General features: G+C 35.9%; 97 protein-coding genes, 3 pseudogenes and 1 riboswitch. Of the genes and pseudogenes, 79 read left to right on the top strand and 21 right to left on the bottom strand.

Features of this window, described 5'->3' with window-relative positions; all coding sequences use genetic code 11:
• Positions 1–42: 42 nt before the first annotated feature.
• From CKK03_RS21280 to CKK03_RS23880, 5 genes are all read right to left on the bottom strand, one after another.
• Positions 43–1,635: a recombinase family protein gene (locus CKK03_RS21280; RefSeq protein ID WP_099364505.1), complete on the bottom strand. Its 1,593-nt coding sequence runs from the start codon at positions 1,633–1,635 to the stop codon at positions 43–45.
• 215 nt (positions 1,636–1,850) lie between these two features.
• Positions 1,851–3,341 carry a recombinase family protein gene (locus CKK03_RS21275; protein WP_099364504.1) on the bottom strand — a complete coding sequence of 497 codons (1,491 nt, stop codon included), beginning with the start codon at positions 3,339–3,341 and terminating at the stop codon, positions 1,851–1,853.
• On the bottom strand, positions 3,338–4,750 hold the full coding sequence (locus tag CKK03_RS21270) for a recombinase family protein (protein ID WP_099364503.1): 1,413 nt from the start codon (positions 4,748–4,750) through the stop codon (positions 3,338–3,340). The genes CKK03_RS21275 and CKK03_RS21270 overlap by 4 nt, the downstream gene beginning before the upstream one ends.
• Entirely contained in the window at positions 4,734–4,913 is a 180-nt protein-coding gene (locus tag CKK03_RS21265) for a hypothetical protein (protein ID WP_099364502.1), read from the bottom strand. Before CKK03_RS21265 ends, CKK03_RS21270 begins: the two co-directional genes overlap by 17 nt.
• Before the next feature lie 347 nt (positions 4,914–5,260).
• Positions 5,261–5,422 (bottom strand): hypothetical protein, encoded by a 162-nt coding sequence (locus CKK03_RS23880; RefSeq protein WP_180271349.1) that lies wholly within the window; start codon positions 5,420–5,422, stop codon positions 5,261–5,263.
• Positions 5,423–5,899: 477 nt separating this feature from the next.
• Here CKK03_RS23880 and CKK03_RS21260 point away from each other — a divergent pair, with 477 nt between their 5' ends.
• The 12 genes from CKK03_RS21260 (at position 5,900) to CKK03_RS21205 (ending at position 21,744) form a co-directional block, all read left to right on the top strand.
• Entirely contained in the window at positions 5,900–7,768 is a 1,869-nt protein-coding gene (locus tag CKK03_RS21260) for an N-6 DNA methylase (RefSeq protein WP_099364501.1), read from the top strand.
• Between the two features lie 34 nt (positions 7,769–7,802).
• Complete coding sequence (locus CKK03_RS21255) at positions 7,803–9,302, top strand: type I restriction-modification system subunit M (RefSeq protein WP_099364500.1); 1,500 nt, start codon at positions 7,803–7,805, stop codon at positions 9,300–9,302.
• Positions 9,302–10,477: a restriction endonuclease subunit S gene (locus CKK03_RS21250; protein WP_099364499.1), complete on the top strand. Its 1,176-nt coding sequence runs from the start codon at positions 9,302–9,304 to the stop codon at positions 10,475–10,477. Before CKK03_RS21255 ends, CKK03_RS21250 begins: the two co-directional genes overlap by 1 nt.
• Before the next feature lie 36 nt (positions 10,478–10,513).
• Entirely contained in the window at positions 10,514–13,852 is a 3,339-nt protein-coding gene (locus CKK03_RS21245; protein ID WP_099364498.1) for a DEAD/DEAH box helicase family protein, read from the top strand.
• 407 nt (positions 13,853–14,259) lie between these two features.
• On the top strand, positions 14,260–15,300 hold the full coding sequence (locus CKK03_RS21240; RefSeq protein ID WP_099364497.1) for a nucleotidyltransferase domain-containing protein: 1,041 nt from the start codon (positions 14,260–14,262) through the stop codon (positions 15,298–15,300).
• Complete coding sequence (locus CKK03_RS21235) at positions 15,300–17,108, top strand: ThiF family adenylyltransferase (protein ID WP_099364496.1); 1,809 nt, start codon at positions 15,300–15,302, stop codon at positions 17,106–17,108. Before CKK03_RS21240 ends, CKK03_RS21235 begins: the two co-directional genes overlap by 1 nt.
• 91 nt (positions 17,109–17,199) lie before the next feature.
• Positions 17,200–17,607 (top strand): Mov34/MPN/PAD-1 family protein, encoded by a 408-nt coding sequence (locus CKK03_RS21230; RefSeq protein WP_099364495.1) that lies wholly within the window; start codon positions 17,200–17,202, stop codon positions 17,605–17,607.
• Between the two features lie 4 nt (positions 17,608–17,611).
• On the top strand, positions 17,612–18,748 hold the full coding sequence (locus tag CKK03_RS21225; RefSeq protein ID WP_099364494.1) for an SAVED domain-containing protein: 1,137 nt from the start codon (positions 17,612–17,614) through the stop codon (positions 18,746–18,748).
• 87 nt (positions 18,749–18,835) lie between these two features.
• Positions 18,836–19,897 carry an SAVED domain-containing protein gene (locus CKK03_RS21220; protein ID WP_099364493.1) on the top strand — a complete coding sequence of 354 codons (1,062 nt, stop codon included), beginning with the start codon at positions 18,836–18,838 and terminating at the stop codon, positions 19,895–19,897.
• 51 nt (positions 19,898–19,948) lie between these two features.
• A complete protein-coding gene (locus CKK03_RS21215; RefSeq protein ID WP_099364492.1) occupies positions 19,949–20,347 on the top strand; it encodes a hypothetical protein in 399 nt (132 codons plus the stop codon).
• Positions 20,348–20,378: 31 nt separating this feature from the next.
• Entirely contained in the window at positions 20,379–21,179 is an 801-nt protein-coding gene (locus CKK03_RS21210; RefSeq protein WP_099364491.1) for a hypothetical protein, read from the top strand.
• Positions 21,172–21,744 (top strand): hypothetical protein, encoded by a 573-nt coding sequence (locus CKK03_RS21205; RefSeq protein WP_099364490.1) that lies wholly within the window; start codon positions 21,172–21,174, stop codon positions 21,742–21,744. The genes CKK03_RS21210 and CKK03_RS21205 overlap by 8 nt, the downstream gene beginning before the upstream one ends.
• 315 nt (positions 21,745–22,059) lie before the next feature.
• Here CKK03_RS21205 and CKK03_RS21200 read toward each other — a convergent pair whose 3' ends face one another.
• Positions 22,060–22,842 carry a GIY-YIG nuclease family protein gene (locus CKK03_RS21200; protein ID WP_099364489.1) on the bottom strand — a complete coding sequence of 261 codons (783 nt, stop codon included), beginning with the start codon at positions 22,840–22,842 and terminating at the stop codon, positions 22,060–22,062.
• 324 nt (positions 22,843–23,166) lie between these two features.
• Complete coding sequence (locus CKK03_RS21195; RefSeq protein ID WP_245864242.1) at positions 23,167–23,811, bottom strand: EcsC family protein; 645 nt, start codon at positions 23,809–23,811, stop codon at positions 23,167–23,169.
• 104 nt (positions 23,812–23,915) lie between these two features.
• Between CKK03_RS21195 and CKK03_RS21190 the strand changes: the two genes are divergently transcribed.
• The 6 genes from CKK03_RS21190 to CKK03_RS24285 all read left to right on the top strand — a co-directional run bounded on the left by CKK03_RS21190 (position 23,916) and on the right by CKK03_RS24285 (position 29,236).
• Positions 23,916–24,998, top strand: a complete 1,083-nt coding sequence (locus CKK03_RS21190) for a DUF8606 domain-containing protein (RefSeq protein ID WP_099364488.1) — start codon at positions 23,916–23,918, stop codon at positions 24,996–24,998.
• Positions 24,999–25,023: 25 nt separating this feature from the next.
• Complete coding sequence (locus tag CKK03_RS21185) at positions 25,024–25,281, top strand: NUDIX hydrolase (RefSeq protein WP_099364487.1); 258 nt, start codon at positions 25,024–25,026, stop codon at positions 25,279–25,281.
• Between the two features lie 72 nt (positions 25,282–25,353).
• Positions 25,354–25,905 carry a hypothetical protein gene (locus CKK03_RS21180; RefSeq protein WP_099364486.1) on the top strand — a complete coding sequence of 184 codons (552 nt, stop codon included), beginning with the start codon at positions 25,354–25,356 and terminating at the stop codon, positions 25,903–25,905.
• A gap of 192 nt (positions 25,906–26,097) precedes the next feature.
• Positions 26,098–27,099 carry a hypothetical protein gene (locus tag CKK03_RS21175; protein ID WP_099364485.1) on the top strand — a complete coding sequence of 334 codons (1,002 nt, stop codon included), beginning with the start codon at positions 26,098–26,100 and terminating at the stop codon, positions 27,097–27,099.
• 248 nt (positions 27,100–27,347) lie between these two features.
• On the top strand, positions 27,348–28,835 hold the full coding sequence (locus CKK03_RS21170; protein WP_099364484.1) for an LAGLIDADG family homing endonuclease: 1,488 nt from the start codon (positions 27,348–27,350) through the stop codon (positions 28,833–28,835).
• Between the two features lie 146 nt (positions 28,836–28,981).
• Positions 28,982–29,236, top strand: a complete 255-nt coding sequence (locus tag CKK03_RS24285) for an ATP-dependent DNA ligase (RefSeq protein ID WP_099364483.1) — start codon at positions 28,982–28,984, stop codon at positions 29,234–29,236.
• Positions 29,237–29,362: 126 nt separating this feature from the next.
• On the opposite strand, the gene CKK03_RS21160 is transcribed toward CKK03_RS24285, so the two are convergent.
• The 4 genes from CKK03_RS21160 to CKK03_RS21145 form a co-directional block, all read right to left on the bottom strand.
• The gene (locus CKK03_RS21160) at positions 29,363–29,725 is read right to left on the bottom strand and encodes a cyclic-phosphate processing receiver domain-containing protein (RefSeq protein ID WP_099364482.1); all 363 of its coding nucleotides are present in this window, start codon (positions 29,723–29,725) and stop codon (positions 29,363–29,365) included.
• A 378-nt stretch (positions 29,726–30,103) separates the two neighbouring features.
• The gene (locus tag CKK03_RS21155; RefSeq protein ID WP_099364481.1) at positions 30,104–30,316 is read right to left on the bottom strand and encodes a hypothetical protein; all 213 of its coding nucleotides are present in this window, start codon (positions 30,314–30,316) and stop codon (positions 30,104–30,106) included.
• 522 nt (positions 30,317–30,838) lie between these two features.
• Complete coding sequence (locus CKK03_RS21150; protein ID WP_099364480.1) at positions 30,839–31,327, bottom strand: hypothetical protein; 489 nt, start codon at positions 31,325–31,327, stop codon at positions 30,839–30,841.
• Between the two features lie 601 nt (positions 31,328–31,928).
• Entirely contained in the window at positions 31,929–32,117 is a 189-nt protein-coding gene (locus CKK03_RS21145) for a hypothetical protein (protein WP_099364479.1), read from the bottom strand.
• A 130-nt stretch (positions 32,118–32,247) separates the two neighbouring features.
• On the opposite strand from CKK03_RS21145, the gene CKK03_RS23875 reads away from it, so the two are divergent.
• The 4 genes from CKK03_RS23875 (at position 32,248) to CKK03_RS21125 (ending at position 36,913) form a co-directional block, all read left to right on the top strand.
• Positions 32,248–32,838 (top strand): helix-turn-helix domain-containing protein, encoded by a 591-nt coding sequence (locus tag CKK03_RS23875; RefSeq protein ID WP_180271348.1) that lies wholly within the window; start codon positions 32,248–32,250, stop codon positions 32,836–32,838.
• Positions 32,839–33,005: 167 nt separating this feature from the next.
• Positions 33,006–33,203: a hypothetical protein gene (locus tag CKK03_RS21135; protein ID WP_099364478.1), complete on the top strand. Its 198-nt coding sequence runs from the start codon at positions 33,006–33,008 to the stop codon at positions 33,201–33,203.
• Positions 33,204–33,945: 742 nt separating this feature from the next.
• Complete coding sequence (locus tag CKK03_RS21130) at positions 33,946–35,868, top strand: TRAP transporter permease (RefSeq protein ID WP_245864240.1); 1,923 nt, start codon at positions 33,946–33,948, stop codon at positions 35,866–35,868.
• A gap of 34 nt (positions 35,869–35,902) precedes the next feature.
• Positions 35,903–36,913: a TAXI family TRAP transporter solute-binding subunit gene (locus tag CKK03_RS21125; RefSeq protein WP_245864238.1), complete on the top strand. Its 1,011-nt coding sequence runs from the start codon at positions 35,903–35,905 to the stop codon at positions 36,911–36,913.
• A gap of 524 nt (positions 36,914–37,437) precedes the next feature.
• Here CKK03_RS21125 and CKK03_RS21120 read toward each other — a convergent pair.
• Positions 37,438–38,034 carry a TetR/AcrR family transcriptional regulator gene (locus tag CKK03_RS21120; protein ID WP_099364477.1) on the bottom strand — a complete coding sequence of 199 codons (597 nt, stop codon included), beginning with the start codon at positions 38,032–38,034 and terminating at the stop codon, positions 37,438–37,440.
• 162 nt (positions 38,035–38,196) lie between these two features.
• On the opposite strand from CKK03_RS21120, the gene CKK03_RS21115 reads away from it, so the two are divergent.
• From CKK03_RS21115 to CKK03_RS21085, 9 genes and pseudogenes are all read left to right on the top strand, one after another.
• Positions 38,197–39,150, top strand: coding sequence for a zinc-binding dehydrogenase (locus CKK03_RS21115; protein ID WP_099364476.1), 954 nt, complete (start codon positions 38,197–38,199; stop codon positions 39,148–39,150).
• Positions 39,151–39,632: 482 nt separating this feature from the next.
• Positions 39,633–39,839 (top strand): hypothetical protein, encoded by a 207-nt coding sequence (locus CKK03_RS21110; protein WP_099364475.1) that lies wholly within the window; start codon positions 39,633–39,635, stop codon positions 39,837–39,839.
• 12 nt (positions 39,840–39,851) lie between these two features.
• Positions 39,852–39,935, top strand: a pseudogene (locus tag CKK03_RS24280) (hypothetical protein); the annotation flags it as partial.
• A 469-nt stretch (positions 39,936–40,404) separates the two neighbouring features.
• Positions 40,405–40,725, top strand: coding sequence for an ArsR/SmtB family transcription factor (locus tag CKK03_RS23870; protein WP_099355516.1), 321 nt, complete (start codon positions 40,405–40,407; stop codon positions 40,723–40,725).
• A gap of 3 nt (positions 40,726–40,728) precedes the next feature.
• Positions 40,729–41,121, top strand: coding sequence for an SRPBCC family protein (locus CKK03_RS23865; RefSeq protein ID WP_180271347.1), 393 nt, complete (start codon positions 40,729–40,731; stop codon positions 41,119–41,121).
• Between the two features lie 23 nt (positions 41,122–41,144).
• Entirely contained in the window at positions 41,145–41,516 is a 372-nt protein-coding gene (locus CKK03_RS21100; RefSeq protein WP_099364474.1) for an iron chaperone, read from the top strand.
• A gap of 64 nt (positions 41,517–41,580) precedes the next feature.
• A complete protein-coding gene (locus CKK03_RS21095) occupies positions 41,581–42,282 on the top strand; it encodes an FAD-dependent oxidoreductase (protein WP_099364473.1) in 702 nt (233 codons plus the stop codon).
• Between the two features lie 28 nt (positions 42,283–42,310).
• Positions 42,311–42,731 (top strand): annotated as a pseudogene (locus tag CKK03_RS21090) (VOC family protein).
• A 181-nt stretch (positions 42,732–42,912) separates the two neighbouring features.
• Positions 42,913–43,260, top strand: coding sequence for a transcriptional regulator (locus tag CKK03_RS21085; RefSeq protein WP_218962819.1), 348 nt, complete (start codon positions 42,913–42,915; stop codon positions 43,258–43,260).
• A gap of 181 nt (positions 43,261–43,441) precedes the next feature.
• Here the strand turns inward: CKK03_RS21085 and CKK03_RS21080 are convergent, their stop codons facing one another.
• The gene (locus CKK03_RS21080; RefSeq protein ID WP_099364472.1) at positions 43,442–43,930 is read right to left on the bottom strand and encodes an SRPBCC domain-containing protein; all 489 of its coding nucleotides are present in this window, start codon (positions 43,928–43,930) and stop codon (positions 43,442–43,444) included.
• A 316-nt stretch (positions 43,931–44,246) separates the two neighbouring features.
• On the opposite strand from CKK03_RS21080, the gene CKK03_RS21075 reads away from it, so the two are divergent.
• The 8 genes from CKK03_RS21075 to CKK03_RS21040 all read left to right on the top strand — a co-directional run bounded on the left by CKK03_RS21075 (position 44,247) and on the right by CKK03_RS21040 (position 52,093).
• The gene (locus tag CKK03_RS21075; protein WP_099364471.1) at positions 44,247–44,639 is read left to right on the top strand and encodes a response regulator; all 393 of its coding nucleotides are present in this window, start codon (positions 44,247–44,249) and stop codon (positions 44,637–44,639) included.
• Positions 44,640–45,395: 756 nt separating this feature from the next.
• Complete coding sequence (brnQ, locus tag CKK03_RS21070; RefSeq protein ID WP_099364470.1) at positions 45,396–46,703, top strand: branched-chain amino acid transport system II carrier protein; 1,308 nt, start codon at positions 45,396–45,398, stop codon at positions 46,701–46,703.
• A 562-nt stretch (positions 46,704–47,265) separates the two neighbouring features.
• Positions 47,266–47,577, top strand: coding sequence for a hypothetical protein (locus tag CKK03_RS21065; RefSeq protein WP_180271346.1), 312 nt, complete (start codon positions 47,266–47,268; stop codon positions 47,575–47,577).
• 360 nt (positions 47,578–47,937) lie between these two features.
• Positions 47,938–48,204: a hypothetical protein gene (locus CKK03_RS21060; protein WP_099364469.1), complete on the top strand. Its 267-nt coding sequence runs from the start codon at positions 47,938–47,940 to the stop codon at positions 48,202–48,204.
• On the top strand, positions 48,204–48,500 hold the full coding sequence (locus CKK03_RS21055; protein WP_099364468.1) for a type II toxin-antitoxin system RelE/ParE family toxin: 297 nt from the start codon (positions 48,204–48,206) through the stop codon (positions 48,498–48,500). The genes CKK03_RS21060 and CKK03_RS21055 overlap by 1 nt, the downstream gene beginning before the upstream one ends.
• 615 nt (positions 48,501–49,115) lie before the next feature.
• On the top strand, positions 49,116–49,877 hold the full coding sequence (locus CKK03_RS21050) for a Nif3-like dinuclear metal center hexameric protein (RefSeq protein WP_099364467.1): 762 nt from the start codon (positions 49,116–49,118) through the stop codon (positions 49,875–49,877).
• Between the two features lie 42 nt (positions 49,878–49,919).
• On the top strand, positions 49,920–50,657 hold the full coding sequence (truA, locus tag CKK03_RS21045; protein ID WP_099364466.1) for a tRNA pseudouridine(38-40) synthase TruA: 738 nt from the start codon (positions 49,920–49,922) through the stop codon (positions 50,655–50,657).
• 203 nt (positions 50,658–50,860) lie between these two features.
• Positions 50,861–52,093 carry a multidrug effflux MFS transporter gene (locus CKK03_RS21040; RefSeq protein ID WP_099364465.1) on the top strand — a complete coding sequence of 411 codons (1,233 nt, stop codon included), beginning with the start codon at positions 50,861–50,863 and terminating at the stop codon, positions 52,091–52,093.
• A 107-nt stretch (positions 52,094–52,200) separates the two neighbouring features.
• Here the strand turns inward: CKK03_RS21040 and CKK03_RS21035 are convergent, their stop codons facing one another.
• Both CKK03_RS21035 and CKK03_RS24200 read right to left on the bottom strand, forming a co-directional pair.
• Complete coding sequence (locus tag CKK03_RS21035; protein WP_142354047.1) at positions 52,201–52,674, bottom strand: heme-degrading domain-containing protein; 474 nt, start codon at positions 52,672–52,674, stop codon at positions 52,201–52,203.
• 330 nt (positions 52,675–53,004) lie between these two features.
• Positions 53,005–54,726: an ABC transporter ATP-binding protein gene (locus tag CKK03_RS24200; protein WP_099364463.1), complete on the bottom strand. Its 1,722-nt coding sequence runs from the start codon at positions 54,724–54,726 to the stop codon at positions 53,005–53,007.
• Between the two features lie 160 nt (positions 54,727–54,886).
• Between CKK03_RS24200 and CKK03_RS21025 the strand changes: the two genes are divergently transcribed.
• From CKK03_RS21025 to CKK03_RS21000, 6 genes and pseudogenes are all read left to right on the top strand, one after another.
• Positions 54,887–56,317, top strand: a complete 1,431-nt coding sequence (locus tag CKK03_RS21025; RefSeq protein ID WP_245864236.1) for an ABC transporter permease — start codon at positions 54,887–54,889, stop codon at positions 56,315–56,317.
• Between the two features lie 12 nt (positions 56,318–56,329).
• On the top strand, positions 56,330–57,823 hold the full coding sequence (locus CKK03_RS21020; protein WP_099364462.1) for an ABC transporter permease: 1,494 nt from the start codon (positions 56,330–56,332) through the stop codon (positions 57,821–57,823).
• A 57-nt stretch (positions 57,824–57,880) separates the two neighbouring features.
• Positions 57,881–59,674, top strand: coding sequence for an ABC transporter substrate-binding protein (locus CKK03_RS21015; RefSeq protein ID WP_099364461.1), 1,794 nt, complete (start codon positions 57,881–57,883; stop codon positions 59,672–59,674).
• A gap of 164 nt (positions 59,675–59,838) precedes the next feature.
• Positions 59,839–60,621, top strand: a complete 783-nt coding sequence (locus CKK03_RS21010; protein ID WP_218962818.1) for a YybI family spore inner coat protein — start codon at positions 59,839–59,841, stop codon at positions 60,619–60,621.
• Positions 60,622–60,688: 67 nt separating this feature from the next.
• Positions 60,689–60,892: pseudogene (locus CKK03_RS21005) on the top strand (hypothetical protein).
• Between the two features lie 236 nt (positions 60,893–61,128).
• Positions 61,129–61,506, top strand: a complete 378-nt coding sequence (locus CKK03_RS21000; RefSeq protein ID WP_099364459.1) for a RidA family protein — start codon at positions 61,129–61,131, stop codon at positions 61,504–61,506.
• A gap of 177 nt (positions 61,507–61,683) precedes the next feature.
• Here the strand turns inward: CKK03_RS21000 and CKK03_RS20995 are convergent, their stop codons facing one another.
• Positions 61,684–63,438, bottom strand: a complete 1,755-nt coding sequence (locus CKK03_RS20995; RefSeq protein ID WP_099364458.1) for a PhoX family protein — start codon at positions 63,436–63,438, stop codon at positions 61,684–61,686.
• Positions 63,439–63,820: 382 nt separating this feature from the next.
• Between CKK03_RS20995 and CKK03_RS20990 the strand changes: the two genes are divergently transcribed.
• The 3 genes from CKK03_RS20990 (at position 63,821) to CKK03_RS20980 (ending at position 67,670) form a co-directional block, all read left to right on the top strand.
• The gene (locus tag CKK03_RS20990; protein ID WP_099364457.1) at positions 63,821–65,356 is read left to right on the top strand and encodes a CehA/McbA family metallohydrolase domain-containing protein; all 1,536 of its coding nucleotides are present in this window, start codon (positions 63,821–63,823) and stop codon (positions 65,354–65,356) included.
• Positions 65,357–65,452: 96 nt separating this feature from the next.
• Entirely contained in the window at positions 65,453–66,508 is a 1,056-nt protein-coding gene (locus tag CKK03_RS20985) for a HupE/UreJ family protein (RefSeq protein ID WP_099364456.1), read from the top strand.
• Between the two features lie 250 nt (positions 66,509–66,758).
• Positions 66,759–67,670, top strand: coding sequence for a Gfo/Idh/MocA family protein (locus CKK03_RS20980; RefSeq protein WP_099364455.1), 912 nt, complete (start codon positions 66,759–66,761; stop codon positions 67,668–67,670).
• 72 nt (positions 67,671–67,742) lie between these two features.
• Here the strand turns inward: CKK03_RS20980 and CKK03_RS20975 are convergent, their stop codons facing one another.
• From CKK03_RS20975 to CKK03_RS20965, 3 genes are all read right to left on the bottom strand, one after another.
• A complete protein-coding gene (locus tag CKK03_RS20975; RefSeq protein WP_099364454.1) occupies positions 67,743–70,037 on the bottom strand; it encodes an Ig-like domain-containing protein in 2,295 nt (764 codons plus the stop codon).
• Positions 70,038–70,141: 104 nt separating this feature from the next.
• A complete protein-coding gene (locus CKK03_RS20970) occupies positions 70,142–71,443 on the bottom strand; it encodes an alpha-glucosidase/alpha-galactosidase (RefSeq protein ID WP_099364453.1) in 1,302 nt (433 codons plus the stop codon).
• Between the two features lie 70 nt (positions 71,444–71,513).
• A complete protein-coding gene (locus CKK03_RS20965) occupies positions 71,514–72,788 on the bottom strand; it encodes a sugar ABC transporter substrate-binding protein (protein WP_245864233.1) in 1,275 nt (424 codons plus the stop codon).
• A 315-nt stretch (positions 72,789–73,103) separates the two neighbouring features.
• Between CKK03_RS20965 and CKK03_RS20960 the strand changes: the two genes are divergently transcribed.
• The 3 genes from CKK03_RS20960 to speG all read left to right on the top strand — a co-directional run bounded on the left by CKK03_RS20960 (position 73,104) and on the right by speG (position 75,653).
• Entirely contained in the window at positions 73,104–73,604 is a 501-nt protein-coding gene (locus CKK03_RS20960; RefSeq protein ID WP_099364452.1) for a YehS family protein, read from the top strand.
• Positions 73,605–73,973: 369 nt separating this feature from the next.
• Positions 73,974–74,828 (top strand): malate synthase, encoded by an 855-nt coding sequence (locus tag CKK03_RS20955; RefSeq protein WP_099364451.1) that lies wholly within the window; start codon positions 73,974–73,976, stop codon positions 74,826–74,828.
• 309 nt (positions 74,829–75,137) lie between these two features.
• Positions 75,138–75,653, top strand: a complete 516-nt coding sequence (gene speG, locus CKK03_RS20950) for a spermidine N1-acetyltransferase (RefSeq protein ID WP_099364450.1) — start codon at positions 75,138–75,140, stop codon at positions 75,651–75,653.
• Between the two features lie 119 nt (positions 75,654–75,772).
• On the opposite strand, the gene CKK03_RS20945 is transcribed toward speG, so the two are convergent.
• Positions 75,773–76,123, bottom strand: coding sequence for a hypothetical protein (locus tag CKK03_RS20945; protein ID WP_180271345.1), 351 nt, complete (start codon positions 76,121–76,123; stop codon positions 75,773–75,775).
• A gap of 622 nt (positions 76,124–76,745) precedes the next feature.
• Between CKK03_RS20945 and CKK03_RS20940 the strand changes: the two genes are divergently transcribed.
• The 26 genes from CKK03_RS20940 to CKK03_RS20815 all read left to right on the top strand — a co-directional run bounded on the left by CKK03_RS20940 (position 76,746) and on the right by CKK03_RS20815 (position 107,616).
• Positions 76,746–78,011: an amidohydrolase gene (locus CKK03_RS20940; RefSeq protein WP_099364449.1), complete on the top strand. Its 1,266-nt coding sequence runs from the start codon at positions 76,746–76,748 to the stop codon at positions 78,009–78,011.
• Between the two features lie 66 nt (positions 78,012–78,077).
• Complete coding sequence (locus CKK03_RS20935) at positions 78,078–78,836, top strand: AraC family transcriptional regulator (RefSeq protein ID WP_099364448.1); 759 nt, start codon at positions 78,078–78,080, stop codon at positions 78,834–78,836.
• A 207-nt stretch (positions 78,837–79,043) separates the two neighbouring features.
• Positions 79,044–80,426, top strand: a complete 1,383-nt coding sequence (locus tag CKK03_RS20930) for an MFS transporter (protein WP_099364447.1) — start codon at positions 79,044–79,046, stop codon at positions 80,424–80,426.
• Between the two features lie 48 nt (positions 80,427–80,474).
• Positions 80,475–81,320: a creatininase family protein gene (locus CKK03_RS20925; protein ID WP_099364446.1), complete on the top strand. Its 846-nt coding sequence runs from the start codon at positions 80,475–80,477 to the stop codon at positions 81,318–81,320.
• A gap of 188 nt (positions 81,321–81,508) precedes the next feature.
• Positions 81,509–82,006 (top strand): arsinothricin resistance N-acetyltransferase ArsN1 family A, encoded by a 498-nt coding sequence (locus CKK03_RS20920; RefSeq protein ID WP_099364445.1) that lies wholly within the window; start codon positions 81,509–81,511, stop codon positions 82,004–82,006.
• 289 nt (positions 82,007–82,295) lie between these two features.
• Positions 82,296–82,592: an ArsR/SmtB family transcription factor gene (locus CKK03_RS20915; protein WP_180271344.1), complete on the top strand. Its 297-nt coding sequence runs from the start codon at positions 82,296–82,298 to the stop codon at positions 82,590–82,592.
• 53 nt (positions 82,593–82,645) lie between these two features.
• Positions 82,646–83,944 (top strand): arsenic transporter, encoded by a 1,299-nt coding sequence (locus CKK03_RS20910; protein WP_099364444.1) that lies wholly within the window; start codon positions 82,646–82,648, stop codon positions 83,942–83,944.
• 21 nt (positions 83,945–83,965) lie between these two features.
• Positions 83,966–84,385 (top strand): arsenate reductase (thioredoxin), encoded by a 420-nt coding sequence (gene arsC, locus CKK03_RS20905; RefSeq protein WP_099364443.1) that lies wholly within the window; start codon positions 83,966–83,968, stop codon positions 84,383–84,385.
• 361 nt (positions 84,386–84,746) lie between these two features.
• On the top strand, positions 84,747–85,715 hold the full coding sequence (locus tag CKK03_RS20900; RefSeq protein WP_180271350.1) for a tRNA dihydrouridine synthase: 969 nt from the start codon (positions 84,747–84,749) through the stop codon (positions 85,713–85,715).
• Positions 85,716–85,945: 230 nt separating this feature from the next.
• On the top strand, positions 85,946–86,725 hold the full coding sequence (gene nadX, locus CKK03_RS20895) for an aspartate dehydrogenase (RefSeq protein WP_099364441.1): 780 nt from the start codon (positions 85,946–85,948) through the stop codon (positions 86,723–86,725).
• A gap of 718 nt (positions 86,726–87,443) precedes the next feature.
• The gene (locus CKK03_RS20890; protein ID WP_099364440.1) at positions 87,444–89,564 is read left to right on the top strand and encodes an MMPL family transporter; all 2,121 of its coding nucleotides are present in this window, start codon (positions 87,444–87,446) and stop codon (positions 89,562–89,564) included.
• A 53-nt stretch (positions 89,565–89,617) separates the two neighbouring features.
• Positions 89,618–90,289 (top strand): response regulator transcription factor, encoded by a 672-nt coding sequence (locus CKK03_RS20885; RefSeq protein WP_099364439.1) that lies wholly within the window; start codon positions 89,618–89,620, stop codon positions 90,287–90,289.
• Positions 90,286–91,683: a sensor histidine kinase gene (locus CKK03_RS20880; protein WP_099364438.1), complete on the top strand. Its 1,398-nt coding sequence runs from the start codon at positions 90,286–90,288 to the stop codon at positions 91,681–91,683. The genes CKK03_RS20885 and CKK03_RS20880 overlap by 4 nt, the downstream gene beginning before the upstream one ends.
• Before the next feature lie 3 nt (positions 91,684–91,686).
• Positions 91,687–92,091: a hypothetical protein gene (locus CKK03_RS20875; protein ID WP_099364437.1), complete on the top strand. Its 405-nt coding sequence runs from the start codon at positions 91,687–91,689 to the stop codon at positions 92,089–92,091.
• A 279-nt stretch (positions 92,092–92,370) separates the two neighbouring features.
• Positions 92,371–93,891: a histidine ammonia-lyase gene (gene hutH / locus CKK03_RS20870; RefSeq protein ID WP_099364436.1), complete on the top strand. Its 1,521-nt coding sequence runs from the start codon at positions 92,371–92,373 to the stop codon at positions 93,889–93,891.
• Positions 93,892–94,167: 276 nt separating this feature from the next.
• Positions 94,168–95,847, top strand: coding sequence for a urocanate hydratase (gene hutU, locus CKK03_RS20865; RefSeq protein WP_099364435.1), 1,680 nt, complete (start codon positions 94,168–94,170; stop codon positions 95,845–95,847).
• Complete coding sequence (gene hutI / locus CKK03_RS20860; protein WP_099364434.1) at positions 95,844–97,103, top strand: imidazolonepropionase; 1,260 nt, start codon at positions 95,844–95,846, stop codon at positions 97,101–97,103. Before hutU ends, hutI begins: the two co-directional genes overlap by 4 nt.
• A gap of 1 nt (position 97,104) precedes the next feature.
• Positions 97,105–98,073, top strand: a complete 969-nt coding sequence (locus CKK03_RS20855) for an agmatinase family protein (RefSeq protein ID WP_099364433.1) — start codon at positions 97,105–97,107, stop codon at positions 98,071–98,073.
• Positions 98,074–98,260: 187 nt separating this feature from the next.
• Complete coding sequence (locus CKK03_RS20850; protein WP_099364432.1) at positions 98,261–99,034, top strand: MurR/RpiR family transcriptional regulator; 774 nt, start codon at positions 98,261–98,263, stop codon at positions 99,032–99,034.
• Between the two features lie 119 nt (positions 99,035–99,153).
• A complete protein-coding gene (locus CKK03_RS20845) occupies positions 99,154–100,755 on the top strand; it encodes a PTS transporter subunit EIIC (protein ID WP_099364431.1) in 1,602 nt (533 codons plus the stop codon).
• Positions 100,756–100,802: 47 nt separating this feature from the next.
• Complete coding sequence (locus tag CKK03_RS20840; protein WP_218962817.1) at positions 100,803–102,128, top strand: 6-phospho-alpha-glucosidase; 1,326 nt, start codon at positions 100,803–100,805, stop codon at positions 102,126–102,128.
• Positions 102,129–102,271: 143 nt separating this feature from the next.
• A riboswitch (SAM riboswitch) is annotated at positions 102,272–102,373 on the top strand.
• Positions 102,374–102,572: 199 nt separating this feature from the next.
• Positions 102,573–103,598, top strand: a complete 1,026-nt coding sequence (locus CKK03_RS20835) for a methionine ABC transporter ATP-binding protein (RefSeq protein WP_099364429.1) — start codon at positions 102,573–102,575, stop codon at positions 103,596–103,598.
• Positions 103,588–104,250, top strand: a complete 663-nt coding sequence (locus CKK03_RS20830) for a methionine ABC transporter permease (RefSeq protein ID WP_099364428.1) — start codon at positions 103,588–103,590, stop codon at positions 104,248–104,250. Before CKK03_RS20835 ends, CKK03_RS20830 begins: the two co-directional genes overlap by 11 nt.
• Before the next feature lie 23 nt (positions 104,251–104,273).
• Complete coding sequence (locus CKK03_RS20825) at positions 104,274–105,149, top strand: MetQ/NlpA family ABC transporter substrate-binding protein (RefSeq protein WP_099364427.1); 876 nt, start codon at positions 104,274–104,276, stop codon at positions 105,147–105,149.
• Positions 105,150–105,209: 60 nt separating this feature from the next.
• Positions 105,210–106,595, top strand: a complete 1,386-nt coding sequence (locus CKK03_RS20820) for an LLM class flavin-dependent oxidoreductase (protein WP_099364426.1) — start codon at positions 105,210–105,212, stop codon at positions 106,593–106,595.
• 34 nt (positions 106,596–106,629) lie between these two features.
• Positions 106,630–107,616, top strand: a complete 987-nt coding sequence (locus CKK03_RS20815) for an aldo/keto reductase (RefSeq protein WP_099364425.1) — start codon at positions 106,630–106,632, stop codon at positions 107,614–107,616.
• 55 nt (positions 107,617–107,671) lie between these two features.
• Here the strand turns inward: CKK03_RS20815 and CKK03_RS20810 are convergent, their stop codons facing one another.
• A complete protein-coding gene (locus tag CKK03_RS20810) occupies positions 107,672–108,187 on the bottom strand; it encodes a gamma carbonic anhydrase family protein (RefSeq protein WP_099364424.1) in 516 nt (171 codons plus the stop codon).
• 241 nt (positions 108,188–108,428) lie between these two features.
• On the opposite strand from CKK03_RS20810, the gene CKK03_RS20805 reads away from it, so the two are divergent.
• Positions 108,429–110,708 carry an ATP-binding cassette domain-containing protein gene (locus tag CKK03_RS20805; RefSeq protein ID WP_099364423.1) on the top strand — a complete coding sequence of 760 codons (2,280 nt, stop codon included), beginning with the start codon at positions 108,429–108,431 and terminating at the stop codon, positions 110,706–110,708.
• Positions 110,709–111,004: 296 nt separating this feature from the next.
• Positions 111,005–112,762, top strand: a complete 1,758-nt coding sequence (locus CKK03_RS20800; RefSeq protein WP_099364422.1) for a putative bifunctional diguanylate cyclase/phosphodiesterase — start codon at positions 111,005–111,007, stop codon at positions 112,760–112,762.
• Positions 112,763–112,821 lie beyond the last annotated feature (59 nt).

Raw genomic sequence — 112,821 nt, 5'->3', positions numbered from 1 at the left:
AAATGTCCTTTACAAGGGGTACACTTTATTGTGGGGCGTTGCCTATTCTTGTTCTTCGAAAGGATTTAAGAAGTTGTAATGTATACGTAGATTACCTTCAATACTACAGGTTACTTTATTCACCAATGAGTGCAAGACTTGAGGAGTTAAATCATTTAGAATTGAAACTTCTTTAAGCTTCTTACCTAAATCAATAGCATAGTTCTCACTTTCGCACTCTTCTAGCTTTTCTTGATACTCATTCTTTGTCTTTTCGAGTTCAGCTACTTCCTGGTCTATTTGCTTTCGATATTCTACAAGTTCTTCCCGTGAAATAATTTCGTCAGCATACATATCAAGGTAATCTTTCTTTCTTGAACGTAATCTTTTTGCCTTATTTTCTATTTTTGTTAACTCGTTGGTTATCGAAACCTTCTTTTGATTCAATCTTTTTTGCAAGCTCATCATAAATTCGTCATCTTGAATAGATCTGAACAACTCCTGTAAATCTTCTAGGATAATGTGTTTTAGTTCTTTCTCCCGGATAACTATTCTATTAGAACAGAAAGTATCACCGTACTTTATACTTCCTCCGCATCTATACCCTTTCTGATTCGCCTTGTACCACATTCCTTTTTGGCAATTTTCGCAGAACAAAACATTCGTAAATAAGTGACTTTTTGGAGCAGTAGTTGTACGTGTTCGGCTTTGAAGCATTTTTTTTACGGCCTGAAAAGTCTCCTTTGAGATAATAGGCTCGTGAGTGTTTTCTTGGATCGTAGCTTGTTCTACATCAAGATTTCTTCGTTTTGTTGTTGTTACTGAAATAGTTTCAGTTCTGTTTTGAACAAGGTCACCACAGTAATGTTGATTGGTTAAGATATTCTTAATCGTAGAAGCGTGCCATAAAGGTGATGCGTTAGACTTATTAGCAATTTGTGAAGGAGTAGGGATTTTTTCTGCTGTGAAACTTTTTGCAATTGAATCCATTCCTTTTCCATCCAAGTATTCTCTAAAAATTCGTCGAACGATTTCCGTAGTGTTATCTTCACGAATTTTGAGCTTACCGTTGTCAGAATAATATCCATAAGGTGGATTAGATCCTACAAATAATCCTCTATTAGCTTTTGTACGTTTGGCTGCCTTATTTCTACGACTGCTAGTGGCTGACTCATTTTCATACAGCCAAGCAAAAAGACCAAAGTTTTGCACGTCCCCGGTAATTGTATTAATCGAATTATCAAGACAGACAATATGAATATTATTTATCAGGCAGATATCTCGTAGTTCATACGATAATCTTCCATTACGGGCTAGTCTGGATAGTTCTTTAGCTAGTATCACGTCAAACATTCCAGCTTTTCCATCTTCAATTAATGCTTTTAAACCGGGCCTATTTCCTTTTGTTCCTGATTGTTTGTCAGTATAAATCTCAACAATCTCCCAGTTTTTTTGGGCAGCGTATTGTCTAAATAAGTCAATCTGATTATCTATAGACGTTTTTTGTGAATCCATCTCTGTGGAAACACGGGCATATACTGCACATCTCAAAACACGTTCACCACCAAAAGTAGTATAGTAATGAGATGTTGGTGGGTTTATAGGTATAGTATTGACCATATTCACTGGTCTTAATTGGGTTGCATTTATATTCATTGAAAATTCTCCTCATTTGTTTTTTTATGATGTATATTTTTCGGTATTCCGTCCATACTGATAATAATTTTTCGGTAATCCTTCCAGAATGGTATACCAATCTGGACAAAGTACCGAACAAGCCTCGAATGAAGCCCCACACTGTAGGGGGTTCTGAATTTAAACTATGTTGGCGAATGTCCGATTAGCTTAATGTTCGGTTCTTTGTCCAACAATCAACTATTGTATTTCGATACTTCATCCATTGGTGAATTAATCAGATCGGAGAAGATATTCGATTTTAAATGTAGTTGCGGCTCCTGGTCAGCAGAGAAAACAAGGTAGTCTACAAAATACAGGATGATGAGTCTTTTCTCATCTAGTCCTAATTGATGATCTAGTATTTCATTAAATCTGGAAAAGAACTGGTCCATTTCTACAAGTTTATAAGTTGTCTTTAAATTTTCTTTGCAAATCGTGTATTCTCTTAAAGAATCTTTGTATTGTTGAATAAATTCGAGTATTTTAAGCTCAAGTTCCCGGTCTTCGAGATCTCTTGCTATAATTAATTTTTCTTCGAGTTTTTGTAAGAGTTTATTTTTTGACTCAATACTTTGTTCAACTTCGATTAACATTTCGTTTATAAAGGTCAATGTCTTTGGTACAATCTGTTTGGTTGAAATCAATTCCATAACACGATTTAAAATTTCAGGAATAAACCTGTTATGAACTTCTTTAATGTCAACTTTATATTCACAAGCTTTACATACATAGAAGTGATAATTGTACTTGACGCCATTTCGTTTAGTAGAACCATTATGTGTACTTAACAACTGATTGCAATCTCTACATTTCACTTTATTTAAAAATAAAAAAGGTGTATCAATACGACCGAAAGTTTTTTGCAGATGGATGTTTTGTTTAATTAATTGAAGAAGGAAGTTGTTAATGATAGGCGGATGTGATTTTTCAAAGGTGAATTGCTTCCGCCCATCATCTTTTCTTTTATGTACTTCCCAGATCAATTTACCTGTATAAACAGGGTTTTTGAGTATGTTTTCAACTGTACTTGAACGCCAGATACCGCCTTTAGGTGAAGGAATTTCCGCTTCATTTAAGATTGAGGCTATTCTTTGTAAAGATTTACCCCAGCTAGAGAGATAAAAAATAAAGGATACTACTTCGGCATTTTCGTTAGGTTCGAGTTGTTTGTTAACTTGGTTATATCCAAAAGGTGTTTGTGATCCAGGTCTAAATGTTTCTTCGCTTTCTAAATCAGTAGTTAAGTTACCTACAGCACGTTCAGATTTCACTTCAGATTCGTGTTGGAATAACAAAAAATTCATTTTGATACTAGTGTCATCTGGATCAATTGGTTTATTCGAATCAGTTGTGTAGACTTCTAGTTCCGGCAGCTTTTCTAGCATTGGGCGATAAAAGTCAATAGTGAATGAATAACCTGTACGATCCATTCGGGAAATATCGTGAAAAATAACAGTGGGTATATTCATTTCAACCATTTTTTCCCCTAGTTTCATTAATTGTTTTCTTTGGGCTGCACGTTTGGAATAAGCACTTGTAACGTCTTCGATGTAAATCAGTTCGTCAGGAACAAAGATTTGATTTCGTTTAGCGAATTCTTGAATATGCTGTTTCTGGATCTCGACACTGTTATTTTCTTGTTGCTTATACGAAGAACGGCGAATATAAGCAAATGCTAACTTCAATGTAAATCATCTCCTTTTATAATGTATTGGGACTGAAAATCTTGGAGATAGTCAAATTTGCTAACTTCTATGTTTACCTCATTCGGATAAACAAATAATGTTCGAATAAGCATAGACGTTAGAAAAAAGGGGCTTGTTTGCCTGCATTTTTGCAAATAATCTTTCACTAGTTTTACTAAGCTCTCATTTTCTAACAAAAGGTACTCCTTTTCTTCTATTTGGTTAAGGAAATCCTTTTGTATGTTCTCTAATTTAGTTAAATCAACATAGTGAGGTTTCTCTTTCCAACTAGTAAGATCATCAGTTTCAAAAATGATTTTCTCCAACAATTTATTTTTTTTTACTTCCAATGATTTCAGTTCTGCATCAACATTTTTGCGAATTAAATGGAAGAAGTGCTTAGAATCTTTAAGTAGTAGTTCTGTATTTAGGTGCTCAATGATTTTCTCTAGCAACTTATTAATAATAAGAGATAAATCTTCAGTTCCTATTAGAGTTTTTGAGTGTTTTCGTGAGCACGAGTACCAGGCTTTTTCAGCTGGGATATTCATATGAAATTTCATTGGCTCCCTACAAATGCCACAACTCACATTGTAAATATCTTGATTCCTTAAAGAGCGTTCAATCTCTTGATATGTTAATAGCAAGGTATTATGAGCTTGTAACTCTTTGAATCCCTCATAACTTAGATAAGGTTCTACGTGTGAAAGTTTGTTCTTCCCTGTAGTCAAGTCATATCCTGCATAAAAAGGATCCTTAGCAATTTTTATTAGTTGATTTGTAGTAGTTTTAAGGATTTTTTTATACTCGTTTAGGGTTTTTTCCAACTCAGTGTGTGTTGTAACCTTTTTGATTACAGTAAAGAATTGGAGTAAAGCATCCTTTTTACTAGGATCCTTAGTGTACTGCTTGTTTTCTTTTTGTTTTATGTACCCAAGCTTACGAGGTGGATATCTTTTTCTTGCTTCTTCAGTTCGCCTAGCAATGTTTTTTCCCTCAACATCACTTACAATGTTCATTACGCCTTCAAGAAGTGTGCTATCTGTTGCCTGTTGATGACCATTCCCAGCTGATGTAAAGAAAATTTTTACATTATGTTTTTTACACAGAGAAACAAAATAATTTGACTCATAAAAGTCCCGGAACAATCTTGAGCGGTCAAAGGCATAGACAATATCAACTTGATTATTAATAATTAAGTTGATTAGTTTTTTCATTTGTGGCCGATGCTCAATATCAAGTTTGTTAGCAGAAACTCCATCCTCATTGAATATTAAAATCTCACCAGGAATGTATTTTTTACGATACATAGAATCAGCTGATTCCTGCATAGATAAATCCTGGTTAGTGGTGCTCACTCTCCGAAAAAAGACCTTATACTTGTTTTTAGTTTTAATTGTTTGAACCATTATTGCTTCTTTCCTTTACAATTTCTTGATAAAGTAACTTCGCCTGAAGCCTTGGATGAACATCTAATTGCTCAACAATAATTCGTTGGATTAAATGCTGCATCCAAGTATCTGCTACAGGGTTTAGCTCTGAATTCATTTGAATATTAATTTTCTTCCGCATAAACACACCTCCGCTTTTCATCTTTGACGGAATGAGGTGTGTTTTATACGGTTAAGCAAGATAATTAACTATTTCTTGATTCCTAATCAGTCAAATATTAAATCAAATCTTAGTTGAACAGATTCTTCTTTATCTGTTTGCTTAATAAGTATTTGGATAATTCCTTTCTCCTGACCAGGGAAAGACTTAATGTTTTGTTCTTTCATTGTTCATCCTCCCAGATTTATAAGCGAGAAATTGCTGCAGTAGGAACGGAGATAAGTAGCCTTCTTCCTGAAGCCTTACTAATTTTTCTGTAAAGTGGTTATGATTTAATCTCGCTAATGGAAAATCTTGCTCTGTATTTCTCAAGCACATTCACTTCCTAACTGTTTATTCTTATCTAATAGATTTTTTTCTTTAGAGGGTTGATCTATCATTCTTTCTAACTCCGAAACTAATAAATCTTGGATAATAGTTCTTGCATTAAGTGCATTTTTCTGTGATGAATAGCAACGTATAACTTTCAAGTAAATCTCTCTCCTCGTTTTAGTGATATATGTTCGAAAAATGGATGTAACTAAAACTCAATACTGATTCTTATATGTAAGTACTAATTTATTGATTAAGTTATTTCCAAATTTCTTGCTTTAAAATTTTCAAACGGATTATATTCTTTAACTTTTTCTAAAAACAAGGTTTTGCAAAAAAAAGTTAAAATTTTTTTATCAATATATGAAAACAATAAGACTGATCCTAGTTTTTTAGAATTGCATAATTGGATTCTGTATTTTATTAGGACTAGTATTTTAATGGGCTGGAGTTGTTCATAAATCTCATAATATTAATGCTCAACTTATAGATAATTCTTTACTGTAATTATTAAATCTTATATAATATCCACGAAGGTTATAAATATAATACAAAAACTTAGTATTGACTATACTAAGTTTTTGTATTATATTTATATTAACGGAATAAGGAACCTACTCTGGGAGGAGATAAATTTGGAGGAGAAAACAAAAGGTGCTAAAGAAGTATACGAAGTAATTAGAACAACAAATTTTACAAATGGTGTTTTTAACAATCCGGAAACAGCTTTACTTACAACAGGTACAATTCTAGCTGTAGCAAAACAAAATAGTTCAGAATTTTCGAAGGTAATCCAAAGTCAAAATATTTTTGAAAAAGTGGAAAAGATGATTATTGACTTACCAATTGAAGAATATTTTAAAAATTTAATGATAGAAGTGTTTAAAAATACTTTTTCCGCAAAGTACATAAATGCTTTAATAGATGTCCTTCTATACGTCGAACAGAATATAAAAAGTAAATTATTAGGAGAAGTTTTTGATGGATTAATCGAATCAGTAGGAATGGAAAGTCGAAATTTATTCTTGACACCACAAAGTATTAATAAGATTTCAACAAAATATTTAATAGATCAGAATTCTAAATATATCACTTTCCACGATGGAACAGCAGGATTTGGTCAAACTGCAATGATGTTAGCCAAAGAGGTTCCAAATATCCGTTTAGCTCTACAAGAAATCAACTCTACGGCTGCAACTGTATTACGTTTAAGACTATTCTTAAATGACATTGAAGCAAAAGTTGTAGTAGACGATTTAATAAAAAGTCCAGCCTATGTAGAAGGGAATAAACTTGTTCAATTTGATAGAGTGTTTATGGCTCCACCATTTGGACTTCGTTTAACAGAAGAACAACAAATTGATATGAAATATGATCCATTTAACCGATTTGTTTATGGAATTCCTCCACGTTCCCAAGGTGATTTAACATTTTTAAGCTGTGGTTTAAGTGCAACGAAAGAAGATGGGAAAGCCGCTTTCTTATTACCTATGGGTGTTTTATTTAGAGGTGGTCCTGAAAAAGATATCCGTCAACGTTTGATTGACTTTGATGTAATAGAAGCAGTCGTTTCTTTACCATCATTACTACAACCGTACACAAGTATTAAAACGGTGCTTTTACTTTGCAATAAAAATAAACCGGAATCACGTAAAGGTAAAATTTTAATGGTAAACGCCGAAGATTTAGGTGAAACATTTAATAGACGTGATGTTATTTTAAGTGAGGAAAAAATTGATTTGATTAATGATATAATCTCTACGGGTAAAGAAGTCGAAGAGATTAGCCGTTTTATTACAAAGGATGAAATTAAATTAGCACAATTGACACCAAGTAACTATATTTATAAAACTGAAACACAAGTCAGTGAATTTGGAACTGTCTCAATTGATATCGATGCAATTAATAACGTCTTAACGAAGCCATTATCAGATTTAGTTGATTTTTACCGTGGATATAATGCCTCAGCAAAAGATGAGAATGAAAGCGGAGAATACGCAGTATTAAAAATTTCTGATATTCAAGATGGTGAGGTAATTTTAGAAGGAGTAACACGTTATTCTATTAAGAACAATGCTAAAATCGATAATAACCGCATTCAACAAGGGGATGTTTTATTATCTGTTCGTGGCGTCAATCGTAAAGCTGCGTTATTTACAAGTGATCGTGATGATGTTTTATTGTCTCAAAACTTTGCTGGCATTCGCTGTAGTGAGTTGCTGGACCCGAAATTTTTACTATTATACTTAGAATCACCGATAGCACAATTCTACTTCGATAAACATACTACAGGTACCACTATTATGACTTTATCAATGAAGGATTTAAAAGAGCTACCTGTTCCGTTTGTACCATTAGACGAACAGAGAAAAGTTGTTGAAACATTCGAGGTTGAACAACGTAAAATTAATGAAGAATTGGCACGCCTAGAAGCACGTCAAAAGAAACTTAAGCTTGAAGTATATGAAGCAATGGGAATCAATAAGGCCTTTACACTTATGTAGAGGCTAGGGATTTTCAAATAAAGGAGGAATTTTAATGATTACAGGTGAAATTAAAAATAAAATTGATGGGATTTGGACAACCCTTTGGACAGAAGGAAATACAAACCCATTAACAAATATCGAACAATTAACATATTTACTATTCATTAAAGGTTTAGATGAAAGTGAATTACGTAAAGAAAACGAAGCTACTTTTTTAGGTTTAGAGTATAAAGGAATTTTTTCTAAAATGCCAGATGATTTTAATGAACTTCAAAAAGAGCATTGGCCGAAAATGCGATGGACACAATTTAAGCAATTACCATCGGAAGAAATGCATCTAGTAATGGTAAATACAATTTTCCCATTCATTAAAACATTAGGTGGTAAAGAGGATTCCGCATTCTCAAAATATATGAAAGACGCTTCGTTCCTTATTAATAAGCCGGCCACACTTCAAAAAGTTGTAACAGCACTTGATAGCATCCCAATGGAAGACCGTGATACACAAGGAGATATTTATGAGTATTTATTATCAAAGTTACAAACATCCGGTACAAATGGTCAATTCCGTACACCACGTCACATCATTAATATGATGGTGGAATTAATGAGACCAACACCGGAAGATGTAATTATTGATCCTGCAATGGGTTCAGCTGGCTTCTTGGTATCAGCAAGTGAATATTTACGCAAAAACTATTCAGATTTATTCCTTGTCCAAGGATTAAAGGAACATTTCCATAACACTATGTTTTATGGAAATGATATGGATACAACAATGCTACGAATTGGTGCAATGAATATGATGCTACACGGTGTTGATGCACCAAATATTGAGTATCGTGATTCTTTATCAGAAGACAATAAGGATATTGAAAAATATACGTTAATACTGGCAAATCCACCATTTACAGGATCTCTTGATTATGAATCTGTATCGAATGACTTATTGAAAATAGAGAAAACAAAGAAAACCGAATTACTTTTCTTATCTCTTTTCTTACGTATTTTAAAACCTGGAGGACGTGCAGCAGTAATAGTACCAGATGGTGTATTATTTGGTAGCACCAAAGCAAATAAAGCAATTCGCAAAGAAATCATAGAAAACAACAAACTAGAGGCAATTATTTCAATGCCAAGTGGTGTATTTAAGCCTTATTCTGGGGTATCGACGGGAATTATGATTTTCACTAAAACAGGTACTGGTGGAACTGATAGTGTGTGGTTCTATGATATGAAATCGGATGGCTTTACACTGAACGATAATCGTACACCAATTGAAAAAAATGATATTGATGACATTATTTCCCGTTTTGGTAATTTAGAAGGTGAAACAGAACGTCTGCGTACGGAACAATCATTCTTTGTGTCACTAGATGAAATTCGTGAGCAAGGATATGATTTATCAATTAATAGGTATAAAGAGATTGAGTATGAGGAAATTGAATATAAATTACCAATTGAAATAATTAATAGTATTGAACTAATGGAACAAGAAATCTTAAAAGATATAACAAGCTTAAAAGAAATGCTACTACAAGGTGATGAATAATGAAAAATAACCAACAGAAGTTGAAAAAATTCATTAAACAAATAAGAGGGATTTCTTATAAACCTCATCAAGTAATTGATGAGGCGAAAGAAGGATACATTCCATTATTAAGGGCAACTAATATTTTGGAAGGAAATTTAGATTTTGAAAATGTCTTATATGTTGAAGAATCGTTAGTTAAAGAAGAACAGTTATTACAAATGGGTGATATTTTAATGGCTGCTTCTAGTGGTAGTTTAAAAGCAATAGGAAAATCAGCATCGTTTAATATTAATGGTAAATACACTTTTGGTGCATTTTGTAAGGTTATTCGTCCAATAAAAATTCAAGCAGATTATTTAGCACATTTCTTTAATACATCTAAGTTTAGAAAAACTATTCAAAGTCAGATTAATGGTGCAAATATTAAAAATATAAAGAATGAACACATAGATAATTTAAGTATTTTCATTCCCGATTCTTATAGACAATCTAAAATCGTCAATATATTAAATTTAGCTAAAAATTTAATTAATAAACGCCAATCTCAAATCTTAGCATTAGATGAATTAATTGATTCGTATTTTTATGAAACCTTAAAGAACGATTTAAGACCAATTTCACTTGAGGACTTGATAGTAAGTACTCAAAACGGTATGTCTAGACGTGGAGAAGATGAAAATGGCCAAATTGTATTAAAATTAAAAAATGTTAAAAATAATGAAGTGAATTTTGACACTGTTAATAGAATTTATTTAAAGGAAAAAGAAAGGGAAACCTATGAATTAAATGAGCAGGATTTATTAGTAGTCCGTGTTAATGGTAATCCAAAGTATGTAGGAAGAAGTGCTGTATTTAAAGGTTATGGTGAACCAGTATTCTTCAATGATCATATTATTAGAGTTGCAGTAGCAAATGTTAATGTAGAATATTTATCCTATCTCTTAAATAGTAACCTAGGGATTTCAGAAATTCAAAAAAACATTAAAACTTCTGCTGGCCAATATACAATTAGTCGTGATGGATTAAATAAAATAAGATTAAGACTTCCTAATGAGAATCTTCAAAATGAATTTAAAAGAAGGAAAGATATCATTGATTTGAAAAAAGCTAAGTTAATGGACTCTCTAGAAGAATTGGAAATGTTATATAATTCATTACTTCAAAAAGCTTTTAGAGGTGAATTAATCCAATAGCAGATAATGAAAATTATTCACAAAGGAGATGAAGAAATGTCGAACTTTGGATTCTTACAGGATAAAAGGACGTTTAGTAACTTTGCAACTGCTTGTACGGAAGCAGAGAAAGCAATGCAAGTTAGTCCAGCTACGTGTGCTATATTAACACGACGGGCACTGGAACTCGCAGTAAAATGGGTATATCAATTTGATAATGCTGTGAAAATTCCATATCAAGATAATCTATCAAGCTTGATTCACGATCGTCATTTCCTTGGTATCATTGATGAAGAACTATTGCCGATGTTGAAATATATTGTGAAGTTGGGGAATGCTGCTGTACATACGAATATAGCGATTACACGTGATGATGCTGTTTTATCTTTACATAATTTACATCAGTTTATTTCGTGGATTGATTATTGCTATTCAGAGGAATATACAGCAACGGATTTTGATGAATCATTGCTTTATTCATCAGAGTATAAACGTGAACGCCCTGAAGAGCTTAACGATTTATATGAAAAGTTAAGTGCTAAAGATAAATCATTAGAAGATTTACGTAAACAAAATGAAGAACTTCGTTTGAAGTTAACAGCTAATCGTCAAGCACAGCAAGAGGATTACAGTTTCCAAGTCGATGAAATTTCTGAGATTGAAACACGTAAGCGTTACATTGATTTAGATTTAAAAATGGCTGGCTGGGAAATTGGCAAAAATGTAATAGTTGAATATCCTGTGCAAGGAATGCCAAACAAAACAGGAGAAGGGTTTGTTGATTATGTATTGCTTGGAACTAACGGCAAAGTGTTAGCTGTTGTTGAAGCAAAACGCACTTCAAGGGACGCTAAAGTTGGTCGTCAACAAGCAAAATTATATGCAGATAGTATTGAGGAAGCACAACAAATTCGACCAGTTATTTACTATACAAATGGCTTTGAAACATATATTTGGCACGACGATTATTCAGCACGTCGTACATCCGGTTTTTATACACAAGACGAGTTGCAACTAATCGTTGATCGTCGAAAGTTGAAGAAACCATTATCAAATATTGAAATTAACGAAGAAATTACAAACCGTTACTATCAAAAAGAAGCTATTCTAGCTGTGTGTGATGCATTTAGTCATAATCAGCGTAAAGCCTTGCTTGTGATGGCAACTGGTAGCGGGAAAACACGTACAGCAATTTCATTAGTAGATGTGTTAACCAATCATTATTGGATTAAAAATGTTTTGTTTTTGGCTGACCGAAAATCACTTGTGAAGCAAGCATTTCGTAACTTTAACACGCTATTACCAAATTTATCGTTGTGTAATATGCTAGAGAAAAAGTCTAATCCTGAAGAAGCACGTATGGTATTTTCAACGTATCCAACGATGATGAATGCGATTGATGAAGTGAAAAGAAAAGATGGTAATCGTTTATTTACAGTTGGTCATTTCGATTTAATTATTATTGATGAATCGCACCGATCCATTTATCAAAAGTATAAAAGTATTTTTGATTACTTTGATGGAATGTTAGTTGGTTTAACTGCAACACCAAAAGATGAATTAGACAAGAATACCTATACTATTTTTGATTTAGAAAATGGTGTACCAACCTTTTCATATGAGCTTGCTAAAGCGGTAGAAGACAAGTTTTTAGTAGATTATCGTACACGTGAGACAACATTAAAGATTTTGGATGATGGAATTCGTTATGATGATTTATCGAAAGAGCAACAAGAAGAGTTTGATGAAATTTTCGAAGACGAGCCAAACGTAAAAGATATTGATAGTTCAGCTATTAATAATTTTGTTTTTAATAAAAATACAATTGATCACGTTTTGCAAGATTTAATGGAAAACGGTATTAAAGTAGAAGGTGGAGATAAATTAGGCAAAACTATTATTTTTGCGAAGAATCATAAACACGCAATAGCGATTAAAGAACGCTTTGATGTAAAATTCCCTGAGTTCGGTGGTAACTTTGCAGAAGTAATTGATTACAGCGTTGAATATTATCAAAACCTTATTGATGACTTCTCGGATAAAAATAAAATGCCCCAGATTGCTATTTCTGTCGATATGCTAGATACAGGGATTGATGTACCAGAAGTAGTGAATTTAGTATTCTTTAAAAAGGTTCGTTCAAAAACAAAGTTCTGGCAGATGATAGGTCGTGGTACACGTTTATGCAAAGATTTATTCGGTCCTGGAATGGATAAAGAGTATTTCCTAATTTTTGATTATTTGCGTAACTTTGAGTATTTCCGTGCTAATGAAAAAGGAGAAGAAGCGAAAATCACACAAACCTTAACAGAGAAGTTATTCAATTCTAAAGTGGATATTGTAAGAGAGCTTCAAGATGTACAGTACCAAGTTGAACCATATACAGGATATCGTGAGCAACTATTAAAAGAGATTTTAGCGGATGTACGTGCTTTAAATGATCAAAACTTCCGGGTACGTCAATATTTACAATTTGTGCATAAATATCAAAATACGGATAACTGGAAAGCTTTATCTGTTATTCAAACGAATGAAATAAAAGAAAATGTATCACCATTAATTACACCGATTCAAGATGATGAGTTAGCTAAGAGGTTCGACTTACTAATGTTAACGATTGAACTAGCTAGCTTACAATCAAATAACGCGACACAGTCAATTCGCCGTGTTGTTGAAACTGCTGAAGCACTTTCGAAATTAGGCACGATTCCAGCAGTCGAGGCACAAAAAGAAATTATTGATGAAGTGAGAACAAATGAGTTTTGGCAAGAGGCTTCTATTACTGATTTGGAAAAAGCTCGTGAAGCATTAAGGGGGTTAATACGCTATATTGAACACTCACAACAAAAAATTTATTATACAGATTTTAAAGATGAAGTAATGGTAGTGAAAGAAAACGCATCGATTCTAAATGTGAATGATCTTCAAAGCTATCGGAAAAAGGTGGAACACTATTTAAAAGAGAATCAGCACGAAGATACACTGGCGATTTATAAGTTGCGTAACAATAAGGAGTTAACGAAACAAGATGTAGAGTATTTAGAGAATATTTTATGGAATGAATTAGGTTCAAAAGAACAATACGAAAAAGACTTTGGTGATACCCCAATAACAAAACTTGTACGTAATATTGTTGGTTTGGATCGCAAAGCTGCTATTGAAGCATTTTCTACGTTCATATCGCAAGAAAACTTAAATCTACAACAAACGAAATTTGTTGAGTTAATCATTGATTATGTTGTGAAAAACGGTACTCTTGAACGCCAAGCATTGCAGCAAGATCCATTCACCACATTAGGTGGTATTACAGTTGTCTTTAAAGATGAATTGCCAAAAGCAAAAGGGATTTTGGATATCGTTGATATGATTAACCGTAATGCGGAGGAAATATCTTAGGAATTTTTTAAAAATATATTAACTAGAAAAAGCAGACTACTAAGAGAAACAGCAATGTAACTTTAATAGAGGTCTGCTTTTTTTCATTTTCTAAAATAAGTTGGAATCTTTAAAAACAGAAAAATTTTATAAAATGTATAGATTAATACGAAAAAAGATCCCAAAAATCTATTTTGGAATCTTTTAGGTTAACAAATGACAATCTAAATTGCCCTTTACAAGCAATAGGTTACATTTGCTACACCAGTCGTACAATTATGATGTTCTTAACTTTGAGGAATTATACATTATTAAATAAATATTTAAGCAAGCATATTTTTAGTATAATTATATTTTTAATGCGAACATTCATTCTGGTGTATGGTATAATTTAGGTGAATATATAGAAAATATTGGGAGGGATAGATATGGCCGATTGTAGAACTCAGTTCAACAAGTTTCACGAAAATATCAAACTTAAAGAAGAAAATGAGATTCTAAAAGACAAAAGAGATATCATTATCAAAAAGCTAAATGAAAAGTTATCAGAGCAAACAGATTATGAATTCAGCGTTTTTAACCAAGGTTCGTACGCGATGCATACTGGAATTAAACCGCTAGATGATGATTACGACATTGATGTAGGTTTATATTTCGAAATATCTAAAGATGACGTTGATCCAATCCCGGCAAAAATGTGGGTTTATAATGCTCTAGAAGGACATACAAAAGATGTAAAGATAAAGAAACCTTGTGTAACTGTTACTTATGCGGCTGGGTACCACGTAGATGTTACAGTTTACGCAGCAAATAACAGTGATGGAAAAGTATATCTTGCAAAAGGAAAACCAACTAGTAATGCAGAGGATAAGTCTTGGGACGAATCAAATCCCAAAGACCTAATTAAAGAAATACGAGATAACTTAACTATTGAAGATGATCGAAAACAATTTAGAAGAGTTGTGCGTTATCTCAAGAGATGGAAAGATATTAAGTTCACATCTGTTAATGGTAAACCAACGGGTATTGCTTTGACCTCTTGCGTCTATCATTGGCTTAATATTCAAAAAGAAACAGATCTATTTGATGGTAAAGTAACATACAAAGATTTAGATGCGTTGATAAACATTGTTTCTAATATGATTTCTAATTTTGTGGATGAGCCTGTTTTGGTAGATGGGGAATATCAGTATATGCCTAGATTAAGAGTTTACCTCCCGGTTGATCCGAAACCAGAGTTATTCGAAAAGATGACTCATAAGCAGATGAAAACTTTTAAAGAAAAGTTAGAAGATCTATTGGAAGCATTGGAAGATGCAAAGGAGAAAACGGATCCTACTGAAGCAGCGGAGATATTACAAAACCAATTTGGAGATGATTTCCCTATCCCGACCAAATCCGCAACAGGAAAAAAAGCTACGGCCGCTGCTGTTATTACTAGTTCTGAGTCTGCGAGTGAGATGGGTTAATGGGAATAAACCTAGAATTAATCAAAGCAGAATTAGAAGAAATTGATCAAAAACTTATCTTTTCGTTTAACATATTGGATAAGGTAGATTCGAAAAGATATTTGGGGTGTACAAGCCTAGCAGAGATAGAAGTTGAGATTTTGGGGGAACTAGCAGTAATAACGGTTGGTTTCCCCGAAAATTTCCCAAATGAAATACCAAAGTTCTATGACAGCAATAACCTGTTCGGAGATATTCCTCACAAGTTATCTAGCGGTTTCTTGTGTTTTACTAGAAGTGAATCACTTCTTATAGATGTGAGGCACCCGGCTTCAATTCTATTAAACTGTTTAGAAAAGGTTATAAAGTTGATAGAAGTTGGTGTAAAAGGAGAAAACAAAGATGATTTTGTGAAAGAGTTTGAAGTCTATTGGCCTTCCGCTCTGACTATATATGCCCATATCGATACAACAGTACCAACGGTAAGGGAATTAAATTTATGGAGTACTAAAATAGATAAAAATTATCTTATGGTTGCTACTGAAAAAGTAGAATCGTTAGATGAAACTATTAATATTGTTTTCGGCTTAGATGTAAACAAAGCAGTTAGGTATAGATGTATTTACATTCCTTTGAAAGAGGGAACTTTTTTATTACCCCCTTTAAATGATGAATGGAGTTTTACAGAATTAAAGGATAATATTTTCTCCAATCTTTCAGGGCAAAATAAAAAAGAGTTCAACCGAATAGTGAATAGGTCGACTAAAGATGTTCATCCAATTTTTGAGTATGTGATTGTTGGTTTACCCAATTCGAATGGGAATGTTTCATTGTTCGGCTGTGGGATAGATGGGAATGTTATTAACCTAAATTCATTCAAGAAAAAAACCAAAGTAAAGAAGCATATACATCCATTTGTTATGAGACCTAAAGATACTGAATTGTATCCAGCTAAAATTAAGCGGTGGCATCCCGAATACCTCTTAAACAGAACCGGTGGGAATCGAAAGTTGAAGGATAAACACATATTAATCGCTGGTGTAGGTTCTGTAGGTAGTGAAGTTGCTTTACGCTTTGCCAAAGCTGGCGTTAAAAAGTTAACATTGGTTGATTTTGATGATATGGCGTTTGAAAATGTTCATCGTCACGTGCTTGGGATGGATAAAGTTTTTCTTGCTAACGATGAACTTTTCTATGACTGCCCAAAAGTATGGGGGGTGAAATCGGAGATAAATAGAAAATATCCATTTACTGAGGTTGAAACTCACTGGAAAAGCATTTTCTCTGTTATGGATGAAGTGAAAATAAGCAAAAGTGATATTGATTTAATTGTTATTGCTATTGGTTCTCCTAACAATGAAATGAGGATTAACCGGAAACTGTTTGATATTCCTGACCCACCACCAACAATTTATACTTGGGTTGAACCGCTCGGTATAGGAGGCCATACCCTAGTCACGTTAAACGGAGAAAAGGAAGGATGTTATCTGTGTTTATTTAAAGCTGATGAGGAATCGCCTATATATAACCGCTCGGCCTTTGCTCAACCGGGACAAGACTTTTCTAAAACAATTACAGGGTGTGGTTCGATATTCACCCCTTACAACTTTTTAGACAGTGAGCGTTCAGCTATGTTAACAGTGGAGACAGGTATAAAGGTGTTGATGGGAAAAATAAAGGGGAACCCCTTGTTATCTTGGAAGGGTGAGGATGAACTTTTTAAGGAAAATGGTTATAAAACAACTATCAGATACACTTTTTCCAATGAAGAGTTAAATGAGAGGAAACATCTATACAAAAATGATAATTGTTTAGTATGTTCCAATTAAGGAGTGGATATGCATCGACAGTAGAAACGAAGAAATTTATTTATTACCGAATGATAGAACATTGTATATCCGACCAGAAGCCATAGAAAAAATGTTTAAATATAAACAGGTGAGATGGTCGGATACAGAAGCTGGTGGAATACTCATTGGAAGAATACTAGAGGAAGACAATAATATCATAATAGATGATGTGTCTGAACCAATGCCAAGAGATAAAAGAAAAAGAACTCGCTTCAGTAGAAAACCTGATGGGCATCAAGAGTATATGAATGATGCATTTGAAAGAGAGGAAGGGTGTTGCTTCTATCTTGGGGAGTGGCACACCCACCCTCAAAGAATACCTGTACCTTCATCTATAGACAGGAAAGATTGGAAACGATTATTAAAAGTAGGATTCGAATCCGGATCTCTATTCTTCGTAATAGTAGGTATTGATAAAATGAAGGTATGGTATGGGGACGGAGAGAAGGCGACCGTAGTTGAACTAAAGAGGAGGTAAGAGATTGACTTCAAGTACAAAAAAACCTAAAAAAATAAAACCAAGAAGAAGGCAACTTAGAACGGTAGAAGAAGCTTATTTGTGGGTTGCTTGTGGTGGGGTTTGTTCATTCGAAGGCTGTAACAAGAGATTGATTGAATCTTCTTCCGGGGAACTTACTAATGCTGGGATAAAAGCCCATATAATTGGTCACGCAGAGAATTCCGCTCGGCACGAATATATGGAGGAATATGGATTCATCCAAGAAACCTTGGAAGACATATCGAATTTAATGCTGATGTGTTACTACCATTCTAAATTAATCGATGATGAACACACTCGGGATCAATTCCCACCTGAAAAATTATTTAAAATGAAAGCGGACCACGAGAAGAAGGTTGCATCTTGGTCAGATGATAAGAAGAAGAAAAGTATTGCCTTGATTCATAAAAGAATGGGTGGTCCTATAAGCGATATCGAATTTGATGGTGAGGCTCCGTATATCCTTCTGGATGCTGTGGAAGACCAAACAGTATTCGAAGACTTCACACTCGAAGGGTGGGAACAGGGTAAAAAAAGAAACGTTGAGTTATACAGCCAATTTCTTCAGAAAATAAAAGAGAAAGAAGCAGAAGTAGGAGAAGTGTTTCCTTTGTCTCCTATTCCGTTATTAATCCATCTAGGTTCTTTATTAACGGATACTGTTCCCTATTCTATATACCAATTTAATCGAGAGACACAACTATGGGTATCGGATAACCCTGGTACAAATAAAGATTTAAAATTGATAGTCTCAGAGGAAATTAAAGAGAGTGAAGAATTAGCAGTTCTTGTCTCAGTAAGCGGTATAGTAAAACTGAAATCAGTAGAGGAAACCTTGGAGAATGATTTTGATTTTATTTCTTTTGAGGTAGATGATCCTGGTTTGAAAAGAATTCTATATAGAGAAGATGTCGTTAACATCCAGAGCAAGATTAAAGATGATGTAGAGAAATTATTTCAGAAGTATGATTATGAGAAAATACACCTGTTTTATGCCGGTCCCGCAGGCCTTGCGATTGAGATAGGCAGAGGAATAAATCCAAATATATGGTGTGAAGTTTATTTGTATCAATACAATAATAGAACAAAGCCGAAGTATCAATATGCATTAACAATATAATTGCTAACACATCATCAAATTAATTGGTGATGCGTTTTGGGTTTTTGGTACTTGATTTCCCAACAATGAAAAGGATGGTTGAGATTATTGAGTTGGAATTTACTTACAATTGTTATTTTGTTAGCAGGAGTTATTTTTCTATTTATTAAAACAAAGAACCGACAGATTGAATTTGGGTTTTCAGTTAATTTCATTACGACAGGGCTCGCTTTAATAACAGATTCTTTCGGAACTACTTCTGCCGAGCTTTTTTCCTTTTTAAGAGGAGAGGATCTAGATACCAACTATGTTCAACTTGGTACCGGATTAGTGTTGATTGTCATTGGAATATGGATGTCTCGCTATGTTAAAAACAAATTAACCATCTTAAATTTGTTAGGCGTAAAAGAAAGAAGAATTGAAGAACATAGGGCTGATGTTGGTCTAAATCAGTTTGAATTCAAGGAACGTGAAATCGATTTAAGTAATTATGCTAAAAAAGGAATGAGTCAAGAGAGATACGATGATGTGACTGAATTGATTGACATAAAAATGGAATCCTTTTGTGCGGAAAACAAAGATGTGAAAAAGGGGTATACTGGGAATGCTCCGATTCCTCTTACGATGTATGCAGGATATCGATATAAAGGAAAACCAACAACAGATTTTTTTGAATATGATCGTTTTGCTCAAAGATACTACAAGCTACAAAAGGCCAAACGTTGGTATAGAAAGAAAAAACAATATCCGAAATTGTCATTACAGCAACCCTTAGATAATATAAATCTAGCAGGAGCAGAAGAAGTCGTACTAGGGATAAGTGTAACAATGCTCATAAAAAGGGAACAGGTACAACAATTTAACGCACCTTTTGTTCATTTATCCATTCCAGAACCTGTACATAATGCAATTAAATATGAAGAACAGCTGTACGAATATATCGAAACCATTTTTCATACAATCGTAGAACTTGGGAATCAACATAGCTTTAAAAGGATTCATTTGGTCATTTCTAGTCAAAGCTCGCTTCCTTTTGAACTAGGGAAACAACTGACAACGGAATCATATATGAAGAAAGTCATTAATTATCATTATGTGAATGGTCCAATTCCTCGATATACGTGGGGAATTTCCTTTAACAGTCAAGGAACAAATTATTTACAATGCTAAAAGAAGTTGGGCGGAAAGAAAGTTTAGCACTTTATGAGGGAGAAAATTAGGATGGAAACTGTAAACATTTCAAAAGATGATGCTATTTTTTATTTGGATATGGTTAATTCGTCAAAGAGCCCAAATTTTCAAGGCAGTATGCACAGAAGAAAACCATATTATGATCTATTCAAAGAAAAAGAATCCGATGAATATCGACGTTTTATATTTGTTTACAATACGATGAAGCACGTTATATCAGATAGGGAACAATATATTTTAAACGAAATATATGGTGTGGAAAAAGAATGCTCGAAATTATCATTAATTGCTACAACGTTAGATGTTTCACCAGAACGCATTCGAGCTATAAGGAATTATGCTGAACGTAAAATCTCAACAGAACTTGATTTGATGATAAAAAACAACTTTGTTTCGGACATTGAAACCAATACAAATATAAAGTCATAGACTTCAAGTATTTAAAAATGAGGTGAATCTAATGCTTCAGGCTATACTTAAAGGTAAAGTTCCGAGTGAATTAGTAAATAGCGAGGATTTATTAACATCTTCTGTAATTGGTACTATGCGTTATATAACAAATCTTCAAATATTGAAATCCATTCTTGAACAGGCGATAAATGCAAGTAATGAGCAATTATCGATAGATATTGAAATTCAAGAAGTTATTTATTATTTTTGGCCAAAATTAGAGAACAGTGAACCAGATGTATTGATTCAGCTAAAAGACTCTAATAACCAATCCTATATCGTATGCATTGAAGCTAAATATTTTTCCGGAAAGTCTAGTTATGAAGATGAAACCGTTGCATTCGACGAGAGAAAAAATTACCATCGTGATCAACTAGCTAGAGAAATTGAAGACTTATATAGATTAAGTACTTTAAAATTATTAAATATTAAAAAAGAAAATATTAACGCTATACAAATAATTTATTTAACCAACGATACATATATTCCAATAGACGATATTGAAAATAGCTCCAATTCAATTCGTGAGGAAAAGTTTAAAAAAGAAGATATCTACTGGCTTTGTTGGAAACGGATTTCTAATGTGCTAAGGATGAATTGGGTTGGTACGCCACAAGATAAATTATTATTAATAGATCTTATTAATCTATTTAAAAGAACAAATCTAATTAGCTTTGGTGGATTTGAACAATTCTATGCAGTTGAAGAAACAAATTGGCAATATACTACTAATATGAGACAACTAAATTGGAGAGGCCTCAATTTTGTTGAAAATAATTACTGGACTTATAGGAGTGGAACAAATGGATAAAAATGAAATTATGGTAAAATCAATTGATAATGTTAGGAAGTTGATTGATAATTCCATACTAATTCTGAAAGATATTGACACATATTTTTCAGACAAGGGATTTGTTCCGATATTAGGGAATGCAATTGGTACAGAATCGAGTAAAAGTATTAATCAAGCATATGATAGTAATGGAACCTTTTTCCCACAATTTATGTTAAGACCGTATGTAAAGAAAACAAATTTAGAAAATGGGATAGTTGGTAAATTGGCAGCCATAAATATACAATTTTTCCACCCAAAGTACGACCTTATGACTCCACTAGTTATAAACGGTGTTTTTTATTTTCAACAGCCAATAAAAGACCCAAAATCAGAGCTCAAAAACTGGTGGCTGAAATATGCCGTTTTAGAATATAACCAATCTGAAAGGTATAGTTATGAAGAAATATATTCGGTTAAACCATTTAGTGATGACAACACAGAAATTAAATATTGGATAAATCCTCTCACTTCCATAGAAAACCAAGATGATGTATTTAAAACAGTTGAAAAGTTAATTAGTTTATATAATGAAGAAATATAAATAGACTTGGAACTTAGAATGTGATTCTGCATAAATATACTTTCACTATCAGGTGCTATTATTCAAGAAGGAAAATAGCTCTTTCTTACTGAAGTAAAGGGGACAGGTTAGTGGAAGAATGAATTAGAGTTGAGAAAATACTCAAATTAAAAAAGCAAAAGATACACTAATCCTTTTGCTTTTTTCTTGAAAATTTATATGATTTCAATTATTAATTTAACTGCAAATTAGTACAAAATGGAACTCGAACTTAAAGTTTACTGTGCTATGTTGTTGGTAAGTATCACAACAAAATTTATGCTTGTTCTTATTGCCTTAATAGTATAATGACATTCTCTTAGCGTCCCAACCTACCGATGACATTGAAAAAATGTTTTTATTATCAAACCTAACATAGTCCTTTAGCTGCTGTTCCACAGTTTCAGTAGAAGGGAGTCCATAACAATGCATTATGTTTTCAAGGAATTGTGGTTTTTCTCTTTCTACCCATTGGTCGATAACTTTAAGTGATGCTTTCATTCCGGAACTAGAATAGTATGAATGACTGTTGCCGGCTAAATCTTGAACATCCATCCATAGGTTATATAGGTGACCATCTTCTGGTGGAAATCCTAGTCCCATTATCGTATCTTCAGCTGAGGTTCTATTTATTACAATGGGGTCTACATTATCAAGATAATCTGATTTTCTTGCTTTTCTTTTTTTAGGGTTTGTGAACAGTACATCTTTTTTGTTGAAAATTGGATGAAATTGATTGATGTAGAGTATTTCAAAAAATAAAACGTCTAAATCACCGGTTGGAACAGGAATAGTTTCAACTCTGTAAAAATGCTCATAAAAGTCATTGATGTGTGAATCAAAATCTGTACAATGTTTATCCAAACGATCTTTTACCTTTTTTCCTTTACCGACATATAGTAGTTGGTCAAGTTTGTTATAAATAAAATATACACCTTGGTAGGTAGGGAAAATCTCGGTTTGCCATTGATAAAATATTTCCCTTTTTGATTCATTTTCTCTTTTAAACTTGTTTCGGTTTGTAATTAAACTGCTTGTTTTAACAGGAAATTCTTGAGGAATATTTGTTTTTTTTCCCATAGTACAACTCCTTAGATATTTGGTTATGGTGTTTTCATTTTACTAGTTATTTTATAGATTTAACTTAGTAGAAAACTGTATAAGTTTTTATTATCATTCAAAGATTTGAGAGGGTCTCAGTCTATCGGAAAATTATGTAAATACAGAAACTTCAACCTATATTCCAATAAATTAGTGCTGAATCACAAAACCATTTTGTAATGAAAAGTATCGATACTCTCGAGAAGATTTAGAAAATATGAAAAAACTATAATTTTATTCAAATATTTAAAACAGACCTTCTAATGCTATAACATATCAATAATTTCAGGTTCATCATTTCTTTTAGAGTTTTTGCTCTTGAATAAACAGCTTGTAAGCAACATTTCCTATAGTATTTGTAGCAACTGCATCTACGGTACCGCCAATAATTCCTCCTGCTAAAGGCACCATCTTACCTAAATTTATGACACCTTTTTCTCCAAACTTTGTTAGTAAACGAAAGCCTACAGCTTGGTTGATTTTTTTTATTACTTCGAAAGGAATTTTTTTAATACCGGTTACAGCAAGTTTTTTTCCTATCTGGACACCCGCATTTTTAAGAACATCTTTTGCTCCATTTCCGGCTAAACAGGCGTAAACAAAAGTTTTAACTTGGTCATCTTTTACATCATAACCACCCATATGTGCAATAGCTGCAACCATTCTTATTTGAACTAAAATAACACTTGCTATATTGGCCGGTAAAGCCACAGGTAATGTAATAACCCCACCCAACCCAGTTAAAAATCCACTAGTCGCACTTTTGGTATTTTGCCAGAGTATTAAACTTTTAACTTTTTCATCTAAGGTCTCACTCTTGTGTAAGTAACTATCAGCTAATTCTATGGCGGTGTCCATTCCAGGTACACCACCATTAATTGCTTTATCATAAGACCAATCTAATGCCTTCATTATTGCGTCGTGTGTTAAAGATTTAGTTTTAGACAATTATACTCACCTTTCCCCTTGGAAATTATGGTAATATTATACTATAAAACTGAGTGCGGAAATTCCTATTTTATCTTAATAATATTATATAGAGGTGTGAGTATATGCCTATAGAAGTTGGAATATGGAAGGTAAATGGCGGTATAAAAAAGGTGGATTACTCAGTAATCGAATCAGAAAAAAAGTTGGAGGATATATTGTCCAAAGATTTGTCCATTCTATCTGATGATCTTTTACTGATTGGTAGACAAGTTCAAACAGAGTATGGGAAATATTTAGATATGCTCGCAATAGATGGAGAGGGAAATCTTCATATCATTGAATTAAAGAAAAATAGAGCACCCAGAGAAGTAGTAGCTCAAGCATTAGACTATGCTTCCTGGGTACAAAATCTTTCATATGATCAAGTATTAAGAATATACGAAGACAAAAATAATGGTCCCCTAGAAGAAGCATTCGCTGAAAAATTTGATGATAGTTTACCAGACAAGTTAAATGACACACATCAAATTACAATTGTTTCATCACGACTTGATAGTGAAACAGAAAGAATAATAAATTATTTATCTAATAATTATGATGTTCCAATCAATGCTGTTTTCTTCCGGTATTTCGAAGAGGGGGAACAACATTTTTTAACTAGAAGTTGGTTATTAGATCCTAATGTAATAGATGAGAAATCTAGTAATAAAAAAGTAGAGGATAAAAAGGAAAAATGGAATAAACAAGACTTTGTAGTTAATTTTGAAGATAAGGCATCTAGAAAATGGGAAGATGCAGTAAAATATGGATTTATTTCAGCAGGTGGTGGACGTTGGTATAGTAGGACATTAAACCAATTATTTGTTGGTGCTAGAGTATTTTGTATGATACCTAAAAGTGGATATGTTGGTATTGGTACAGTAATAGATACTGTTAAACCTATAAAATATGTTACATTTAAGGTTAATGAAAAAGATGTTGAAATGTCAGATCTAAACCTCAAAGCAACCAATATGTTCCACGATGTAGAAGATCTTGAGAAGTGTGAGTATGTTGTTAAAGTAAAATGGTTAGCCAATGTATCTAAGGCAGAAGCATATTGGGTGAAGGGCTTAAAAGCTAATCAGAACAGTGCCTATAAATTGAGAAGTCAATACACTATTGATAAAGTTTTGGAGTTTTTTGAACTTAATACTGATGAATAAAAATAATAAATAGACAGGTGTCAATATGGAGAGAAAAAGACCTATAATACAAAACAAAGTCGAAATCCCCGTAAATATTTTCAAAGGAGAAGAATTAATTGCTGAATGTCCTAGTATTCAGGAGGCTGCAAGATTTTTCAAGAAAGAAACAAATTCTAAACGGTTCAATTGGTCTGCTATTAATAGGGGGATTTGGCACGGTGAATCATATTCTAATGATGGAGCTACTTATTTTTTTGTAACCGATGAAGAAGCCGTTAATAGAAAACTGGATGCGAAGTAGTCTAAAACTAGCGAAGATTATGAGACAGACTAATGCAAGTGATTTTTACATCAGAACTAGTGAGGAATGGATATGTTAAAAAATAATGCTACATCGGCAGAGAAATTAGTTTATAAAAGAGCTTCAGTGTGGTTAATAAAAAACTACAATGCAATAAAATTAATGGATCCAGAATCTAGACATACCTTTCAAAATAGTACGAATTTTATTCAAGGCTTCGTATATAGATGCTTAAGGTCCTCTGCAAAAGAAACTTTAGATATAAATTATGATTGGAATAGTATAGGGGTGCATAAATATATTACTCCAATATCGTTAGAAATGTATGAAAGTAATAAGAAAACTTCATATATAAAGGAACACATAGTATGCAAAAACATATATTTCAAAGATATAATCAAAGAATTAAAAGAAGAGTTTCCGGATGAAGGTATCATTGGTAATATCCTATTAAAGTATTACTTTACGGCTCTTATAACCAAAGAAGAGGATAAAAAATTGGATGAAAAAGGTCTAAGAAGGGTTATGTGTGTAAATGGGGAATGGGATTATGAAAGTTTGTTTATTAGGTATGAAACAGCAGGAATCGAATTAGTAGAAAATCCATACTATGTTTTAAAGTAGGGAAACAAAATTAGTATACTAAAATGGCTTGTATTGAGGGTGGACTTAGCCTATTTGACAGACATAAGCTAAATTTAAATATACAGACCCTGTAATTTCCCGGTTAGAAGGGTTCCCTCGAACTAACTTCGATTGTAAGCACATTTATAGAAAAATAGAATTATTGGCGTGAAACCAGAAAGGATAAAAGATATGTCTCTTTCAAGTTTACTAAAGGGTTCAAAACCTAAAGAAAAGGAATTTCAGGCAATTTTAAAAGAAATTATTCCGGATAAGAAATCTTTTAAAACAAGTTCTGGAAAAGAAGCATTCTCTAAAAATGAATATGATGATTTAGTTCCTTACACACTAGTTAAAAGCTATAATTCAACCGTGATTGGTACTGCATTTGATTACTTAGCGAGAATTATGCTTGCCCGACTTGTTAAGAAAAATAGAGAAGAATCGTATACAGGCATAACAGCCGAGAAAGGACTTATCGTCTTATCAAGTTTTCTAACTAACCATCGTTCTATTGAATCAAAAATTGAAAAAAGATTTACGAAAGCAATAAAAAAGTTAAAAACCTTTAGCGATAATAAACAGGATATTAAAGAATTAATTTTAGATGTTTGCTTCTTAGCTAAATTAGAACACATTTTTCGTTCTAGAATGGCTCCAACAAACCTTTTAGAAAAGACATTCTTTAATGATCCTGATGATGAAGTCATTAAAGATTTAGAGGAATTATGTGATGTTTTTCAAGAAATATTTATACCGGGAAGTGTAACTCCAAATAGTGAAATAATATATAATCCTCATTTTGGTGTTGCTTCAGCATTTGTTGGAGGTGCAGACGGCGACATTATCATTGACGGTACATTATATGATTTTAAAAGTGGAAAAAATATAGGCTATAAATGGCAAGAGGCTGCTCAATTGGTCGGTTATTTTTTACTTAATGAGATTTCTTTAGATATTAGTAACGCAGATGATTTTGCTGATGATTCATATGAACATTTAGAAATTAATCGAATTGCTTTTTATAAAGCAAGATATGGTGAAATTGAATACATAGATTTAACATATTTTGATATGAACGTAATAAATACAACTAAAAAGAAGCTTGTATCTTATTTTGTTAAAAACCCAAATTTAAGTATGGCGATGATTAAAAAGCTTCATATCTTGGAAAACTTAGCTAATGCCAAATAGTATTGAAAAACCAATGATGCTTTAGTTTAGTGTGTTTGCTGATAGATAGATAGAGCTCTTAAGAATGTTGATAAACCCACCAACATCCATTGTGTTGTCAATTACAGTCCACACATTACGTCTATAATTTTTTTATAAATGTTTCTATAAATTTTATTTTTAGAAAACATTTATTTTGGTAAAGAATGGAGCATATTTTTGTGGTTTCTACACAAATTATTATAAGCCAACTTTGGAGGTTTATAATAATGCCCAATGAAAACACATATATAAGAACGGACCAGGGCCTGATTAAACTAAAAGACTTAAAAGCAGGGAACCTAATTGTACAAAAAAACGGTTATGAAATTTACGAGTCTATTGATGATATAAAAATAAATTGCCTACAAGGTGGCAAAGCTTCTGCTTTGCCATTAAGTTATATTTGTGTAAAATACAACGAGCAAAAGTTGGAAGCGATTACAAATACATCCAGAAAACTATCATTAGGTGAGAAAGAAAATATTCTAACAATAAATGACAATCTTGATTTTTGTCTATCTAATGTTGAAATAGGTCTAACTGTTCCTAGAGTAAGAAGGTGTTGCAGTTCTTACTCATTGTCTCTAATAAACCTTCCCGATTTAAAGGAGAGCAAGTATTTATTCAAAGACTTCCTTCCTCTAGATGGGGATTTAGGATATTTGTTTTCTGTTTATATTGGAGACGGTTGGATATCAGGAGATAGAGTCTGCCTTGCCAGTGAATCAAGCTATATCCCTGACAGAATCAAGGACATTATTAACAAATATATAATAAATGATATGACTTTACATATTTCAAAAGTTGTTGCCCCTCATACTTTTAACGAAAAAGAAAGTTACTGTGAAAAACATACTTGGTCTTCAAAAAGATTTTCTGCACTTTTAGGTAGCAATATTGGAAAGGGTGCCTATTTTAAAAGGTTGCCTCCATTTTGGTCAACTACGCCAGTAGATTTTAGATGGGGACTAATTTCTGGTTTAATTGATACTGATGGGTCTATTGCTTACAATTTGGAGAAGGGTCAAACAATAGTTAACTACACCACTGTTTCTAAAGACCTTGCAAATGAGATTATATGTTTATCCCATTCACTTGATTTAACTGGAACTATAACTGATACCGTAACTCCAAAGGGAAGGCCTTGTTATGTAATTACATTCAGCCAAGAAAGTATTTATAAAATGAAGGATAAATTAATGTTAACTCACCCTATAAAAAATCATCGGTTAAATAGCTATATCCCGAATTCAGGTTTTAAAAGGAATAAATACACTCCAAGATTGTCTATTTTTCGTTTAGCAGAGTTAAGAAAATCTATCGGAGCAAGAAGAGTAAGAAATCGATCCGGTGCATTTATGACAAATGATGATGATGAACTAACCGAATTAAAGAAGAGAAGAAGTTTATATCAGGTAGTGTATAGAATTGAGAAATCAGGGTGGATTTTAACAAGACAAACTGCTCTAGAGATTATTAATCTTAACCTTCCAATACTACTAACCCCTTTCTGGAGAAAGTGGGTCTTACTGGTAGAAAATGATGAAATAGAATGGGAAGTAATTAGTGAAGTAAACAGCTATAGTAAAGCAAATACAATTGAACTACTTACTTGTGATTTATCCCCTGTTCTTTTTGATAGTGGAATTTCAACTGGAATACCATTGGTCGAAAGTAAAATAACAAATAAAATGAAGAGTTCTCCAATCTTCTAGGGAGACCGTGTTAGACACGTTATAATTTCAATAAACCCACCAACATCTCTTGTGTTGTCAATTACAGTCCACTCACAATAATGAAGTAACAGCCTTGTTTTCCGAAATATATAAAGATTTTAAGCTTCCTGACGGTACTATTTTAGATGGTACCAGATAGAACAGGAAAGATAGATTTTGAAGCAGTTATGGAGCGTTTTAAAAGCAAAAAGAGCCTACACCAACTCCAATATTGTGTATTTGATGTTATTTACTACAAAGGGGAGAAAGCAGCTACATCATCACTCCTAGACCGTAAGAAACTATTAAAAGAAATAGAATTTACACTTCTTCAAGTTATTTATAATCACTTTTACCCAATTTTTAATCATTTTAACAAAATCTTGATAACTCTTTGTTAATCATACTATTGATAGATTATATGATTGTGGTCAAGTGTAGAACAAATACTTATTTCCGATAGTCAAGAGCAAAAAATATGGCTGTTGAGCATTTAAAAAGGGCAAAGAATTGGACCATAGAAGCTCTTATTCTCCAGAATACTTATTTACAGTTATTGAATAATGGTATATCTCTATGTCTTGGTCAATAAAACCTCTTCTTTGAGCACCATTCAATGTATGGAACATATTTTCACGCCCTACTCCATTGTCTGTATGAAGATATATTTTTTTAGCACGATACCCTTTTTCGCAGAAGATCTTAACAAGGTCATAACCAGTTGGTAATAGATTACCTTCACTATCTTCGCCTAAGTCGTGATCAAGTGATAGTATGGAAACCTTATAGTTTTCTAAATATTGTATTGCTTCATCGACATTTCTTGCGACTACAAAACCTTTTGGACAATCCCTTAAATCATCAACATATAGATTTATTTCTTGTTTCAATTGTTAACACCTCTTCATTTTTCATAATTGTATTAAAAAACAATAATCTTTATGAAAACAGCCATTTCTTTAAAAAAATGACAAATTACTGTATCCGGATCGTATTCAAGTTTTACAAAATGGTTTTTCTTTCGTCCAGGATATTTGGTGTCACCAGGTTCAGCATTCAGGAATTTATTTACTCTTTCTAACAAAAAAGTTTGTCCACGCCATAATGGGTTTCGTTAACTATAGCAAAATGCGGTACAATTTGTATAAAGATAATAAAATTTTTGAATATGTAATTCCCTAATTTGTTGAACCGTGTAATTCATAGATAAAACAAATGTCATATGGAAGTTATTTGGTAAATAAAGAAATAAGGAACAAAATCGCTCCTTATTGGTTCTTCAATATGTATTTAAAGTCTTTTATTACTGTATCTTTAAGTTCTGCTGTCTTTTCATCAATATGGTTCTCAATGTGTTCGAAGTATGGTACTAGACCATTGATAAGATTATCTTTAATACTAGATACTTCTTTCTTTAGTTCCTGCTGTCCTTCTTTAAGTTCTTTTAATTCGTTAAGAATTAATTTTAATGTTTCTTCCATTAATATCCACTCCGATTTTTTTATATTATAACACGATTAAGTTAAGAAAAATTACTCTAATCTATTATTTTTTTCTTCGTAATATTGGGCAGAATCTTGCATAGAAGAAATAGCGAAACGTGATCCAGACTTGCTGCAACTATTTCGTATATATAGAGCACAAGATGAACATTTTTACCATTCCAGATCTGCCTATCGATACATTGTAGGAAAAGGGAATGGTAAATACGTTACAGAAATTCCCTCTATTCCAGCAGTAATAGGATAGGAAGGACTGGGAAAGATGATAACGGGAAGGAGGGACGGGTATAGCGGATATATTTTATACCAAAAAAGACACCATACGAATATGGTGTCTAGGGAAGTCTTTCTATACCTGTTCTTTTTCCCTTCCAATTATAAAAGAACCTGTTATCGATAAACCTGATCTAATTGAATAACGTCCAAAGTATTCTATTTGTGCTTTTAAGTGTTAAAATTAGTTCGTTAATAATCTATCGAAATTCTCTTATTTAAAAAATGCTAGTTAACAATTTTAAGACTTCTATTAAAATCAGTAACAAAGACAGCAGGAGTAATTGTCTTAGAGATAACTTTGATTTGACCATTAGCAATGTCCAATTCTATCCTTCTATGGTCTGTGGTTATACAAGTGAAAAGCCTCTTTTCAGACCCAGGAATTACATAATTCAAGGAAGTTTCCAAAACAAGACGGAGATAACTATTCATATAAATCTCCCTGCTTCTTTGGTGAGAATCATTATAAATCTTAGATTCCGAGAAACGAATCCTGGATGGCTGCCTTGCTACAATTACCTTTTTGAAGTGGAAATCATTATCCAAGTGCACCTCAACATTCTGTTCAAACATCATTCCCTTGTCTGCTACAGCTTTAAATAGATTCTCATTTTCCATTTGGACTTGATCAGCCCTGAAGTCGTAGTAAAGATATAAAAATTCCTCTACGTAATTTTTCAAAATGTTTTTTTTATCAAAGCTGTTACTACTCATTGACTTATCATTCCTTATTAGTTTTATAATATACTTAGTTAATAATGATTTGAGGGACCACTTTTTACACAGAGATTCTGAAAATTTTGATATTAACCTCTATAGTTCGACCTCTTTAGCAAAATATAAGCCAAAAGTAAGACTGAAAATATTGTTATCCCCCTTTATCCTCCTACAATTTTACCATATTTGTTAATTAGATAATTTTAAAAATGAAAAAAACAAGTTAATCATTTTTCATTTTGTGAGGGGATTAATAAAGATAAAGAAATCCTTGGTTGAAGAAAAAAGTCCTTTAGAATAATCGCAAAGCAATTAATCAACGATTTAAATTTTATCTTTCTTTTTGATTATATAAACCCACCAACATCTAATTGTGTAGTTAATTACACTCCACACACTATGAGGCCTTTAGCTAATTGTAGGTGCATAAAAATAAGAGAGCCTTATCCTTGGCGGATAAGGCTATTTAGTAGAGAGAAGTTACTTATTGAAATGATTCGATTCTTGAATGATACGCAAGAACCGTCCCTAAGTTTCTAATCAATAATTGTACTAATAATTTGTACTTTAATTAAAAACGTAATTTTTTTACTCTAATTTATTTAACTCTTCGTATTCCAGATCTCCTGAAATCATTTTCAAAATCTTTCAAAATAGTCTCTGTCACTTTCTCTGTATATTTCTGATGATGCTTCTCCCATCCTCCGTTATGCTTGATAATCATTAGCTGAGCAGCACCTCCAGAAACTCTTTTACCTGACTCAGGGTTAATAAATGAACCTTTCATTTTTTATTCCTCCTATTCATCTTATGTTTCGTTGTAAAAATAAACAACGTTTGTTACAATTAATTATAATGGATGTTGTTGTAAAAAACAACAACAATCGTTATAGAATTTTACAAAAGGAGCAATCGAATTGGGTAAATACTCTGAAATCCTTAAAGAATACATAGAACAATCCAACCTAAGTTTAAGTCAGATTGAGAAAGAATTACGCAAAAAAGGGTTTAATAAAAACAAATCCTATCTAAGTAATCTTCAAAATGGCAAAACTGATCCCCCTTCACCAGAAGTTAGTATTGCACTGGCCGAGATAATTGGCGGTGATTCAGTTAGATTAATTCTTACTCCCCTAATTGAATCTTTTAGACAGAATGAAACAATGGATCAAGAGAGTTTTTTTAATGTTGTTTCAAATTTAATATTTGGTTTAATAAGCACTATGGTAGATATCTACAAAGAAGAATTTTACGAGTATATAAAACACTTTGATGACTCAATTGATGAGAATTTTCTACAATTTCTTAGTTATGAACGTATGAGAAATATCTACAATGAAATACCTCAAGAAGAAATTATAAAAATGTTCCTTCCAATAGATGTAGAAAAAAAACAAATCAACAATGAATCCGTACAATTAACTTTAACCGTGAGCAATGATGAAGAATTATACTTGTACGAATGCTTAAAAGTATATAGAAAACTGCAATTAAGTCCTAAATATTAATATAGGTGGATATCGTATTTCACTTGTTATAATTTTACTTCTGCATTTTCCCTGAAAAGTGGAAAGCGAAATTTACGTCCTTTTCAAATTGATATTTAAAGAATTATTTCGAAAAAATTACACTTATTGTCAATTTATTTATGTTAAAACTTACTGGAATTATTAAGGTGAAAGGGGCATTATTATTTACGGGTTTATGGTCTATTTTTCAGAAAAGGGAAGAACATCGACTCGTGGACAAGGAATTAATTGACCTGGTGAATCGTCTTGCCAAGGCACCAGTTGGTGAACGTAAGGTTCCATTATACCAAACACCAACCGATAAGAAAAAAGCCTTTAAAGTTATTAATGGTAATAAAAAATAACGGTTTTATTTTCAGTTCTGACCGTATAATGCCCTTTTTTGATCCATCCAATTAAACCGCTCCTTTAAATAAGTTTTCCTAATAAGTTTTTGTTGATAAACCCACCAACATCCATTGTGTTGTCAATTACAGTCCACGCACGTTGAGTGCATAACCAAAATCATAAGATCTGTGTATCCATAAATAACATTTGCCAGTTAAAATAAAGTCTTACTATACAGACCTAGACACTGATTTTCGTTTGCAAAACTGAAGCCCAATCCAAACAAGGATTGGGCTTATTGCTTATCACCTATGCGTGGAACTATTTGTGAAACAAGAATTTTCGGGTTGTCACTGTGACGTATCCTTACACTTTAAATTTAGGAGTTAATCCTAATGTAAAAGGAAGTGCTGAAGAAATCTATTCGCAACTTGGCATACCAATGTCAACAGCGATAGATATTATTTGAAGTAAAGGAAAAAAAGAAAAATGAAGATAGAAAAAATCCAATAAAGATAGGTAATTATCAAAAAAGGACCAAGGTAATATTGCAACCCTATTCTTCTTGTATACATTAAGCCTAAAAAATAAATGTAAAATTTTTTAATATTTTTATATTTAGTTACATCTAAACTAGGACAGTGAAGAAACTGCGTAATACTTTAAAGCCTCTTCGTATTGACGTACTAAAGAAACTACACTAATATAAAGTAAATTAGAGAAGATTTGAATTTTTTCATCAATAAGGAGGTGGTCGGGGTGAGCAAGGAAATGGAATTAGTAGAGAAGCTAGATAGTGAGTTTCGTGTTCGTACATATATAGGAAAAGCTGCTATGGCTGTTACAGGACTTGCAGTCATTTGGTCGATTTTTCAAATATTTGCTGCGGGTTCTGGTGTTTTTGATGCGATCTCCTTAAGGGCATGGCATATGATGTTTCTTCTTGTTGTTACATTTTTGCTTTATCCTGCTACAAAAAAAGGCAATCGGGTGCTTAAATTTCCGTCTGTATTCGATCTCATTCTTATCTTATTAAGTATAGCGTCAACCGGCTATTTACTAGCTTCATATAAAACCATAGTGTTACGTGGAGGCTTTTTACTACTACCGGATTACATATTTGGAGCTATTGGTATTTTGATGATTTTTGAAGCGGCGCGCAGGGTGGTTGGGAATCTAGCAATCTTAGCTTTAATATTTTTCCTATATAATTTCTTCGGCCCGATGGTCCCTGGAATCTTCGGACATGGTGGGTTTAGCATCAAGCGCATCATTGATTACTTGTTCTACGGAAGCGAAGGAGTTTTTGGAATTGCAATCGGCGTTTCCGCAACCTTTGTGTTCTTATTTATCTTATTTGGTGCATTTTTGAGCAGAAGCGGGTTCAGTCAATTTATTAATGATTTCGCATTAACGATTGCAGGGAGATCTCCAGGAGGACCGGCAAAGGTTGCTGTTATCGCCAGCAGTTTGATGGGAATGATCAATGGTAGTGCCTTAGCCAATGTAGCAACAACGGGTACACTGACTATTCCTCTTATGAAGAAAAATGGCTATAAAGCTAGGTTTGCTGCGGCTGTTGAAGCGGTTGCCTCGACAGGTGGTCAATTTGCTCCGCCGATCATGGGGGCAGCGGGATTTGTTATGGCAGAGTATTTAGGTGTTTCCTATACTGTTGTCATGGTGGCCGCGATTATTCCGGCGTTTCTCTATTACTTAACTTTAATCATGGTTGTCCATTTTGAAGCGAAACGACTTGGGTTAAAAGGGCTTTCGAAGGATAACATTCCGAAAGCAATGGATGTGCTAAAGAAACAAGGGCATCTATCTCTTCCATTAATTGTATTAATGGGAATGCTATTTATGGGATATACCCCATTATATGCAGCTGTATTTTCAATCGTCGCCTGTATTGTCGCAAGCTGGCTGCGCAAGGAAACGAGGATGGGACTAAAAGATATCATCTTGGCATTTGAAGAAGGAGCGAGAGGTGCAGTCGGCGTTGCAGTTGCCTGTGCCGTAATTGGTGTTATCATTGGTACTGTATCTCTAACAGGTCTTGGTCTGAACTTTGGCTATGCGGTGATGAATTATACAAATGATAGCCTGCTTATCGCTGGGTTGCTTGTAATGATTATGAGTATTATTCTGGGAATGGGTGTTCCTGGGGTGGCAGCGTATGTGATTGTCGCAACTGTGGGTGTTCCAGTATTAATTAACCTTGGAGTTTCACCGCTTGCAGCCCATATGTTTGTGTTGATTTATGCTTGTTTATCAAATATCACACCACCAGTAGCACTTGCTTCATATGTTGCTGCGGGGATCGCGGGTGCCAATCAAAATCAGGTTTCCTTAACTGCTGTAAAGCTTGGATTAACCGGCTTTATCCTGCCGTTTTTCTTTATCTTTAATCCGGCGCTGCTGCTTGGAGCAAATCCATATTCTGAGAGTATTATTCCAGCGGTTACAGCAATTATTGGATGTATTTCACTTGCAGCAGGGTTGCAGGGGTGGTTGATTACGAAAGCGAATGTGGTTCAAAGAGTTATCTTTGCAGTCGTTGGTATTTTAATGATTGCACCAGGTAGTTTAACTGACTATATTGGCATTGGTTTATTAATAGTAGTTTTAGCTTGGCAGTGGGTTGCAAAAAAAAGTTGGCCCAAATCAGTCAGCCTATAAACTAATTATATAAAAATAAGGGGAGGTCTACAAAATGCTTAGAAAGAAAAAAGGCTTTCTAGTATCCATGATGCTAGGTGCAGCCCTTATGTTAGGTGCATGTGGAGGTGGAGAATCTTCAAGTCAAGAAGGTGGCGGTAAAGAAGGGGCAAAGCAGCAAAATTTAAATTTCCCAACAGCAGGATCAACGGGTACCATCTATCCGTTAGGTTCAGCGATGGCAAACCTTTGGGGAACTGAAATTGAAGGGTTACGTGTCAATGCTCAAGCTTCCAATGGCGGGGTTGACAACTTGAACCAATTGAAAGAAGGAGAAGCACATATTTCATTCGCTACTTCCGGCATCATTTGGGAAGCTTATAACGGTGAAAGAGGATTTAAGGATCGCAAATATGAAGATGTTCGTATTGTAGCTGGTCTATACTACAATCCAAATCAGTTTGTTGTTCGTGAGGATGCAGGTATTGAATCTGTTGGTGATTTAAAAGGAAAGAAATTTGCACCAGGATCAACAGGAAGTACACCTGAAGTTGAATCAAGTATTATTTTACCAGCTTATGGAATTAACTATCCAGATGATATCAATGCTAACTTTGTTGGATTTACAGAAGCGATTGATTTAATGAGAAACAAGCAAATTGACGGTGCTTTAATCCAAGCAGGGCTTCCAACTGCTGCGGTTACAGAAATGACTTCTACCGCTGACGGTAAATTAATTGGAATTGAGCCGGAAATCCGTAAACAATTAATGGAAGAATATCCTTGGTATTCAGAAATGACGATCCCAGCTGGTACATATGAAAACCAGAAAGAGGATGTTGATACGCTTGCGATTAAAATGATGTTAATAGCTGATGCATCAGTTGACGAAGAAACGATCTACCAAATGACAAAAGTATTCTGGGAAAACCTAGATCAGCTTGAGACTACTCATGCCATCGTCAAGCAAATGGAAATTGAAAATGCAGTAACCGAGCTTGCTGGTATTCCATTGCATGATGGTGCGAAGCGTTATTATGAGGAGAAAGGGTTATTAGAAGAATAAGATTAGATTTTTTTGGAGTGTCAGGACAATTTTGTTCTGGCTCTTTTTATTTTTGTGTTGGTAAATTGGGATCTTTTATCCTTGTTTCTAGAATGATTTTGTAAATTTGAGTTGTCATCGTGTTTGGTGATTTTCTTGCGTATTTGGGATATAAGGGGCATTCTATCGATATTATTTAGAAAATTAGAGTATTTAGGAAGAGTCTAGTATAGTCATAACCCATCAATAAGGGGGGATGGCACGGAAGAAAAGGGGCGTTCCTTTGCTTTTAAGAGAGAGTTCAAACAGGTTATGGCGGAAGCCGAGGGGCTGTATTTAGAGAAGGTTGGTTTTTAAAAAAACTCCTTAGTTTTTTTAACGGAGCTCTACTCACCAACACCCATGTATTTCCAAATGCACTTCACGCATGTGTGGGCTGTTGGAGTCGAACAATGCCCAATCAAACAAAGATTGGGCTTATTGCCTATCACCTATTTGTGAAACAAGAATTTTCGGGTCGTCACTGTGACGTATTCTAAAGTTTGTTAAGTGTCAATCTCTTTTATAACAAACCCTCTTGCAAAGGTATTTAAAATTCGAATGAGGCGCTCTGTCATTTCACTGGGTGTTACATCAAAATCCCGCGCAATCCAGTCCGTAATTAACCCCGCCGTACCAAATGCCATATAACGCTTTTGGTGGTAATCATCAACAGAAGGTACATCGTATTGAATATCAAATTTATTTTTCAATAAATTAAATATCGCTTCAGGCAATTGCTGGTGTATGTGTGGCAAGGTATCTTCTAAAAGTATTAATGTAAAGTAATCACGGTGATCGTAAATATAATACAACAAGTCGAAGGAGTTTGTTGTTAACTCTTCTACTTTTACCCGACTATCGCTTTGGTATTTAGACGTGCTGTAATACTGAATGGCTTCAAACATTTCGTCCATTAACTCTTCAACAAGGTCATATATGTTTTGATAATACACATAATAGGTTGTGCGATTATATTGCGCATAATCAACTATGTCCTTCACCGTAACAGCACTAAATCCCTTTTTATGTACCATTTCAATAAATGCTTTTTTTAAGAAATTTTTTGTCCGCATCGCTTGATTGGAATTGGATTTCATCATATTCCTCTCCTATTAGACAGATTTGATGAAAGTGTTGGTATCCTCAACATTATAGCAAATATTAAGGATGGTTTATAGCAAGAGAAACCTAGTAAACTATAAATGTAGCAAGAATTATTCGGGGAAATTACAAAAAAATTTGAACAATTTGGAGGAGATAGTATGAGAGGTTGGCTATTTTCAGGCACAAATAAACCACTAGAATTGATTGAAAAAGAAGATCCGAAAGCGATTCCAGGTCACGTTGTGATAGACGTGAAAGCTGCTGGTCTATGCCATTCAGACGTTGCAGCATTACAAGATCCAGGTTGGATGCCGCTTTTCCCAAATGGTCCTGTTATTATGGGGCATGAGTTTGCTGGGGTTGTTATTGAAGTGGGTGAAGGTGTTGAAGGTTTTAAAGTTGGAGACCGTGTTGGGGCTAACCCAATGAATAGAGAAACAAAAGTAACTGCCGGGTATAACTATGACGGCGGGTATGCAGAAAAAGTACGTGTTCCTGCAGATCAATGCGTAATCATTCCTGAAGGCGTTTCCTATGTAGAAGGAGCAGCTTCAACAGATGCAGGGATCACAGCATATCGTGCTCTTTTCAGTATTGGACAAGCTAAAGAAGGTACAAAACTAGGAATCATCGGAATCGGTGGTCTAGGTCAATTTGCTCTACAAATGGCTCTAATTAAAGGTTGCGAAGTATACGCTACCGATGTTTCTGAAGGAGCTCGAAAACTTGCTGGAGAACTAGGAGCTCATAAAGTATTCGATACTGTTCTAGATATGAAAGAAGCAGAATGTGACGTTATTGTTGACTTTGCTGGTTTTGGACAAACAACTTCTGACGCACTGGAAGCTGTAAGACCAAAAGGAACAGTAGTCATTGTTGGTATGGGTAAATTAGAATCCAATATCAATACGTACTTAATGATTACAAAAGAAATTAAGCTTCTAGGAAGCAATGGTGGATCCGTAGAAGACTTAAAAGGCGTATATGATTGCTTCGCTACTGGAAAAATGAATCCAGCTCTTATCACAATCCCGTTTGAAGAAGTCGACAAAGGGATTGAAAAACTGAAAAACCATGAAGTAAAAGGACGCTTAGTAGCTGTATTTGAATAAATGTAAGTTTCCTTTATTAAAGTAGAGGTTGGGATAAAACAATCCTCTGAAATGAAAAAGCCTGTGAAATTTTTTCGTAAAATTTCACAGGCTTTTATACTTTCAGCCCGCAAACTTAAAATGTCATATTTTTATCACAAACTTCGGTTATCTAAGTTTTTAAAATTGTATTACTTTTTCCTTGACTATTATATTAATAAAATATAGTCCTATAATTTTTTAAAGCGAAAAAGGGAAAGAATCTTTGATTATCAGTTATTAAACAAACATATAGTTTTCATCTAATGAAAAAGTATTATATTAATACTCCGATGGATTTTTTAAAATATTTCTGCTTTTTTCTTTAGTATTTCCTCCAAGAAAGTACTATGATACTATCTTATAGGTTTTGGAATTAGAAGATATTTCATCACAGATTAGAGTATTACTGGTTTTGATCATCATCCATTCCAAAATCATAAAAAATATTATTGGAGTGTATGATGAAAACAAAAGAGAATGTTCAAAGTGAAAATATGGAACTCTTAATAGAAATCTTTCATCTTAGAAATACCTTAAGCGAAATATACTCTCAAAAGGGGCCAGATAACTCTGTATATCTTTCACTTTCAATAAAGTTAAAATTACTTGTTAATTTGTATATTGATGAAAAAATTTCTATGTTGAAAGATGAGTTTATCGAAATATGAAATGAAAAAGGTTTTCAAAACAAAGAAAGTATTGAGACGAGCAGGAAACTTGATAATGCAATAATCGAATATCAGAAGTTGATGTATATTGGCTAGAATGGGAGTCAAAAAAGTTATCCTAAAGGAATTATTGATTAGGATAACTTTTTTTGTTCTTAAACCTTTATACCTGAACTTTTCAGTAGTTCATCGTTTGCAGTTCTATTTACGATTTTGTCAAAACATCACTCAAACTAAAAGACAAAGAGTGCCTAATACACAATATGTGGTGTCAGGCACTCTTTTTTGATATTAAAAATCTCTATCTAAATATAGATAATTACCACATTAAGGAATGACAATAAAACTAAAAGGAAATGATTATTTATCAATAAAAGAATGTTCACGATTTAAAATTGGTCGCTAAAGCTACGGTTTTTTAAATTTAAGTTGACAACAATAAATAGAAGGATTACATGCAGAAAATGCTAGATATCTTTTAAAAAATATTGACTAGACACTAATTGGTGTCATATAATTTAGGACACCGATTAGTGTCATTTATATTTAATAAGGGGGGAGGATTTTGAACACTACTCACCAAAAGCACGATGTTTTTGTAGCAATTGCAGATCCAACAAGACGTAAATTAATACGTTTGTTGGCAGGTGCAGAAGAATTACCTCTTCACGAACTAACTCCTCATTTTCAAATGGGTCGGACTGCTGTGTCTAAACATTTGGCTATCCTTAAAGATGCTGATTTAGTTACTAACCGTAAAATAGGTAGAGAGACAAAGTACCGACTAAATCCAGCTCCCTTACAGGAAGTGAAAGATTGGTTAGCTTTTTATGAAAAGTTTTGGAATGAAAGAGCGATATTACTAAAGAATATATTGGAGGAATAGAAAATGGCAGATTTATTATTAGATTTTCAATTTAAGAGCCCAATCAATAAGGTATGGGATGCATTAACACATTCGGATACACTTGCACAATGGGTAATGGAAAATGACTTTAAGCCAATTGTAGGATATAAATGTCAGTTTCGAAATAAGGATATAGATTTAATTGTTGATAGTGAAGTATTGGTAGTAGACAAGCCTAATAAGCTATCTTACACATGGGTAGGTGGGCCGGTAAACACGATCGTCACATGGACATTGAAAGAAGAGAATGGAACAACCTACCTACACCTTGAGCAGACTGGATTTGAAAATGAGAATGTTCAAGCGTTCAACGGTGCGAAGTATGGTTGGGCATATAAGATTGAAGAGCTTAAAAAAGTGTTAGAGGAAATTTGAACGAAATCATAGGAGGGTATAAATTGGAGGTTTTTGCTAAATTTTTAGCGGGGATTGATGACCCTTTCCACAGAGAAAGAACAGAAGAAGTATTAACTTGGATAACAGATAAATATCCAAATTTAAAGAAAGAAATTAAATGGAATCAACCAATGTTTACGGATCATGGCACATATATAATTGGTCTTAGCGTTTCTAAAAAGCATTTAGCCGTCGCTCCTGAAAGTGTAACGATTACTATTGTAGAGGATGACATTGTAAAGGCTGGCTATAATTACACAAAGGAGATTATACGTATTCCTTGGAAAAGTCCGGTAGACTACACACTACTTGAGAAAATGATTGAATTTAATATTAAGGACAAGGCAAACTGTACAACTCTCTGGAGGAAATAGAAAAATATAGGGTAGCCCTTAGAAGTGTATGAGGGCTGCTGTGAGTCTTAAAGGAGATAATGAAATGGGATTTTTTCAAGATATGATTGCAGTATTTAAAAAGAGACAATTAGTATTTATAGAAAGCTATAAAGAATCAGATGATGTGTATACATTTGTATTTGAAAAAGAGAAAGATCTAACCTGGAAAGCAGGGCAGCATGGATTGTTTAGTATTACTCATAAAAAAGTGAAAAATCCTACTAAACCTTTTACAATAGCAGCTGCTCCAAGTGAAAATATTGTCAGGTTAACGATGAAAATAAATGATAAGCCAAGTGATTTTAAGAAGGCAATGTTAGAACTAAAACAGGGAATGACAATTGGTATGTCTGGCCCTTTAGGGTCATTTAATGTAAACGATGATCGTCCTACTGTCCTTATTGCTGGAGGAATTGGAATCACACCGTTTCGATCCATCGTAAAAAAGATTGAGGCAGAGGGAAAAGGTAATAAGAAGCCAATTCACCTACTCTATATGGATAGTGAAAAGTCTTATCTATTTAAAGATGAACTTGATGCCAATAATGCCTCAATAAGTACCACGTATCTTGATTCTAGGGATAACTTACATCAAGAGATAAATAAGTTAGCTAATCTGTATCAGAACAATGGTCAATATTTGATTGCAGGGCCAAAGTCAATGGTGGATTCAATTTCTAGTTACTTACAAAATAATAGTATTTCAAAAAAGAATATCAAAAAAGATGCTTTTTATGGCTATTAAAGGATGAGTTGAGGAATTGAGTTCATTTATGAAACCAAGAATCACTGTCATTACATTAGGTGTAGATGATTTGGAAAAGGCACTAGAATTCTATCGAGATGGATTGGGAACCAACAGTAGGTATTGTAGGTAAAGAATTTGAGCATGGAGCTGTTGCCTTTTTTGACCTACAAGCAGGTTTGAAACTTGCTATTTGGAAACGCGAAGATATTGCATATGAGGCAAAAGTTACACAGGCTGCTGTAAGTCCTACTGAATTTACAATTGGTCACAATGTAAATAGTAAAGAAGAAGTAGATAAGGTATTAGAACAAGCCAAAAAAGCGGGTGCAAAAATAACGGATCCAGCACATGACACTTTTTGGGGTGGATATTCTGGTCATTTCCAGGATCCGGATGGTCATTTGTGGGAAGTAGTTTGGAACCCTGCATGGGAGATTGAGGACTAGTTTTGTGTTCTTGAAAGAGAATGTGATTCAGTAAAATGTTAAAGGGTTATTTCAATAGATTTGATTGTTCAATTGAACTATATTAAAAATTTTTTTAAAGGAGTTAGAATACACAGGATGGAAACGCTCTTTATTGAAAAAGAAATTAACGTATATTGTATAACCGCTAAGTCTTTTCCAAATGAAGTTTTGGAGGCTCATCAGAAAACTTCATAAGATGATTCCTTTTTCGGAAGAAAGAAGGTACTTTGGTTTATCAAGGCCGGAAAATGGTAAGATTGTGTACAAAGCAGCTGCAGAAAAATTAGAAAAAGACGCAGAGGAAAAAAATGAATGCGAGTCTTTCATTATTAAAAGTGGTAACTACAGAACCATTACCATATTGAACTTTAAAAATGATTCACAAGGTATAGGAACAGCTTTTGAAAAGCTAATTTCATATTCCGACATTGATCCTAATGGCTATTGCATCGAATGGTATTTTAATGATCAAGATGTGAAGTGTATGGTCAGGTTAATAGATAATTAATTGAATTTTGTATCCAGGAAATGGGTTGCGAATGGAGAACTCATTTCAAAAAGGAGACCTTCTTAGTTCAGGAACAGGGTAAATTACTACCAAACTCAAAGCACAAGTAATTTATTGAAGGATAGTTTAAATAACAAAAACACCGGTTGTCGGTGTTTTTGTTATGGCTATATTCAACGGTTTATATTTCTGTTAAGTATTCTTCTAATTGATTAAAGGTTCCAGTATATCCTGCCTGAGCCATCTCTTTTGAATCGTCGAAGGTTTTATTTTCTTCAACAGTCGGGGATACAGGAGCGACAATCATCGTAAGAGTTGTTTTTCCATCGTCTTCGGTTAGCGTGATGGTATTCAGAGTTTGCATAGGCCAATTTGCGTCAAATGGTGCACGTACAGTGTTACCTTCTTCATCAGAAAAGAAACTCGTGTAAATGATTTTCTCTGGCGGAATAATTTCATTGTATAAAAATTTAACCCACATTATGTTGCCGTCGGCAGGTTTTTGGCTATAGTGAAAGACACCACCTGAACTGAAATCTGATTTAGAAACCTCGAATGCCCATCCTTTTGGTCCCCACCAGTTCTTTAGGTGTTCTGATTCAGTTAATGCCTTAAATATAAGTTCACGCGGGGCGTTGAAAGTATGAGTAGTTTTGATTTGAGTTGACATTGTGATTCCTCCATATTTTAGTTTTCAAAGGTATTTATAGAAATACTTAATATGAGTTTAAATGGTACGAAGGCTTTCAAGGAATTGTAAAAATGTTTAATTTGGACTTTGTCTGTTTGGTTATTATTATGTTAGCCATTAAAATTGGATTTTACTACCTCAAATACTACCTTTTCCTTATTGCTATTAAATGTATAGGAACCCTTCTAATAATAGAAATAAGAACACCTTCCTATTTGAATAGGAACAACAGGTGATTCTTTTTTTTATAAATTCCGTCAAAATTAGCATATAGGTTGAAAAGGGGATGGCGAGCTTGAGAAAAACAGTATTAATTGCTGACGATTCATTATTTATGAGATCTTATTTAAAAAGAATAATAGTCAGAGAAAACTATAAAGTTATCTCGGAAGCTAGCAATGGAGAAGAGGTTGTTCTCCAATATAAAAAATTCTTACCAGATATTGTTTTTATGGATATAACAATGCCTAAAGTCAACGGTATTAACGCGCTAATTGAAATTAAAAAATTTGATCCTAATGCAAAAGTTATTATGTGTTCCTCATTGGGGCAAAACTCATATATTATAGATGCGATTAGAAACGGAGCTACAGATTTTATTGTAAAACCTTACTTCAATAATCTAGTTAATATATTAAGGAATACCGAATATCTCCACTGTAACTCAAACAGATTGAAAGTAAAGTAGCAAAAGAAGGAGTCCAAACAGGCCGTATGGCCGATGCTGAGGGCTTGTATTTTGAGAAGGTTGGTTTTTAAAAAATCGCTACATTTATTTCAACAGATGTTTAATCACCAGCATCTCATGTGTTGCCACATTTACTGGATATGTGGAGTGAGTATCGCAGTTAATTTTCAAGTAAATCTGCAATTACTGCTCAAATCCATGGAGTGCGTAGCAAAAACCATAAGATCTATGTAACCATAAATAAACATTTGCCAAATAAAATATAGTTTTAATTAAAGGGCCTGACCCCCATCGTACTAAAGCGTTAGCGTACTGAGTGTCAGGCCCTTCTTTTTTGCGTGGAAACTATTTGTGAAACAAGAATTTTCGGGTCGTCACTGTGACGTATCTCTTTCTATTTTACTCGTGTGACCCGCAGTAAAATCTTTTGTTCTTTAAATTTCAACTATTGCAAAATTTGTGGTATATTATAAAAATATTTGTCTAACAAAATATGACTCGTATGAATGCCAATAAGTAAAGAACTTATAACAGGTTAATTAAACCTCTTAAGAACACAACGAGGCTACCCTACCTTGGGTTAGTGTGCACAACGGTAGGTGAAGTGCATCCGAATTTTTCAGAAAAGGTGGAATAGTAAAATCTATTATTGGAAGACGATAGTTTATACTATTACTTAATATTTGTGAAATATGTACTACTTAGAAAGTGGATTCAAGCAAATTATGACATTAAAAGAGAAGGGCTGATTTACATATGAAAAAAACTCTAAGAGATAGTAGTATTATTGGGCTTGCGCTTTTTGCCACATTTTTTGGGGCCGGGAATTTAATTTTCCCACCATTTTTAGGGCTACAGTCCGGGACGGGCTGGCTTAGCGGAAACATCGGATTCATTATTTCAGGTGTCTTTTTCCCTATACTAGCGATTTATATTATATCCCATGCTGGTGGTACTGTTGATCAATTGACTAAAAAAGTGCATCCTAAATTTTCGCAATGGATACTACTAGGCATAATGTTATTTTCAAGCTTTATTGCCATACCGAGAACGGGGGCTGTTACCCATGAATTAGGTTTTCAGGCAGTTTTCCCATCGATTCCTGCAGCACCTATTGTCATCATTTTCTTCGCGTTAACTTATTATTTTGTAAATGACAGGAACAACGTTATCGATAAAGTGGGAGCTTTTTTAACACCTGCATTAGTTGTCATTTTAATTGCTATCATCATAAATGGAGTCATAACGCCAGTTGGACAACCAGTTGACACAGAAATTTCAAGTAGTTTTGTTAATGCATTTCTTGGCGGATATCAAACAGGAGACTTATTAGTAAGTTTTATGGTTGCTAGTGTGTTTATTTCACATCTTTTTGGCAAAGGATACCGGTCTGATAAGGAAAGAAATAAAATGATTGCATTTGCCGGGCTTATCGCCTTTACCTTTTTAGTTATCATTTATTCAGGGCTTTTATATTTAGGGGCTTCAGCTAGTGGGGTGTATCCTCAAAACATAGATAGGGCCGAACTATTATTAGGTATTGTAGAATCGATATTAGGTAAAGGCGGGCTCTACGGATTAGGGATCGTGGTGGCATTAGCATGTCTAACTACTGCGATTGGTTTGACTACAGCTGTTGCGCAATTTTTTGATAGTTTAACAAATGGAAAGCTAAGTTATAAAACAACGGCGGCCATCGTTTGTGTCCTTGGCATTGCCATTGCATTATTAGGTGTAGACCGAATCGTATTTTTAGCAACACCGCTTTATGAGGCAATCTATCCGGTTTGTATCGTGGTCATATTGGTTGGGATCTTCCATAGGCACTTACCAAACGCTGCCTCCTTTCAGGGTGCCGTGTTATTAACAGTGATTATTAGCGTAGCAGAAGCTATGACATCAGCCGTAAATATACCATTTTTATCTCGTTTAATTGGGATGATTCCATTGAGCAATAATGGGTTCGCGTGGCTAATTCCAGCAATAATTGGATTCATCGGTGGAGCAATCATTGGAAGATTTATTGAAAAGGAAAAAGCTACAGGGCAGTCGATTACAAATTAAATTACATCCTCGAATTTTCAAAATAAATACACGTCCCTCTTCCCAAAGGAATAGGTGACGTGTGTTTAGTTTTTATCAAAATCATATACACTAGCATTGCATAAAACATTAATATCCTACTCACGCATTCTTTAACTTCCCAATTGTATAAATTGAGGCACTGGTATAACAAGGATTGGGCTTATTGCCTATCGCATATGCGTGGAACTATTTGTGAAACAAGAATTTTCGGGTCGTCACTGTGACGTATTTTAAGGTATTGACAATTTTTACAGATTATGAAACTATTAAATTATCAACTACACTTTCATTTCATTTTCACACTTCAATTAGATGTTCCTCTTGTTTTTATACCCTGTAACTAACATTTCCAGGATCAATTTCTAAACTATATTTTTACTTTATTCTATTTTCCCCTATTATACTTTTTTCAACTAACAATATTTATTAAAGTTAAGACTGAAAGGAGTGGTAACGAATGTAAACTAATTATAATATTCATAGATATTTTAAGTTGAGAATACTATATCTGGCAATTTATGCTTATTGAAGGAGGAAAACTATGAGTCATGATATTTTAGGTTTTGATAAAGCGGGAGAAGAAATTGCTTATGCACGTTTTAGCATGGGTAACTATAATGCTACTATACTCTACGATTTATTAGATGCAAATAATTACTATGCTGGAGTTAGTGGGTCTGGTGATAGTTCAAACTTTTCAATAAAACAAATAGAAAACGCCTTGAATTCTTACGATCAATTATATAAACATTCTCTTCCGGAATCTTGGGATCAAAAACAAATTCTATTGTTTTTACAGAATTGTTTAGCAACAGCACGAAAAGAGGGTAGTGTAGCAGTGTTTTTTGGCTAGTATTTTCAGATCGTTTACTGAATCTTTTGTTTTACCACACACTTTAGTAACAATTCATTTCATTTTTATTCGTCTTCCCATTCCTTCCAGTCTTAAAACTTTCCTTTTAAATCAACAACAAAACATCACCACTTGAGCAACGGCAATTCGACATGGAAAAATGTATAAAAAACTACATTCAAAAAATCAAAACCGTGAGTTATATATCTTTCACACGAAAAATGAAGAAATAAAGGTAATTGACCAGCCTTATTTAGGAGTACGGCGGAGTATGAAAATGAGATATAGCCTGCAATAACTTCTTGCTTTTTTAAAACTTTTGAAAGATGTTATACTGAATAAAAAAAGGATGGTGATTTTATGAATAAAGTTTTCTCATCAGCAGAACTTCTAAAATATATTGATAAAATGGATCGCGATAATTCAGTTGTGCAATTTACCATTCCGGGAAAGGGTCGGTTTACTCTTGTTCTACAAGAGGAGGATGACCAGCCAATATTTGCAGATGTAAAGAAAAACCCACAGCTTGACATTATGTTTAAAGAAAGTGAAGCACAATACAAGGAAGGACTTGGAATTACCACAACAGACCTATTAAAGTCATTTTCTAAAAAGGATTTCATGTAATGAAAACCCGTAAAGTTATATGGACTCCTGCTGTTAGGAAAAAGCTTGTTGAATTTAGAAGTCCAAGATTTACGCCGGAAGAAACAATGGATTTTATTTCTCAGTTTGTTTTAGAAACGGAAGATTTATTAAATATTCCTCTGATAGGAAAGGCTTATACGGAGGAATTTGGTATTTATAAAGGAATATCGAGGATGGTTATTAGGAAATTTCAAGTTTATTTTGAACAATTCAATAATGATGTTATTATAATCGCTGTTTTGTTTCCAGGTGAGAATAAGCAACCTGGATATTAGACTAACCAATCAGACCCTAATTAAGGAAAGAAAATTAACAATGAACCCCATCAACAACGTCTCACGTACCGCCACAAACACTCCACAAACAGAAACAGTTGCAAAGTAAGTATTACTGAATTAAGAACTGGTTTCTTTTTCTTCAATGTGAAAACTATAAGTGAATTTCAGGTAATAAAAATAAATAATAAATTTATTAAGTAAAAAAGTAATCAGTTACTGAATCTCTTAATTTGGAAGGAAGAGATAGGTGTGGAGATTTTTGAAGACTGCCTAACCTAAATAAACATTACCGATTTTCGAATCTGATTTAATTTCATCCCGGTTTTTCCTCATAAGGAAACCGGGAATTTTTCTTTTCTGTTCAATAGAAAATCAATTTGGAAATGTCAGTGCCTGACCCCCATCGAACTAAAGCGTTAGCGCACTGGGGGACAGGCCCCTGTTCATGATAGCTTTGAGTTTTTAGAAAGAATATATTTCATTGTTTTCGTCTAGGAAATATATGGATATGATAAAATGGCTAAGGGATAAGAACTTAGAAAAATTCAAATTACAACCAAGGCAATAATAAGAGTTAAAGGCAAAACATGATGAAAACGTGGAGGTAAATACATGGATGTTTCCTATATTGTTGAACGAATTAATGACCTTTTTAATATATCAAATAAGGAAATTTATTTTAGTGAATCTGGGATTACATACCAAGCTGATATAAAAGTAAAAAAAGTAGGGTACTGTGTTAACCTAACGCTTGAAACGATAGAGGAAGCAAGAATTCATGGTGTTGATATGATGGTGACACACCACGATGCATGGGATGAGATATATGGATTAAGAGAGGCATGCATTGAAAAACTAGCGGAGTATGGGATAAGTCACTATTATAACCACTTGCCACTGGATGACTGTAACTTTGGAACAAATGATAGTTTATTAAATAAGTTAAATTTAGAAATTGTTAAAAGAACCCATGAATGGGAAGGTTTATATTTTGGTAGAATTGCAGAATATGATCAGGAAGTTGAATTTGATGAATTAGTAAAAAATATTGAAAGTCTACTTGGAGAACCAGTAAACTCTTGGCAGTTTAACGACAATAAGATAAAGCGAGTGGGCTTAGTCTGTGGAAATGGAGCACCAACTGCTTGCCTCAAGGAAGCAGTTGAAAATAAGTGTGATGTATACATTACAGGTGAATGTAATTTGTATACGATTCAATATGCGCAGTTTAAAGGGATAAATCTTATCATTGGGAGTCATACTTTTACAGAATTCTTTGGAATTGAAAGTTTAGCATTGAAATTGAAAGAGAATATAAAAGAACTTGAAGTAGTAAGACTAAATGAAGAGCATTATGAAGCGAATATAAAGTAAGCTATAATAACAGAGAAATACGTAGAACTTAAGGAGAAAGCAATGAACAATTATAAATTAACGATTCAGTATGATGGTGGCCGTTACAAGGGTTGGCAGCGACTTAGTAATAGTGACAATACGATTCAAGGGAAAATTGAAAATGTATTAACAGAGTTGGCAGGAGAAAAGATTGAAATTATTGGATCTGGAAGAACCGATGCAGGTGTACACGCTCTTGCCCAAATCGCTAATTTTAAGATGCAAAAAAATGCAACGGAAGATGAAGTTAAGCATTATTTAAATAGATATCTTCCCAATGATATTAGCGTTGTGGATGTTACGTTAATTCATGATCGTTTTCATGCACGCTATAATGCGAAGGATAAAACCTATTTGTATAAGATTTGGAACGAGCAATATACACATCCCTTCATGCGAAAGTACAGTATGCATGTGGAAGAAAAGCTCGATATCGAAAAAATGAGAAAAGCATCTCACTTTTTTCTAGGGAAGCATGACTTTACCTCCTATTCCAACGCAAAGTCGAAGAAAAAGTCCATGGTGCGTGAAATATACTTGCTTGAGATCAATGAAAATGCGGGCTTTATCGAAATTAGTGTACGAGGCAATGGCTTTCTTTACAATATGGTGAGGAAAATTGTAGGCACGCTAATTGAAGTTGGATTAGGAGAAAAAGACGCTGCTGCAATACCAAGTATTCTGGAATCAAAAGAAAGAATTCAAACAGGTCGTATGGCGGAAGCGGAAGGGTTGTATTTGGAGAAGGTTGGTTTTTAACTTTGGGAACACCTGTCCCTCCGTCCCTTCAAAAGAAAATGGAATTATTAGTGAAAAATTCATTCTAACGTTATACAATAGGTGAATAATTTAATTTTCCTTTCAACAATAACCATTTACCTATTCATCCTACTTAATAAATATTTTAATAGCTGTTAATTTGAAAGGTTAATAGAAAATTCTATGTAGAAAGGCGTTAAGACATGAATACATTAACAAAAAAGAAACGATTACAGGTTGCTTTTCTTCTGGGATGCCTTTCAATTTTGGGTCCATTTACAATAGATACGTATTTGCCTTCTTTTCCAACTATTGTGAATGATTTTCATACAAATGCTTCTTTAGTTCAAATTAGTTTAACCACTTGCTTGTTAGGGTTGGGCTTGGGGCAGTTAATCATAGGACCAATGAGTGATGTGCAGGGGCGTCGTAAACCATTGCTTATTTTTCTCAGCTTGTATTTACTATCATCGTTGGCATGTGCGATAGCACCAAATATCTATACGTTTATTGTTTCCCGATTTGTTCAAGGTTTTGCAGCTGCAGGTGGAATTGTCATTTCGAGAGCGGTTGTTCGAGACCTCTACAGCGGAAAAGAACTAACGAAGTTTTTTGCTACGTTGATGTTGATCGGCAATCTTGGCCCGATTATCGCACCGATAACAGGAGGTGCTATCCTCGCTTTTGCAGATTGGAAAGGTGTTTTCCTTGTTTTAGCTGTTATTGGTATGGCTTTAATTCTAGTAGTTTCCTTTAAATTGGAAGAAACTTTGCCTATTGAAAAGCGTGTACCAAGCAATTTTACTCAAGTAGTTAGGAATTTTGGAGCTTTATTAAAGGACCGAGAATTTGCAGGTTATGCTTTTACACAAGGTTTTATTGTTGCTGGAATCTTTGCTTATGTATCCGGTATATCTTTTGTCTATCAAAATATTTATGGCGTATCTCCTCAAGTATTTAGTTTGTTATTTGGTATAAATGGTATTGGATTAATCATTGGTACCCAAACTGTAGGTCGATTAACGGTTTTTTCGGAGAGATCTTTTTTAAAGATAGGTTTATTTATTTCTAATAGCGGTGCTATATTATTGCTAATAGCTATTCTATTAAAGGCACCATTAGTTGCTGTAGCTATTCCTATTTTCTTTATCGTAACTTCCATAAGTATTATTGGCACATCGTCTTTTTCTTTGGCAATGGAAACAAAGGGACATATTGCAGGAAGTGCATCTGCACTATTAGGTGTTTTGCCATTTTTACTCGGATCGTTAACAGCTCCACTGGTCGGAATAGCAGGAGAATATACAGCCATTCCAATGGGAATCATTATCTTTTCAGCAAGCTTTATGGCGTTTTTATCCTATTTTGTATTAGTAAGAAAATCAACTTTAAAGGTAAATTCTTCAAAACAAGTAATCAATAATAATAGTCTTTAATGTAATGGATAAAGTATATGGAATATAAAACACCTTTCTATTCAAACGCTTGATTAGAAAGGTGTTACTCTATCTATAAATAAATGATGCAAGTACCTGTAGAATCTTTATTTTTGCAAATATTCTTGAATGGCGCTGACAACCATTGCATGATCCTCTTCCGGTGCTAACCCTGATACTGTTATAGCACCGATGACACCCGTTGATTTTAAAGTAATGGGAAATGATCCGCCGGATTCAGCATAGTCATGAGATTGTAATGCAAATCTCTGACATAAGTCTTGCTCCCTTATTTTCATTAAAAGAGACATTTGATAGGAACTTTTAAAAAAGCGGTAAACCACATTTTCTTTTCTTCTTAGCCAGTTATCATTATCAGGAGTCGCCCCGTCTAATGAGCAGTGGAAAAGTTGCCGTCTGTTCACAGAAATATTAACCCCTATCTTTAAATTCTCCTGCTTAGCTTTTTGGTAAAGACGAGTTCCAATTTCCATAGCATCGTCACTTGTAAAAGAATCAAAAATTAACTCCGCTTCCTGCTGTTGTACTTCACTCATCAAACTTGTTAAAGCTTTATCCATGTTAACACCATACCCCTTAGCTTTTTTTAGAATCTTATTGATAACGTTATCATAATCTTTAACAATAGAAAACACTTTGGAATTTAGTTGCTTAATACCTTTTTGCACGTACTACATTTTGGGATGGATCTATCAGCTCAAACCTCTTTATATATTAAAATGATTTTATTGCCAATTGGTGGAATACTGAATGGATTCATTCTTAATGCCTATCACTACTCGTGGAACTATTTTGTGAAACAAGAATTTTCGGGGCGTCACTGTGACTGAAATGGCCACTGAAATGGCCACTGAAATGGCCTGTTCCTATAATAGAAACAGGCCAAATTATTATTTCAACACAAAATGCCCAGGCTTTACTTCCTGCAATTCATTTTGACTGAAATCAAAACGAGGCATTTCCGGTATTTCTTGCTTTAGTTTATTCGTCTCGACTGCGGGGTCTGGAACTGGAATGGTCGCTATCAGCGATTTCGTGTACGGATGAAGCGGGTCACTGTAAAGCTCTTCACTTTCGGCAAGTTCAATAATTTTTCCGGCATTCATAACTGCTACACGGTCGCTGATGTGTTTGACCATTGAAAGATCATGAGCGATAAATAAGTAGGTTAGCCCTAGCTTTTTCTGCAAGTCTTTTAATAAGTCCACGATTTGTGCTTGCAAGGATACATCCAATGCAGATAATGGTTCATCACATACAATGAATTTCGGGTTAACTGCAAGTGCCCGAGCGATTCCGATCCGTTGCCGTTGACCGCCTGAAAATTCATGAGGGAATCTGTCCGCATGTTCTTTATCTAAACCTACAAGCTCTAATAACTCCTCAACCCGTGCCTTACGCTCTGCTTTGTTCTTCACTAAATGATGAATATCCAAGGAATGTCCGATAATATCCAGAACCTTCATTCGTGGATTGAGTGAAGCATAAGGATCTTGGAAAATAATTTGGATTTCCTTACGCAATTGCTTCAGTTGTTTCTTATTTAACCGATTGATCGCCATCCCCTTATAAAGAATTTCCCCTTCCGTTGCATCCTGCAAACGCAATAGCAATCTTCCTGTTGTCGATTTTCCGGATCCGGATTCTCCAACGAGCCCCAGTGTTTCACCTGCATGTATTGAAAAACTAATTGAGTCCACTGCTTTTAATGTTTTTCCACCACCAAGTGGATAGACTTGTTTTAATTTCCTTACCTCAATTAACGGACGGTTCGGATTGATATCTTCTGGGAGGTCAATCTCGCCCTTAGGATGTTTCTTTTCATCTAGCCGAGGCAGGGCATTCAACAGTTTTTTTGTATAAGGATGATTTGGCGAGGAGAAAATCTTCTCCGTGGTATTTCTTTCAACGATTTCCCCTTTTTTCATGACAACAACCCGGTCGCACATCCCGGCAACGACCCCTAAATCATGGGTGATTAAGATAATGGATGTGCCAAACTGCTTTTGCATTTTTTTCATTAAACGTAAAATCTGTGCCTGAATCGTTACGTCGAGGGCCGTTGTCGGTTCATCGGCAATCAATAGCTTTGGCCGGCAGGCGAGTGCCATGGCAATCATGGCCCGTTGCCTCATACCTCCTGAAAACTCATGCGGATATTGATTGTATCGTTCTTCAGGATTTTTAATACCGACTAAATGCAGCATTTCAATAGACTCTTGTCTGGCATCTTTTGCTGAAAGACCTTGATGTTTGATTAAAACTTCATCGATTTGTTTCCCGACTTTAATAGTCGGGTTTAATGACGACATCGGGTCCTGGAAAATCATACTGATTTCTTTTCCGCGGATTTTTTCCATTTCACTATCTGTAAAAGTAGAGATTGGTTTACCATCAAATTCAATTGAGCCTTCTGTCATTAATGCTGGTGGAGAAGGGAGCAGCTGCATAATCGACCTTGCAGTTACACTTTTCCCAGAACCGGATTCTCCGACAATACCAAGTGTTTCCCCTTTGCGGACATCAAATGTAACGCCTTTGACAGCTTCGAAGACTTCATTATTAGAAAGGAAAGAGATATGCACATTGTTGACTGTTAATAATTTTTCCATATTGAATTGCCTCTATTTCTAGTAAAAATATATTTTAATTTTTATAAGTTGACATCTTTTCATATCATCACTATACTTTATTTCTGTTACAGGTTTTAATATACACTAAACCACTAGGAATAATCAACGATAAGAATTTTTCGAAAGAGGGGGGGATTATTTGCTTTCAGAAAAGGATCAAACAAATGAACAAACACGGTTTAGTTTTGAAAAATATTATCTTGGAGTGATTACCCAACCTTTACTAAAGTTCGTATTTATCCTGCTTGGACTTCCTGTTCATTTGATGACTTGGCTATTTTATCAATTTAAATATAAAAATTCATCCTATAAGCAGCAACTTCAAAAAGAGATAGAAGCGATTCAACAATCATCTACATACGGTACGTGGATTGAGCGTTATGAAGATCAATACAAAAGTAAAATGCACTATTTTAATAAACCTATAGATAAGAAAGAGATGCGTGACGAAGCTAGTAAGCTAGCAGATGAACAAGCTGAGGAAATGGCTAAAGCTACTTTGTCAGAGAAAAACATCAAAGATTCTACTTATCTGCAATTCTTTGGGGAATGTTTACATAAAACAACCTTTGTTTGGGTTAGTTTTATTCCGGGTATCCTGATGTATTTGTTCTTATGGATCTATTCCAAAATGATTCTTCGATATATTTTTGAACGGCTTGTGATGACGATATTCGTCATTATATCGGTAGCAATCTTCGTCTTTACCATTTTATATTTTTCACCGTCAGATCCAGCTGCGAACATTTTAGGTGAAGCCGCTACAATGGATCAGCGAAATGAATTTAATCGTCAATACGGTCTAGATCAACCGTATTTGGTGCAGCTAGCAAATGCTGTAAAAGGAATTATCACCTTTGATCTAGGATTTTCCTATACAGGTAATGAGGATATAGCAACAAGTATTGCGAATAAATTTCCGATTACTTTAATAATTGCTGTATTTTCCTTGGTGATGGCTATCGTCTTGGCGATACCAATCGGAATAATTTCTGCCGCGAAACGAAATTCCATCTGGGATTATAGTTTTATGTTTATCGCATTAATTGGTTTGTCGATTCCTAATTTTTGGCAAGGTTTAGTTTTTATACTGAACTTCTCCATTAAGTGGAATTTGTTGCCCGCAACCTATTCACCAGGTGATTGGTTATCTATTATTATGCCGATCATCGTCCTTGGAACAGGATTGACAGCATCGATTGCTCGGATGACACGTTCATCGATCCTTGAAGTGATTAATGAAGACTACATAGTAACTGCGAAGGCGAAGGGGTTAAGCCCTAGAAAGATTCTAATCCAGCATGCTCTAAGGAATGCAATGATTCCAATTATTACTGTGATGGGCTTACAGTTTGGCGGAATGCTCGGCGGGGCTGCTGTTACCGAGAAGGTCTTCAATATTAGTGGCCTAGGAAGCTATATAGTCGATAAACAATTTGTTCCGGACATTCCATCGATTTTAGGTGGGGTTGTCTACATTGCAATTACAATTTCTCTTGTAAACCTTGTGGTTGATATTATCTACGCATTATTGAATCCGAGAATTCGTTCTCAAATGAAAAGTTCTTAAGAGGTGTTTGAAATGACGACACAACAGGAGTTTGCACTAAAACAATCACAAGTATATAAGAATGCTAGTTTTTCCTTGTTTCTTTCGTTCGGATTATCAATCATCTTTTTCTTTAATGCATATGATTTCGCAGAAGGGACCTGGAGTTCAGTCTGGGGAATCGTAATGGCTGCCTATTTCGTTACTTCAATCATACAAGGAGCCATTGTTCTTCTTATAAAAAGAGATTTATTGACATTTGGGGCGATACAGAAACGCACAAGACTCTTGAGTGGTATTCAACTACTAAGTTTATTTGTAGGTAATGTGTTTACCGCTGCATTTGCCTTCCGAATCTTAAAAAAGAAGGGTTCGATTGAGTACACCCTTGCGTACTATATGTTCCTGACGCAATTTGTCATTTTTGCTATTTCCTTTTTCAATTTGTTTAAGCCATATGTGTCTAATCTATTCATCCCCTCTATGACCCTATTGATCTTGGCGATGGTCATTGAACTGATTTTGATTATCATCCTTTCGCGTACGGATGTTGAACAGGGTGTGAAGCCGTTATTGAAATGGCTTGGGGTTGTCATCTTTTTAATTGGTTTCACCGGTAACTTTTTTGGTTTGATTTTAGGATATAGCTTGGTGATGAAGTCAATAAGCAGTAATGCTTCAACCATTGATAAATGGAATAAGTTCTGGATAAGTATGACGAACAATTTTACGGCTATGTTAGGATTTTTATTCATCTTTTTAATGTTTGCTCTATCAATTGCTAGCTACGGGACTTTTGTGAGTTCCTTTTCCACAGATAATGACTATAATGCACTACTTTTAGAGCCAAGCCTTGCACATCCCTTTGGTACCGATAATTTCGGTAGAGATGTCTTTTCTCGAATCGTTTTCGGTGCGAGGATATCCTTGGTTGTTGGCTTGCTAACGACAGTGATTCCTCTTGTAATTGGTGGATTTTTAGGAGCTATCTCGGGGTACTATCAAAAATCGGTTGATAACATCATCATGCGCTTACTTGATGTGTTATATGCCGTGCCAGGCATCTTGCTAGCAATTGCGATCATTGCAGCATTTGGATCGAGTACGATTAACTTAATTATCGCGTTAAGCGTTGGCTCGATACCTACGTATGCGCGAACAATGAGGGCAAATGTATTGATGGTTTCAAATTTGGAATATGTTGAGGCAGCCAAAGCATTAGGAGAAAATGAATGGAAAATTATTTTTAAACAGATTGTTCCGAATGCGTTTGCTCCAATGATTGTGAAAGCTTCGTTAACCATTGGTGGCGCCGTTATAGCTACAAGTTCCTTAAGCTTCTTAGGCTTAGGTGTGGAACCGCATATTCCTGAGTGGGGAAATATTTTAAAAATTGGCAGCATGTACTTAGAAACCAATCCATATTTAGCCATTTTCCCTGGAATAGCCATTATTCTTTTAGTACTTTCCTTTAACTTCTTGGGGGATGGTTTACGGGATGCATTGGATCCGAAGTTAGATTTATAGGTTAAATTTTTAAAAAAATAGATCACATCATAATGAATAAACGGAGGTTGAATGTAAATGAAGAAATTAGGTATTTTACTTGTAGCATTGATGTTTTTTGTTACAGGCTGTGTTCAAACTGAAAAAGATGTAAAAGATGATGCTACATCAGATCCAAAAGCGAAAGCACCAACGATTGAAATTTTAGGAATGGCTACTGGCGAAGATAATATGAACATCTTACGCGACCAATTAACTAAAAATGGTTTTGAAGTCAAACTAAATATCCAACCAGATTACGGTAGTTTTACAGCTCAAAAAGAAGCGGGTAACTACGATTTATCTGTAAATAGCTGGACAACTGTAACAGGTAACCCTGATTATGCTGTTCGTTCATTATTTACTTCTGACGGTGACAATAGCTTATTTGCTGATGAAAAAGCAGATGAATTAGTAGAAAAAGCTGCTACACAATTACCTGAAGAATACCAAGAAACATACAAAGAGTTAGAACAACACGTGGTTTTAGACAATGCGTATATTGTACCGCTATTCACTTCATATAAAGCTCAGGCGGTAAACAGCCAAGTAGTGGATGAATCAACTGTCCGTTTACCAAAATCTAGAGCGCAAGTTTGGGAAAAATACGACTTCGTAGATCAATCCAAACGCGATAGCCAGCCATTGATTGTTCATCAGTCTATTAGTTCATTAACATCTTTGGACCCGATTAAAGGAAATGACGGTTCGATTAATACCCTAAATACAAATATGTATGTACGTTTAGTAAACTTAACCGACGATGACAAGGTTGTTTCTGATGGTTCGCTTTCATTGAATCACGCAATTGCAGAAGGAAGCGAAGACTACTACTTCTTACTGCGCGATGATATTCATTTTGCGTCTGTTAGCGACAACAAGGCAGTTGATACAGGTGAACTTGTTGGTGCCGAAGATGTTGTCTTTTCTCTAGACCGTGCGAAGGATCCAAAATCAGTTCCAGACCATCGTACTTACAGTCTTCATGAAAACATGGAGTCTATCTCAATCGTTAGCGATTTAAGTGAACTTGATGGAAAAACAGCAGATGGTAAAACCATCCGTGAAGCATTAGAAGATGGTATTGATGGAGAAATTAAAGAATTAGCTACTGACAAAACACAAGTAAATAATGATTCTGGTTCGTACCAAGTCGTTAAAATAACAACTGTGAACCCATTCCCGCAAGTATTGAACTATCTAGCACACCAATCTGCTGGTATTGTTTCACAAAAACAAGTGGAAAGCATCAATACGTATGAAGTAGAAAGCTTTGACATTAATAAAGATATCCCTTATGGTGATCAAAGAACTGTAACAGAAGGTGCAACATACGACAATCACCTTTATGCAAGTGGTCCATATATCTTAACTTATAAAAATGATTATGAAGCACATTTTGTAAAAAACCCTGCTTACATGACAGGTACTGAAAATGAACCAAAGGTCTCTGAAATTGTTGTGAAATTCATTCAAGATGCTGACAGTGCATTATCTGCCTTACGTAACGGCGAAATCCATATCTTGAATGGTGTGCCTGAAACCAAATATGACCTTGTAAACGAAGATGAAAAATTAACGCTTCAACAAAACGAGAGTAATGGGGTTTCATATCTTGCCTTCAACATGGATGGACGTGAAGTTTCTGAAAGCGCGGCATTACGTAAATCCATTCTTTTCTCTGTGAATCAAGATGAATTCATTAGCTTCTACCAAGGAAACAAAATGAAGGCTGTTTCGACTGTAAGTCCTTTAGTTAACACTGGATTAGAGGTAGTTGCAGACGGTGCAAAAGCGAAAGAATTCCTCAATGACTATTTGAGCAATAAATAATGTGAAAATCGATAAGGTGACTATCTCTTGGTTTGACTAGGAGGTAGGCGCCTTATTTTTGTATTAAAGAGTACATTAAATCAATGATTGGATTACAAGTGCCTTTGTTCCTTAATGTGATGACCTTCATATATTACATTAAATCCATTAAGGAGGTCGACATGTTGAACAATTATACACATCCATACATGAATCCTTATAGGAATCAATATGTTCATACAAATAATAGGAAGAATAATGCTATAAATAGTTATCTGCTTGATAAACAAATTGGTGATGTAAATGGCGACAGTATACCGGATACTGTTTACTTGGTAGGTGAAAAGACAGAGAATCCCTTTTATGAAAACATAAAAGTCATTGTACAGGACGGGAGGACCATGCAGTCGTATATTATTCCTTTGTATCCTAAATACAGTATGGCTTATACTCCATGGCTGAATCTTGCCAACTTTACTGACCAAAAGACAAATGAGATTATGGTAAGTCTCCCTGTTGGTGGAAGTGGGGGCCTGAATTATTACTATATCATCTCATTTCTAGGTAACAAGGCAGAATATATACTTGGCCCTGAGGAGTTTGCAGTCCTTTCGCAATCTCTGGGATATAAAGTAATATATATGGATAATTATAGAGTACTTGTTAAAAGTGAAAAACTTGATAAATCCTATACATTGGATATCAATAGCAGAAAAGAAGTGTATGAGGGGACAGTGTATGACCAGGACGGTAAGCTGATCAAACCCCAAGAAGGATTTGTCATTGATCTACCGACTCTGTATCCTATAAAAATTGACGGAAGTGTACCATATAAGCTCGAAGCCAACCAGGACATAGCAGGAACATCACATGCTGAACAGCTTGGATATATCGTATCATACTGGAAATATACAGGGAATAAATCTTGGATTTTAGAACCTGAGACATTTTTTGTTACGATTACGTAATTTATGAGTGGATTTAAAGTGACAGGAAGAACGCAAATCGTACCCTATGGTAAAAGGGGGATTTAAAATGCCTTGGCAATATAAAATAGGATACTTGTTGGGTCAGCCGGTAGGGATTTCGTTTGTAGATGGTACAGGAACTTCAGGGGTCTTATGTGATGCAGATGGTAACAGTTTGTAAGTTATGGAGTATTTATATCAATCACAATTTGCGATGAAGCATTATACCTATAACATGATCCAAGATCTTCATCCTTTTCCGGGCTGTTAATTAAAATAAATAGTCAAAAGACCGTCAATTCGTTTAGAGGCTCTGTTACGAATTCACGGTCTTATTTTTTTATCATGTGGATTATATGAGGTCCTAAGGTGAAGACAAGGTAAAAGGGTCTTACCACCTGCGCACCAAGTATTACCGCATGGGGATCACGGTTTTAAAGGAGAATTGGTTGGAATATTATGCTAATATCTTACTATAAAATCTTGTTTTAGAAGGAGGAGTTTTTTATGTCAAGAAAGGCTTATAGTGCACCTGGAGCTGTTGCTGTTGGTCCTTACTCACATGCGATTGAAACAGGTGATTTAATATTCCTATCTGGACAAACCCCAGTAGACTCACAAAATGGAAAGCTTGTAGAAGGTGATATTGTTGAACAGACAACTCAATGTTTTAAAAATCTATTCAACGTATTGGATGCTGCAGGTTTAACTCCTGAACATGTTCAAAAAGTGAATGTATTCTTAACTAATATGGATAATTTCACAGCAATGAATGAAGTATATTCTAAACAATTCACTGAGCCTTATCCTGCACGGACAACTATAGGAGTGTCATCACTTCCTCTTGGTGCACAGGTTGAAATTGAGATGATAGCTAGAAGATAAAACTTAAGAATTGTAAAAGGGCCTGACCCTCTATACGGTAAAGCATTACCGCACTAGGGGTCAGGCCCAACTTACCAAGCCCAATCTAAACAAAGATTGGGCTTATTGTTTATCATCTATTCGTGAAACCATTTGTGAAACAAGAATTTTCGGGTCGTCACTGTGACGTAATCTAGGTCATTTTTTATCAACAGATGGTAATTGGATATAACCGATGTTCCCTGGGTTTTGAGAACCAACCATTAAGTAAGAGTGCCCATTTAAATTATCGATGGCCTGTATTCCAGTTACTTCACCGCCGTCCGGTGCAGAGATGATACGAGAAAGTTTCTTTGTATCGACATCATATGCCCAGCCAATATTATTTACATGATTGCCAGTATCCTCAGCAATAAATAGGGTTCTTAAGTTTTCAGAGTATACAATGTTGTCAGGATTGGCAATTTTATCAAGATGTGCTTTGTTTCCTTCTGCATCTTTTGGAATGTCTTCACCGACTACGATAGCTTCCATTTTAGTTGCCACATACTTACTGTCAATAGTGTTGCCTTCACGATCTGTTTGTCTTTCAGCTAGATTCATTTCATAAATCCCACCAGCATTGATTTTTGGTAGTCGAATATCATCTACAGGATCATTTGGATTTTCTTCCATGGCTTTTGCAATCGTGGACATAGCCATGTAGATTTTGTTATCGGCTTTATTGAATGTGAGTGTCTCCATCTTATTAAATTCCGAAGTTGCTCCAAGGATAGCCCCATAACGGCGGGATTCTAGGAAAGCCGCTGCTTTTTCCATGCCTGGTTTTACTTTCAAAAACTCTTCACCAGTTGCCGTTTTAATATGGCTGAAGCCATTTGCTAATGCATACTCTTTATCATTTGTAGTTTCAAAAATATCACTGAATGAAAGAGTTTCAGCTAATTCTTTCACTTCTTCGTCTGTTGCATGTCCTAATTTAATCCATTCTAAGTTACCAGCACCGCCGTTTTCAGCACTAGTTTGTTCAAATTTTGCGGCATATAGTGTTCCAGCCGATAAATCTTTTTCTTTGTCAGCGATGTACATAAAGGACATCACATAGCCGCCGTCATCTCCATAGTAAACAGTACGGTTATCAGGTGCTACTGTTACATTTTCAAAGGATAACCGGCCCATACTGTGGTGTTTCACTGCTTTTGCTTCACCATTTGGGTGAACGGATACTTCTGTTGTATAGCCATATAAGTATGGATTTCCAATAGCATTTGGATCTTGATAATAATTCCGTGCGAATTGTGTAACAGATGATTTTTCAGGATTTTCTTCATGGGCACGAGCGTTTGGTTCGTACTCTTCACTGCCTAAATGAGTGTTCCAAGGGGATAAAATGGCGGCACATGGAGTCCATACACCACCATATTCTGAAAAATCAATTGGTTCAATATCAGTAATTTTGAGTTCGCCTGTTTTCTTATCTTGTTCGACAGTATTTAAATATAACGCTCTTGGTACCGTCCCAATTTCATTGCTTGGCATACTCTCAAAATGATTGATCATATACAACTTACCGCTTTTGCCATTTACACTAAGAAGTGAGTTTGCATCTGGTGCAGTTGAGACAATAGGCTCACCGTTTGCTTTCGTGATGACATTGCCGTTGATGTCGTATGCAGCTCCGACGATTTTGCCATTAATGATATCACCAGGCTGAGCTAACGGAGAGTAATCTAAATCAATTGTTTTTTTTGTACCATCTTTTAAAGTCACTTGTACTTTGGCATCACTGTACATAGTAGATTTTTCCTCATTAGTAGCAGGTACAGGCATACCAATAAATTCAACAGATTTTACGCTATCTACTTGTTTATGCGGTTCAGCAAATACATTAGCCGCAGATGGAAATAGAATGGCTGCACTTAATAGTGGAATAATGATCTTTTTTTTGTTCATAATATAGAACCTCCCATAGATTACTAGAATTTAATTTCATAATCACCTTAATCCTAGATTATTAAAGGAGTGTTAAAGGCATATTGAAGAATTGTAAAGTTCCGTAATTTTTAAAAAAATCATACTATATTACTAGCTATAAAACATGACTTAAGGATTAGTTGTGTGTCAAAAGGTGGAAGGTGATCACCTATTTCGTGAAACTATTTGTGAAACAAGAATATTCGGGTCGTCACTGTGACTATTTCTATTTACCTAGTTCTATTTTCCTAATCATTTAAATATAATGAATATTTACGTTGACTTTACATTCTATTAATCTAGCGAACATAATTACTCCCTATAATTTGAATCGTTAAATAAATTATTTGGAGGCATAAAAATGGGATCTCGTATGAAAAAGGCAATTCCAATTATCGCAACAACAGTGCTTGCTACAACAGCTTTTACAACCCAATCCTTTTCTAATGATGGAAATGGTCATAAAGTTGAAGCAAAAGAATTTTCACAGGAAGAAGTAAAACAGAAAAACGCTACATGGCTTGCAGGTGATCATCACGTACATAGCGAGTGGAGTGTTGGCTGGGACAATTCTACAAATCCACCGACACCTATCCGAGCTGGAGATGCCATTTACCCGATTTCGAAAAATGCGGAAAAGGCTAGGGAGTATGGTCTTGATTGGGTGATGACAACTGATCATGGGGGTCCGAACCATTCCAAGGTTAATTTAGAGCAAGCCTATCCTGAATTATTGAAATCACGTGAAGCTGTTCCTGAAGTTCTTCAATTCTACGGGATGGAGTTTGACACACCTGCTGCAGACCATAGTTCACTCATGATTCCGAAAGTTGAAAATGAGTCACAAATTCTTTATGACATTGAAAGCAAATTTAATAAGCGTGATCCTTATCCTAATGACGGAAGCAGAGATACTGAGTCCACAATGATCGAAGCACTTAACTATATGAAACAATTAGACGAGAGCGAACAGCCAATTCATATTGCACATCATCCATCTCGTTCAGCAAAAGGTGACGGCCAATGGGGACAAGATACACCACAGGAGTTTCGTAATTGGAATGATATAGCTCCAAATATCTCTATTGGTATGGAAGGCGCTCCTGGTCATCAGGCTACAGCAATCAATCCGGATGGTTCTCAAGATCCTAAAGGTGCTCGTGGTTCATATGGCAACTATCCAACAATGGGCGGATTTGATCAAATGGCGGCTAAGGTTGGTGGACTATGGGATTCTATGCTAGGTGAAGGAAGACACTGGTGGATTACAGCTACTTCTGATTCGCATGTAAACTGGCGTGATGGTGGTGGCGATTTCTGGCCAGGTGAATACTCGAAGACATATGTAAAAGCAGAGAAAGACTATGATGATATCATGCAAAGCATTCGTAATGGAAATGTTTTCGTTACAACCGGCGACCTCATCTCTGAACTTGACGTAAAAGTTCAAGCTGGCGGAAAATCTCCTTGGTTTGCGAAATCCAAAGGAAATTCAGCAACGATCGGTGAAACGTTAACGATACCAGGAAAATCTAAAGATGTAACAGTAACAATACGTATTAAAGATCCAAACGCAGCAAATGCCAATGGCGATAATCCGACAGTTGATCATGTTGACTTAATTATGGGTGAGGTTACTGGAAAAGTAGAAGATCGTTCATCTGCAACAAATGCGACAACGAAAGTCGTCAAAACCTTCACTAAAAAAGATTGGAAGCAAAAAGGTGAGTACATCGAGATTACTCATACACTAAAAGATGTTGATAAAGACAGCTATATCCGTTTACGTGGAACAAATACTCAACAAACAGAACCTGAAATTGATCCTCGAGGAGAAAATCCGTGGTCTGACCTTTGGTTCTATTCAAACCCGGTGTTTATCAAAACTTCAAAATAGGTTATAAAACATGAAATAAGGCGAGGAGACGAAGACCTCCTTGTCTTTCCTTTTTTCAGCATGAGCGAATGAAACTATTTAAATATGGAGGATTCTATGAAAAAGCTATTTTTATTGATTATAATGATGATTTCAATTACCTCTTTACTAAAATCTCCCTCTGCATATGCCCATACCAATAACAGTGAAGGGTACTCCCATATTAATGTGAACGGGAGTAATCTCAATTATGAACTGAAGCTCGATCTTACAGAACTTGGTCATTCAATGCAAAAAGAAATGGATAATCAGCAAGAATTTGATACGAAAATGGTTCAGGATTATATAAATACCCATATTGAACTTTATGCAGATAGTGTTAAAGTCGAGGGTGTCATAGAAACTTCTGATGTTGAAACGATTAATGAGCGACAGTTTGCGGTAATAGACCTAAACTATGAGCTAGAAGAAAAACCTGAAAAATTAGTCTTAGACTATAATATTTTTTTAGATGATTCAGATCCCAGTCATGCCAATTATGCAACGATTAAATTAGATGGTAAACAACAAGAGGCGGTTCTGTCATACGAATCAAGAGAGCTTGAAATTGGAGAAGTGACCTTTTTTCAATCAGCGAAGCAGTTTCTATTACTTGGATTAGAGCATATCTTTACAGGTTATGATCATATCCTGTTTGTTATTAGCTTATTATTTGGGGCAAAAAACATCCGAAACATTTTCTCCTTGATTACGGCGTTTACGATCGCCCACAGTATTACTTTAGCACTTGCAACACTAGATATTGTTCAATTACCTGGCAGGTTAGTAGAGTCTGCCATTGCTTTAAGTATCATTTACATAGCACTTATCAATATTTTTAACCCTAACTCAAAGCATCAGCCATGGCTTGCTTTTGGTTTTGGACTTATCCATGGATTCGGTTTTGCAGGAATACTCTCGGAGATGCGACTTGATGGAAGTCATTTGGTCACTTCCCTATTATCATTTAATATCGGTATTGAAATTGGACAACTTATCATCGTTTCAGTGGTATTCCCAATCCTCCTGTGGTTAAAAAAATTGACATTCAAACCTATTAAATGGGTGGTTCCAGGAACTTCGGTTGCAATTTTAGCATTCGGAATTGTTTGGTTTGTAGAAAGGGCATTCTAAAAAAGGTATAGCACGTGAACATAAAAATTTCCCAAAACGACTATGAAATTTTCTAGTGGTGATGGGGATTTTTTTTTATAAAAGTATACGCTGTAATCCGTTTGTGTTATAACAGTACTTTAATGTAAATTCTATGATTCGGTCGTCACTGTGACGCGTATTGAACTTGTTTATTGGTTGCTGTTTTACTATCATTATTGTAAGTGTTTTTTTCATCACTGTGACTTAATCTAAAAAAGGGGAATTTATAATGACGAAAATTGGGGTTATTGGACTTGGAGATATTGCACAAAAAGCGTATCTTCCTGTTTATAGTGGATTAAAGGAGATAGAGTTTCATTTTTACACAAGAAACCAAGAAAAGTTACGGGAAATTACCGACCAGTATCGGTTTGAACATATTCACTCCGACCTCAAATCCCTGGTTGATAGTGGGATTACGGGGGCATTCATCCATTCGTCGACATCCTCTCATGAAGAAATAGTTAATCTGCTTCTACAACACGGGATTCATGTGTTTGTGGACAAACCCATTACGGATAATTATGAAGGTGCTAAAAGACTTGTTGAACTGGCGGAGGAGCGGGGCCTTATTCTTATGACCGGATTTAATCGCAGATTTGCCCCTTCGTATAGAAGTTTGAAGGAAGTATCTCAGCCAAATATGATTGTGGTCCAGAAAAACCGTAATAATCTACCTGGTGAGCCGAGGACGTTTATTTTCGATGATTTCATCCATGTAGTGGATACGATGAGGTATTTATTTCCGCACCCGATCGATGACATTGTTGTGAATGGCCGTATGGATCATGAATCCTTATTTCATGTGGTGATTCAGTTTATTTCAAAAGATGGTACGGCAATCGGCATTATGAACAGGGATAACGGGACCACTGAGGAAATTGCCCAAGTTATGGGTCCGTTCGAGAAGCGGACGGTCACGAATGTATCCAACTTAGTCATTTCGAAAGGTATAGAAAATAGTGAGGTTCGGAGCAGTGATTGGGAGCCAACCTTGTTTAAAAGAGGGTTTGAGCAAATGGTGAAAGATTTTATTCGTGCTGTCAGCACAAATTCGGAAACCTTAATTTCAGCTCGGGATGCATTGAAAACCCATGAAATGTGCGAAGAAATTCTTACGAAACTAGCGGAACAGAAGTAAGGTAATAAAAAAGGGAGCTGTCCTAAGTCAAACCAAATAACTTAAGGGACAGCCCCATGCATTTATATTCTATTAATTTGGTTTTTTACCATTGTTAATAATAATGTGTGGAACTGCGACTAGGTCACTTTTATTTCCAACTTTATCAACCACATAAGCTTTCATCTTATGAATTCCCTGTGATAGGGATTGTGTTTTGATCACAGCAATACCATTCTTATTCGCTTCACCAACACCAACTGTTTCATCATTATCGACAATGAACACTTTTGCTCCTGGCTCAGTCTCAATTGTTATCTCTGGTGTACTGTTGTTCGTAGACATTGGTTTTACTGGGTCTAAGATGATTGGGGCTTCTGGTAGCGTACTTTCTTCACCATCACGAACATAAGCAAATAATTCTGCTCCGCGTGAAAAGTAGATATTCCCTTCATCATCTTTTGCATAAAGAGAAGCGTTGTCATCCAAGATTTCTATTTCCCAGTTATTTGGATTGAATTTAAACAATCGACCTAAAGATGTTCCATAGAAGTTGCCATCCTCATCAAAGTCTAAGAATGCACCTTTCCAGTAGTGACTAACTCCATCCCAGCTATAGCTGAACAACTCTTTTGACTGAAGAACTTCACGGGATTTTGGATCGAATTTAAAGATTTTACCTCGAGTCATGCCCCATAAATAACCTTCGTCATCAAACTCAAGTGCACCAATACCTCTTTCCCCAGGAATCGGAGTACCTTCGTATATTTTTTCTTTTGTTTCTGGATCGAAAATAAATAGCTTTGCATCATTAGCGGTCGGCGTACTATCCAATCCACCATACACACTTGTACCGCCATAGATTAATCCATCTTTGTATTGGAGAGAGATAATGCTTTGATCTTGGACAACATTTCTAAATGTTTCGTGCTCACCTGTAGCTTCATTTAATATGGAAAGTGTTCCACCTAACACACCATAATCAGGAACAGTACCTACAAAAACTAGACCATCACCTTCTGCCCAGGCAAATGGGCGATCCTGTTCCATACCATTTAATGAAAAAAGGACCTTTGGATTAGTTTGTTTTTCAGGAACGGTCGGATCATGTTGATAAGGAAGGGTAGGGTCATATTGATAAATATTGGCTCCAGGATAGACACCTAAATATAAATAATTCTCTGTCGCTATAATACCTTCCCCTTGTCCAAATCCGGTAAAACTTGTAATTTTATCATCTGTAGTAGAGTAATAGGCGAATCCACCAGAATGGTAACCACTGGAATAGATATTTCCATCTGGACCTAAGGCAATCGATTGAATGCTGATTGGTTGTCCTTCAATTTGGGCTGTCATTTCTTTTGATTGACCCGTTGTTGGATTATAAATCCAATAGGTTCCATTAAAACGTAAGCTTGTTAAATTTAACCCTTCAAATCCTGGTTCATCGAGTTCAATCCAACCGAACCCTTTGCTGCTCCAAGTGTCATTAAGTTCTGTCGCTGACAATTCTAGCGTATCTAAATCATAGGAATGAATTGTAGTTCCTTTGTGAAAATAGACTTTATTATCTGCATCGAGAGGGGAGACCATGCTGCCTTTTACTTGCGTGATTTCATCAACCCAAGTTTTATTAATCAGATCATAAACTAGTAGAGAGCTAGATTTTTCTAAACGAGTAAATAAATAATCACCGCGGATATCAACATCATAAGGGGTTCCTTCATCTTGGTTCTCTTCTGGTAGAAGGATTTCAGTTTTCTCTCCACTGGTCAAATCATATTCGATTAGGTGTTGTTCAATTCCCACACCAACATAAAGTTTTCCTTCATATACTTGAACATCTCTTGCATATCCTGCACCTTCAGCCGTTGTGCCGAAATCAGTGAAACGGTCTGTTACTGGATCGTACATAAATACTTTCCCATTTGGCCATGTTCCGCCATAAATACGACCATTTTCATCGGACGTGATTCCCCAAGTTGCTCCTTCTGTTTCTGTTGCCCTCCCAAGGTCTTCAAGTACATCTGTTTGCGGGTTATAACGGAAAAGGTTGGTCGTATCTGCGAGATAAACCATACCCGAAGGATCAACGGTCACTCCCCAAATCGAACTTGTATTATTTAGCTTGTGGCTAGCCACTTTTTCACCAGTAACCGTATTAATCACGTTAAATACTCCGGAAGACGCAACAAAAGTGGCCTGTATTCCATTTGGCCCCTCTCCATAAGCACTCGAGAAAATTCCAACGGTGTAATGTGGTACACCTAATTTTTTTACAAACCCTTGTGTCCCGGTTGTTCCTGCATGAGTTTTAATAGGTTGTGGTGTAATAAACATTGAAAAAAGTAGGACAAATGATAGTAGAATAAAAAATAAACGTTTCATTCATTTAATCTCCTTATTTCTTGAATTATAAAAATCCGCGACCTACTAGAACGAATGTATCTACTACATAGAACGAAGAGGTCGCGGACAAATGAAAGATGCAATTAATTATATTTTGGTAACCAATCCCCATGTGCTTCAATAAGGTCATCACATAATGAAACAATATCATCTAGAGACAATTCAGCAGCTGTATGTGGGTCAAGCATAGCAGCCTGATAAATATATTCTTTTTTCAGCGTCATTGCGGCTTCGATTGTAAGTAATTGCGTATTAATATTTGTTTGATTTAAAGCTGCTAATTGTTGTGGGAGCTCTCCAACATAAGTAGGAGCAATTCCGCTTCGGTCAACAACACACGGGACTTCCACACATGCTTTTTCTGGTAGATTACTAATCAAACCACCAGTGTTTAAGACATTACCCCCAAATTTAAAAGGGACATCTGTTTCCATTGCCTCAATAATGTATGAGCCATATTCGTGCGTACGTTCATGCGTTAGATTTTTGTTATTTACCAAAACCTCACGCATATTTTTCCAGCCTTCAATTTGATTGACACATCTTCTTGGATATTCATCCAATGGAATATTCAAACGATCAATTAACTCTGGATATTTACTTTTGATAAAATAAGGATGATATTCGGCATTATGCTCCGATGACTCGGTGACATAATAACCAAAGTGTTTCATTAATTCGAAACGAACCATATCATCATGTTTCGTTTTTTGCTTTACCATTGCTCTTTGCTTGATTACTGGGTATAAATCTTTTCCGTCACGCGTAATTTCCAACAGCCATGCCATATGATTAATACCTGCAATCTTCCACTGTACCTTATCTTTTGGCATTTCCAAAGAATCTAATAGTCTACTAGCACATACTTGGACACTGTGACATAATCCGACAGTTTTAATATTTGTATACCGTAACATGGTACCAGTCAAAACTGCCATTGGGTTTGTATAATTTAAAAACCAAGCATTAGGACAAACTTCTTCCATATCTTTAGCGATGTCCATAAGAACCGGGATCGTACGTAAGCTACGGAAAATACCGCCGATTCCAACTGTATCGGCAATAGTTTGTCGTAGGTTATATTTTTTTGGTATCTCAAAGTCAGTGATTGTACCCGGATTATACCCACCTACATGAATCGTGTTAATTACATATTTTGCATTTCTTAAAGCCTGTTTACGGTCCGTATAGGAAGCAATTTTCACAGTTGAATGAAGACTTTCCTTTAAGTTAGTCAACATGGCTTCAGATTCTTTTAATCTTTCTTGGTCAATATCAAATAATGCAAATTCAAAATCTTGAAGCGCTTCTACCGTCATGCAATCACCTAGTAGGTTTTTAGCAAAAGCTGTACTTCCTGCTCCAATGATGGTTATTTTTGACATTAAAGTTTTCCCACCTTATTTACGTGAATTTCCAGAGTTCATTTCGTTCTTATATACTACCCGAGTTCCGTTACTTTGCAATCTCAGTCTCAATTGCTTTTTCTGCAGCATCAAGTGCTTCCTGCGGGGTTTTTTCGCCTGCCATCATGGCTTGTAATTCTGCCTGAATTAATGGCATGATTGCTCGACCTTTCGGATGGATTACCCCAGGTAGTGCGTATTGTGTGTTCGCTGCAACATAACCTAAAGGATCTCCTTCAGCAAAAATATCTTTAGCCGATTCCCTTGTAGGTATAAAGTTTGTTAAAGAATTAAAAGTTCTTTGATTGTCTGCATTTGTAATTGTTTTTAAAAACTCAGCAGCTGCATCTGGATTATCACTATTAGAAGCAACAACAAACATTCCTGTCGTACCATAAGCGAATTGTTCCTTGTTTTTTAGTGGTGGTGAAATGACAAAATCAAAATCTCCCTCTTCTTGTAGTACAGATATTAAATCTGCAGATCCCATTACAGCTAATATTTTTCCACCTAACCATAATGCGTTATGATCCGTAGCCGTTATTGAATCATTAGGGATCCATTCCTTTTGATACATGTCATTAATAAGTTCAAAGGCTTCTAAACCTTCTGGGCTATTGATTAAAACTTCATTATCCTCGTTTACAACATTTCCACCTGCCTGCCAAAGCCATGGATACAATGTGTGGTTCATGGAACCACCACCTGGATAGCTCATGGCATAATATCCACTTGCTTTCGCTTTTTCAGCCCATTCTTTAAATTCGTCCCATGTTTTCGGAAGATTATTTGGATCTTCTCCTATTGCTTCAATGACATCGACATTATAAAAGAATGTTGTTGCTTCCTGTAATATTGGAAGGCCGTAAGTTTTACCTTTCCACTGAGTCGCCATCAATGCTGTTTCACCAAAATCATCCATATCGTTGTCTTCTAAATAGGGATCAAGTTCTAATAACATACCTACATCAGCATATTGTGGCATTTGGTCTGGAATGGCATAAAAAATATCTGGACCCGTGTTAGAAGCAAGTGCGGTAAGTATTTTCTGATCACGGTTTGCCCATGGTATGGTTTCAAAATTTACTTTTACATCATATTGTTCTTCAAAAGAAGCAATCATTTTGTCCCACATCGCCGTTTCTGCTTCCGGACCACCCGTATATGGATGTGCCCAAACCGTGATCTCACCAGAAATACCCTCATCATCAGCAGGGTCATTTTTATCCGCTGGCGGGGTTGAACCTTCATTAGCATTACATGCGGCTAGTATAAATCCAAAAGTAAATAAGACCATTAAAAGACATAAGCCTTTCTTTTTCAAATAAAATACCTCCCTAGGGTAATTTTGAAAACAAACGTCTCCTGAAATAACAAATCGAATAAACCTATATGTTTTAGATCCCTCCTTTATTTATTGAACTGCAAGCGCTAACAAAGTAGATTACATTATTATGGTAAATTATTTTAAATTTTGCGACAAGTCTATATAAGGTCTTTAAATAAAATGGGTAAAAAATCCCAGATTAAGGGAAGTGAGCTAGCTTCTGCTGAAGGAAAAGGGTAGAATCTATGTATAAGCAATCGAAAATTACCCGTTGCTTAAACAGGTACACTATTGAAAAAGGGAGCTCAAATGATGGATAATAACGATATTTTAATCCGATTGAGATATGCATTGGAAATAAAAAATAAAGAAATGGCAGAGATTTTTAAACTTGGTGGCATGGACGTGCCAGTACCAGATGTTGTAAAGATTCTTACAAAGACATATGATGAAGATGATTTTGAGAATGAAGATCAAATAAAGTGTACCCACAGTATGTTAGACTCATTTTTAAATGGCCTTATTATTTACAAAAGAGGGAAGCAGGAGCCAAAACCAGGACAGCCTAATCCACCAGAACCTACACTAAAGACAAGTGGGAACGTAAATAATCTTCTATTAAAAAAAGTCAAAATTGCACTAGCTTTAACGACTGAGGATATGCTAGATATTTTTGATAATGTAGGATTACGTGTAACAAAAGGAGAGTTAGGGGCTTTATTACGAAAAGAAGGACATAAGAATTATAAAGAATGCGGAGATAATTTCGCCAGAAACTTTTTAAAAGGGCTAACGATCAAATACAGAGGGTAGAGCCACTGCCACTCATTTAATGAGGTTCTAATTTATCATTCCAATTAACAACATAGAAAGTGATTGTTTATAGAGGTTTCCTAAAAGTTTTATGACTTTTGGGAAGCCTTTTTTTATAGCTATATCAAGTGGTTGCAGGGAATAAAATTTCATTTTACCTCACGATAAAATATATTGTCAACAAGAAAATTTGAAAAACTTTCAAAAAAATGTTACAATAATCTTACAATTGTTTTTCTATATCAATTTTTAAAAGCGAAGAACAAATCAATCAGTTATGTGGGATTTAAGGAAACAAGTTGAATAAAATGATCAATTTACTATCTATTAGTAACCGGGTTTTTTTATTCTACAAGGAGGACTAGAATAATGAATCTTATTAATAAGAAAGTTACACACAAACGTTTTGGTATGGGTAGTATAGTTGAACATAATGACTCTAGTATTGAAATCCATTTTGAGTCGGAAAATAAAAAGTTTGTTTTCCCTGATGTTTTTGAAAAACATCTAAAAATGCATGATAAAAGTATTGCTAATTCACTTGAAAAAATGATTCAAGAAAAGGAAATGGAACGAAAAGAAGAAGAATCGAAGAAGGAAGAGGAACGAAAACTACATCGGAAAAAACAGGAACTTCGCTTGGAATATGAAAAACTTATGAAAAATCATAAACTTCATCCAGAATCACAAATGGTTTTTTGGTGTGATCCAGAAGAACAGAATCGTTCTCTATCTGAGTGGAAGGTTTTTTCAGGCGAAATTAAAAGTGGAACGAACAAGGGGAAGCCAAATAAACCAATCCGCTTGCACCAAAATAGTGCTGTCCTGTTAACCGAAATAGATGACAGCAAGCCTGAAAAAGACAGACGTATCTTAGGTGTCTATATGGTAAAGGAAGGTTTTATCGGTAAGCTTTGTGAAGATGGATATATTCCAGCTCATTCCACATACAGGATCCAACTTTCAGAACAGGAATCTGAGCAGATGCTTTTCTGGAAATATTACGTCAATGAAAAGCACCCTCACAAAATGACATGGAATACAGGGAAATACCGCTATTTTGATAACCTATGGATGGCTCAAATTTTGCTCGATATCGTTTCGTTGAAAAGTGATCCAAAGGAACGAGAGCTTGCCCAACAATTCTTTGAACATTTTTGTAAAATGAATCAACTCACAGAGCAAGAGTTACAAAAGCCTAATGGTGCATTAATGCGTGATTAGTCGTTTGCTATTGACTGACACAATTTCCCCACTCATCACTATTTGCGATCAGTGCCAGGCTGTCGTGTAGTTTTTTGCGTGGTTGGAACTCATAGAATAGAAAAGCAGTTGATATAGAATCTCTATACCATCTGCTTTTTTGTAGTTGCCTTTTTTTGCGTCTTGCAATATTTATTCTGCAGTAAAAGGCGGAACTGCCTGTTTGCGTGAAACACGAGATTTTTTTTAGAAAAAATGGTCAAAAAGCGGGAGAAAAGGAAAGACTTTATTTAAAGAGGATTGAATGCAGGTTTCGGAGGATGAATAGTAATGAGTAATGTTAAATTAAGGCCTTTAGAACGAGTTGACTTAGGATTTGTCCATAAATTAAATATTAATGCAAACATCATGTCCTATTGGTTTGAGGAGCCATATGAGTCATTTGTTGAATTGCAGGATTTATATGATAAGCATATTCATGATCAGGGTGAAAGAAGATTTATTGTACAAAAAGGCGATGAAATGGTGGGGTTAGTTGAATTAGTAGAGATTGATTATATTCATCGTAGGGTTGAATTCCAAATTATTATTGATCCCAATCATCAAGGGCATGGATATGCGAAGTCTGCAACCTATCTCGCAATGGACTATGCGTTTTCTGTATTGAATATGTATAAATTGTATTTAATCGTGGATAAAACGAATGAAAAAGCGATTCACATTTATCAAAAACTTGGTTTTCAATTTGAAGGAGAATTAATTGATGAGTTTTTTGTTGATGGTGAATATCATAATGCAATAAGAATGTGTATGTTTCAACATCAATATTTTAATAGGGGTTCTTAAAAAAATGCACTAAAGAGGTTGGAAAACACAACTCATATTCAGGAAATCACACATCAGTTCAAGGAAAACGGAGTGCCGATGAATGGACACTCCGTTTTTTTCTGTTATCTTTGTACGTTTTAGTAAGGAGAGAATGGAATATTATAATTTGGATAGTATGAGTATGGGTAATATGGTGGGTACGGCGGATAATAATAAGGGTATGGTGGGTAATAATAACCATATCCTGGACCTGGAGCTAGTAGTGCACCAGTGGCTAGACCTCCTAAAAATCCTAAACCAAAGCCTGGTCTACCAAAACCAAAACCAGGTCTACCGAATCCAAAGCCCGGTCTGCCAAACCCAAAGCCTGGTCTACCAAAACCAGGTCTACCAAATCCAAATCCGGGGCGTATTCGTTGATCATTGACATCAATTATTTCTTGATTAAATGGTTCCTGTAAACCGATATATGGATAATCATTAGTCAAAGCAAATCCCTCCTGTTTATTTAATACACTAAAGGATATGCTAAAGTAGCCTATTTGGGTTGGGCATATGCCTCAAGCTAAGAAATTAATACAAGTTTGTTAGAATTCGAATCCACATTTTTATATCCCAAAATCTTATAGTTTAGCTTTTGAGTTTGATCCTCATGTAGACTCGTTGAGTGAACCATACGTAAATGAATCCAAATACATAATTGTTTGGGTATTCACACCATATCTGTTATTGACTGAGCAAGAGAATGTGATAAAATCTAGAAGATTTTAAGAATTGGAATAAATACTTCAACATGCAGAAGAAAAATGAAGCCAACATATGAAAGAAATCAAGTAAGCTATTGAGGGAGCTAATATATGCAAAAACAAACCTTACATGAAAACCTTATTAGTGCAAGTGAAAATGGATTATTGGAAGATGTAGAACGCCTCCTGCAAATAGGAGCTAGCATTCATTAAAAAGATAAAAATGGTAAAACCGCTTTAGCAATTGATGCAATTGAGAATGCAATCAAACATGATCCTACAAATCCTTTGTACCATTTGCACAAAAAGCAGTCTCTCGAATTTGTAGTAAAATAAATAGATCTATCCAAAGGAGAATACACGAATGGAAGATAGAAGTACGTTCAAAGAAGATCTACATAAAAAGAACTCCTATATGCTGTTAAATGTTCGATTAGAAAGTGGCTATAAATATGAAGATGGGCAGGTTGTCGCCACTGAAACAGAATTACGTCATATCGAAATAGAAAACGGTATTATTAAGAAAATACAAGATACTCATCTACCATATAGAAGTGAAATAGATTGCTACGATGCGATGGGAATGCTTCTCCTCCCAGCATTTAAGGACATGCATATCCATTTAGATAAAACCTACTATGGGGGTCCCTGGAAGGCAGGAGCAAATCGAAAAAGTATTTTTGACATGATTGAATTAGAGGAGGAAATACTGCCAGAGCTACTGACAACGGCACAAGAGCGTGCGGAAAAATTAATTGAGCTAATCCTGAGCTACGGTTCAACATATGTTCGAAGTCATTGTAATATTGATCAGACTGTCGGGCTAAAAAATCTCGAAAAATTAAAGGCTGCCCTTGAGAATTATTCAGATGAAATTTCACATGAGATCGTAGCTTTTCCTCAACATGGATTGCTTCGCTCTAATGTAGAAGGGTTATTACGAGAGGCTATGGAGCTTGGCGTAACACATGTAGGAGGTCTTGATCCAACCGTTGTTGACGGAAATATGGATAAGTCTTTGGAAAAAATGGTACAAATCGCAGTTGACTATAACAAAGGCATTGATATTCATCTTCATGAGGGTGGGGAAACAGGGATTAAAGCTATTAATAGATTGGCTGATTTAACCGAAGAGGCTGGACTAAATGGAAAAGTAACAATCAGCCATGCATTCTCACTAGCTTCATTGTCGGAAGAATCAGGAATCGAGCTTGCAAACCGATTAGCTTCATTAGGTATTTCAATTGCCTCAACTGTTCCAATTGGTAAATCGGTGATGCCAATTCCACTCTTTCAAAAGCAGGGAGTTGAAATCCTTCTCGGAAATGACAGTATTACAGATCATTGGTCACCGTTTGGGATTGGTGATATCCTTCAGAAAGCGCATCTTGCCGCACAATTATATGGTTGGAGCAATGAATATAACTTATCACGCGCTTTATCCCTAGCCACTAGAGGCATTACACCTTTAGATAAAGAGGGAAATCAAGTCTGGCCCAAGGTTGGGGATGAAGCTACTGCTGTCCTCGTATCTGCCAGCTGTTCAGCTGAGGCTGTAGCAAGGTTACCAAAGCGTGCTGCTGTTCTGCATAAAGGTGCATTTTCTTCAGGTTCTTTACAAAAAAAGTAATAGTACACAATGAGTGCTCCTTCTACAAGAAGGCAACTAGCCCATTTGAAGTGAGGTGATGGGAAAATGGAAAGGGAAGACCTAGAAGATCAAATAAACAATGAGTTAATTAAGAATAAAACAAAGCATGAAAAAATCGAATCAGGACACAAATTTCGGGAGGAATTATTGCAATCCATTCGAAAAGGAGATCAGAAATCTGTTGTTCAATATATAAATGGATTTAATGAGTTTCTAAGAGGAGAAACAGACACTTTAGATATTATTAAAAGAGTTCCAAGGAATGAAATACGTGCATTAAAAAACATATTATTATCGCATAATACGCTCTACAGCTATTCAGCGGAAAAAGGTGGCTTGAGTGCATGGCAATGTCATTACCTTTCTGAAAAATACGCAATTATGATTGAGAACGCCAAGTCTACACCTGAACTAGAAGAGATTCATAAAAAAATGCTAGAGGAGTACGCAGACCCTTCAATTCGTTTTATCGAATTTGAGAAAGCAACAATTGCCGAGAAAGCTGAGCATTTTATTAAGATGAACTTTTCTGAGGATATATCGATTGAGGACATATCCCGAAAGTTACATGTGCATTCTTCCCACTTAATGCGTACTTTCAAAAAAGAAAAAGGGATGACAATCAGTCATTATCGAAATTTGGTAAGGATTAAGGAAGCGAAGGAATTATTAATCAATTCTAATCTTTCGTTGATAGAAATCACCTTTATTGTAGGTTTTAAAAATCAACAATACTTTTCTCGTGTTTTTAAAGAGGAAGAAGGCGTAACCCCAAAAGAGTATAAACAAAAAAATAGTAAGTAAAGCCTTTAATCATCTGAAAAAATTGATGAAAGGCTTTTTTTATTTAATGCAATTATAGTGTAAAAGGATGCAATTTTATTGCAAAAGTAATTCGGGATTTTGAGTTAAAATTCTAATATATTAGTATTTTAAACGCTTTCATTATAGCGGCATTTAGGGTTATTTTAAAAAATATAAATCTATTTTATTTACATTGGGGGTTACATCATGGAAAAGAAACAGGTTAGAAAATTTGGTTTCCGGGATCAATTTGGATACATGCTAGGGGATGTTGGTGGAGGATTTGCAAACCTTTACATCGGTTCGTTTTTCCTTTTATTCACCACCTCCGTACTTGGAGTAAGTCCTTATTTCATGGGAACATTGTTTTTAGTTGCCCGGATATTTGATGCATTCACAGATGTTTTGATGGGAAGTATTCCTGATAGATGGAGATTAGGAAAAAGCGGCGATAAATTTTTACCATATATCAATATCTCAAAATGGTTACTAGCAGCATCCATCTTAATTTCATTTGCTGATGTCTCAAGTTGGTCATCAACGGCAATTCATGTATGGGTCGTTTTTGTTTATCTATTCTATGGAATCGCATACACAGCTGATTCAATTCCTTATGGTTCATTAGCGGCTGTTATTACAGATGATCCAATTGAACGTACGAAATTATCTCGTGCTCGTGCTATTGGTGGTATGGTTGTTGGGATCGGATTTTTATCGTTTGTCCCTATGTTTATCTATGATAAATCTGGAAATCTAGTACCTGAAATGTTTTTCTATATTTCTATCGTATTCAGTATTCTTTCTGTTCTTGCTTATACAGGACTTGTCAAATTAACAACAGAACGTATTCGTGATGATAGACCAGTTGGTACTAAACCTGATTACAAATTTACAGATGCCTTAAAAGCTGCCTTAAAGAATCGACAGTTATTAGGGATGATGGTAGCAAGTGTAGGTTCTTTAATTATGATCAATGGTGTTACACAATTAGCTGCAATTGTGTTCTCAGAGTATTACAATAATCCAGGTGCATTTGCGCTTAACTCATTCTTACAAATGGGAGTTACACTGGTATTGTTTCTTTTTGTCCCTACTCTCGTTAAGAAGTTTGGTAAACGTAATATGGTCATTAGTACGGCAAGCTTTAGTTTAATTGCTTCTACACTCCTAACAATCTTTATTATTGAGAATGTTTATGTGTATATAGTAGCCTATAATATCGCTACTATCGCAAATATGGTTTTTGTTATGATCGTATGGGCACTCGTTACAGATTGTTTAGATTTTACAGAGCTTCAAACTGGCAAACGATATGATGGAACACTTTACTCCATTTATTCATTCTCACGTAAAGTAGGTATGGGTGTTGGTTCTGCACTTGGTAGTTATGCTCTAGGTTGGGTAGGATTTGTTTCTGGACAAACTTCTCAAACCCAAGAAGTCGCAGAAGGTGTTTTACGTATGTATAACGGATTACCTATTTTATCTTTTCTCTTAATGATTATCGGTATTGCGTTAATTTTCAACTTGAATAGTACGAAAGCTCAAGAAATGTATACTACATTAAAAGAACGAAGAGCACAAAACTAATCTATTAAATATATACTTTAAAAAATTTTTAAAAGGGGATGTTATTCGATGAGAACTCGGTTCCTAACTAAATGCACAAACGGTGAAGTTGAAGAGTACCTGCAAGAAAATGATCTGATTTTTGTACCTGTTGGTGTAACAGAAACGCACGGAGCATTACCGCTTGATGCAGAAACAGTTTTTGCTGAAGCTGTTGCTTTAAAAATGGCAGAAGCAACAAACGGACTTGTTCTTCACAATCTTCCATATTTCTTTGCGGGTGGGACAGCGATGGCTCGCGGGACCGTTAATATAAGCGTTAAAGAGGGTATGAGATATTTAGAAGCAATAGCTAAATCACTTTTAAAACAAGGCTTCAGACGACAAGTGTATGTAACATGTCATGGTCCTGCTCACATAACATTAAGCGGAATGGTTCGTGATTTCTTTGAAGAAACGAAAGTCCCGATTCTTTATATGGATATGGTGAAAGTATTTGATGCAGTTGAAGATTTAAGTTACTCATTTATGGATAAGTTTAACGATATGAGTATTGGTGCTTATAAAATACTTGGAAGATTAGATGATGTTCCATTGAATGTACCTGAATCCAATTCGGTCACATATGATATACAAAGCATGTTAGATGGCATGAGTAAAAACCCAGGTAACCAACTTGGGAAATATGCATTACAATCTGGAGCCATTGGTTCTTACTTTGATCAAGCATCCGATCACTTAGTAACTCCTCTTTTAACTTCAGAAGAGGAACGTGAAAAAATTGCAAAATCAGGTGTACTTGCGTTAGAAGAACTTATCGAAAAATTAGATATGCCAACAATTGTTGACCTTTTACGAAAAACAGATGAGTACACTCAAAACGACAGTCTACCAAAATACGGTGAATGGTTATAATTTAGGAAAAAACGAGAATTTAATTTCTCGTTTTTTTTGATGGGAATTTATAGTATTTTATATCGCATTAGCAGTTTTGTTTTATTTCTCTGGTGTGAAAGGAAATATACAAATTTGTAGTTTGAAATTACCAGTGAATAAGTTATATTCAATATGAAAAACGAAGCTGCAGGGGAGGAACATTTTTTATGAGAAATATCAATATCCGCATCGCTTCTATTCACGATATTGATGATATTCTTTCAATTTATAATGAGGGTATTGAAGATCGAATTGCAACCTTGGAAACCTCAATAAAAGATAAGGATTTTATGCTTGCCTGGTTTCATCGACATACTGGACGTTTTAAGGTGATAATAGCCGAAGTTGAGGGAGAAATTGTTGGATGGGCAAGTCTAAATCAGTATAATAGTCGTTCTGCATATGATGGAGTTGCTGATTTATCTGTTTATGTTAGAAGAGATGATCGTGGAAGAGGCATAGGAGGAAAATTACTTTCCACAGTCGAGAAGCTGGCTAAGGAAAACGTATTCCACAAAATTGTCTTATTTACTTTTCCGTTTAATGAACTTGGTCAAGGACTTTATAAGAAAAGTGGATTTCGGGAAGTAGGCGTATTTAAAAAACAGGGAAAAATCGATGATCAATTTATTGATGTTATGGCAATGGAGAAACTGTTAGTTTAGGAGTATAAGAAAGTAATTTATGTGTTATGGCCGGTCTGAAATGTATAGATTGGTCACTTTTTTCATAATGAAATATGCAGGCTTCTACTCAAAATCAAAGAGAAATTAAAGGTCAAGTGTGTATCAAAAAATGTAAGGTATTTATACTAATTAGGAAATATAGATTTGACTTGTATTGAAATTGTTTGATATGCATTAAAATAAAGGTTGCGACTTTTATTTAAGTAGAATATTATATAAGCAAAAGGTTATATAAGGGAGTTCTTATGTAAGGAAGGAGAAGACTGATTTGGAGAACATTGAATTAATGGCTAAGCAGCTAAAAGCTGTAAGTGACCCTAACCGATTAAAGCTATTATCATGCCTTAAAAAAGGGGAAGTATGTGTTTGTGATTTTGTCGATGTTTTAAATATTTCTCAACCAGCGGTTAGTCAACAATTGAAAAAGTTGAAGGATGCTGGAATTGTTCTTGAAAGACCCTCGGGTACTTGGAAACATTATCGATTAAATGATGACTTACCTCCATATATTCAGTCTATTATTGATCAATTGCAAGAAATCGCAATCATTAAATGCGATTGTTAAGTATGCAACAGGAGTACTTTAATACATCTAAGTAAGTAGTAGGAGGTTATATATTGATATCAGTAATTTTAGCTTCAGTTATTTTCTTAATTACACTCGTCTTGGTTATTTGGCAACCTAAGGGTTTATCGATTGGTTGGTCTGCTTGTGGTGGGGCTGTCTTAGCTCTAATCGTTGGAGTAGTGGATTTTAAAGATGTAATCGATGTTACATCTATTGTTTGGAATGCAACGTTAACGTTTGTGGCTATTATTATCATTTCATTAATACTAGATGAGATTGGTTTCTTTGAGTGGTCAGCACTTCATATGGCAAGAACCGCAAAAGGAAATGGAATTCGAATGTTTGTGTATGTTTCGATATTAGGAGCACTAGTTGCAGCTTTCTTTGCTAACGACGGAGCAGCGTTAATTTTAACTCCAATCGTTTTAGCGATGGTTCGGAACCTTAACTTCAATGAAAAAATGGTATTTCCATTTATCATGGCAAGTGGATTTATTGCAGATACGACATCTCTGCCACTTGTCGTCAGTAACTTAGTAAACATTGTTTCAGCAGACTTTTTTGGAATTGGTTTTGCAGAGTTTGCATCAAGAATGATTGTTCCCAATCTTTTTTCGTTAGCAGCAAGTATTTTGGTCTTATATCTATTTTTCCGTAAGAGCATTCCGAAGAATTATGATATGACTCAACTGAAAAAGCCAGCAGAAGCGATTCGTGACCTGAAGATGTTCAGATTATCTTGGGTTGTGTTAGGGATACTACTTATTGGATATTTTGCAAGTGAGTTTACAGGAATTCCAGTATCGATTATCGCAAGTATTGTAGCAATCTTCTTCCTCTTCATGGCTAGGAGAAGTTCAGCCGTAAATACACGTACAGTTGTAAAAGGTGCTCCGTGGGCTATCGTGTTTTTCTCAATAGGAATGTATGTAGTTGTATATGGGTTAAGAAATGTTGGGCTTACAGATATCCTAGCAAATCTTATTCAGTTATCTGCTGATCAAGGCTTATTTGTGGCAACAATCGGAATGGGATTCATAGCAGCAATTCTGTCATCAGTTATGAATAACATGCCGACTGTCATGATAGATGCTCTAGCAATTGCAGATACAAATACAAGCGGTGTAATAAGAGAAGCTCTTATCTATGCGAATGTCATTGGTTCAGATTTAGGTCCGAAAATTACACCAATTGGTTCTCTTGCTACCCTTTTATGGTTACATGTTCTTTCACAAAAGGGAGTTAAAATTTCATGGGGAACCTACTTTAAGACTGGTATTATACTAACCATCCCAACATTGTTCATCACACTCGTTGGATTATATATTTGGCTGCTTATTATTCATTAAACAACAAAGGAGATTTCGATTATGTCAAAAAAAACAATTTACTTTTTATGTACAGGTAACTCTTGCAGAAGCCAAATGGCTGAAGGGTGGGGGAAAAAGTATTTAGGAGAAGAGTGGGACGTATTAAGTGCTGGTATTGAAGCACACGGCTTAAATCCTAATGCGATAAAAGCGATGAACGAAGTTGGAATGGATATTTCCAATCAAACATCAGATATTATTGACCCTGAAATTCTAAACAATGCTGATTTTGTTGTAACTTTATGTGGAGATGCTGCTGATAAGTGTCCAATGACACCATCACATGTTAAACGTGACCATTGGGGATTCGATGATCCTGCGAAAGCTCAAGGTACGGAAGAAGAGAAATGGGCAGTGTTCCAACGGGTACGTGACCAAATTGGTGAAAGAATTCAACGATTTGCTGAAACTGGTGAATAATAGAACTACGATAGGAGCTACCACATTTCTCGTTGGTATTTGAAGGATGGGAGGATATGAATGCATATTTAATGGCTATTAACCAGTCATTCTATGCATTCATATTCTCAGTCTATTCATGTAATTAACCTTTCAATATCCGCAAACACGTACCTCCCCTTTATCCTAACCTACCTTTTTTTACCCGATTTTCTTTACGCTTTAAATTTGATATAGTAAAGTTTATAATTTTTAAAGTTATTATAGTTTGATAAAAAGGATTCATGAATGGTTTAGATATTAAAGAAACATGAACATTTCTGAGTTTAACTTTCGGATGTGAGGATGAACTCGTCGATATAGAGAGGATTTGAGTTTGATTATGAAAGATAATTTTTGGCGTGATCTACCACGGCCGTTTTTTATACTTGCACCCATGGAAGATGTGACGGATGTTGTTTTCCGCCATGTAGTGAGTAAAGCAGGCAGGCCTGATGTGTTTTTTACAGAGTTTACGAACACCGATAGTTATTGTCACCCCGAGGGGCAGCAAAGTGTGCGCGGGCGTTTGACGTTTACAGAAGATGAACAACCAATTGTGGCTCATATTTGGGGAGATAAGCCTGAACACTTTCGAAAAATGAGTATCGGTATGGCTGAACAAGGATTTCGGGGTATTGATATCAATATGGGCTGCCCGGTAGACAATGTGATAGAGGATGGAAAGGGATGCGGTCTCATCCGCCGTCCGGAAGTTGCAGCTGAAATTATACAAGCAGCAAAAGCAGGAGGACTGCCTGTTAGTGTGAAAACAAGGCTTGGTTTCATGGAAGTAGATGAATGGCGCGACTGGCTAACACATATTTTGAAACAAGACATTGTTAATTTATCCATTCATTTGCGTACTCGAGAGGAAATGAGCAAAGTCGATGCGCATTGGGAGTTGATTCCGGAAATCAAGAAACTTCGTGACGAGGTGGCACCAGATACACTTTTAACGATTAATGGGGATATTCCTGATTATCAAACTGGCATGAAGCTTGCTACTCAATACGGTGTTGATGGAATTATGATTGGTCGCGGTATTTTTAAAAACCCATTTGCCTTTGAAAAAGAACCGAAAGAGCATAGCAGTAAGGAATTTCTTGATCTTCTACGATTGCATCTCGATCTATTTGACGAGTATTCGTATTTACAAGCACGTTCTTTGGGACAACTTCGTCGCTTTTTTAAGATTTATGTTAAGGGATTTCGAGGGGCGAGCGAGTTAAGAAACCAATTGATGAGTGCAAAGTCAACAGATGAAGTGCGTGCACTGCTTGATAACTTTGCGTTAGAGAATGATATGTAATTAAATCGAAAAAGCTTGTAAAGACATGGATTCTTTACAAGCTTTACTTTGTTTATAGGGAGCTTTGTAGCTGTATTTTTTAAAAACCAAAGAAACTCCACCAGCTTTTTTCATTGAAGGCAAACCAATAGAAAGGCGTTATCGTGGAAAATGCACCATTAACTGCCTATGATAGAGTGAGAAGTTAATAGTCTTTCCTGGTATCTATTAAAGACATAAGGAGGCCAACGATGAATATCGGTGTAATTGGAGCGGGAGCAGTTGCTACTTTTTTATTGAAAGAAATCAATCAAAATCAACTTGAAGAACTACAAATTAAAAGCATTTTGGTACGGAATACAGAAAAATATCGATTGTTGGAGTCAAAATTTGGTGTGAAATTGTTTACTGATCTCAACTCATTTCTTGATTCAGAAATCGATATTGTAGTGGAGGCAGCGAATATACATGCAGTAAAGACTTTGTTGCCATCGGTTATTAAGAAAAAGGATGTAGTGGTAATTAGTGTTGGTGCACTTGCAGATGAAGCACTGCTGAATGAAATTAGTAATCTTGTAAAAGAGTATAAGTATACCGTTCATTTACCGTCTGGTGCAATTGGTGGTTTGGACTTATTGCAAAATGCAAACGCCCTAGGTAAGGTTTATAGCGTTTCGTTGACAACTCGGAAACCTGCCAACTCCCTCATAGATGAAGACATCCGTGAAGCGAAGGTTGTTTTTGAAGGGAAAGCGATTGATGCAATTAAGCAATTTCCGAAAAACATGAACATCTCCATTGTTCTGTCTCTTGCGGGGGTAGGGATAGAGAAGACGAGAGTATGCCTTGTCGCTGATCCGCATATTGAAAAGAACATACATCAAGTGGACATATCAGGTGAGTTTGGTGAAGCAACATTCTCTATCACCAATCATCCATTTCCGGAAAATCCAAAGACGAGCTATTTAGCGGCTATGAGTATTCTGGGGACATTAAAAAGAATGGATGGAAAAATGAGAATTGGTGGGTAATTTAGAGTTTTAAATCACCCCATAATTGATGGAGCGAGCCATTAAGGTTCGCTCTTTTTTCACTTCAATAGACAACCTCTTACTATTGTACTATTGTACCTAGCCTTGTCCGAAGACGGATCACCTTCATACACCCCTGCGCCGACATTGCCTTCGCTTCATCGAGCGTATGAAGAGGAAAAGGGCTGATGAAAAGTTGCTGAACCCCCTTCATCGAGCGTATGAAGAGGAAAAGGGCTAATGAAAAGTTGCTGAATCCCCTTCATCGAGCGTAGAAGAGGAAAAGGGCTGATGAAAAGTTGCTGAATCCCCTTCATCGAGCGTATGAAGAGGAAAAGAGTCAATGAAAAGTTGCTGAATCCCTTTCATCGAGCGTATAAAGAGGAAAAGGGTCGATGAAAAGTTGTTGAATCCCCTTCATCGAGCGTATGAAGAGGAAAAGGGCTAATGAAAAGTTGCTGAATCCCCTTCATCGAGCGTATGAAGAGGAAAAGAGTCAATGAAAAGAGGCTGAATCCCCTTCAACCGGTTGTCTGAAGTTACCTAAACTTCAGACAACCCCGCCCAGGTTTGCCATCATCTTGTCCGAAGCTACCCAAACTTCAACACCCCACGCCGACATCACCCAGTTTCTCGACAAATGTAAACAAAAGTTGATATTAAATTTATATTCGGTTAGTAAGATCGTAATCGAAAGGAATTAAAGGAGGTTTTACTTTTGAGAAAACTGTTACATCCAATTACAGATTGGGTTTCAAGTAAACGTGGGATGTGGATTACGATTATCGCTTGGCTAGTCTTAATGGTCGGATTAAGTGCGGGACCACGGCTTGGCGATTATAAAGTAAGTAATTTTCAATCGCTTCCTGATGAAGCACAATCGATAATAGCCGAGAAAAAGACAGAAGAGCTATTTCCGAATGAGCAAGGGACACCAGGAATCCTTGTATTCCATAATGAAAATGGAGACATTCGTATCGATGAGGTTACACAAATATTAAATGGAATCGAAGCAGAAGATATTAAAGGAATTGAGACCATCCTTGATATTAGCGCACTTCCACCTCAAGCGTTAGCAGGCTTTATCTCTGAAGATGGTACAACCATGATTGTACCGATGGAATTAGAACAAGGCCTTGGCAATAGTGAATTTGCCGAAATAAATGACAAGGCTTCTGAGGTAGGAAATAAGATTGCGGATCAGTTTGAAAATATGTCCTTTTATATCACTGGTCCCGCAGGAATAGCTGGGGATACACTCAAGTTATTTGAGCAAGCGGACGTGGTGTTATTACTTGCAACGATAGGTATTATTGTAGTATTACTTATTGCCATTTACCGTTCACCATTACTTGCATTCATACCTCTATTAGCAACAGCGATTGTTTATCAGGTCGTGAATCAAAGTGTTGCATTACTAGGAGCGGGCGGGTTAGAAATTAATAACTCCACAACCTCAATTATGAGCATTTTGCTTTTTGCTGCAGTGATTGACTATTCACTGTTTGTATTCTCTCGTTACCGCGAGGAGCTAAACAAAGTAGAAAGTAAATATGAAGCTATGAAACTAGCAATGCGTGCAACTGGGGAACCCGTATTTTTTGCTGGAGGAACGGTGTTAGCAGCAATGCTAATCTTATTCTTTGCCAATTTCCGTGACTATCAAAACTTTGCTCCTATATTTGGGCTTGCAATGTTCTTTATTATGTTAGCATCGATAACATTGGTTCCAGCTTTATTTACACTCTTTGGTCGTAAAGCGTTTTGGCCGAAAGTTCCAAAGTATGGCCAAGAAAAAGAAATAAAACACGGAATTTGGGGGCCAATTGCTAAGTTCGTGGTGAATAAACCAGGTTTATCTGGAGGCATTGTTGGTGTTTTCCTACTCATCACCGCATTAAATATATTTAATCTTGATTTTGAATTTGATACTGTCAAAAAGTTCCCCGAGGATTTACCGTCTCGAGTAGGATATGAAGTTGTAGAGTCAAGATATGATAAAGGGGAACTAGCACCAACTGCATTGTTAATTGAAAGTGATGAAGCAATAGCCCAAGACAAAGTGACTGCTTTTGCAGAAAAACTGCAAGAATACGATGAAATTGCAACTGTTCGAATGACAGCACAATCTGAAGACTCTAAGGCATTAAAGCTGAGTGTTGTGTTAGCAACGAATCCATATTCTACAGAATCTATGACCATTATTAAAGATTTACGTGAAGATACACCAAATCTATTGAATGACCTTTCCATATCAGGAGAAGCATATTATAGCGGAGTGACTGCAAAGCTAGTAGATGAACGTGATGTAAATACGAGAGATATCTTTACAATCGTGATACTTGAAACATTACTCATACTCGTACTTTTATTTGCCCTAACTCGCTCAATGAAGATGCCAATTTATATGATGGCAACCATTTTACTTTCCTATGTATCTGCTTTAGGTCTTGGAATCTTCCTTGTCGATATCTTGTTTGGTTATGATGCATTAAGTACCCGAGTTCCGGTATATGCTTTTATCTTCCTTGTGGCACTAGGTATCGATTATAACATCATCCTTGCCTCACGATTTATAGAAGAGAGGAAGACTCATCGAGTTAAAGATGCGCTTGAAGTTGCGATCCGTAATACGGGTGGAGTCATTTCTTCTGCTGGTATCATTCTAGCTGCAACTTTTGCAGCGCTAACAACGATGCCAATTGCCGATCTTTTCGTATTTGGATTCATCGTCGCGATTGGAATCTTAATAGATACTTTCCTAGTACGCGGAATGCTATTACCAGCTTTGATATTGTTATTTGAAAAAGACAAGCAAGCATCGCATAATAGACAGTAAAATAAAATACAAAGGGCTTCCTTCGTATTTTGCTTTTTAGGAGGTTTCACATTATGAAGATCCTTGTTGTAGATGATGATGTCTATATTCAACAGCTAGTATCGATTCACTTGAGCCGAGAAGGCTACCAAGTATATAGAGCAAATCATGCCGAAGAAGCATTAGACTTATTGGAAGAAAAAACAGTTGATTTAGCGATTGTCGATGTGATGATGCCCAAAATGGATGGATTTGAATTGACCAAGATTTTGTCGAACGACTATGATATCCCCGTTATACTGCTTACTGCCAAAGGTCAAATCGATGATAAGGAACAAGGCTTCTTATCTGGATCTGAGGATTATATTGTTAAGCCTTTTGAGGTGAAGGAACTCCTATTCCGTGTTGCCGTTGTGTTACGGCGTGTCGAACGTGCCATGGAAACGGTAATAAAAGTAGGAAATCTCATGATAGATCGAAAAAATTTTGAATTAAATATAAATCATGAGACAGTCCTTCCACCATTAAAGGAATTTGAAGTTTTAAGCTTATTAGCTTCACGTGTAAATAAGGTTACGCCTAGAGCTGTTCTGGTGGAACAAGTATGGGGTGTTGATTATGAAGGTGGAGAACAAACGCTAAATACTCATATAAACCGTATCCGGGAGCGCTTAAAAAAATTCGATGCATCGGTGGAAATTCAAACGGTTCGCGGAATTGGCTATAAGCTAGAGGAAATAAAATGAAGACATTATATCGGAAATTCATTGTGGCTACGCTATTGATTTTAATGATAAGTGTCATTGTCGGAATAATCATCGCAAATTTTATTTACATGACATCAACAAAACAGAAGATTGATCAGCAGAATGTAGAGATTGCACAAAGAATTACATTAACTCTTGAGAGTATGCATTCGGATAGCTCCTCCTTCGAACCATTCTTGGAATCGATTGGAAACCTGGGGTATCAGATATATGTGGTAAATGAATCCGGTAAAGAAGCTTATTTTGGTAAGCCTTTTACAAAGACAGTTCTTCCACAAGAAGCCGAGAAGGTTCTTTTAGAGAAGGAAATTTACCATGGTATGAATGCATTTTCCCATAAGTTTTTAATGATGGGACATTTCTCAAATGCTGTAGAGAACACGGTAGGTGTTCCATTCACAATGAATGGGGAACAATACGGCTTATATATCCGTCCAAATAATAAACTACTCTTTTCGGATATTCATATGATTTTAGCGTGGTTTTTTGTCGCAGTAACGGTTGTTAGTATTAGTGGTGTAATCCTGTTTGCAAAGCATCTGATTCAGCCGATTACTAAGTTAACGGAAGCAACCAAAGAGATTACACGGGAGAATTTTCATTATCCACTAACGATTGATCGTAATGATGAAATTGGACAATTAGTAGAAAGCTTTAACACGATGCAGAGGCAGTTACAGCATAATGATGAAGCGAGGAAATCCTTTATCAATAATGTGTCACATGACTTCCAGTCTCCACTTATGAATATTCAGGGATATGCGGAGCTTCTACTGTCACAAAATGTAAATGAACGAGATGCTAAAGAATACTTACAGGTTATTGATCATGAATCAAAGCGGCTTTCAAATTTAACAAAACAGCTATTGCTGTTAACATCTCTTGATCAAAAAGCATATCCGATGAAGATTTCAGAGGTCCAATTGGATGAACAAATTAAACAAACCATCCGCAGGTATCAGTGGCGACTACAGGAAAAGGAAATTGAAGTCTCATATAAACTGCCATTTATTCGGACAAAAGTTGATGCAGAACTTATGAGCAACGTGTGGGACAACTTACTAACAAATGCGATAAAGTATAATACACATGGAGGGAATATTTGGATTAGCTTATCTAGAAGCGAATTTTTCGTTAAGGTCATTGTGAAAGATACAGGAATCGGTATGTCGAAGGAAGCCGTCTCTCAAATTTTTGAACGTTTTTATCGTGTGGATTCATCTAGAAAAAGGGACGGAACAGGACTTGGTTTATCGATCGTTAAACAAATAATTGACCTACATGGAGGAGAAATCAAGGTTGACAGTAAGGTTGCTGAGGGAACAACCTTCACAATTATACTTCCTAACATGATTGGGGAAATGGAGGAATAAGTAATGGAACAGACTTGGAGTATACGTCTTATTCGATTTTCAGCTATATTCGGTATAATCGGTACTTTTCTAGGCTCTCATATGTCAGGAAATATGGATTATTCGTTGAGACCTATTCATGCTCATATTCTATTAGTAGGTTGGCTATCAGTGTTTGCTTGGGGAATTTTTTATAAGGTATATACGGTTAAATTCAAAAGACTTGTACCCATTCACAGTATCCTGGGAATGCTAGGTGCTCTTGGGTTGACGGTAGGAATGTGGATGTACAATATAAATCCGTTTAATCTTAATGAGACCTTTGTCATGGTGTTCTTTATTGTGGGCGGAAGCTTACTTTTACTTGCTTTTTTACTATTCGTGCCAATCACTTTTCTCACTGATAAACAGCAAAATAAGAACTTTTAATTCTTATAAAACTTTTACCAAACTTTGAAAGTGATGGTTGACGCTGGAAATAAAAGCACATATACTAAAATTAGTTATTAGACTTTAGAGTTTAAAAGATACCTAGGTAAGGAAAGAATTGTTTTTTGAATTGGAATTAATCACATATAATACGCCCATAGTATTTTAGTTAATAGGGGGCTATATGATGAAGTCATTTTTTTCGTGACTTTCATCATGTAGCTCCCTTTTTTATTGGCTCTTTACCGTACTAAAGTGAATTTGAAGGGAGACAAACAGATGGTTACCTTAACTGGTCAAACACTAACTTTTAAAGAGGTACAAAGAGTTTTATATGAAGGTGAAAAAGTTAATTATTCTGAAGAGAGCATGAGAAAAGTCCAAGAAAGTCGTAAAGCAGTTGAAAAAATTGTGGCTGAGGAACGAATTATTTATGGGATTACAACAGGATTCGGGAAATTTAGTGATGTGTTTATCGATAAAGAAGATGTAGAGGCATTGCAATTGAATTTAATTCGTTCTCATGCTTGCGGAATTGGTGAACCCTTTCCAGAGGTTGTATCACGTGCGATGCTTCTTCTTCGAGCAAATGCATTGCTGAAGGGATTTTCAGGTGTGCGTCCGGTCGTGATTGATAGATTGCTTGAATTACTGAATGCTGGCATTCATCCGGTCATTCCACAGCAAGGATCACTTGGTGCAAGTGGGGACTTAGCGCCACTCTCACATTTGGCTCTTGTTTTAATCGGGGAGGGTGAGGTGTTTTATAAAGGGGAGAAAACATCTGCGATACATGCGTTAACGAAGGAATCTATTTTCCCAATTACATTAACAGCAAAAGAAGGATTAGCGCTTATCAATGGAACACAGGCAATGACAGCGATGGGGGCAGTTGCGTATCTGGAGGCGGAAAAGTTAGCTTATCAAACAGAACTGATTGCCTCTGTAACAATCGAAGCATTACGTGGAATTATTGATGCATTTGATGAAGATATCCAGCTTGCACGAGGTTATCAAGAGCAAATTGAAGTAGCTGAACGTATTCGTGCTCATCTTTCTGATAGCTCTCTAACAACAAGACAAGGTGAAATCCGCGTTCAGGATGCATACTCAATCCGTTGTATCCCTCAAGTGCACGGAGCGACATGGCAAACATTAAACTATGTAAAAGAAAAATTGGAAATTGAAATGAATGCAGCTACTGATAATCCGTTAATTTTTGATAATGGTGAAAAGGTCTTATCAGGGGGGAACTTCCACGGACAACCGATCGCTTTTGCCATGGACTTCTTAGCGATTGCAGTGGCGGAACTAGCCAATATTTCAGAACGTCGCATCGAGCGTTTAGTTAATCCGCAACTGAATGACCTACCACCATTTTTAAGTCCTGAACCAGGCTTACAATCAGGTGCAATGATCATGCAGTATGTCGCAGCATCACTTGTATCCGAAAACAAAACATTAGCGCATCCAGCGAGTGTTGATTCGATTCCCTCATCCGCAAACCAAGAGGATCACGTGAGCATGGGGACAATCGGATCAAGACATGCATATCAAGTTATCACAAATACGCGTCGTGTATTGGCAATTGAGGCCATTTGTAGCATGCAGGCCGCTGAAATTCGTGGAAAAGAAAAAATGGCAAACGCAACAAGCTCATTTTTAGAAAATGGTAGAAAAGTCGTACCGTATATTTCTGCAGACCGCGTGTTCTCTAAGGATATAGAAGCAATGGATCACTGGTTAAAGACTGGAACTTTTAACTTTATTCAGCAGAAGTCCCCTACTTCTACTGAATAAAGTAAAAGCCTCCGGCGGATGCCTCGATTTTTCAGCGGAAATTTTTCGAGCATAGGATCAAAGACTAAAAACGCCACGTCCTGTGGCAACGTCTTTGTAACCCACATCGTGTGGGCCTAAAAAAATCGGGCGCAAATACGCCAAGGCGCATTTGATATTTAATCAAAAGGCAACAAAAAACTCCACTACTTAACAAACGGTCGAAGTTAAGTGATCGGGATTCTATGCGTTCTTTTTATTAATAAAATATTAGTAGCACAACTTGGAGGGAATAAAATGAAAAGTACAACAAACAACAAAATTATCCGTTATGTAGGGACACAATTAAATACGAAAGGCTGGCAGCAAGAGGCTGTACTTCGTATGTTAATGAATAATTTAGATGCAGATGTAGCCGAGAGACCAGAGGATCTTGTTGTATATGGGGGGATTGGGAAAGCGGCACGGAACTGGGAATCTTTTGACGCGATTGTTGATTCACTGAAAGAACTAGAAAGTGATGAAACATTGCTTGTGCAATCCGGAAAACCGGTAGTTGTTTTTAAAACACATAAAGATGCTCCACGAGTTTTGATTGCGAATTCGAATCTTGTTCCAGCTTTTGCAAATTGGGAAACCTTCCATGAACTTGATAAAAAAGGCTTAATGATGTATGGGCAAATGACTGCAGGCAGCTGGATTTATATTGGTTCTCAAGGAATTGTCCAAGGTACGTATGAAACGTTTGCGGAGTTAGCGAAGCAGCACTTCAACGGTACATTAAGAAGTACGATTACTGTGACTGCAGGTCTTGGAGGAATGGGTGGTGCACAGCCACTTGCCGTAACGATGAATGGTGGCGTATGTATCGCGATTGAAGTGGATGAGACTAGAATTGATCGCCGGATTGAAACTCGTTATACAGATATGAAAGCGTACACATTGGATGAAGCAATCCAGTTGGCAGAAGAAGCGAAAAGAGAAGGGAGGGCATTATCGATTGGATTAGTAGGTAACGCATCTGATCTTCTTCCTGAGATGATTGCAAGAAACTTTATCCCTGATGCCTTAACAGACCAAACATCAGCACATGATCCACTTAACGGGTATGTACCTTCAGGGATGTCACTTGAAGAAGCATCAAAATTAAGAGAGTCTAACCCTAAAGAATATGTAAAACTTTCAAAAGCATCAATGGTTAAGCATGTTGAAGCGATGCTTGAAATGATGGAAAAGGGGGCAATTACATTTGACTATGGTAATAATATTCGTCAGGTTGCCAAAGATGAAGGCGTTGAAAATGCATTTGATTTCCCAGGCTTCGTTCCGGCCTATATCCGCCCACAATTTTGTGAAGGAAAAGGACCTTTCCGATGGGTAGCACTATCAGGAGACCCGGAAGATATCTATAAAACAGACGAAGCCATTTTACGTGAATTTAGTGATAATGAGCATTTATGTAATTGGATTCGGATGGCACAGGATAAAATTCAATTCCAAGGTCTTCCATCTCGAATTTGCTGGTTAGGCTATGGAGAGCGTGCTCGTTTCGGTAAAATCTTGAATGATATGGTGGCAAGCGGAGAACTAAAAGCACCGATCGTCATTGGTCGTGACCATTTGGATTCAGGTTCAGTTGCATCACCAAATCGAGAAACAGAAGCAATGAAAGATGGATCAGATGTTGTGGCAGATTGGCCGATTTTAAATGCGATGGTAAACGCTGTTGGAGGCGCAACTTGGGTATCTGTTCATCACGGTGGCGGTGTAGGAATGGGCTACTCCTTACATGCAGGGGTAGTGATTGTTGCGGATGGTACGAAAGATGCAGAAGCACGCATCGAGCGAGTATTAACAACAGATCCAGGACTGGGTGTAGTACGTCATGCTGATGCTGGATACGAGCTTGCCAAGAAAACAGCGCGTGAAAAAGGTATCAAGATGCCAATGCTGGATAAAGGGGCTGATCAAGAATGACAAAACCAATCTGGATTAAACATGCTGCTCAATTAGCAACGCTCGCTTCTGATGTAAAAGGTCCGCGCTCCAAGGAAGCAATGTCTGAGCTTGGGCTAATTGAAGACGGCAGTTTGTGGATTGAAGATGGTGTGATCCAGGCAGTAGGAACAACAAAAGGGCTTGAAGCCCGATATGCAGATAAGCTCCACGAGGCAGAAATTGTTGATGCCACAAATCATCTAGTTACTCCAGGACTGGTGGATCCGCATACACATGTTGTGTACGGAGGAAGCCGCGAGCGTGAATTTGAAATGCGCCTCGAGGGTGCAACATATATGGACATTATGAACGCAGGTGGAGGAATTCATGCGACCACCCGCATGACAAGAGAAGCTACAGAGGATGAGCTAATTGAACAAACAACACGTCGACTTGATTCATTTTTGGCTCATGGTGTAACGACTGTGGAAGGGAAAAGCGGGTATGGTATGGATTTGCAAACTGAGTTGAAGCAGTTGCGTGTGATGAAAAAGCTTCAAAATCAACATCCAATCGATCTTGTCCCAACGTTTATGGGGGCACATGCAGTACCGCCAGAGTATAAAGGTCGTGAAGATGAGTTTGTTGATCATTTAATCAATGACATGCTGCCAGTAGTGACTAAGGAAAAGTTGGCCGAATTTAATGATGTATTTTGTGAAAAAGGGGTTTATACACCAGAGCAGTCGGAGCGGATATTAGAAGCCGGAAAACTCCTGGGATTAATCCCGAAAATCCATGCCGATGAAATTGTACCTTATGGAGGAGCGGAATTAGCTGCGAAAGTAGGAGCTATTTCAGCAGAGCATTTATTAAAAGCGTCTGATGAAGGAATTAAAGCGATGGCAAAGTCCGGTACAATCGCCTGTTTACTTCCAGCAACAGCCCTGTATTTACGTGAATCAGCAGCCGCAGGTAGAAAAATGATCGACGAGGGTGTGGCTGTGGCGATTTCAACGGATTGTAATCCAGGGTCATCCCCAACAACCTCGATGCCACTTGTTATGAATTTAGCTTGTATTTTAATGCGTTTAACGCCTGCAGAAGCATTAACGGCGGCAACCTATAATGCAGCCCATGCCATTAACCGTCAAGAACAAGTTGGGTCACTTGAGGTCGGTAAACAAGCAGATTTCGTCTTATGGAATGTGAAGAATTATCAAGAATTGCAATATTTATTCGGCGTTAACCATGTAAAAGAGGTATGGAAAAAAGGTGTAAAGGTCGTGAACTAAGATGAGTGAACATTTTCTTCAGGTACCTGAATGGTCATGGAATCAGACGGCAATAGATGAACCAACCTATGTGAATCAATGGGTTAAACCATTGAATGGGCTAGAACATACACCTGAACTCATCCTGTACGGAGCGCCAATCTCTAGGTCTTCGATTAGTGTTTCTGGAGCTTCTTTATATCCAACTGAATTTCGGCGGATGTGGAAAGGATTTGCCACGTATAATTTGGACGAAAATGTAGATTTAAGTTCCTTTCAAGTGGCGGATGCGGGTGATGTGGCAATGCATACGACGGATATACTTTTATCACATCAACGAATCCAAAAGACAACAGCCTATCTTGCCGCACACTATCCAAACACGCCGACATGTATGATTGGCGGTGATCATTCGACAACGGCTTGTGCTGTACGAGGTATTAAGGATGCTTTCCCTAGAGAAACGATTGGAATTTTACAGCTTGATACACATCTTGATGTAAGGGATCCAAAAGAACTCGGGCCAGCAAACGGAACACCGATCCGCCAATTAATTGATGGCCAGGTCGTGAACGGGGAAAACGTGATTAATATTGGACTGCATGGATACTACAATGCAAAACCATTAATAGATTACGCAAATGAGCACAAGATTCAGATGGTAACCTTAAAGCAGGCTCGAAAACAAGGGCTAATCAACACGGTTCAACGTGCATTAGAGCAATTAGCAGCAAAGGTTGATCGTATTTACGTAACAGTTGATATGGATGTATTGGATATTTCGGTTGCCCCTGGAGTTCCGGCATCAACACCAGGCGGGTTATCAGCAATTGAACTATTTGATAGTTTGCTAGAAATCGGCAAACATCCTGCTGTTCGGCATATCGATTATGTCTGCCTGGATCCAAGTAAGGATTCGGCCGTTTCTGAAACAGTTAAGGTTGGAACCTATGCGTGGCTGCAATTTATTACAGGTCTTGTCTTACGATAGGCACTAGTGCTGAGAAAAGAATAGTTAAGAGTAGATAAAATAAGAAAAACTGCAGGTGTTTGCTAACCTACAGTTTTTTTCTTTCTTCTATTGCACTGCTTAACCAACCGTTCGTTTGAACGGCTAGAGTTGAGGTATAATAGTAGATGATATAAAGTGGCATACATAAGAATGAGAGTGATTAGGTTTGATTGATATTAGCAAAATTATTCAAGGGAGAAATTTAACGGAATTAGATGTACAAATCATTCAATATATCGTTACGAATATTGATACGGTTTTGCAAAAAGGCGTGCGTGAAATTGCTAAAGAAAATTTTACTTCCCCCGCGACTGTTATTCGCTTATCCAAAAAGTTAGGCTATACCGGTTTTGTGGATATGTATTATCAACTACTGCCGATGATTAGGAAAGTTGAAGTACCCCAAAGTGGTGATATAGAGGACTTTTTGCAGGTAAGCCAAACGGATTTTTTAACCCTTAATTCGATGGAAGAGATTGAAACGTTTATTAGCAAAGTGTTAAATCTAGATCAAAAATATATATTTATTTATGCGACTGGCTTTTCAGCCATTGCTGCAGAGTACTTTCATAAAAAACTATTAGTATTAGGCAGGAAAACGATATTTGCCAGTGCAACGGACTCCGTTGGTATATTTGAAAATAATCTTGAGGATATCGGGGCATTAGTCGTTATATCAAAATCAGGAGAAACACAGACTGTAATTGATAAACTTCATGCGGCAAAAGAACATCATGTGTTTACAGCTTCATTTACAAAGGAAACGGATAATCGCATTGCGAAGCTGTCTGATTTAAATTTTAAAATTATGGATTACAATAAGCTAGATGACCGAAATATGCTACCAAATCGTTTCTTTCCTAAATTGCTTCTGCTGTTTGAGTTTATCCTTAAGCAGTATGTTGAGAATTTAGGCGCGAAAAAGAATAGGGAAGAGTGAAACGTGTTTCAATCTGTGAAACACGTTTTTAATCATGTTGAAACTATCGACTATAAAACGCTTGCATTGTATTCTAAACGTGTCGAAAGAAATTAAGTGAATATTGGAGGTGCGGCTCAATGAAAGCCAAAATGATGGAAGGTATGCAACGCTTTTCAAAAGCAATGTTTATTCCAGTACTTATCTTGCCGATTGCCGGTATTTTGATTGCCCTCGGTAACTTATTTACGAATGCTAGATTATTGGAAGTCATTCCATTTTTAGATAATCCGATTACGACAGGTTTCGGATCCATTTTAACTGGATCATTAGTTTCGATTCTCGGTAATCTAGGATTGATTTTCTGTGTCGGTATCACGGTAGGCTTGGCTAATAAGGAGAAAGCAGTTGCTGGTTTTACTGCTTTATTAGGTTATTTAGTATTTGTTAATGCGATGAATAAATTTATGGACCTTACCGGAGTACTGTTTCAAGGCGACTCCCTACAAGGTACAGGACAAACGCTTGTTTTAGGTGTTCAAATACTTGATATGGGTGTTTTCCTCGGAATTATTCTCGGGATTGTAACCGCTTTTGTTCATAACAAATTTGTTGATATAGAATTTAACGGTGCTTTTCAAATATACGGTGGATCACGTTTTGTCTTTATCGTACTTATACCAGTAGTTGTCCTATTATCAATTGCTCTTACGTATATTTGGCCGTTTTTCCAAAATGGTATTAACAATCTTGGATCTCTTATTAATCACAGTGGGAACTTCGGAATATTCTTATACGGAATGTTAGAGCGCTTATTAATTCCTACTGGGCTGCATCACTTAATCTATACACCATTCTTATATACATCATTGGGCGGTGTAGCAGAAGTTGGCGGACAAATTTTTGAAGGTGCAAGAAATATTTACTACGCTGAGATTGCAGATCCAACTGTAAAAGAACTTTCTTCATCTGTCGTTTGGGATGCACGTGGTATTTCAAAAATGTTTGGTTTACTCGGCGCTTGCTTAGCTATGTATCATACAGCAAAGCCTGAGAACAAGGCGAAGGTAAAAGCAATCTTGATTCCTGCTGCCGTGACTTCTTTTATTGCTGGTGTTACTGAACCAATTGAATTCTCATTCATGTTTGTTGCTCCACTACTATTTGTGGTTCACGCTGCTTTAAGTGGTTTAGCAATGGTAACGTTTAGTCTCTTAGATGTTAGAGCAATTGGACCAAACGGAATGATTGACTTCCTATTGTTCAATTTACCGCTTGGAATCGAGAAAACACACTGGCCAATGTACATTTTAATCGGTTTGATCTTCTTTGTTATCTACTACTTACTATTCCGTTTCTTAATCGTGAAGCTTAACTTCAAGACAGTCGGAAGAGAAGAAGGTGGACAAGAAACAAAGTTATATACGAAGAAAGATTTAAAAGAAAAGCAAAAACAAGGAAAAACTGGAACTTCCGAATCACAGGGAAATGACGGAATTGCCCCAGTAATTGTTGATGCCTTAGGTGGAGCAAGTAATATTCATACCGTAACCAATTGTTATACAAGACTTCGTTTAACACTAGATAATCCTGAAATGGTCAACGAGGAAGTGTTGAAGAAAGAAACGGGTGCTAGTGGAGTCGTGATTAAAGATAAAAACGTACAAGTTGTATACGGCTTACAGGTAACAACGATTAGAAAAGCTGTTGACAGTTATTTAGGATTAACAACAAACGAATAGAATCGGAATAAAACAACAACAAAGATATCTAGAAGGGAATGGAGAAAATGAAAAAGTTCTCAGTCGTTATTGCAGGTGGAGGAAGTACCTATACACCAGGGATTGTTATGATGTTATTAGATAATCTAGACCGTTTCCCACTTCGTAAATTAAAATTATATGATAATGATGCTGAAAGACAAGCCGTTTTAGGAGAAGCAATTGAAATTGTATTAAAAGAAAATGCACCGGATATTGAATATTGCTTCACAACTGATCCAGAAGAGGCTTTTACTGATATTGATTTCTGCTTTGCTCATATTCGTACGGGGAAATATGAAATGCGTGAAAAAGATGAAAAAATTCCATTGAAATATGGTGTAGTTGGCCAAGAAACTTGCGGACCTGGCGGAATTGCTTATGGAATGAGAAGCATCGGGGATATGGTTGAGTTAATCGATATCATGGAAAAATATTCACCAGATGCATGGATGTTAAACTATTCTAATCCTGCAGCGATTGTCGCGGAAGCTTGTCGCGTTCTTCGTCCAAATTCAAAAGTATTGAATATCTGTGATATGCCTGTAGGCACACTGCGCAGAATTTCTCATATCATCGGTAAAGAGCCGCAGGATTTAGAAGTACGTTATTTCGGATTAAACCACTTTGGCTGGTGGACAAGTGTAAAAGATAAAGAAGGAAATGAATATCTTCCTCAAATTCGTGATTATGTTGCTGAAAACGGATATCTTACTCAAAAAGAAGTAGATACCCAGCATACTGATGCTAGCTGGCAAGAAACACACAAGAAAGCAAAAGATTTACTAGCGGTCGATCCTAGATTCTTGCCAAATACGTATTTAAAATACTATTTATACCCTGATTATGTGGTAAAAACGTCCAATCCAGAATACACAAGGGCAAATGAAGTGATCGCTGGTAGAGAAAAGACGGTTTTCTCAACAGCAAGAACGATCATTGAAAGAGGAACAGCAGAAGGCTGCGAATTTGAAATGGGGGCACATGCCACTTTCGTTGTTGATTTAGCCCGTGCGATTGCCTTTAACACGCATGAAAGAATGTTATTAATTGTTGAAAACAATGGAGCCATTGCTAACTTTGATGATGATGCTATGGTTGAAGTTCCATGTATTGTTGGTAGCGACGGTCCAGAGCCATTAAGCCAAGGAAAAATTCCTGAATTCCAAAGAGCGCTAATGTATCAGCAAGTAACAGTTGAAAAACTAGTGGTTCAAGCCTATATTGAAGGCAGCTACCAAAAGCTATGGCAGGCATTAACACTTTCAAAAACAGTGCCAAGTGCAAAAGTAGCGAAAGAAATTTTGGATGAATTAATCGAAGCTAACAAAGGTTATTGGCCGGAGTTACACTAATAGAAAAGTAGAATACTAAGGGTGACCTGTAGCATAAGTATACTAGTAGCCTAAAAAGAACAATAATAAGATTTTTCAAAAATCTTATTGACAGTTAAAGACATTCCATGTAAATTATTAATTACAATTCAATAATTAATGAATTCTTATCAAGAGAGGTGGAGGGACTGGCCCTTTGAAGCCTCGGCAACAGACTACTAGGTACTGTGCCAAATCCAGCAAGCAAAGAGCTTGAAAGATGAGAAGAGACGATTAAATTTACCATTTAAACCCTCTTCTGTCATGAAGGGGGTTTTATTTTTTTCTCAAGTTACCAAAAAAATTATATATAAAATGAAAAAGTATGCCGATTAGACAACTAAAGGTATCTTTATCCAATACATCCTTACATGGTGTTGGATAGAGATGCCTTTTTTGTTTGATTTCGAAAAGGAGGATTATCAATTGATTAAGTTTGAGGAAGTAAATAAAGTATTTGGGTTGGAAGGGAAGAAGGTGCAAGCGTTAAAGGATGTTTCTTTAACCATATCAAAGGGAGAAATCTTTGGGGTGGTTGGATTTAGTGGGGCTGGTAAAAGTACATTGCTTCGACTCGTTAATTTACTTGAACGTCCAACATCAGGGAAGGTGGTGGTTAACGACCAAGAAATATCTAGTCTCTCTCAAGCAGAACTACGGAAGTTACGAAGGAAAATCGGTATGATCTTTCAGTCATTTAACTTATTTAACTCTCGCACTGTTTATGGAAATATCGCTTATCCTCTCAAACTTACAAAGTTGCCGAAAGATCAAATTGATCACCGTGTTAAAGAATTACTTCAATTTGTTGGTTTACAAGATAAGTCAGATCAGTATCCGGAGCAACTATCCGGCGGGCAAAAGCAAAGAGTAGGAATTGCAAGAGCGCTTGCCACATCACCAGACATTCTGATTTGTGATGAAGCAACCTCTGCGTTAGACCCTGAAACAACTGGAGAAATCCTTCAGCTATTACGTAAGGTTAATGAGGAGTACAATATTACCATTTTACTTATTACACATGAGATGCATGTAATCCGAAGTATTTGTCATCGAGTGGCTGTGATGGAAAATGGGTCTGTGATTGAAGAAGGAAATGTGTATGACATATTTTCAAACCCACAATCCAAAACAACTAAAAATTTTATTAGTTCCGTGCTAAACGATAAGCTTTCTAGCAAACTCTTAGAGAAATTGCGCAATAACTATTATGGAAACTTGTATCGAGTGATTTTTACAGGAGGGGCTTCAAGTCAACCAATCCTATCACGAGTAACGAGAAAGCATGGGATTGATTTCAATATTATATACGGAAGTATTAACGAGCTACAGGATCAATTGTTTGGTAGTTTAATTGTTGAGTTTCAGGGTCCTGATCCTCTCATTCAGCAAGTTATCAATGAACTTAAACAAATTGTTGAAGTAAGGGAGGTGATTAATCATGAGAGTTGATTGGACTACATTTTGGCCTCGTATTATTGAAGCGACTGGAGAAACCATTTTAATGGTTATCTTTACATTAATTTTCTCAAGCATGATTGGTATAGCGATGGGGGTGCTCTTTTTTGTCACCCGTAAAGGCAACATATTAGAAAATAAATATATCTTTCTCGTACTTAATTTATTAGTGAACATCGTTCGTCCCATTCCTTTTATTATTTTGCTTGTTGCATTGAGTCCCTTAACTCGGGCAGTTATGGGTACGACGATTGGAACAGCAGCAGCTATTTTTCCTATGACGATAGCGGCATGCTTTGCGGTTGCTAGGATCGTAGAGAGTAACCTTGTCTCGATTGATCCGGGAATTATTGAAGCTGCACAGGCTATGGGTGCAAGCCCCGTACGAATCATATTTGGGGTACTTATACCTGAAGCGTTAGGACCTCTTATTCTCGGTCTCACTTTTGTTACGGTTGGACTTGTCGATTTCTCAGCTATGGCGGGAACGGTAGGTGGCGGTGGATTAGGGGACCTTGCCATGACCTATGGTTACCAGAGATTTGATACATCGGTCATGATTGTAACAGTTGTGATATTAATTCTACTCGTTCAAATAGCACAGTTTTCAGGAAACTTTTTATCTAGATTCTTTTTACGAAGATAACCAAAAAAAGGGAGAGATTTCTAATGAAAAAGCGATTAATTATATTCTTATCAATGGTGTTTGTTATATCAATACTGACAGCGTGTACGAATAGTACATCTGGAAAATCTAATGAGGTCGTAAAGATAGGTGTAACAGGTGCGGATGGACCGTATTGGAAGCTGATTGAAGAAAAAGCAAAGGCAAAAGGAATCACAATTGAGTTAGTGGAGTTTTCCGATTACATTCAGCCTAATAATGCTCTTGCAAATGGAGAGATTGATATGAATTCTTTCCAACATATTGCCTTTCTAGGTCCTGCAAATGTTGAGAATGGCTTTAAGATTGTTCCGATTGCTTCAACAACCATTAACCCAACAGGAATTTACTCTGAAAAATATGATGATTTAGCAGACATACCAGAGGGTTCGCAAGTCGCGATTTCAAACGACCCTGCAAACCTTGGCCGAGGTTTAACTTTATTAGAAACTGCTGGATTAATTGAGTTAAAAGATGGTGTTGGTATATACGGAACCTTAGATGATATTGCTAAGAACCCAAAGAATTTAGAAATTGTTCCAGTTGTTTCGCAACAAACTGCACAGGCACTAAAAGATGTTGCTGCATCTCTGATAAATAATGGGATCGCAGGTCAAGCGGGATTGAACTTTAAGGATGCGTTGTTATATGACGATCCAGAGAGTGAAGAAGCAAGACCATATATTAATGTATTTGCCGTTCGTGAAGAGGATAAAGACAATGAAACATACAAAACGATCGCAAAGCTATATCAGGAAGCGGATGTGAAAGAAGCAGTTATAGAAGATACAAAGGGTGGAAGTATTGTTGTTGATATCCCTGCTGAAGATCTTGAGCAGACTTTAAAACAATTAGAAGAAAGCATTAAGAATAGAAAATAGTGAACGTAAGATTTGAATATTTAACAAGGCAATTAAATAATCTATGAAAAGGTGAGACAATTGGCTAAACAAATACGCTTAAATGTTTTCGATATGACGAGTGCTATGCATAATTCACACGGGCTTTGGAAGCATCCAAATAGTGAGAGACATACTCGATATAAGGATTTAGATTATTGGGTTGAGTTAGCGAAATTATTGGAACGAGGAAAGTTTGATGCTGTATTTTTTGCAGATGTGCTAGGGGTATATGATGTTTATAAACAAAGTAAACAGCCATCTATTCGTGACGGAGTTCAGGTGCCATTAAATGATCCAGCTTTTGTTGTACCAGCGATGGCAAGTGTCACAGAACATCTATCTTTCGCCGTGACAGTTAGTACTACATATGAGCATCCGTTCGGCCATGCTAGGAGGTTCTCAACCTTAGACCATCTTACAAAAGGGAGAATCGCTTGGAATATCGTTACTTCCTATCTTCCGAATGCTGCACGCAACTTTGGTCTACCAGAAATGCTGAAGCATGATGCACGATATGATTTGGCTGACGAGTTTTTGGAAGTCTCTTATAAGCTATGGGAAGGGAGTTGGGAGGACAATGCTGTCATTGCGGATGCCTCTCAAGAAATTCTAATAGACTCAACGAAGGTACATGAGATCAATCATAAAGGTGAGTATTTTTCGGTAGAAGGTCCTCATTTAAGTGAGCCTTCCATACAGCGTACCCCAGTTATTTATCAAGCAGGTACGTCTGAACGTGGCAAGGAGTTTGCAGCCAAACATGCAGAATGTGTATTTGTTGGCGGGTCAGCAGAAAAAATAAAATCGTCTATTCAAGATATCCGTCAAAGAGCGCAAAAGTATGGACGAAACCCTGAGAATATTAAGGCATTTACTTTTCTGAATGTGATTGTGGGTGAGACTTCAGAACAGGCAGAAGAAAAGTATCAGGAATTAGCTAGGTATTGGAGTGCTGAAGCAGCAAAAGCTCAATATGGCGGTTCTAGTGGGTATGATTTATCACAGTATACAGATTTAGATAGTCCTTTCGAATATAAACATACCGAACATGGGCAATCAAGAGCTGCTTCACTTACAAAAGATGCACCAAAAAAATTAACAGTCAGAGAGGTATTAAACCGTTTTGAAACAATTGATCGGAATCATGTGCTAGTAGGAAATCCTAGTGAAGTGGCTGATGCAATTCAATTTCAATTTGAAGAGAGCGGTGTAGATGGCTTTAACTTGGCTCATCTTGTCACACCAGAAAGCCTAGAGGAATTCATTGATTTGGTCATTCCTGAATTACAGAAGCGCGGAATTTACAAAACGGAATATGAACAGGGTTCCTTCAGAGAAAAATTATTTAATCACGGAAGTAGCTTGTTACCAAACGATCATCCGGGAAGTCAGTATCGAAAAACAGCTATATTAGAAGGGAAGTAACAAGAATTTTTTAGTAATTGGAGAGGGAGTATTTATGGAATATAAAACAATCGGAGATACTGGCATTTACGTATCAGAGTTGTGTTTCGGTACAATGTCTTTTGGTGGGATAGCAGACGAAAAAACGTCCATGGCAATGTTTAACCGGTGTAGGGAAGTCGGGATCAATTTCTTTGATACAGCTAATATTTATAACAGTGGAAGGTCAGAAGAAATACTTGGTAAATGTATAGCTGATTGTCGGGATGATCTTGTGTTAACATCAAAGGTCGGTCTTCCTTCTGGCGTTGGTAAAAATGAAGGAGGCACTTCTAGAAGACATATTTTCCTTTCAATTGAGAAAACCCTAAAACGTTTGGGAACAGATCGAATTGAATTTTACTTCCTTCATCGGTTTGATGATAAAACCGATATCGAGGAAACGCTCATTGCTTTAGATGATCTGCAAAGACAAGGGAAGATCCTATATCCTGCGGTTAGTAATTGGGCAGCCTGGCAAATTGCGAAAGCTCTTGGTATATCAGAACGAAAAGCGTTGGCTAAATTTAAACTAGTTCAACCAATGTATAATCTAGTGAAAAGGCAAGCCGAAGTTGAGATATTACCACTAGCTCAAGCGGAAGGGCTTGGAGTCATTAGCTATAGCCCGTTAGGTGGAGGACTCCTAACAGGAAAATATGGGGAAGCTAAGAAGCCAAAACAAGGTAGGCTGGTAGAACAACAAAACTATCAACTTAGATATGGTCAAAAGGATTATTATGAAATTGCTAGTCGATTCACACAATATGCAAATGAAAATGGGTATGATCCAGTTTCTCTAGCGGTCGCCTGGGTAAAGAGTAACCCAAGTATTACAGCGCCCATCATAGGTGCTAGAAACCTAGAACAGTTGGAGCCAGCACTTGATTCTATTCATATCTCGTTAGAAAAGAATCAGTGGGAAGAAATTGCATCCTTATCTATTACACCCCCGTTAGCAACAGACCATAGTGTGGAGGAAGGGATAGTTAAGAGTAGATAAAATTAGAAAAACTGTAGGAGTTTGCGTCCTACAGTTTTTACTTATTTCTATGGAACTACTTATTTAATAGGTCATTGTATATATAACTCTTTTCAACGTAAGTATCAATGGATAGTTGGATTAGTTCAAAATCCTTATCGGTTAGTTCCCGAACCACCTTTCCAGGTGAGCCTAGGACAAGGGAACGAGGTGGGATGACTTTATTAGAAGGGATTAGCGTATTGGCACCAATGATACACTCTTCACCGATAACGGCTCCATCTAAAATGGTCGAGCCCATTCCGATGATGCATCTTTTTTTAATTGTACAACCATGAAGAATCACATTATGACCAATAGTTACTTCGTCTTCCACTACTACCGGTGAGCCTTCAAATAAATGAATGGTTGCATTATCTTGAATACTACAACGATCCCCAATAATAATAGCGTCTTCATCACCGCGCAGAACTGCATTAAACCAAATAGAGGTCTCTTTACCAACCTGAACATCACCAATTACATATGAACCTGGAGCCAAGAAGACAGTTTCATGTACGTTCGGTTTTTTGTCTTTAAAGGGAATAAGCATTATGGAATCTCCTTTTCGATTTTTCATAATATTATAACATATTTATCATTCGTGATAATATGGGATTTGGAATGGACTTATTCGTTCGGGACTTCATAACGCCGATGAAGGACTTTGCATGAGACTCGATTGTTTTATTAGAACAATCTTCGATAAGGAAAGGTATTCCTCCTGTTAGGGGTGGCTAAACTTGTAATGAAATGAAAAAAACATAGTAGATTAATATAGAAAGGATGGTAACATGTCTGATATAAAAGATGAAATTATTTTAAGAGGATTAAAAGAACATAATCTAAAAAATATAGATTTAACTATACCAAAAGAAAAAATCATCGTATTTACTGGTCTTTCAGGCTCTGGAAAGAGTTCAGTTGTTTTTGATACATTAGCAACAGAAAGCAGAAGACAAATGACAATGAACTATCCTCTCTATGTCAGAAATCAAATGCCAAGGTATGAAAGACCCCACGCAGATCTTATGCAAAACTTAAGCCCTGTTATTGTTGTAGAACAAAGGCCGATAGGGGGAAATTCTCGCTCAACAGTAGGCACCTATATGGATATCGATCCATTGATTAGACTTTTATTCTCAAGGATAGGAAAACCATCCATAGGTTCTGCCACCGATTTTTCGAGTCAAAGTTCCTTTGGGAGATGTCCAGAATGTGGTGGATTTGGGGAGGTCATTACGCCGGACTTAAATAAGATAATCGATTTCAATCAATCACTTCGAGAATATGCAGTGAAATTTAAGCCGTTGTCGCCATCTGGCTGGCAAGGCAGATGGATGATGACTGGTGGTTTATTCGATCCAGATAAGCCTATAAAGGACTACTCAAAAGAAGAACTCCAGTTGCTATTATATGGTCCCCAAGAAGGTGAAAAAGTCTATGCGCCGTTTCATACGAAAAATGGACCTCAGGATCATGAGTGGGATGGGCTATTGCCTCGATTTACGCGACTTTATATAAACAGAGATATCACAAAGCTAAAAGAAGTATCCCAAGATGATGTATTGGCCGTTTCTACACATTCATTATGCCCAACCTGCCAAGGCTCTGGCCTGAATCCAAAGGTATTAGAATGTAGAATAAATAACTTGAACATCGCAGACTACGATCAATTAGAGCTTCCAGACATAATAGAAGAACTAAAGAATATCAAAGATCCGATGGGAGAATCAATTGCACAACAAATAATCCCACATGTGACACAACTAGTCGATATGGGATTAGGATATTTGAGTCTATCAAGAAAAATGGGCACCCTGTCTAGTGGCGAAGCTCAAAGGGTAAAAATTGCTCGTCATTTAGGGAGTAGTTTAAACAATATTACATACATTTTCGATGAACCAAGTGCAGGGCTCCATCCAGAAGAAGTGGATATGCTAATACATATGCTAAAAAGGATAAAAGACCAACACAATACAGTAATTGTAATTGAACACAATCTATCAGTCATAAAAGTAGCGGATGTAATAATTGAAATGGGACCAGGAGCAGGTGTAAATGGAGGAGAGGTTCTCTATCAAGGAAAGATAGAAGGCTTAAAGAACTCTCCCACTGCAACAGCTTTAAACCATAGATTAAACATAAATAGAAGTCAAAGGGATATAAAAAGTTATTTTAGAATCAAAAAAGCAGCTACCAATAACCTGAAAAATATAAGCGTACACATTCCTAAAAATGTCTTAGTCTCGATTTGTGGAGTGTCAGGTTCAGGTAAAAGCTCACTAATGTTGGAAGCATTTGCGAAAGAATATCCTGAGACCATAATGGTTGGCCAAGGTAGCATAGGAATCTCCAATCGTTCGACCCTGGCTACATATATGGGGATCATGGACGATATTCGTGCAACATTTTCAAAAGAAACAGGACAACCAGCGGGTTTATTCAGCTTTAACTCCTTAGGAGCATGCCCTATCTGCAATGGAAAAGGAGTAATAACCCCAGATGTAGCATTTGCAGATCCGGTGACAATACCTTGTGAAACATGTGGCGGTACGAGATATTCAGATGAAGCGCTGTCCTACAAATATCAGAATAAAAATATAGTAGAAATACTAGATTTAACTATAGATGAGGCTATTCATTATTTTAATATACCCAAAATCATAAAAAGAGTGCGTACACTTAAAGAAGTAGGTTTAGGGTATCTGACTTTAGGACAGACGACAAGTTCTCTAAGCGGAGGGGAAATCCAACGTCTAAAGCTCGCTAGCCACTTACAAAAAGAAGGACAAATCTACCTATTAGACGAGCCATCCTTAGGGCTACACACAGAAGATAATGAAAAACTATTAGAAGTATTTCAAAATTTCGTAAACAGAGGTAATTCTGTCATCATAATCGAACACAATCTAAACTTTATCGCGGCGTGCGACTGGGTAATTGAATTAGGACCAGGGGGAGGAAAAAAAGGAGGACATCTTATTTTTGAAGGCACACCAGAAGAGATGTTACGGGCAGAAACATTAACAGCGAAATGGTTAAAGCATGGAGTGATCGCACATAACACTTAAAATAAGGGTACTGACTTCAATATTCGGAGATCTAGAAAACTATTTTATCATCTGAAAAAATTTAGAAATTTCGTTTGAGAAAGAGTGAGCCTTTTAAGGTTCACTCTTATTAACGATATTAAGTTTTCTATATTCATTCGAATGTAAAATATCTTGAATTTAAGAATCTTAAAATTGACGTAAAATCCATGTTGATGCTACTATAAAATCATTCAAGAAAGTTCATACTTACATATTTAGCCTTTACTTCTGATAGGTATTAAAAATAGTAATTGTAACTTAAAGGAGTTTAATAAATGGAAAACATACATCGTACTCTAGATTACTCTGATAAATCCATAAGCTCTAAATTAGCAAAACAAGTAGAAGAGGAACAAAACGAAAAATATAGATTGATAGCTGAAAATACAACAGATTTAATTAGTCTCATTGAAATAGACGGCACTTTTCAATACGCATCTCCATCCTTTGAAGCTATATTAAAATATGACTTAACTTCCATCAGACATCTTAATCTTTTTGAAATGATACATCCAGATGATCAAGCGATGGTTAACAAGGAAATAAGGATCTTTTGCAAGAGGAAAAAAACAGTTAGACATATAGAAATTCGTATCCGTGATCACAAAGGGGATTATATTGATATAGAAGCCAGTTTTAGTGTCATTGACAAATCATCATTTTCAAAAAATGATTTAATTCTTGTGGTCATGCGTGATATTCGATTCAGAAAGATATTCGAACAAAAAATATATCACTTGGCTTTTCATGACTCATTAACAAATCTGCCGAATCGACGTTCTTTTATGAATGAGTTAAATAGGGAAATTCTTGACAGGAAACATAGAGCCTCATCGACTAAAATGTCCGTCCTTTTCATTGATCTAGATAATTTTAAATCGATTAACGATCAGTGGGGCCATGATGTAGGTGATCAAGTATTAATTGAAGCTGCAAGGAATATAAAGGATGCGATACGTCCAAGCGATCTAGTAGGTCGTGTTGGCGGGGATGAATTTATCGTGTTGTTAAGGGATATAAAAGATGAAGAGGACTTAAAAAAATATGTAACTCGAATTCTAACGAAATTTAACTCTCCGATTTTAATTTCAGGGCAGGAGTATATCATGACATGCAGTATTGGAGTCGCTACTTATCCCAACGACGGTGATACATCGAGGGAACTGATTAAGAATGCAGATGATGCCCTTTATAATGTTAAAAATAAAGGAAAAAATCATTATTTACTCTTTAATAGTAAAATTAAAAATGAATCATTAGAACGCAGGTTGCTAGAAAATGCAATGAGAATGGCTATAAAAGAAGAACAATTTTATCTGGAATACCAGCCTAAACTAAATCTCTCTACCCAAACATTAATTGGGATGGAGGCTTTAGTTAGATGGAAACATCCTGAGTTAGGTACCATTCCACCTGGTAAATTTATATCTTTGGCTGAAGAAACTGGTTTAATTGTGCCATTAGGGGAATGGATTTTGCGGGAAAGCTGTAGGCAAATGAGAAAATGGCTAGAAAAAGGGTATCATTCATTGGTTATTTCAGTTAATGTATCCATCCGACAGCTTGAGGATGTTAATTTTATCAATTCGGTCAAGAAAATACTGAAAGAAACAGATTTAGACCCAAAGTGGCTCGAAATGGAAGTAACAGAAAGTGTTTTTATGGATGTTAATGATGCTGCGTCTATCCTTGAGGAAATCCGCCAGTTGGGGATACAAATTTCAATTGACGATTTCGGAACGGGATATAGTTCGCTTAGTTACCTTAAGCACCTTCCAATTGATACATTAAAGGTGGATGCTTCATTCATTAAAGATATCCATGTAAATGAAGAAAGCAGAGCAATTGTGAAATCTGTTTTAACTTTGGCAACAACTTTAGGTTTAAATGTAATTGCAGAAGGAATCGAAATACAGGAACACGTCAACGAACTAAACAAAGATGGTTTATTATTTGGACAAGGTTTTTACTTTAGCAAACCATTGAATAGTCAAGCATTTGAAGAGTACCTATTAAAAGGACTCAACACGTAACGTGATTCACTGTCCCACGCCACTAAGAAAAGAGGCTGGGACATAACTAGCTTCGAATA

The sequence above is a fragment of the Fredinandcohnia onubensis genome, assembly GCF_002734215.1.
GTDB lineage: Bacteria > Bacillota > Bacilli > Bacillales > Bacillaceae_L > Ferdinandcohnia > Ferdinandcohnia onubensis.
This window is presented reverse-complemented; position numbering and strand designations above follow the sequence as displayed.

Coding starts and splice junctions, on each gene's coding strand:
- CKK03_RS21280 (WP_099364505.1), bottom strand. CDS start 1,635: ATGAATATAAATGCAACCCAATTAAGACCAGTGAATATGGTCAATACT.
- CKK03_RS21270 (WP_099364503.1), bottom strand. CDS start 4,750: ATGGTTCAAACAATTAAAACTAAAAACAAGTATAAGGTCTTTTTTCGG.
- CKK03_RS21265 (WP_099364502.1), bottom strand. CDS start 4,913: ATGCGGAAGAAAATTAATATTCAAATGAATTCAGAGCTAAACCCTGTA.
- CKK03_RS21255 (WP_099364500.1), top strand. CDS start 7,803: ATGATTACAGGTGAAATTAAAAATAAAATTGATGGGATTTGGACAACC.
- CKK03_RS21250 (WP_099364499.1), top strand. CDS start 9,302: ATGAAAAATAACCAACAGAAGTTGAAAAAATTCATTAAACAAATAAGA.
- CKK03_RS21245 (WP_099364498.1), top strand. CDS start 10,514: ATGTCGAACTTTGGATTCTTACAGGATAAAAGGACGTTTAGTAACTTT.
- CKK03_RS21240 (WP_099364497.1), top strand. CDS start 14,260: ATGGCCGATTGTAGAACTCAGTTCAACAAGTTTCACGAAAATATCAAA.
- CKK03_RS21235 (WP_099364496.1), top strand. CDS start 15,300: ATGGGAATAAACCTAGAATTAATCAAAGCAGAATTAGAAGAAATTGAT.
- CKK03_RS21230 (WP_099364495.1), top strand. CDS start 17,200: ATGTTTAAATATAAACAGGTGAGATGGTCGGATACAGAAGCTGGTGGA.
- CKK03_RS21215 (WP_099364492.1), top strand. CDS start 19,949: ATGGAAACTGTAAACATTTCAAAAGATGATGCTATTTTTTATTTGGAT.
- CKK03_RS21210 (WP_099364491.1), top strand. CDS start 20,379: ATGCTTCAGGCTATACTTAAAGGTAAAGTTCCGAGTGAATTAGTAAAT.
- CKK03_RS21205 (WP_099364490.1), top strand. CDS start 21,172: ATGGATAAAAATGAAATTATGGTAAAATCAATTGATAATGTTAGGAAG.
- CKK03_RS21200 (WP_099364489.1), bottom strand. CDS start 22,842: ATGGGAAAAAAAACAAATATTCCTCAAGAATTTCCTGTTAAAACAAGC.
- CKK03_RS21190 (WP_099364488.1), top strand. CDS start 23,916: ATGCCTATAGAAGTTGGAATATGGAAGGTAAATGGCGGTATAAAAAAG.
- CKK03_RS21185 (WP_099364487.1), top strand. CDS start 25,024: ATGGAGAGAAAAAGACCTATAATACAAAACAAAGTCGAAATCCCCGTA.
- CKK03_RS21180 (WP_099364486.1), top strand. CDS start 25,354: ATGTTAAAAAATAATGCTACATCGGCAGAGAAATTAGTTTATAAAAGA.
- CKK03_RS21175 (WP_099364485.1), top strand. CDS start 26,098: ATGTCTCTTTCAAGTTTACTAAAGGGTTCAAAACCTAAAGAAAAGGAA.
- CKK03_RS21170 (WP_099364484.1), top strand. CDS start 27,348: ATGCCCAATGAAAACACATATATAAGAACGGACCAGGGCCTGATTAAA.
- CKK03_RS24285 (WP_099364483.1), top strand. CDS start 28,982: ATGGTACCAGATAGAACAGGAAAGATAGATTTTGAAGCAGTTATGGAG.
- CKK03_RS21155 (WP_099364481.1), bottom strand. CDS start 30,316: ATGGAAGAAACATTAAAATTAATTCTTAACGAATTAAAAGAACTTAAA.
- CKK03_RS21150 (WP_099364480.1), bottom strand. CDS start 31,327: ATGAGTAGTAACAGCTTTGATAAAAAAAACATTTTGAAAAATTACGTA.
- CKK03_RS21145 (WP_099364479.1), bottom strand. CDS start 32,117: ATGAAAGGTTCATTTATTAACCCTGAGTCAGGTAAAAGAGTTTCTGGA.
- CKK03_RS21125 (WP_245864238.1), top strand. CDS start 35,903: ATGCTTAGAAAGAAAAAAGGCTTTCTAGTATCCATGATGCTAGGTGCA.
- CKK03_RS21120 (WP_099364477.1), bottom strand. CDS start 38,034: ATGATGAAATCCAATTCCAATCAAGCGATGCGGACAAAAAATTTCTTA.
- CKK03_RS21115 (WP_099364476.1), top strand. CDS start 38,197: ATGAGAGGTTGGCTATTTTCAGGCACAAATAAACCACTAGAATTGATT.
- CKK03_RS21110 (WP_099364475.1), top strand. CDS start 39,633: ATGAAAACAAAAGAGAATGTTCAAAGTGAAAATATGGAACTCTTAATA.
- CKK03_RS23865 (WP_180271347.1), top strand. CDS start 40,729: ATGGCAGATTTATTATTAGATTTTCAATTTAAGAGCCCAATCAATAAG.
- CKK03_RS21095 (WP_099364473.1), top strand. CDS start 41,581: ATGGGATTTTTTCAAGATATGATTGCAGTATTTAAAAAGAGACAATTA.
- CKK03_RS21085 (WP_218962819.1), top strand. CDS start 42,913: ATGAAGTTTTGGAGGCTCATCAGAAAACTTCATAAGATGATTCCTTTT.
- CKK03_RS21080 (WP_099364472.1), bottom strand. CDS start 43,930: ATGTCAACTCAAATCAAAACTACTCATACTTTCAACGCCCCGCGTGAA.
- brnQ (WP_099364470.1), top strand. CDS start 45,396: ATGAAAAAAACTCTAAGAGATAGTAGTATTATTGGGCTTGCGCTTTTT.
- CKK03_RS21065 (WP_180271346.1), top strand. CDS start 47,266: ATGAGTCATGATATTTTAGGTTTTGATAAAGCGGGAGAAGAAATTGCT.
- CKK03_RS21060 (WP_099364469.1), top strand. CDS start 47,938: ATGAATAAAGTTTTCTCATCAGCAGAACTTCTAAAATATATTGATAAA.
- CKK03_RS21055 (WP_099364468.1), top strand. CDS start 48,204: ATGAAAACCCGTAAAGTTATATGGACTCCTGCTGTTAGGAAAAAGCTT.
- CKK03_RS21050 (WP_099364467.1), top strand. CDS start 49,116: ATGGATGTTTCCTATATTGTTGAACGAATTAATGACCTTTTTAATATA.
- truA (WP_099364466.1), top strand. CDS start 49,920: ATGAACAATTATAAATTAACGATTCAGTATGATGGTGGCCGTTACAAG.
- CKK03_RS21040 (WP_099364465.1), top strand. CDS start 50,861: ATGAATACATTAACAAAAAAGAAACGATTACAGGTTGCTTTTCTTCTG.
- CKK03_RS21035 (WP_142354047.1), bottom strand. CDS start 52,674: ATGGATAAAGCTTTAACAAGTTTGATGAGTGAAGTACAACAGCAGGAA.
- CKK03_RS24200 (WP_099364463.1), bottom strand. CDS start 54,726: ATGGAAAAATTATTAACAGTCAACAATGTGCATATCTCTTTCCTTTCT.
- CKK03_RS21020 (WP_099364462.1), top strand. CDS start 56,330: ATGACGACACAACAGGAGTTTGCACTAAAACAATCACAAGTATATAAG.
- CKK03_RS21015 (WP_099364461.1), top strand. CDS start 57,881: ATGAAGAAATTAGGTATTTTACTTGTAGCATTGATGTTTTTTGTTACA.
- CKK03_RS21000 (WP_099364459.1), top strand. CDS start 61,129: ATGTCAAGAAAGGCTTATAGTGCACCTGGAGCTGTTGCTGTTGGTCCT.
- CKK03_RS20995 (WP_099364458.1), bottom strand. CDS start 63,438: ATGAACAAAAAAAAGATCATTATTCCACTATTAAGTGCAGCCATTCTA.
- CKK03_RS20990 (WP_099364457.1), top strand. CDS start 63,821: ATGGGATCTCGTATGAAAAAGGCAATTCCAATTATCGCAACAACAGTG.
- CKK03_RS20985 (WP_099364456.1), top strand. CDS start 65,453: ATGAAAAAGCTATTTTTATTGATTATAATGATGATTTCAATTACCTCT.
- CKK03_RS20980 (WP_099364455.1), top strand. CDS start 66,759: ATGACGAAAATTGGGGTTATTGGACTTGGAGATATTGCACAAAAAGCG.
- CKK03_RS20975 (WP_099364454.1), bottom strand. CDS start 70,037: ATGAAACGTTTATTTTTTATTCTACTATCATTTGTCCTACTTTTTTCA.
- CKK03_RS20970 (WP_099364453.1), bottom strand. CDS start 71,443: ATGTCAAAAATAACCATCATTGGAGCAGGAAGTACAGCTTTTGCTAAA.
- CKK03_RS20960 (WP_099364452.1), top strand. CDS start 73,104: ATGGATAATAACGATATTTTAATCCGATTGAGATATGCATTGGAAATA.
- CKK03_RS20955 (WP_099364451.1), top strand. CDS start 73,974: ATGAATCTTATTAATAAGAAAGTTACACACAAACGTTTTGGTATGGGT.
- speG (WP_099364450.1), top strand. CDS start 75,138: ATGAGTAATGTTAAATTAAGGCCTTTAGAACGAGTTGACTTAGGATTT.
- CKK03_RS20940 (WP_099364449.1), top strand. CDS start 76,746: ATGGAAGATAGAAGTACGTTCAAAGAAGATCTACATAAAAAGAACTCC.
- CKK03_RS20935 (WP_099364448.1), top strand. CDS start 78,078: ATGGAAAGGGAAGACCTAGAAGATCAAATAAACAATGAGTTAATTAAG.
- CKK03_RS20930 (WP_099364447.1), top strand. CDS start 79,044: ATGGAAAAGAAACAGGTTAGAAAATTTGGTTTCCGGGATCAATTTGGA.
- CKK03_RS20925 (WP_099364446.1), top strand. CDS start 80,475: ATGAGAACTCGGTTCCTAACTAAATGCACAAACGGTGAAGTTGAAGAG.
- CKK03_RS20920 (WP_099364445.1), top strand. CDS start 81,509: ATGAGAAATATCAATATCCGCATCGCTTCTATTCACGATATTGATGAT.
- arsC (WP_099364443.1), top strand. CDS start 83,966: ATGTCAAAAAAAACAATTTACTTTTTATGTACAGGTAACTCTTGCAGA.
- CKK03_RS20900 (WP_180271350.1), top strand. CDS start 84,747: ATGAAAGATAATTTTTGGCGTGATCTACCACGGCCGTTTTTTATACTT.
- nadX (WP_099364441.1), top strand. CDS start 85,946: ATGAATATCGGTGTAATTGGAGCGGGAGCAGTTGCTACTTTTTTATTG.
- CKK03_RS20885 (WP_099364439.1), top strand. CDS start 89,618: ATGAAGATCCTTGTTGTAGATGATGATGTCTATATTCAACAGCTAGTA.
- CKK03_RS20880 (WP_099364438.1), top strand. CDS start 90,286: ATGAAGACATTATATCGGAAATTCATTGTGGCTACGCTATTGATTTTA.
- CKK03_RS20875 (WP_099364437.1), top strand. CDS start 91,687: ATGGAACAGACTTGGAGTATACGTCTTATTCGATTTTCAGCTATATTC.
- hutH (WP_099364436.1), top strand. CDS start 92,371: ATGGTTACCTTAACTGGTCAAACACTAACTTTTAAAGAGGTACAAAGA.
- hutU (WP_099364435.1), top strand. CDS start 94,168: ATGAAAAGTACAACAAACAACAAAATTATCCGTTATGTAGGGACACAA.
- hutI (WP_099364434.1), top strand. CDS start 95,844: ATGACAAAACCAATCTGGATTAAACATGCTGCTCAATTAGCAACGCTC.
- CKK03_RS20855 (WP_099364433.1), top strand. CDS start 97,105: ATGAGTGAACATTTTCTTCAGGTACCTGAATGGTCATGGAATCAGACG.
- CKK03_RS20845 (WP_099364431.1), top strand. CDS start 99,154: ATGAAAGCCAAAATGATGGAAGGTATGCAACGCTTTTCAAAAGCAATG.
- CKK03_RS20840 (WP_218962817.1), top strand. CDS start 100,803: ATGAAAAAGTTCTCAGTCGTTATTGCAGGTGGAGGAAGTACCTATACA.
- CKK03_RS20830 (WP_099364428.1), top strand. CDS start 103,588: ATGAGAGTTGATTGGACTACATTTTGGCCTCGTATTATTGAAGCGACT.
- CKK03_RS20825 (WP_099364427.1), top strand. CDS start 104,274: ATGAAAAAGCGATTAATTATATTCTTATCAATGGTGTTTGTTATATCA.
- CKK03_RS20815 (WP_099364425.1), top strand. CDS start 106,630: ATGGAATATAAAACAATCGGAGATACTGGCATTTACGTATCAGAGTTG.
- CKK03_RS20810 (WP_099364424.1), bottom strand. CDS start 108,187: ATGCTTATTCCCTTTAAAGACAAAAAACCGAACGTACATGAAACTGTC.
- CKK03_RS20805 (WP_099364423.1), top strand. CDS start 108,429: ATGTCTGATATAAAAGATGAAATTATTTTAAGAGGATTAAAAGAACAT.
- CKK03_RS20800 (WP_099364422.1), top strand. CDS start 111,005: ATGGAAAACATACATCGTACTCTAGATTACTCTGATAAATCCATAAGC.